This window comes from Pseudoalteromonas sp. 10-33, assembly GCF_001469195.1.
Taxonomy (GTDB): domain Bacteria; phylum Pseudomonadota; class Gammaproteobacteria; order Enterobacterales; family Alteromonadaceae; genus Pseudoalteromonas.
Genome location: NZ_LOFI01000004.1, coordinates 1 through 115,343 on the forward strand (window position 1 = coordinate 1; position 115,343 = coordinate 115,343).

Here is a 115,343-nt window from a genome sequence, read left to right on the forward strand (position 1 = left end):
GGGCCGTCAGTTGCAGCTACTACTAAGATAGCGCCGTCCATTTGTGCAGCACCTGTGATCATGTTTTTAACATAATCGGCGTGACCAGGACAATCTACGTGTGCGTAGTGACGACTTGGTGTGTCGTACTCAACGTGTGAAGTTGAGATAGTGATACCACGCTCACGCTCTTCTGGAGCGTTATCGATTGATGCGAAATCTTTAGCAACACCGCCGTATACTTTTGCAAGTACGTTAGTGATTGCTGCAGTTAGTGTAGTTTTACCGTGGTCAACGTGGCCGATTGTACCAACGTTTACGTGCGGTTTTACGCGTTCAAACTTTTCTTTTGCCATCTTAAAAAATTCCTAATTAAGAAATTAAAGCCTGACTCACTATTGAGCCAGACAAGCTAAAATCATATTACAGCGCGAGCTGAAATTATTGTATCTGCAACCTGCTTTGAGGCTTCAGCGTACTTCAAAAACTCCATAGAGTAAGAAGCACGACCTTGAGTTGCAGAACGTAAAGCAGTCGCATAACCGAACATTTCAGACAGTGGAACCTGCGCATTTATTTGCTTAAGTCCACCAAGTGCATCTTCCATGCCCTCGATCATGCCGCGACGACGGTTTAAGTCGCCAACTACATCACCCATGTTTGAGTCAGGAGTGATTACCTCAACCTTCATTAGTGGTTCTAAAAGAACTGGGTTTGCTTTAAGCGCACCGTCTCTCATAGCTAATGAACCTGCAATTTTAAATGCCATTTCATTCGAATCTACATCATGGAATGAACCATCATATAAAGTCGCTTTAACGCCAAGTAAAGGATAGCCTGCCAGTACACCTTGAGACATTTGCTCTTGGATACCTTTGTCTACCGCTGGGATGTATTCTTTAGGAACTGATCCACCTACGGTTTCGTTAACGAATTCGTAAATTGGAGAATCATCATCCGAAATATCCATCGGTTCAAGCTTCAACCAAACGTGACCATATTGACCACGACCACCTGATTGACGAATGAACTTTCCTTCAACTTCAACAGTTGAACGAATAGCTTCACGGTATGAAACCTGCGGCTTACCAACGTTACATTCAACACTGAATTCACGTTTCATACGGTCGACGATAATATCTAGGTGAAGTTCACCCATACCAGAAATAATTGTCTGGCCTGATTCTTCGTCGGTTTGTACGCGGAAAGACGGATCTTCAGCCGCTAGTTTACCTAGCGCGATACCCATCTTATCCTGGTCAGCGATTGTGCGAGGCTCAACCGCAACAGAGATAACTGGTTCTGGGAATTCCATACGCTCAAGCGTAATAATTGAATTCGGAGCACACAGTGTCTCACCTGTTGTAACGTCTTTAAGACCAATAGCCGCCGCGATATCGCCTGCGTAGACTTCTTTGATCTCTTCACGAGAGTTTGAATGCATCTGTACGATACGGCCAAGTCGCTCACGCTTACTTTTAACTGGGTTGTATACCGCGTCACCCTGTTTAACAGTACCAGAGTAGACGCGGAAAAAGGTTAAAGTACCAACAAACGGGTCTGTTGCAATTTTAAATGCAAGTGCAGCAAACGGCGCTTTATCATCAGCTTGACGTTCCTCTTCGGTACCATCTTCTAAGATACCTTGGATTTGTTTAACTTGTTCTGGTGAAGGCATGTATTCAACAACGCCGTCAAGCACAGCTTGAACACCTTTGTTTTTAAATGCGCTTCCACAAGTTACTGGAACAATCTCATTGGCTAATGTGCGTTGGCGTAAAGCATTTTTAATTTCTGCTTCACTTAACTCTTCACCTTCTAAGTATTTGTCCATTAGTTCTTCTGAGGCTTCAGCTGCGCTTTCAACTAAATGAGAGCGCCATTCTTCAGCTGACTCAAGAAGATCTGCCGGTATTGCCTCATATGTGAAAGTCATACCCTGGTCCGCTTCGTTCCAGTTAATCACTTTCATTTTTATAAGGTCAATAACACCTTTAAAGTCGTCCTCAGCGCCTACTGGCAACTGAATTGGAACAGGCGTTGCTCCAAGACGAGATTTCACCTGGCTAACAACAGCTAAAAAGTCAGCGCCCGTGCGATCCATTTTGTTTACGAAGATCATTCTCGGAACTGCGTATTTGTTCGCTTGACGCCAAACTGTTTCAGTTTGCGGCTGTACACCAGAAGAAGCACAAAGCACAACTACCGCACCATCAAGTACGCGTAAAGAACGCTCTACTTCGATGGTGAAATCTACGTGTCCTGGAGTATCAATAATATTGATACGATGGGCGTCAAATTGAGCGTCCATCCCTTTCCAAAAACACGTTGTTGCAGCAGAAGTGATTGTGATACCACGCTCTTGTTCCTGCTCCATCCAGTCCATAGTTGCAGCGCCATCATGTACTTCACCGATCTTATGAGAAAGACCTGTGTAGAACAGAACACGTTCTGTTGTGGTGGTTTTGCCTGCATCTACGTGAGCTACTATGCCGATATTACGGTAGCGCTCAAGTGGAGTTGTACGTGCCATATGATCCTCTTAAAGGTTAAGGACAGATTACCAACGGTAATGAGCGAATGCTTTATTCGCTTCAGCCATACGGTGAACGTCTTCACGTTTCTTAACCGCAGTGCCTTTATTATCAGCAGCGTCAACGATTTCTTGAGCTAAACGTAAGCCCATAGATTTTTCGCCACGCTTACGTGCAGCGTCTACTAACCAACGCATACCTAATGCGTTGCGACGAACTGGACGTACTTCAACTGGTACTTGATAAGTTGAACCACCAACACGGCGAGATTTAACCTCAACCTGTGGACGGATGTTATCAAGTGCAGATTCAAAGATTTCTAGGTGCGACTTGCCTGATTTCTCAGCAGCCACGTCTAGCGCACCATAAACAATTTTTTCAGCAGTAGATTTCTTGCCGTCTAACATTACGATGTTAACGAATTTAGCAAGAAGTTCCGATCCGAACTTAGGATCTGGAAGAATTTTACGTTGACCTATTACGCGTCTTCTAGGCATTTTGTATCTCCGGTTTATTCAGGTTTGCTCTTTCGAGTCAATCACCCAAAACAATAATTAATGATATTTAGTGCTTGGCCTTACTAACGGAATACAATTACCCTTTAGGGCGTTTTGCACCGTATTTAGAACGAGCTTGACGACGGTCGCTAACGCCTGCACAGTCAAGTGCACCACGTACAGTGTGAAAACGCACACCTGGTAAATCTTTAACACGACCACCACGGATTAGGATTACACTGTGCTCTTGAAGGTTATGACCTTCACCACCGATGTAAGATGTTACTTCGAAACCGTTAGTTAAACGTACACGAGCTACTTTACGTAACGCTGAGTTTGGTTTCTTAGGTGTAGTTGTATATACACGAGTACATACACCGCGCTTTTGCGGACACGCTTTTAGTGCAGCTGAGTTACTTTTCGTAACCTTGCTACGGCGTGGCTTACGCACTAGCTGGTTAATAGTTGCCATTTAAATAGCTCCTGAAATTAAAATTACTACTGAAAAAAATAAAAAATCCGCCCTTTATTACTTGCCTGCAATTAGCACACAAGTAAATGGGTGGCGGAATTTTAATGAGCAAAGTTTAACCTGTCAACCTAAACTAATCGCAAGACAGCACTTAACTGCCTTACGATCTCTTAATGCATTGATTAAGAACAGTTTATTGATTTCCAGACAAATCAGCATTTAGTGCATCAGTTAGTGCTTGAGTTGCCTCTTCAGCGCTTACTGTTTGCTCTTCTACTACTTCTTTGCTTTGTTTACGGCGAGCCATACGATCTTGATGATACGCAAAACCGGTACCGGCTGGGATCAAACGACCCACAATTACGTTTTCTTTCAGACCGCGAAGCTCATCGCTCTTACCATTCACTGCTGCATCTGTAAGAACACGTGTTGTTTCTTGGAAAGACGCTGCAGAGATGAAAGATTCTGTCGCTAGTGATGCTTTCGTGATACCCATAAGTTGTATTTCAAACTTCGCTGGGATTTTACCTTGTTTTTCAAGGTCACGATTAGCGATATTAACGCGAGCTACTTCAATTTGCTCACCCGCTAAGAACTCAGTATCACCACCGTGTATAATTGTACATTTACGAATCATCTGACGGATAATTGTTTCAATGTGCTTGTCATTGATCTTAACGCCTTGCAAACGGTAAACCTCTTGCACTTCGTTAACGATGTAGTTAGCAACATGAGTCACACCACGTAAGCGTAAGATGTCATGTGGTGATTCAGGACCATCGGCGATAACTTCACCTTTAGACACTTGCTCACCTTCAAACACGTTAAGTTGACGCCACTTAGGAATCATTTCTTCGTAATGATCGCCTTCTGGTGGAGTAATAACTAAACGCTTCTTACCTTTAGTTTCTTTACCGAAGCTAATAGTACCTGTGATCTCAGCTAAGATAGCTGGCTCTTTAGGTTTACGCGCTTCAAATAAGTCGGCTACGCGTGGTAGACCACCCGTGATATCACGAGTTTTCGAACCTTCTTGTGGAATACGTGCTAACACGTCACCAGGGTTTGCAGTCGCACCGTCTGTCACTTCAATAGTAGTGAATGAAGGTAAACGTGTTTCTTGCAGACCGCGCTCTTCACTTTCGATGATAAGCTTAGGTTCTTTAGCATTGGCTTTAGCATTGGCTTTAGCAAGGTCTTTAACAACAATACGAGTTAAACCGGTTAGTTCATCGGTTTGTGTCTCTGTATTTGAGTCATCGATATCGCTGAACGATACTTTTGACTTATGCTCAAGAACAATTGGGTGACTATGCGGGTCCCAAGTAGCAACAATGTCGTTACCTTGAACTTCAGCATTGTCTTGCACTGTTAATACCGCACCGTAAGGTACTTTATAACGCTCTTTCTCACGGCCATGACTATCGATGATAGTAATTTCCGTTGAACGAGAAGTAATAACAATCTTACCGTCTGTGTTTAACACATACTTAGCATTGTGAAGTTTTAATGTACCGTTAGTTTTAACTTGTACATTATTTTCAGCTGACGCTCTTGATGCTGCACCACCGATGTGGAAGGTACGCATCGTAAGCTGTGTACCCGGCTCACCGATTGACTGCGCCGCGATAACACCTACAGATTCACCCGCGTTGATGATATGACCACGTGCAAGGTCACGACCATAACACTTAGCACATACACCAAAGTCGTTATCACATGTAATAACTGAGCGTACGCGAACTTCATCTACTGAGTGCTCTTCTAAAAGGTCACACAGTTTTTCGTCAAGCATGATATTACGTTCTACAAGCACTGTGGTAGTACCTGGAATAACGATATCTTCAGCAACAACACGACCAAGAACACGTTCACGAAGTGCTTCTACAACATCACCACCTTCAATAAGCGGTTTCATTGTTAAGCCATCTTCTGTGCCACAATCGTCTTCGTTGATTACCAAATCTTGTGCAACGTCTACTAGACGACGCGTTAGGTAACCCGAGTTCGCTGTTTTCAGTGCTGTATCGGCTAGACCTTTACGCGCACCATGCGTTGAGATGAAGTACTGAAGTACGTTTAGACCTTCACGGAAGTTAGCCGTGATTGGTGTCTCGATGATTGAACCATCTGGACGTGCCATTAGACCACGCATACCTGCTAGCTGACGGATCTGAGCGGCACTACCACGAGCACCTGAGTCTGCCATCATAAACACTGAGTTAAATGACGGTTGCTCTACTTCTTCACCTTTCGCGTTGATAACGGTGTCTTTCGACAAGTTAGCCATCATCTCACGTGATAAGTTTTCATTTACACGTGACCAGATATCGATAACTTTGTTGTACTTCTCACCAGCTGTTACAAGACCTGATTGGAATTGTTGGTTGATTTCAGTTACTTCAGCTTCTGCTGATTCAATGATCTGCGCTTTAACCGGTGGGATAACTAAGTCATCGATACCGATAGAAACACCAGACTTCATTGCGTAATGGAAACCGGTGTACATAACTTGGTCAGCAAACACAACGGTGTCTTTAAGGCCTAAGCGACGGTAACATTCATTCAACAAGCTAGAAATCTGCTTTTTACCTAGTGGCTGGTTGATTGACTCAAACGGCATACCAGTTGGTAAAATTAGAGACAGAATTGCACGACCTACGGTTGTTTCGATAACCGTTGTAGTATCTTCTACTACACCGTGTTCGTTAGCAACTGACTGGCTAATACGTACTTTCACAATAGCGTGAAGGTCTGCATTACCACTGCGGTATGCTTTTTCTGCTTCTTTAGGATCTTTAAATACGGCGCCTTCGCCTTTCGCGTTAATACGATCACGCGTCATGTAATAAAGACCTAATACAACGTCCTGTGAAGGAACGATGATTGGCTCACCATTAGCTGGCGATAAGATGTTGTTTGTAGACATCATTAACGCACGAGCTTCAAGCTGCGCTTCAATTGTTAGCGGTACGTGTACCGCCATTTGGTCACCATCGAAATCGGCGTTGTAGGCCGCACATACTAATGGATGCAAATGAATCGCTTTACCTTCAATAAGCACAGGCTCAAACGCTTGGATACCCAAACGGTGAAGTGTTGGTGCACGGTTAAGTAATACTGGATGTTCACGAATTACTTCGTCTAATACATCCCAAACTTCCGCTACTTCACGCTCTACCATTTTCTTAGCAGCTTTAATTGTCGTAGCCATGCCGCGACGCTCTAATTTGCCATAGATAAACGGTTTGAATAACTCAAGTGCCATCTTCTTAGGAAGACCACATTGGTGAAGCTTAAGCGTAGGTCCCACTGTGATTACAGAACGGCCAGAGTAATCTACACGCTTACCAAGTAAGTTCTGACGGAAACGACCTTGCTTACCCTTGATCATATCAGCAAGAGATTTAAGCGGACGCTTGTTAGAACCTGTAATTGCACGACCACGACGACCGTTATCAAGTAGCGCATCTACCGCTTCTTGTAACATACGTTTTTCGTTGCGTACGATAATATCTGGTGCAGCTAAATCTAATAGACGCTTAAGACGGTTATTACGGTTAATAACACGACGGTAAAGGTCATTTAGATCAGATGTTGCAAAACGACCACCGTCTAGAGGTACTAATGGGCGTAGATCAGGTGGCAATACTGGAAGTACTGTCATGATCATCCACTCAGGGTTATTACCTGATTGGTGGAACGATTCCATTAACTTAAGACGTTTAGTGATTTTTTTACGCTTAGTTTCAGAGTTAATTGTTGGTAACTCTTCACGCATCTCAGCAATTAATTGGCCAAGATCAAGCTCACGAAGCAAGTCTAAAACTGCTTCAGCACCCATCTTCGCTTCAAACTCATCACCGTGCTCTTCTAATGCATCTAGGTATTCTTCTTCACCTAGTAACTGACCACGCTCAAGCGTTGTCATACCTGGCTCAGTTACTACGAATGATTCGAAGTAAAGAACACGTTCAATATCACGAAGCGTCATATCTAGCATTAAGCCGATACGTGACGGTAATGATTTTAAAAACCATATATGTGCTACTGGGCTCGCAAGGTCAATATGACCCATACGATCACGACGCACTTTGGTCAGTGTAACTTCAACGCCACACTTCTCACAGATCACACCACGGTGTTTAAGGCGTTTATATTTACCACATAAACACTCATAATCTTTCACTGGGCCGAAAATACGGGCACAGAATAAGCCATCGCGCTCAGGCTTGAAAGTACGGTAGTTAATAGTCTCAGGTTTCTTTACTTCACCGTATGACCATGAACGAACCATGTCTGGTGAAGCAAGACCAATGCGAATTGCATCGAATTCTTCGGTCTTATTTTGTTGCTTCAGAAACTTAAGTAAGTCTTTCACCTTAGCTCTCCTGTCGGAGTTAATCTTGAGGACGGGTAATCTCGTCCCTACATTCTATTCAGCCGTAACAGATACTGCAGCGTTAACTGCAGCATCTAATTGGCTTAATTTTCTTCCAACTCGATGTTGATACCCAGTGAGCGGATTTCTTTCAACAATACGTTGAACGATTCTGGCATACCTGGTTCCATCTTGTGGTTACCATCAACGATGTTTTTATACATCTTAGTACGACCATTCACGTCATCCGACTTCACTGTTAGCATTTCTTGTAGAGTGTAAGCAGCACCGTAAGCTTCAAGTGCCCATACTTCCATCTCACCAAAACGCTGGCCACCGAACTGTGCTTTACCACCCAGCGGCTGCTGAGTAACAAGGCTGTAAGAACCAGTAGAACGCGCGTGCATCTTATCATCAACCAAGTGGTTAAGTTTAAGCATGTACATGTAACCAACGGTTACTTGACGTTCAAACTGATCGCCAGTACGGCCATCATAAAGTGTAACCTGACCACTTCTAGGGTATCCACCAAGCTCTAGCATGTCTTTGATTTCGCTTTCTTTAGCGCCATCAAATGCAGGAGTAGCGATTGGTAAACCACCTTTTAAGTTTTCAGCTAGGCGACGAATTTCGTCATCAGAGAAACTTGCAATGTCTACAACTTGGCGAGATTCACCAATTTCGTAAGCTTGCTTGATGAATTCACGTAGCTCATGAAGCTCACGTTGCTCTTTCATCATTTCTTCTAAACGCTCACCGATACCACGTGCAGCAAGACCCATATGTGTTTCAAGGATCTGACCGATGTTCATACGCGATGGTACACCTAGTGGATTTAGTACGATATCTACCGTACGACCTTTGTCATCGTATGGCATATCTTCTACTGGTACGATAGTCGAGATAACACCTTTGTTACCGTGACGACCCGCCATTTTATCACCCGGTTGGATGCGACGTTTAACAGCTAGGTATACTTTAACAATTTTAAGTACGCCTGGTGCTAAGTCATCACCTTGAGTAATTTTACGACGTTTGTTTTCAAACTTCTTATCGTATTCAGCTTTAAGTTCATCGTACTGTGCAGCTAGTTGCTCAAGTTCAGCTTGCTTATCTTCTTCAGCAAGGCTTTGAGTTAATAGTTTTTCAGCATTTAATGACACTAAGTTGTTTTCATCAAAGCCAGCAGCTACAAGTAGCTTGCGAGCGCGTTCTAAAACGCCAGCTTCAAGAATACGGAACTCTTCGTTGAAGTCTTTCTTCGCTTCGCGAAGCTGCATGTCTTCAACTTCTAACGCACGCTTATCTTTTTCAACACCATCACGGGTGAAAACTTGCACGTCAATTACGGTACCTGTTACAGAATTTGGTACACGTAAAGAGCTGTCTTTAACGTCAGATGCTTTCTCGCCGAAGATAGCACGCAGTAGCTTCTCTTCAGGTGTAAGCTGTGTTTCGCCTTTCGGAGTCACTTTACCTACTAGGATATCGCCGCCTTTAACTTCGGCACCAATATAAACAACGCCTGATTCATCAAGCTTGCCTAGTGCAGATTCACCCACATTCGGGATATCTGCAGTGATCTCTTCTGGACCTAATTTAGTATCACGGGCAACACACTGTAGTTCTTGAATGTGGATAGTCGTTAGACGATCTTCTTCAACTACGCGCTCTGATAGTAAGATTGAATCCTCGAAGTTATAACCGTTCCATGGCATAAATGCCACGCGAAGGTTTTGACCAAGGGCTAAGTCACCTAAGTCAGTCGAAGGGCCATCTGCTAACACGTCACCACGAGTAACCGGTTCACCAACCATACACGTTGGTTTTTGGTTAATACATGTATTTTGGTTAGAACGTGTGTATTTGGTTAAGTTGTAGATGTCGATACCCGCTTCACCAGGGATGCGTTCTTCTTCATGTACGTTTACAACGATGCGACTTGCGTCAGCATACATTACTTCACCACCACGTTTTGCAACAATCGTTACACCAGAGTCTTTCGCTAGTGTTAACTCAATACCAGTACCTACTAACGGTTTATCCGCTTTCAATGTTGGCACTGCTTGACGTTGCATGTTTGAACCCATCAATGCGCGGTTAGCATCATCGTGTTCTAGGAACGGGATAAGTGCTGCTGCTACAGAGATCACCTGCTGTGGTGATACATCCATATATTGCTGGTCCATGCGACCCATAAAGGTTGATTCACCTTTGTGACGACATGGAATAAGTTCATCTACAAACTCATTGGTTTCAGTTAAGTTTGAGTTCGCCTGTGCGATAACAAACTGACCTTCTTCAATGGCTGATAAGTAATCAACTTCATCAGTTACTACACCGTCTACCACTTTGCGGTAAGGTGTTTCTAAGAAACCGTAGTCATTTGTACGTGCGTACGTAGACAATGAGTTAATTAGACCGATGTTTGGACCCTCAGGCGTCTCGATTGGACATACGCGACCGTAGTGAGTTACGTGAACGTCACGTACTTCAAAGCCAGCGCGTTCACGAGTTAGACCGCCCGGACCTAATGCAGAAATACGACGCTTATGCGTAACTTCTGATAGCGGGTTATTTTGGTCCATAAACTGTGATAACTGAGACGAGCCGAAGAACTCTTTAACCGCTGCCGAAATAGGTTTAGCGTTAATAAGATCTTGTGGCATTATCGCGTCAAGGTCACCTAAGCTTAAACGCTCACGTACAGCACGTTCTACACGAACTAGACCAACACGGAATTGGTTCTCAGCCATTTCGCCAACACTACGTATACGACGGTTGCCTAAGTGGTCGATATCATCAACATCGCCTTGACCGTTACGAATAGCAATTAATACTTTCATAACAGACACGATGTCTTCTTTGCTTAATGTGCCTGGGCCTGTGTCAGAATCGTAACCAACACGGCTATTAAACTTCATACGACCAACAGTTGAAAGGTCGTAACGTTCTTCAGAGAAGAACAAGTTTTGGAATAAGGCTTCAGCCGCGTCTTTCGTCGGTGGCTCGCCTGGGCGCATCATGCGATAAATTTCTACTAGTGCTTCTAAACGGTTGCTTGAAGAGTCAATGTTCAATGTATTTGACATGTAAGCACCGCTGTCCACTTCATTGATATACAACGTATCAATGGTAGTGTGACCGGCTTTAACTAATTCAGCCATAAGCTCAAGAGTTAATTCATCATTCGCATTTGCAATAACTTCACCCGTTGATTCATCAACGTAGTTTTTAGAAATAATACGGCCAATGATGTACTCATGAGGTACTTCTAACTGATTAATGCCTTTTTTCTCGATACTCTTGATGTGACGAGCCGTAACACGACGTCCACTTTCAACAAGTACTTCACCGTCTTCGCCTTTGATATCAAAAGCGGCAGTTTCACCACGTAAACGCGAAGGTACAAGTTCCATAAGAACTTTACCGTCAGCTACTTCAAACGCAGTTGTATCGAAGAAGATATCTAGGATTTCTTCACTAGAGTACTCAAGTGCACGTAATATAATAGACGCCGGTAATTTACGACGACGGTCAATACGTACATATAAGTTATCTTTTGCATCAAATTCGAAGTCTAACCATGAACCACGGTAAGGAATAACGCGTGCGTTATATAATACTTTACCTGATGAATGAGTTTTACCGCGGTCGTTATCAAAGAATACACCAGGGCTACGGTGTAGCTGAGAAACGATAACACGCTCTGTACCATTGATTACAAAGGTACCGGTATCGGTCATGAGCGGAATTTCGCCCATGTAAACTTCTTGCTCTTTAATGTCTTTAACTGTGCCTGGAGCTTCTTTGTCCATAACAACAAGACGCAGTTTCACGCGAAGTGGAGCAGAATAAGTCACACCGCGAATTTGACATTCTTTTACATCGAAAACTGGCTCACCAATACGGTAACTTACGTATTGAAGCTCAGAATTTCCCGAGTAGCTTTTTATAGGGAACACAGAACGGAAGGCAGCTTCCAAACCATGATCGCCATCAGCGTCCGGCACTAAGAATTTTTTAAACGATTCTAACTGTGTAGACAGTAAAAAAGGTATATCCAAAACTTGTGGACGTTTACCAAAATCCTTACGGATACGTTTCTTTTCAGAATAAGAGTAAGCCATGGGGTTCCTCAGCTTGCTGATCTTTGACCCGACCTGTTCTTGTAAGAACAGACTTAACTGGCAGCTATGCCAAGATTTACAACATTTTATTGTTGTTCTAATTAAATCCCTTCTCAACACTAGCAAACTATAAAGCGTTGAAAGTAAAGAAATAATTAGATTTTATTTGCGCTATAAGAGTGCATCACTCCATAGCGCAAAAAGGCCGGTGATTAAATAATCACCAGCCCTTGCCTGATTTCTCAGGCAGCGAACTTAGCGTAAGCTAAATTACTTAACCTCAACTTCAGCACCAGCTTCAGTAAGGTCTTTTGCAAGTGCTTCAGCTTCTTCTTTAGATACACCTTCTTTAACAGGTGTAGGAGCAGCTTCAACAAGTGCTTTAGCTTCTTTAAGGCCAAGGCCTGTAGCGCTACGAACAGCTTTGATTGCAGCAACCTTGTTAGCGCCAGCGCCAGTAAGGATTACGTCAAATTCTGTTTTCTCTTCAGCAGCTTCAGCAGCAGGACCTGCTACCATAGCAGCTGCAGCAGTTACGCCGAATTTTTCTTCCATTGCTTCAACAAGAGCAACAACGTCCATTACTGACATTTCAGCAATTGCGTCAAGGATTTGGTCTTTAGATACAGACATTACAAATTTCCTAATAATTAACGGACTCTAGGTCCAAATAAATTTTACACCGAAAGAATTAAACAACTTAAAATTAAGCAGCTTGCTCTTCTTTCTGTACACGTACTGCTTCAATTGTTTTACACAATTTGCCAGCAGACGCTTCTTTCATAGCACTCATTAAGCGTGCAACAGCTTCGTCGTATGTAGGTAGAGTTGCAAGCATAGCTGCATCTACTACGTTACCTTCAAAAGCGGCCGTTTTAAGCTCAAATTTCTCATTCTTTTTCGCGAAATCTGAAAAGATACGCGCAGCAGCACCAGGGTGCTCTGATGAGAAAGCGATTAAGCTTGGACCAACAAATGAATCAGAAAGACACTCAAAATCTGTTCCTTCAAGAGCACGTTTTGCTAAAGTGTTACGAACAACTTTCATCCATACACCAGCTTCACGAGCTTCTTTACGAAGGGCAGTGATTGCGCCAACTGTTACACCACGAGAATCTGCAACAACTGCAGATAGAGCACCATTGGCTGCTTCGTTGACTTCAGCAACTATTGCTTTTTTGCCTTGAAGATTTAAAGCCATGGGTGTTACTCCTGGTTTAATGGGGTTACCGACAATCGGTTTCCCCTGTTCTACTCTTCCCTACCAAACAAAGGTAGAGATGCTTTTTACGGCGAGAGCCAGAAGGATTAGGAAAAATCTATCTGGGGTCTACACCGTCTACGTAGGTAAAATTAAGGCCTAAGCCGCCTACGGTCTTGGACGGAAGCCCAATTTATCGCTTTGCCAAAGGCGCACCGAAATTATGGACTTCAACCCGAATTCTTTATTTTGCTAATTAATAAATTAATCAACAAAATGGCGCGAAATTATAGTACAAATTTCGTGCCATGTAAACACTAAATTAAGCAACTACTGTGTTTAAAGTAGCTTGGTCAACAGAAACACCTGCGCCCATTGTTGTAGAGATAGTTACTTTTTTCAAGTAAACACCTTTAGCTTGAGAAGGTTTAGCCTTCTTAAGTGCAACAATTAGAGCTTCAAGGTTTTGTTGAAGTTGCTCAGCTGTGAAATCAACCTTACCAATAGTAGTATGGATGATACCATTTTTGTCATTGCGGTAACGCACTTGACCAGCTTTCGCATTTTTAACTGCTTCTGCAACGTTAGGTGTTACAGTACCAGTTTTAGGGTTTGGCATTAGACCACGTGGACCTAAAATTTGACCTAGTTGACCAACAACACGCATAGCGTCTGGAGATGCAACAACAACGTCAAAATCCATCTCGCCTTTTTTAACTAGCTCAGCAAGATCTTCCATACCAACTAATTCAGCACCGGCTTCTTTCGCAGCTTCTGCGTTAGCGCCTTGTGTGAATACTGCAACGCGAACGTCACGACCAGTACCGTTAGGTAGTACAGTTGCACCACGAACGTTTTGATCAGATTTACGAGCATCGATACCAAGGTTAACAGCAACGTCAACACTTTCTACGAATTTAGCTGTTGCTAACTCTTTTAAAAGAGCAACTGCTTCATTGATTTCGTAATCTTTAGTTACTTCCACTTTTTCGCGGATAGTACGCATACGTTTAGTTAATTTAGCCATTTCTTAGTCCTCTACGTTCAAGCCCATCGCACGCGCAGAACCTGCGATAGTGCGAACCGCTGCGTCCATATCGGCAGCTGTAAGGTCAGTTCGTTTTGTCTCAACAATCTCTTCAAGTTGAGCACGAGTTACTGTGCCTACTTTATCAGTGTTAGGACGGCCTGAGCCTGACTTGATACCAGCAGCTTTCTTAAGTAAGTAAGCAGCAGGTGGCGTTTTCATGTCGAACGTAAATGAACGGTCACCGTAAACAGAGATCACTACAGGAACTGGAGCGCCTTTTTCGATAGATTCTGTACGTGCGTTGAACGCTTTACAGAATTCCATGATGTTTACACCGTGTTGACCTAGTGCAGGACCTACTGGAGGACTAGGGTTAGCCATACCAGCGGCAACTTGTAGCTTGATTAGAGCTTCAACTTTTTTAGCCATTATAAATACCTCATTTGGTGGGTCTTAGCCTTGTGCGCGCGAGGACGCGTACTCTAACGGCTTCCCAGTTTAAAAATTGGTTTCGTACTTTTTGCACAGTAAAAATAAATTTTTACCTTAATACAAAAAGGCCGCTGATTATAAGTTAATCAGCGGCCTTTTTCAAGCTTCGTGCCAAAATTTATAAAAACTCTAGCGAAGCTTTTTTAATCAATTACTTATCTTGTTCAACTTGACCAAACTCAAGTTCAACTGGCGTAGAACGACCAAAAATAAGTACAGATACTTTTACGCGGCTTTTTTCGTAGTCAACTTCTTCAACCACACCACTAAAGTCGGCAAATGGACCATCAGTAACACGAACAACTTCACCTGGTTCAAATAATGTAGCAGGTTTAGGTGCTTCAGCATTTTCTTGTAAACGGTTAAGAATACGGTCAGCTTCTTTAGAGCTAATTGGCGCTGGGCGGTCAGATGTACCACCAATGAAGCCCATTACACGCTCTGTGCTGTTCACTAAGTGCCAGCTAGCGTCATTCATATCCATTTGTACTAATACGTAACCTGGGAAGAATTTGCGCTCAGATTTACGCTTTTGGCCAGCGCGCATCTCAACAACTTCTTCAGTTGGTACTAATATTTCACCAAAGCTCTCTTCAAGACCTTCAATTTTAATGTGTTCAGTTAACGTTTGAGCTACACGCTTTTCATAACCAGAAAATGCTTGTACTACGTACCAACGTAATTTAATTTCTTTGTTCTCATCCGACATGGGATCAGATCTCCAATCCAGTTAAAAAGCCAACAGCGCGGAATAAAATGCCATCTAATCCCCAAAGGATAAGCGCCATAATCACGGTTGCAACCATTACAATTAATGTCGTGTGGGTAGTTTCTTGACGCGTTGGCCAAATAACTTTACGTACTTCAATACGAGCTTCTTTAGCAAAAGCAAGGAAAGTACGTCCCTTAAAAGTTTGTGAGGCAATGGCTAATCCGGCCGCTATTGCAACCACAACGCCGATAGCACGTAGTAATACAGACTGATCTGCATACATATGGTTACCAACAACTGCGCCTGCAAGTAGCGCGATTGCTACTAACCACTTTACTGATTCCATCCCACTTGATGGTGTTTCTACATTCGTGCTCATAATATTATTACCTTAACTACAGACACAACAACCCTACACGTCGGCAGGGTTAATCCATTAAAATCTAAACTTAAAAACAGACTTATTTAAACCGATTTTTAACCCCAGACTTACTCATATTAGTGAGTAAAGTGGCAGGGGCGGAGAGATTCGAACTCCCAACCGTCGGTTTTGGAGACCGCTGTTCTACCAATTGGAACTACGCCCCTGCAAAGTGGATGCCTATTATACTTACGCAAATCATTTACACAAGCCTAAAAGATACACGCAATGTAAAATCTCGATAAACAATTAAGTCCTTAATAATAAAAAGGCTTAATTAGCCCCTTTAACGAGTGGCACGCCATTATTACCCACAGGAATATAAACCGTTGTGTGGTTTGGCGACTCAGCCATTTTTATTTGCGCATTTATGGCTTCATGTTGTAAATAATTAGCCGTAAGCGTAGCGTTAATAATTTTTTGTGCCTGCGCTATGCCTTTTGCTTCTTCGACGCGTATTTCTGCATCTTTTCGCGCAATTTCTTTTTGTGTTTCTTTTTCAGCGAGCAATTGTTGCGCAGCAAGCTTTTTCTCAACCGCATTAGCAACAATGTCAGGATAGTTAATATTACCTACAACCACATTGGCAAGCTTAAAGGGGGTGGTTGATAAATAATCTTGCAAACGCAGTGTGACCTCTTGTGCTATTTTTTCGCGGTTTGTTTTAAGTTCACCACTGTCGTACTTTTGCACGGTATCTCTTACGTAAGTTCTAAACGTTTCACGCACAAAACGTTTGTACCAATTTTCTGCACCATATTGTTCAACAACGGTTCGCACTGAGCCACTTTGAATGGCAATAACAGCGTGAAAATCGAATTTAATGTTTAAATCATCATTAGCAAGTATTCTAAATGTTTCGGTATACGTATTAGGCCGCATATCTATGTTTACCACTTCATTACGCAACAGTGACATACCATAATTAGCAGGCCCTATCATGGTACCTTGGTAACCACCTTCGCCAAATACCCGTGGTTTTTCGTAAACATAACCTTCTTCGCCTGCGGGAGTACTCGGGTTAGTACACGCGGTTAAACCAAATCCAATTACACCTACAACAAAGGCACCTTTAATTAAATTATTAACCAAACTTTGCATCCCTGAATTTCTTGTTCTCATTATTTATCCTTTATCATTTTTCTAATTTTTTATACACATCATTTAATAAGCTTGAAGCACCAAACCTAAATGTGCTGGCTTGTAGGTAGTCATCGCTCATTATTGAACGGGCTAGTGCTAAATATTCACTGGCATCAGCTACCGTTTTAACACCACCTGCCGCTTTAAAACCCACTCGTTTACCTGAGTTTTTAATGGTGGTTAATATCACCTTAGTTGACTCAATCGTCGCATTTATAGCGACTTTGCCTGTACTCGTTTTTACAAAGTCAGCGCCGCCTTTAATAGCCAGTTCGGTCGCCTGAGCAATCAACGCCTCGGTTTTTAGCTCACCGCTTTCTATGATTACTTTTAGCTGAGCTTTGGTGCCGCATGCTTTTTTACTTTCACTTACGTAGTTAAGCGCGGTTTGCGTATCCCCTGCCGTTAATTTTTTATAGGGGATAACAAGGTCGATTTCATCTGCACCGCGTTCAATGGCTATGAGAGTTTCGTTAATTACATCGCTTAATGGAGCATCACCTGTTGGAAAGTTAGTCACCGTTGCGACTTTAACGTGACTAAGCTCCCGTGCAGCAAGCGCTATTTTTGCATCGTCAACAAAATCGCTATACACACACACCGCAGCTGGCGTGCCTAGTGCAGGCCTAATGCTATTGATCAAAGTTTGAATGTCTTTTGTAGTGTCGCTGGTGTTTAAGCTAGTTAAATCCATAAGCTCTACTGCGAGTAATGCGTCTTGTTGTTTTGTCATACGAACTCCATTGCCCTGCTTGGGTAAAATTAATATGCCTCATATTAACAAATTAAAAAAAACTCGCTATAGCTCATAACCAAACACTCTAAGCTTATTATTTTACTTGTAACTAGCCGCAATCCCTTGTTAACTCAGTCTTAGGCTTAAAACCGCTACCCAATATAACTTTTGGTTATATCAACTTGGTTTTAATTATTTTTTACTTACACATAGCCGCTATATTCTGCGCAACAGATTAAAGCGTTTTATAAAATTGTTTAGGGGTGTTACCAACGTGCAATATTTACCTATCTTTACCAAACTCGACAACAAACCTGTATTGGTTGTTGGCGGTGGAGAGGTCGCATTACGCAAGTGTCGCGCGTTTTTAAAAGCCCGTGCAGCAGTAACCTTAGTGGCACCTTGGTTTTGTGACGAATTAAAAGAACACGCACAACACAACGAAGTGACCCTAATAGACGCTTACTTTGACGAATCACACCTAGACGGAAAAATGCTAGTTATTGCAGCAACCGATCGAGACGAAGTTAACAACACGGTGTTTGAGCTTGCCAATGCTCGCAATGTGTTTGTAAACGTGGTTGATGACCAACCTAAATGTACGTTTATATTTCCTTCTATTGTTGACCGTAACCCTATTACAATTGCTATTTCGAGTGCGGGAACAGCCCCTGTACTGGCACGCCGTTTACGCGAAAAGTTAGAGACATTAATACCACAACACATTGGCCCACTTGCCACACTGGTGGGTGGCTTTAGAGATAAAGTAAAACAGCGCTTTAAGCACTTTTCTGATCGCCGCCAATTTTGGGAAGGCGTGTTTGACTCATCGGTTGTAAGTAAAGTACAAACCGGCGACACCCAAGGTGCTGAGCAACAACTTGAACAAATGCTAGACGCTAAAGCCGAGCCCGAGGGCGAAGTTTATGTGGTAGGGGCAGGTCCTGGCGATCCTGAACTTTTAACACTTAAAGCACTGCAACTTATGCAACAGGCTGATGTCGTTGTTTACGACTTTTTAGTGTCTGACGAAATTATGGAGCTTGTGCGTCGTGATGCAGACCTAGTTTGTGTAGGTAAACGCTTAGGCGATCACAGTGTTGTTCAAGAAGATACAAACCAAATGTTGGTTGACCTCGCTAAACAAGGCAAAAAAGTGTGCCGAATTAAAGGGGGCGATCCCTTTATTTATGGCCGCGGCGGCGAAGAGGTACAAGTATTAGCTGCCAACAACGTAAATTACCAAATAGTACCGGGAATTACAGCTGCAGCAGGGTGTAGCGCGTATGCAGGTATTCCGCTTACGCATCGCGATCATGCTCAGGCTATTCAATTTGTAACTGGGCATTGTAAAAAAGACGGCCAAGAACTTGACTGGCAATCGCTCGCTAAGCCAAATCAAACGCTTGCTATATACATGGGCGTTATTAAGTCGCCTCACATTCAGGCTGAGCTATTGCAACATGGCCGTAAAGCCGACACGCCAGTTGCCGTAATCGAAAATGGTACACGTAAAAACCAACGTGTAGTCACAGGCCAATTAGGTGACCTTGCCGATTTAATTGAACGCAACCGTATTGTATCGCCAGCTTTACTTATTATTGGTGAAGTAGCCGCCTTGCACTCGCAACTTGCATGGTTTGGGCAAAACAACCAAACAAGTAGCTATGCGCAACCGTTAACCGATATAGCAAATTAGTAACCAAATTTAACTTTATAACTTTTAATCATTTTAGTAGGACGACTAACAATGGCTTTAACTCATCTTCAGCAACTTGAAGCTGAAAGTATCAAAATCATGCGCGAAGTCGCCGCTGAGTTTGAGAACCCAGTAATGCTTTACTCAATTGGTAAAGACTCGTCGGTACTTTTGCATTTAGCGCGTAAAGCGTTTTACCCTGCAAAAATTCCGTTTCCGTTATTACACGTAGACACCGACTGGAAGTTTCGTGAAATGATTGAATTTCGCGACCGTATAGCAAAAGAGTACGACTTTGACCTACTGGTACACAAAAACCCAGAAGGCTTAGCAATGGGCGTTGGCCCCTTTACTCATGGCTCGGGTAAACATACCGACATAATGAAAACCCAAGGGTTAAAGCAAGCACTTAATAAACACGGCTTTGATGCCGCCTTTGGTGGCGCACGCCGCGACGAAGAAAAATCGCGTGCAAAAGAACGTGTTTACTCGTTCCGCGACAAGCACCACCGTTGGGATCCAAAAAATCAGCGTCCAGAGCTTTGGAACACCTACAACAGCCAAGTAAACCCTGGCGAAAGCATTCGTGTATTCCCACTTTCTAACTGGACTGAGCTTGATATTTGGCAATACATTTATCAAGAAAACATCGAAATGGTACCACTTTACTTAGCTAAAGAGCGCCCAGTAGTTGAACGTGACGGCACACTCATTATGGTTGATGACGAACGTATGCCACTTGAAGAAGGCGAAGTACCACAAATGAAATCGGTCCGTTTTCGTACTTTAGGCTGTTACCCACTAACCGGTGCCGTTGAATCTACAGCCAGTACATTAACCGAAATTATTGAAGAAATGCTGCTATCTACGTCATCAGAACGCGAAGGCCGTGTGATTGACCATGACTCAGCAGGCTCAATGGAGAAGAAAAAACGTGAGGGGTATTTCTAATGTCTAGCCAAAATAACGATACATTTAACGAAGTAAAAGAAATAGGCATAGACGCCTACCTAGCACGCCAACAAGACAAAAGCTTATTACGCATGCTTACCTGTGGCAGCGTAGACGACGGTAAATCAACACTGATTGGCCGCCTGTTACACGACAGCCACCAAATTTATGAAGATCAGTTAGCTGCACTTCACAAAGACAACGAAAAAGTAGGTAATGCAGGTGAAGATCTTGACCTTGCGCTACTCGTAGATGGACTTCAAGCTGAACGCGAACAAGGCATTACCATTGACGTAGCGTACCGCTATTTTTCAACGGCTAAACGTAAATTTATTATTGCCGACACCCCTGGGCATGAGCAATACACACGCAACATGGTAACGGGTGCATCAACAAGCGATGTTGCCATTATTTTGGTTGATGCGCGTTACGGCGTGCAAGTACAAACCAAGCGCCATAGCTTTATTTGCGACTCGCTAGGCATTAAACAGTTTGTTGTAGCCATTAACAAAATGGATATTGTTGATTTTGACGAAACCGTATATGAACGCATTAAAGCCGATTACCTTAAATTTGCCGAACAGCTAAACGTATCAAACATTAAGTTTGTACCTATGTCGGCGCTTAAAGGCGACAACGTAGTAACGCGTTCTGCGCATACACCTTACTACACCGACAAGCCACTGCTTGAGCTTTTAGAAGACTCACCAGCAGCCGAAACCGATACCGGTTTTGAAGCGCGTTTACCTGTGCAATATGTAATACGCCCTAACCTAAACTTTCGTGGTTTTCAGGGCACATTAGCATCGGGCAAACTACAAGTAGGCGACGCTGTAAAAGTATTACCGTCAGGTAAAACATCAAGCATTAAAGAAATTGTCACCTTTAATGGCAACCTAGACACAGCAGAAGCTGGCCAAGCGATTACTATTACGCTAAATAGCGAAATAGATATTAGCCGCGGCGACGTAATCGTGCCGGCAAGCTCAACTGCGGCAGTTACTAATCAGCTTCAAGCTAAAATTGTATGGATGCATGAGTCGCCATTAGTGTTAGGTAAAAACTACAACCTAAAACTAGGCAGCAAAAACACGTCAGCGGTAGTTAAAAAGATTGACCACACCATCGATGTGAACACGCTTGAACACGGCACAGCCGATTCACTGCAGCTAAACGAAATAGCAATTGTAACACTTGAACTAACCGAAACTATTTTGGCCGACGAGTACCACAATAACCACGAAACAGGCTCTTTCATTCTAATTGACCGTTTATCTAACTTAACGGTAGCAGCCGGTATGATTGAACACGTACTACAAAGCGAGAAAAGCAAAAGCGATTTCAGTGACTTTGAAGTTGAGTTTAATAGCTTAGTACGCAAGCACTTCCCGCATTGGCAAGCGCTTGATATTTCAAAACTGTAAGTTTATTAATGTCTGTTAGGAATAATAAAGCATGGTAGAGCAGCTAGTTTTAACAGGCATAATGCTTACCTTAGTCGGGTGCCTTTTTGGCACCCGCATTAATCCAGCATGGTTATTTGTAAGCGCTATTGGCACCAGCTATTTAGCCGGGTTAATTGACCTTGAAAACATGCTAGTTAACTACGCCAATCCGTCACTTATTACCTTAGTGCTCCTCGTATTAGTGTCGATTGCAATCGAAAAAACCACGTTAATTCAAAAGCTATCCATGTCGTTATCTAAAGGTAGCTTAGTTAAATCGGTAACAAAGCTGGGGATTTCTACGGCATTTTTATCGTCGTTTACTAATAATACGGCGGTGGTTGCCTCGCTTATTAGTGCAATAAAAGATAACCCCAATCATTCACCCTCAAAGCTATTATTACCGCTGTCGTACACGGCTATTTTAGGCGGCACCATTACCCTAATTGGTACTTCAACAAACCTAATAGTTAACGGTTTTGCGGTAGATGCCGGCATGCAGCCTTTGGGCTTTTTCGACTTTACCTTAGTGGGTTTGGGGGCGCTTAGTGTTGGCCTTATTACTATTTTGGTCATGCTTAAATACTTACCCGACAACGGCAAGAGCGATCAAGAAGTCGTTCCTTTTTACCTTGAGGGTAAAATACAAACAGGCTCTAAATTAATAGGCCGCACAGTAGAAGAAAACGGCCTACGCGATTTAAAAGACTTGTTCCTCGCTGAAATAATTCGTAATAACGAACGTATATGCGCAGTAACGCCTCAGCAAATTATTCAACAAAACGACATTCTATTATTTGTAGGCGACATCAAATCAGTGCCGCTATTAACCCGTTTTGATGGTTTAAAAGTAGTGCACGACAATCATGAAAAAGACATCGAACATTTAGTTGAAGTGGTCGTAAGCCAGTCGTCTAAATTTATAGGCAAAACAGTAAAAGAAATCCGTTTTCGCGAGCAGTTCCACGCCGCTGTTATTGCTATTCGCCGTGGGCACGACCGCCTTCAAGGCGGCCTTGGCCAAGTGCAATTACAAGCCGGCGATTCACTCATTTTGGCACCCGGTAAAAACTTTTACAGCCTGCCTAATTTAAAGCGTGAGTTTGTGTATATTTCAGGCCTTGATTTACAAACCCACCTTGCGCCCAAACAATCTAACATTGTATTGCTCAGCTTTGCCGGTGTACTGGGTTTAAGTATTTTTGGGGTCGTGCCGTTAGTCAAAGGCTTATTGGTACTACTTATTGGCTTAATGCTCAGCGGCACCATAAAACTTAACGAAATAAAACGTCGCTTTCCGCTTGAGTTACTTGTTGTAGTAGGTAGCGCCATTGGCCTTGCAAAATTAATGATAGGCACAGGGCTTGCTGGGCAAATATCGAGTGCGCTATTTATGGTGCTTGGCGACTTTGGCCCTTACGGCGCATTTATAGCCATATTTTTAATGACCGTACTATTTACCGAGCTGATTACCAATAATGCCGCGGCTGCGTTGTCGTTTCCGGTTGCGTATTCACTTGCCGTTGGCTTTAATGTAGACCCGCTCCCCTTTATTATGGCAGTTGCTTTTGGTGCATCGGCAAGTTTTATATCACCATTTGGGTATCAAACAAATTTAATGGTGTATAGCGCGGGTAATTATCGTTTAAAAGATTACATTGTTATGGGCTTGCCCCTTTCTATTATTTATTCAATCACGGTATTAACCCTGATCCCGCTAGTATTTCCGTTTTAATACTGGCGCAAACAGCATAAGAGACACATCACTATGGATGAAAATATAGTTTGGCATAACTACGCAACCACTAAAGCACAACGTAGCGAGCAAAAAAAACATAAGCCGGCTATTTTATGGTTTACCGGTTTTTCAGGCTCAGGTAAAAGCACCGTAGCCAATGCACTCGAAGCGGCGCTTAATCAACAAGGTGTACACACTTACCTGCTCGATGGCGACAACGTACGCCACGGTTTATGCAAAGATTTAGGCTTTAGCGACGAAGACCGCATAGAAAACATTCGCCGTGTAGGTGAAACCGCAAAACTAATGACCGACGCAGGCTTGTTAGTACTTACTGCGTTTATATCGCCTTTTAGAGCTGAACGCGACATGGTGCGTAACTTAGTAGACGACGGTGAGTTTATTGAAGTATTTATAGATACTCCGCTTGATGTATGCGAAAGCCGCGATCCAAAAGGGCTATACAAAAAAGCACGCGCAGGTGAAATAAAACACTTTACTGGGATCGACTCAAACTACGAAGTCCCCACCCAGCCTGAAATAATTTTAGATACAAGTAAAAACACCCTAGACCAATCGGTTGCCCAACTGATAACGTATCTAAAACAAACGCATATAATAGGTTAACCCCAATGAACCAAACCGAACTGCTAGAAGAAACCCTCATCCTTGCCCGCACCGCAGGCAAAGCCATTATGGGGATTTACGAAAAGGACTTTAACGTTGAATACAAAGCCGATGAAAGCCCAGTAACCGACGCCGATTTAGCAGCTCATAAGATCATTGTAGCGGGGCTACTACAGCTTACGCCCGACATACCCATTCTTAGTGAAGAAAACGCCGACATAAATTGGGCTATTCGCCAAACGTGGAAAAGCTACTGGCTAGTAGACCCAATCGACGGCACTAAAGAGTTTATTAAAAAGAACGGCGAATTTACCGTAAACATAGCCCTAATCGAAAACGGTAAACCGGTACTCGCCGTTGTCGATGCCCCAGCACTTGGCGTATCGTACCTAGCTGCTGACGCCATTGGCGCGTTTAAAGACAAAGGCGATGAGCGAATTGAGCTCAAAGTAACCACCAAGCCTAACAAAGGGTTAATACGTGTTGTAGGTAGCCGCTCGCACCCATCACCGGATTTAGCTGAATTTGTAAAACGCTTCGATGACGTTGAAATGGTATCAAAAGGCAGCTCACTAAAGTTATGCTTAGTGGCCGAAGGCAGTGCCGATATTTACCCGCGCCTAGGCCCAACGTGTGAATGGGATACAGGTGCAGGCCATGCAGTTGCTGAAATAGCCGGTGCTAAAGTGACTAAGCTTGATGGCAGCCCACTTATTTACAACACCAAAGATGAATACTTGAATCCGTATTTTGTGGTGAGTGCGATAGAAGAGTAAGCGCAGTTTTGAGTGGTTAGCTATCAGTTGTCAGCAAGGCAAGTGATAGCTTTTACTATGAAAGTTGCTCAGTGAGCATAAAGTAAAATGCTTAGTAACGCTTAAGTTATTTATTATGTAAAAGTTAACTTAATAAGCGCACTAAAGCACAGCAAAGTTATAAACAAACCAAGCGATAAAATAACCTTTTCCTTTCGGGTTTGCTCAGGTTTTTGGGCAAATACAAAAACAGTTCGGTAAAGCGTACTAGGCACTATTAAAACCAAGCCAATAAACGCAGGAAACACACCTAATATAAAACCAAATGCAAAACCTGAATTTTCCATTTGGCCAAATATAGCGCTAAACCCAAACCAAATAATAGCAACTGCAAAAAACGCAACGCCCACTGAAATCGATAAAAGTGCCATTTGTTAAATCCCTTTTCCTTTCCATTCAAAATTGATAATTAGTGCTGTAGGTTGGGTTGAATGATACGAAATCCAACGAATAGCACACTTCATGTCAATTTTTTATTTTTAGCATATAAGATAATGTTTAATCTAAAAGTGGATAACCTCTGTATCAACCTTCTATCAACTCTTTACCTGTTAGTTGCTCAATCTCTTTATTTAACTGCTCAGCATGTTTAAAAGTCATAAACTGTTTTTTGTCTAATTGTGGTAGAGATTGTAAACTCCCACCTACCAAAAGCTTGCCTAGCGTATGGTCTCCAACTTGTACTTTATTGATCTTGTCTAACAAAGATACTTTACCAGTAATTACTCCAAAATTATTTTTATAGGAAATTAATAACGTATAAAAAAATGTATATCCAAGTGGATTTTCAGTAGTATTTAAACTTCGAATAGCATCAATTAAAGATTGAGGACTAAAAGTCTCTTTGCTGCTAGTAGTAACCCCTAGGAAAGTTAAAAATTCATATAAAAACTCAGTAACAATATTATTGCCTATATTCTCACTATAAATTTTATTATTAGATAAAAATGAATCAAATATTAAATGCAACTTATTTATAGTTAAACTTTCTGCCAGTAGTTTTTTGAATATTTCTTCCACACCATTATTAACAGCATAATCCACGAAAAACCCTCGCTTAATAAAGTGTTTACCAATACAGTCTGTAATATCAAGTTTATTATCAATTAATCCAAAGAATCGCTCAAAGTTTACTACCTCCTTATCACTGAAACTAAGAAATTGATTTATAAATAAAAGTATCCCCTTTGTATCGCTTGGCTTTAATTTGTATAACTCAAGAACATTTGCAATACTAACTTGATCTGACACCTGATCTTTCGGTACTTCCTCAGATAAGATTCTTGATAAATAATCACTGTAGCCATTGTTAAAACCAACACTTTGATTTTTAGTGCTTCCATGTTGCTGCCATTTAGCACTGGGGTTATCTAACACATGATTTATAGCTGGATTTAAAACACTATCTGCGGTTATATCAAGCATCTCTATATAAAATGTAATTAAGCTTTCTTCTATTTTATTTTTAGCGCACTCATGTATAAATGGCTTTAAATCGTAATCACCTCTGGTAACTAAACTTTTTATATTATCTTTTTCTAATTTCTTATACTTTTCAAAGGATTTAATATTAGTTTCCTTCAAAGTAATAACCATCATTAGATTAAAAAGATTAACCTCGCCCATCAGTTTTTCTTTTTGCCAAACTTGATTAACCCTGCGAAGTATCTTTTTCAATTGTCTGAGGGAATATATTTGATTTTCGATCTCGATAAGTTTGCTATTTACCCCATACCACTTTTTATTTCCGTACAGAATACTGATTAACTTTTCTTTATTAAGTATTTCACTATTTTCAATTATGAAAACTCGTTGCTCTTCAATAGCATCTAAAACACTCTTTTCTGTAAATTTCAATAAAACATCCATAATGGACGATTTGTGAATATCCTCTCTATAATCAGTCGCTTTTGAAATAACTTCAGCAGCAACCTCATTTTCATTTCCCATAGCAACGATAAAATTGATATGACTCAAATCTCGATTTTTCAATCTATCCAACAGTGCAGCTATATCATTTAAACGTTTTTCGTTTTCATCCCCTGTTCCACGATCAACGTCTTGTAATGTAATAAGTAATTTGTGATTGGTAGTTTCTAACACCGCGTTAAGCTTTTTAAATCTTTGCTCAATATCAATTGGGCCTGCGAGTATTGTTGAAGCAAATTGTAATATGCCGCCGCCTGATTTCATCGCTTCGGTATAGTGCTTAGGTAAGGCACGAAAAGCGCACACATCAACATGCTGACTGATATCACCAATAATGTTACTGAGCACTACATGCGCGACACTGCCGCTGGCTGCGCCCCAAGTTGAAATATCACTGTGGATCCAGACCCCATTTTGCTTAGGGGTTTTAGCTAAATCATTTGCAATGCAATCAACTATGCTGCTTTTTCCGCATCCAAATGGCCCACACAGCGCGATATGCTGCGCCTCTCTTTTCTCATATCCTTCCTTATCACCACCTGTTAGCAAACGCTTGATAATGCGCTTTGCATACACCTGCAAATTTGGTTCTAGTTGCTCTTTATCTTTAATGGTTGAATCATCTTTAAACCAACTTTTGAACTCACCTAAGGTTTTGAAGTCATTTGAACTAAGGCTTGACGCACAACCAATAGTTTTTTGTTTTCGATTTAATTTAACCCGTTCATTAACATATTTGCTTGTCAAAAGTATCGCTATGAATATGTAAACATCTATCGCTATAAAAAGCGGCCAGCTAAAGCCTATCTGACTGATATGCCAATAAATGAAAGCTGCACTAGTCGCTGCGATAAGAGAAAAGCATACAACTAAATTAAGGCTAATTCTTTCATTGTTTTGTTGATAAGCTGTAATTATGGAAGAGCCTAAAATTAATACGATGAAATACTCAAAACAAGAAGTAGCGACTATTAACTCTTCTTGGTTTGAAGTGAAATAAAAAATCGACCCTATAATAGTTACCGATAACCATAAGCTTATTGTCACTGGCGGATATCGCCAGCTAAATCTAACACTCCGCTTAGGGTGCGATATATAAAACTTATCAAGCAACAACTTGATGCCAATACCCGCTAAAAAAGCAACGCTGTAATGCAAAACCGGATTAGCATTTAAAATACCGCCCAAGCTTGAATATGCCTTTTGTACAAAACCGACTTTACTTAAAAATAGGGTAATTGTTGCAGCGGTAATTGCGCACAATAAAAGAGAAAGCCAACGCGTGGCTGTAATGGGGAGTGTTTTAACTTGTGACAACTTAATATCCTTATCAATACGTTACCTTGCCAGTGTATATCAATTGAACATTATTGGATAAGCAGTTTAATAAATAAAACCGCCTCTCTTAAACTTTCGACGAACGGACGCTATGATGTGTTGGGTTCCGCTTCGCTCTACCCAACCTACACTTTGATATAAAAATGGAGTTTTATTCTTTCGGCATTCTTCAGGGCAGGTCTTGTTTTAAGTTTAGGGCGGAAGGAAAAAAGAAAGAGCTAACCCTATTTTGCCTACAACCCTTAACGGTTTTGCTGGGCGATAAAAGCAAGCGAGTGCTGGTTGAATAAGTCAGGGCGTTCTACATTACAAACATGGCCACATTGGTGAATAGTTTGCAGTACGCTGTTTTTATGGCGCTTTACCATTTCTTTAACAGGGCCAAGGAACATATGATCTTCTTTACCCATAATGTAAAGAATGGGAATATCGATGTCTTTTTCTTTGAAGTACTGCATTAAGGGGTTTACGTCCATGGCCAATTTAAACCATTTTATAAACTCTTTTTGGCACAAGCGCTTTGCTTCGCGAACAAACAAAAGCCGAGACTCTTTATGGCGCTTTTTCGGCATCATAATAAAAGCAAATAAACGATACAGCCACATATACGGCAAGAAGTGCTTAAAGGTATTACCTAAATAAACCAAAGTATTACTGCGAGTATTAAAACGGGTCACCGCGCCACCTAGCACCATGCTAGAAACATATTGCGGTGCAATTTCAGCAATGTTTCGAATGAGTATTGTGCCCAATGAAATGCCAACAAAGTGTGCGCTGGTGATATTGTTGTGATCTAACACATCGATGATGTCTTTAGAGACCTTATTAAACGAATAATTATTATCTACAAAGTTTTGCACTAAGTTGTTCGATTTACCGTGACCACGAAGATCGAGCAGCAATACATTATATTCTTTTTTATAGGCTTTAAGCTGACGGAACCAAATTGCCGAACTCCCCCCTGCACCATGGACAAATACAACCCATGTTTTACTGGTTTCGTGCGCAAAAATAGTATGAAAAAGAATGTCTGTGCTCATTGCAGTTAGCGGCCTATTTACTTCATTTGGCATATTTAATTGTTAGAAGTATAACGGAGTTTAATAAAAATCGCTTATGAAGTTCAGAACAATCACGCCTACTTAACAACTTTTCGGGGCAGGTTTTGGTTTTTAAAGAAAAACAAATAATAATGCCCTACTCTTACTGACTGTTGTGATTCAATGAAACCGGACACCAATTTAGGTGGTATTATTACCACTCAAACTGAGGTGTTCTATGACAAAACAACGTCGCTCTTTTTCTCAAGAGTTTAAACTTGATTCAGCAAAATTAGTCCTTGATGAAGGATACTCATTCCCTGAAGCTGCTCGCTCACTAGAAGTCGGTGAAACAGCTCTTCGTCGCTGGGTTAAACAATTACAAGATGAGCGTGGTGGCACAACACCAAACTCTAAAGCTCTTACTCCTGAACAGCTTAAAATTCAGGAGCTTGAAGCTAGAATTAATCGACTTGAAAGAGAAAAAACAATTTTAAAAAAGGCTACCGCTCTCTTAATGTCAGACGAGATGAACAATATTCGTTGATAGGCCATTTAAGTGAGCATGAGTCTTTAGAAATGGTCTGTAGCGTGTTTGATGTTCCGCGTTCTAGTTATTATGATTTTAAGCAGCGTGTGGCATCAATTAAGCTTGAAGAGGTGCAGCTTAGGTCAACGATTAGTGAGTTATTCTCACTCAGTCGTGGAGCTGCTGGTAGCCGCACATTAGTGGCGATGCTAAACCACGCTGGCTTACCTATTGGTATCTTTAAGGTACGCCGCATCATGCGTGACTTGGGATTGGTATGCAAACAACCAGGGCCTCATTCATATAAATTAGCGACGGTGGAGCGGCTAGATATTCCAAACATACTTAACCGTGAGTTTGACGTTGATGGCCCAAACCAAGTTTGGTGTGGGGATATTACGTATATTTGGACAGGTAATAAATGGTCTTATCTAGCTGTTATTATCGACTTATTTGCTCGTCGTGTGGTTGGCTGGGCAATGTCAGATAAGCCTGATACTGACTTAGTTATTAAAGCATTAGATAGAGCATACGAGCAACGAGGCAAGCCACTTGGGCTTATGTTTCATTCAGACCAAGGCAGTCAGTACAGCGCAAAAAGGTTTCAACAAAGGCTGTGGCGTTACCGTATAGAACAAAGTATGAGCCGCCGAGGAAATTGCTGGGATAATGCCCCGATGGAGCGCCTATTTAGAAGCTTAAAAACGGAATGGGTTCCTTCGTTAGGTTATAGTAATTACCAAGAAGCTGAAAAAGATATTAGCTATTATTTAATGAATTATTATAACTGGCGCAGGCCACATAGCCACAACCAAATGGTTGCCCCTGCTATAGCAGAAGAAAAACTTAATTTACTGTCCGGAATTAGTTGACCACAACAGACAACGTATTTGAGGCGCTTGACCGTGAAAATTTAAGTATAGCTTTTTTAGGTTGTCGGGAACGAGTGGCCAACCCATCTCAATTCCAATAGGGGTCGCTTTCCAAAACAAGTGTTCGACATAATAGGTATCTATGTAATCAAACTCGGTAGGACTTGCAGTGTCTAGTTTTAGATTCATGTATGACAAATGCTTTAGGGCGTTGGCGTTTTTATTTTCGTTGAATGCAAACGTTGTTAAATTTGCGAACTCCTCCATACGAAAAGCGAACTCACAGTCTTCGTGCTTATCCACTAGCGGTATGACGTCTGGAAACTTAGATTGTATATCCTCAATAAATTGTCTTATTTCTTGGTCTGCCATATATTCCCTGTTAATACGTAGTCATTAAAATACCGATGAAAACATCCTTATTTTATGAACACCTATTAATAACAAACCGTGTAAGTGTTTGCCAATTATAAATATTATATTTTAGCGAGTTACTTTACTGTGTAGAAAATAGTAAAGCGTGTCATTAATGCGCTTTTAACACCTTGTGGTGGCTTTGTTTACTTTTACACCGCTGTTTCGTATTCATGACAGTTGGGGGCTATTTTAACGCAGTTAATTGCGGCTCTAGGGCGCTAAAAACATGAAAAAGTGGGCCAAAAACTATATCCTTCGGCGCGGTTATTATTATAAATAATGGACGGCACACACACATGACAACACCTTTAGATGCAACGCATTCAAATGCATCAACACAGACGCATTCAAGTGCAAATTCAAGCGCTAAATCTAAATGGAACCTGCACGATACGCAGTGGACCTTAAGCCTTTTTGGTACCGCCGTTGGTGCGGGTATTTTATTTTTACCTATTAACATTGGTATTGGCGGTTTTTGGCCGCTGATTATTATGGCGTGTTTAGCGTTTCCGATGACCTTTTTAGCCCACCGTGGTTTAGCTCGTTTTGTATTATCGTCTAAAAATAAGCATGCCGATTTTACCGATGTAGTTGAAGAACACTTTGGCGTTAATGCAGGGCGATTAATTTCGTTGTTGTACTTTTTATCTATATTTCCTATTTTGCTTATTTACGGTGTGGGCTTAACCAACACGGTAGACAGTTTTATGGTAAACCAGCTGGGTATGGAATCGCCGCCACGCGTGGTACTTTCGGGTATTTTGGTAGCCGGTATGATAAGCCTTATGATGGGTGGCGAGCGCTTAATGCTGCGCGCGTTTTCTATTTTGGTGTACCCGCTTGTAGGTATTTTATTTTTTCTATCGTTGTATTTAATTCCTAGCTGGCAAATGCCAGACATAAGCCTACCTGAAGTGGGCAGCTTTGGTAAAACGCTGTGGTTATCTATTCCTATTATTGTGTTTTCGTTTAGCCATGCAGCGGCTATTTCAAGCTTTGTGCATGTACAACGCGAACACTATGACGACCTTGCTGCACGCAAATCAGAAGCCATTTTAAAACGCACAAGCTTACTGTTAATTGTGTTTGTATTGCTGTTTGTATTTTCGTGCGTACTGTCGTTAACAGGTGAGCAAATGGCACAAGCAAAAGCTGATAATGTATCGGTTTTATCCTACCTTGCTAACATTACCCATAACTCGTTTATTGCAACGCTTGGGCCTTTAGTTGCCTTTATTGCCATTACGTCGTCGTTTTTAGGTCACTTTTTAGGAGCCCGCGAAAGCTTTACAGGCTTGGTAACTAAACAAACACAGCTTGGTGCTAAAACGGTAGATAAAATTGGCGTGGTTATTATGTTTTTTGCCATTTGGTTTTGTGCAGTTAAAAACCCAAGCATACTCGATATGATGGATCAGCTGTCGGGCCCTATTATTGCCATGATATTATTTATCATGCCTATGATTGCAGTTTATAAAGTACCGGCTCTGCATAAATATCGTAACCGTTTAAGCACATTGTTTGTATTAGCGGTAGGTGCGCTTGCGGTATTTGCACTTATTTACAGCATGATTAAATAGCACACCTATTCGAGCAAAGCCCAGCTAGTTAGCTGGGCTTTTTTGTGTGCTGTTTGTCTCAAATTGTTTTTTTATAGCTGCTATTGAGGCATGTTATAAATTAACTAGCCTAAAAATAAAACAATTATGCACCTTACAAAACAACGCCTACTTTGTGTAAGCTTACTTACCACGCTTTTTTTAAGCCCCTTTGTTAAAGCCGATGGCGTGCCTGCTATTTTATCAATGAAAGAACGCGCAGCGTTTATAGATAATATAACCGAGCTTAGGGTAAACACATTAATGCCCAGCCTAATGAAGCAACACAACATTGATATGTGGCTGCTTATTAGCCGCGAATACAACGAAGACCCCATATTAAAAACCATGCTGCCAGCAACTTGGCTATCGGCAAGGCGTACCACTATTTTACTCTTTGCCTTAAATGAGCAAGGCAAAGTTGATGCTTACGCTATTGCCCCCTATAAAATAGGCAATGTATTTACAAAAGGGTGGGATAAAAAGGCGCAGCCAAACCAGTGGCAAGCATTGAACGACATTATTGAACGCTATAAACCAAGTAATATTGCACTTAATACGTCTACCGATTGGGGGCATGCTGACGGTTTAGTGCTGGGCGATTACAATACCTTAATGGCCAACTTACCCAGTGCTTATAAAAATAAAATAATCTCGGCCGAGCCGCTGGCAGTTGCCTGGTTAGAGCAGCGTATTCCTCAAGAAATAGACATGTATAAACACATTGTTGCTATTGCGCACGCTATTATTGCTGAGGGTTTTTCAAGCAAAGTAATTACGGTAGGAAAAACAACCAGCGACGATTTAGTGTGGTGGTTTAGAGAGCGCGTAAAAGAGCTAAAACTACAAACATGGTTTCACCCAAGTATTGCAATACAACGCGCCGACAGCCAATCGTTCGACCACGAAGACAGCTTTACTAATGGCTACGCCGATAACGTTATTCAAGCGGGTGACTTACTGCATGTCGATTTTGGCATTACATACTTACGCTTAAATACCGACACCCAACAACATGCCTATGTTTTAAAACCTGGCGAAACAGACGCGCCAGCTTACCTTGTTAATGCACTTAAAAAGGGCAATAAACTCCAAGACATTTTTACCTCTGAATTTAGCGAAGGTAAAACGGGTAATCAGGTATTAAAAGCCGCTCGCGAAAAAGCCATTGCTCAAGGTTTAAAACCCACTATTTATACGCACCCGCTTGGCTATCATGGTCATGCCGCGGGCACTACACTTGGCATGTGGGATTCACAACAAGGTGTGCCCGGCGATGGCGACTACCCATTGCATTTAAATACCGCTTATTCTATTGAGCTTAACAATGCGGTGTTTATAAAACCATGGAATAAAGAAATACGCATAATGCTAGAAGAAGACGCCATTTTTGATAAAACCGGCGTGTGGTACTTAAACGGCCGACAAACCGAGTTGTTACTTGTTAAATAACCTGAACTCTGATGTAAGTAATTTATAGGTATTTTTATTAACGCATACAAAAACGGCGCTCAATGAGCGCCGTTTTTATTTAACTAACGTGACTGTTATTCAGTTTCTGGCAGGTTACGACCATAGAATATTTCTTGCATTTCACGGTTTAGCTTAGAACGAATTTCTTCTTCTTCATCATCCGATAAATCAGTTGTAGAAAGACCAAACAAGTAAGTGTTTAGATCGGTTTCTTTTAACATCATTTTGGTGTGAAACAGATTTTCTTGATACACGTTTACGTCCATCATTTGGTACGCTTCTTTGGTATCGTCTGTCATAAAGTTTTGGATAGAGTTAATTGCGTGGTCAATGTAGTGCTTAACGCCGTTTACGTCGCGAGTAAAACCACGAACACGGTAGTCAATTGTTACCACGTCAGACTCTAAACTATGAATTAAAAAGTTTAGCGCTTTAAGTGGTGAAATAATGCCACACGTAGATACTTCAATATCAGCACGGAATGTACAAATACCATCATCAGGGTGAGCTTCTGGGTATGTGTGTACACAAATGTGGCTTTTATCTAGGTGCGCAACCACTGAATCAGGGAGTGGCCCTGGCGCTTCGTCAGCATCGTAATTTTGCTGCTCTTCTACTGGCTCTTCCGAAACCAAAATAGTCACACTGGCGCCTTGTGGTTCATAATCTTGGCGTGCAACATTTAAAATATTGGCACCAATAATATCAACAACTTCACCTAAAATGTCGGTTAGTCTATCTGCACTGTACTGCTCATCGATATATTCAATATATTCTTTACGTTGTTGCTCGGTTTTTGCGTAGCAAATATCGTAAATACTAAAGCTTAAACTTTTGGTTAAATTGTTAAAGCCATGAAGTTTAAGTTTATCGAAGGGTTTGTTCATAATAAACCAACCTATAAATTAGTGAAATCTGCACCTGCAGAATGAAAAGTTCGCGGATTTTATACGAATTTTCCTCGTGGAAAAAGCGTTATTTTACCTGTTCTTGCACAACTTCATGGCTGTGAGTAATTTCTACTGTTTTATCAAGCATTAATGCAACAGAACAATACTTTTCAGCAGACAAAGAAACAGCGCGTGCAAGATGCTTTTCAGACACATTTTTGCCTGTAACAACAAAATGTAAATTGATTTTAGTAAATACCCGAGGAGCCGTTTCTGCGCGTTCAGCACTCAATTGTACTTGAACGTCTGAAAAGTCTTGTTTAGCTTTTTTTAAAATACCCACAACGTCAACCGATGAACAACAGCCAACCGACATCAACACCATTTCCATTGGGCTAGGTGCCGCACTATCGCTACCGGTATCAAATACAACGTTGTGATTAGAATTAGAACGACCTACGAACGTGTCGCCTTCGACCCACTTTACATTTGCTTGCATGTTTTTATCTCAAAAATATTTTTGTTGATTGTAAGCAAGTTGGCCGCAGTTGCAAACGAAAATGCGATACGCGGCACTATAAATTGGGGCTTAATACTGCTGCGAAACAGCGCTGTCGAAGAGATTTTTAATTAAGCTGGCAAATTCGTCAATAAACTCATGTTGCTCAACCGTAACAGGCTGTGACGTAATGCTGCTAAGTACTTCTTGTAAGTCGTAAACAATGCCATCAACCTCGCGTACAATTAAGCTGCGCTGTTCTGTGTTGAGGTTTGTGTGCTGTTCACAAATTAGCATAACGTTTTCGGCAATAACATCCTCTATGAGTTCCATTACCGTTGGAGCGCCTGGTTTTATTACACCTGGCTTCTCAAACAATGCTAAATTTTGAGTTAGATACATGATTAAATCATCGTACCCTTGCCTATCTAAAACCATGATATTCACCACCTAATAATATTACTTACGCTGATTTAAGCAGAAAGCGCTGTTGATTGCTAGCTTTGTGATTTAAGCATATAAAAAAAGCAGCCGAAGCTGCTTTTATACTCATTAAGGAGTGCTTAATCTATTTTTAAGCCTGGGCTTAATGTTGCTGGCATGGCTACTTTTTCAAGCTCTACTGAAGCTACAGGGTATGCACAGTAGTCAGCTGCGTAGTACGCGCTTGCTCTGTGATTGCCTGATGCGCCAATACCACCAAATGGTGCAGCGCTAGACGCACCCGTAATTGGGCGGTTCCAGTTAACAATACCGGCACGAATACGACGTAAAAAGTGGTCGTAATCGGCTTCATTATCGCTAAGTAAACCGGCAGATAAGCCAAAGCTTGTATCGTTTGCTTTATCAATTGCGCTGTCAAAGTCATCAAAGCGGAACACTTTTAATAGCGGGCCAAAATGCTCTTCGTCTGGGAAGTCACTAATCGCTGAACACTCAATAATACCTGGCGTTACAAAACCGGTATTTGCTGTGTGCTCAAGCTCTACAAGGACCTTACCGCCAAGCTCAACAAGTTCGCTTTGTGCTTTAACCATACCTGCAGCGGCCGCTGATGAGATCATAGAGCCCATAAATGGCTGATCTTCATCGTCGTAGTTGCCTACTTTAATGGCTTTAGTTGCAGTAATTAAGCGTTCTAATATTGCATCGCCTTTACTACCTGTTGGTAAAAATAACTTACGAGCACAGGTACAACGCTGACCGCTTGAGATAAATGCTGATTGCACAATATCGTGTACAACGGCTTTAGTGTCTTCAACGTCAGTAATAATAAGCGGGTTATTACCGCCCATCTCTAGGGCTAAAATTTTACCCGGTTGGCCTGCAAACTGCTCATGTAAAATATGACCTGTGCGCGATGAACCAGTAAAGAACAAGCCATCAATACCTTTGTGAGCAGCAAGGGCTTTGCCCGTTTCTACTTCACCTTGAACAAGGTTGATAACACCTGCTGGTAAACCTGCTTTTTCCCAAAGTTTAAGGGTAAGCTCAGCCACTTTTGGTGTTAGCTCAGACGGTTTAAATACAACCGTATTACCTGCTAATAACGCTGGCACAATATGGCCGTTTGGTAAGTGACCCGGAAAATTATATGGGCCAAATACCGCTACAACACCGTGCGGCTTATGACGGATCATGGCGCGCCCTAGTGGCATTGCGTTTTCTACGTCGCCTGTGCGCTCTAAAAATGCTTTTTCAGAAATGGCAATTTTACCAACCATCGCACCCGCTTCAGTGCGCGTTTCCCACAATGGCTTACCTGTTTCTTGTGCAATAGTGATTGCAAGCTCTTCACTGTTTTCTTTTAATTGTGCAGCGAACGCTTTTACTATTTCTAGGCGCTCAGTAAAGCTTTTTTCTGCCCATGCGTAAAACGCTTCACGCGCAGCGCTAACCGCGGCATCAACTTGCTCAGCAGTCGCTGACGATGCTTGCCAAATAACGTCGTTATTTGCTGGGTTTACTGAGTTAAATTCTGTGCCTTGGCCTTGTGACCATTGACCATTAATAAATTGTGCAGGATGAGTCATATACTTTCTCCTAAATTAAACTGGGGTTGCGCTAACAGTATCGCCTGTTTGTAGCTGCAGGGCGTCGGCTACTTGCTGCGATAACACAACGGTTTTAGCGCGTTCGTCGAAACTCATTGGTGTAACGGTCGCTCTAAAGTTTTCGAGCTTGTCGTTTGCTAACAACACCATGGTGTCGCCCGTTTGCTCACCAATTTCAACAATAAAATCGTGTGAGTTACGTACTGTAGCAATATTATCTACTTTTGCTTCAACTGTTGGGCCTGCGTCAAAAATATCAACGTAGCCGTTAAACGTGAAGCCTTCGCTTTTTAATAATTCAATCGCTGGGCGTGTATTGTTATGAACTTGACCGATTACCGCTTGCGCATCTTTACTGAGTAAATTGACGTAAATTGGGTATTTAGGCATAAGTTCAGCAATAAACACTTTTTGGCCTATGCCGGTTAAGTAGTCAGCTGTTGGAAAGTCCATTGAGAAAAAATGTTCTTCTAACCATTTCCAAAACGGGCTATTACCGTTTTCGTCAGACACACCGCGCATTTCTGCAATAACGGTTTCTGCAAAACGCGCTTGGTGTTGTTTAATAAACATAAAGCGTGCTTTAGACAGTAGTTTGCCGTTACAGTTTTTGCGATAGCCGTCTTTTAAAAATAGCGTACATAGTTCTGTTGCACCGGTGTAGTCGTTACATAGCGTTAAAATATCGACTGCTTTGTAAACATCTAGTGTGCGAGAAGAGTGAATCACTTTACTTAAATGGTAATGATAAAACGCATCATCTAGGCCTACAGCAGCTTCTATTGCCGAAGTACCTACTACTTCACCTGTTTCGCTATCTTCAAGAACAAACAAGTAGCCTTCGTCACCGGGTTGTGACGTTTGTTTAGCAAATGAGCTTACTGAATGGTCAATCTTCTTTTGTAATAGCTCTTCGTTTAAAGGCAAAGATGTAAAACCATGGCCCGATTCGTGGGCAATTGTCAGTAATGCTGAATAATCATTTTGCTGGATTGGGCGAAGGATCATCATGAGTCCGCTTGCTCCCTTATCAATAACGGTAAATAGAATTCATAGGGCAAACTATGTTTGCCCTCGATAGATTGGCTAAAACAGCTTATGCGTTTACTACGCTTGCTACTGCTTTTTCAAAACGTGCCATACCTTCACGAATATCCGCTTCTGGGATAACAAGAGAGGGTGTAAAACGAACAACATCAGCACCTGCCACTAACGACATGAGGCCTTGTTCAGTACCGGCTACTAAAAACTCTTTAGCACGGCCTTTGTATTGCTCATTTACTACGGCGCCAATTAATAAACCTTTACCGCGAATTTCGCTAAATACGTTGTATTTTTCGTTTACCGCTGCAAGTAGCTCGTTAAATAGGGCTGCTTTTTCTTTTACACCAGCAAGTACTTCGGGTGTGTTAACAGTATCAAATGCGGCTTCTGCAACAGCACATGCAAGCGGGTTTCCGCCGTAAGTAGAACCATGAGTACCTACTTTAAGGTGCTGTGCAATATCTGTTGTCGTCAACATTGCGCCAATTGGAAAACCGCCACCTAATGCTTTAGCTGAAGTTAAAATATCAGGTACTACGTTTAAACCTTGGTATGCGTATAAGTCGCCCGTACGGCCAACACCGGTTTGCACTTCATCAAAAATAAGCAGTGCGTTGTGTTTAGTACATAAATCGCGAACTTGTTGAGCAAACTCGTCAGTTGGCGAAACAATACCGCCTTCACCTTGCAGTGGTTCCATCATTACTGCACACGTTTGGTCGCTAATTAGCGCTTCAAATGCTGCTAAATCATTGTAATCACAATGTACAATATCGCCCGGCTTAGGACCAAAACCATCTGAGTATGCTGCTTGGCCGCCAACCGTTACAGTAAAGAATGTACGGCCGTGGAAGCCTTTATTAAATGCGATAATTTGTGATTTTTCTGGGCCAAATTTATCAAGTGCAAAACGACGCGCTAATTTAAGTGCGGCTTCGTTTGCTTCTGCACCCGAGTTGGCAAAGTAAACTTTTTCACCAAAGGTTGCATCAACCATTTTTTTAGCTAGGCGAAGCGCCGGCTCATTGGTCATTACATTTGATAGATGCCAAATTTTTTCGCCCTGTTCTTTTAATGCGCCTACTAATGCAGGGTGACAGTGGCCAAGACAGTTAACAGCAATACCACCAGCAAAGTCGATAAACTCTTTACCTTGTTGATCCCATACGCGAGAGCCTTCGCCTCGAACAGGAATTACGCTTGAAGGTGCGTAGTTAGGAACCATTACGTGATCAAATAATTCGCGATTGACTGTCATTTTATTTCCTCTTAATTGTGATCGACACAAAGCATAAAATAGGTGTTTGGCTAATAATATTAACCAAGCTTTTTAGTACGTTCAGGTATCTGTTGGGTACAAAAAATTGCTTTGTGGTTCAATTTTCAGACGCCCATTATTTCAGAATTAGTGGTAGCTGTCTCGTTAAAAACTTTCATGTAACCCTTGAAAATAAAGGGCTTAAGATATTATTTCATAGATAGTGAATAACTATTTGCATACCCAATTACACAAAATTTTTCACAATTAACCGCATGAGCACTAAGACGTATGGGCTTTTAAGGCTAAATAACAAGGTGAATAAAAAAATAGAAATGAATGAATAGTCGTAAAAAAATTAACAAAAAATTTAATTTTTTAGTCAATTTGAATAGCAAGATTAGTAAAATTGCTTGTTTGGAGTGCTTTTAGTTCCGTTTTAGTGAACTGAAAATACGAAAACCACGATGCGGTTTCGTCAGGCTCGATGAGTTGGTGTTCTTTTAAAATTAAGTACTGAGAGTAACAACGCGCTTTTAACATGACCTGCGTTAACGGTAAGGCAGTATCGTCCTTATTTACGCCATTTTGCAGCTGCTCCATCACACCTTTAAATGGCAAATATTTAAAGGCCATTTTGTCGATGACTCGCGCACTGACCTGAATTGACTTATTACACAGCAACGTAGTTAAAAACAAAGGATCGGGCTTTAGCTCCAATAACGCTGTGTGTAGGTCTTTTTGGTTTTCTTGGCGCGCTATTTGTACTTTTCGTTGCCATACCTGCTCGAAGGTTTTTAAATATAAACGTACCAGCGTAATACGCCCTACATCTAATAACATACCCAGAGTAAAAGCATGAATGTTGTTTACGTCGTTTAGCTCTGCAATTTTTTGGGCTGCAATAGCGTTGGCCATAGCGCTGTCACGTAGCCGGCGTTTTAGTAACGAAAAAGGCTCGGTGCTGTGTGGCATCCAGTGGCGAACTGCAAACGTGGGAATAACTAACTGTAAGTTATCAAGCCCTATGTAACGCAGAGCAAGTGCTGGGCTATCTACTTTTACTGCGGTATTTTTTTTACTACGCTGGTTTCGGTAATAAGGTAAGTTAACGAGCGTAACCAGCTCTCGTCCAAGCCAACTTAAATCGTTTACTAACGGCTCCAAGCGGCCAACTGAGGCAGACTTTACCGCTAATATATCTAAAATAGTGGCTACACTGTCTTCAATCCCTATCGTGGTTTGAATTACTGCGTCTATATCTTCGAGCTGTTTAAATATGGCTGTTTCTATTACTTTATGAAGCTGTTCGCTGGCTTGTGCACGATACTTATGATGCGCGGTGCTAGTTTGCTTACGCTTTTGTTGCGCTGATACTTCAACCTGCAACAGGGTGCGCTGCTTCATAGGCTCGCCGTAATCAATATCTAATGTATGAATAAACCCAATTTGCTGGTGCGCAAAGCTATGACCCAACAGCAAATCGTGTGCTCGTTGGTCAAGTATTTTTGCTGTACGCTGTTGTAATGCAAGTTCGGTCATAATGCTCATTAAATAGTAAGTATTGAATACGTTTAGTATTATTAGACTAGAAGCGAGTTAAAAAGTTATCAAGCAGTTCTAATCCCTGCTCTGTTAAAATAGCCTCAGGATGAAACTGCACCCCTTCAATTGCTAATTCTTTGTGTTGCATTCCCATTATTTCGTCAAACTCACCTTGCGGTGTTTGTGTCCACGCTGTTATTTCAAGCTCGTTGGGCAACGACTGCGCTTTAACCACCAGCGAGTGATAACGACAAACCGTTAACGGATTAGCTAACCCTTTAAAAACACCTTTGTCGGTATGCATTATGGCAGATGTTTTTCCGTGCATTACTTTTTTTGCGCGCACTACATCCCCCCCTAGGGCTTGCGCAATAGTTTGATGCCCCAAACAAATTCCTAAAATAGGGTATTGGCCTTTTAACTGCTCAACAACACTTAACGATATACCAGCTTCATTCGGTGAGCAAGGACCCGGCGAGATAACTATATGTTCTGGATTAAGTTGCTTAATTTGTGCAATGCTCAGCTCGTCATTGCGCTTGACTAATACGTCTTGATCTAATCGCTGAAAGTACTGCACTAAGTTATAAGTAAACGAATCGTAGTTATCGATCATTAAAAGCATGTAATAGAGTACTCAAAAAAGGAGTTATTGGGAGTATTTAAGCCTTTGCATTCTAACCTAAGCCGCGTTAGGTGTCAGTGGTTTGCGGCTATATAAACAGTAATTCCCTCTTTAGGATGAAGTAACGGCTCTTTTTTTGTCCCATTAATTTTATATTTATAGGGTTGAATTACGATCGACCTAGCCCAAGGTTATACTATGAAATGGTTTATTTTCTGTAAGCGTATTTATTTTTATTAAGGAGCGACTATGTTAGGCGAAGACCATTCATTAACAAACGACTTTCCTGAGCACACAAGCACGATTAACACGTTAAATAAAAGTGATGCTGACTTTGCTGATAAAGCTAAACAGTACAATAAGCTAGATAAAGAAATAAGAGTATTAGAATTGGACGGTGCGCCTATTAGCGACGAGCAAATGCACCAGCTAAAACACGACCGCTCTGAATTAAAAGATTGGTTATATCAGCGCTTAATAAGCGCATAGTAAATATAAAACTCCAAAACAAAAAAGAGTTCGCCCTTTTAAAGTAGTGAACTCTTTGTTTGTCTTCAATGAAACTCTATAGGGTGTATAGCTTAGTGATACACCCTTTAACTCACGCTCATATTGCGTTAGCTATATTGCAAGCTGCAATAACTTTAAATCGAGCGCATCTATTAATTGCTGATTTTTAGTGTCATTTAATGCATCAGCATGAGGGGCTGAAAAACACTCAGCATCATTATCAAAAAACAGCCCTGTTGAATTGCTAAATTCATCGCTTAGCGCAGCGCGGCAAAATATATCGGTACCTAACTTTAAATCGCCGCCATTGAGGCCGTATGCGTCTTTAACCATTTTACTACCCAGTAATGACTTAGGATTAACCGATACCACTAATGGACCGCTCCCCTTAAGCTTTAAGCCCATATAACGCGACCACATTGTAATTGCCAATTTGCTTTGTGCGTATGCTGCATTGTCAGATAAAGCGCTCTGCCCAATTAGTGCATCCAAGTTGACCGTTGCTTGCGCCGCTGACGACACATTCACTATTCGCCCTTGGGTATTAAAAAGCGGCAATAATAAAGTTGTTAATAAATAAGGAGCAAACGTGTTTACTGCAAATCGTGCATCAAGACCCTCTGCAGTTTCTGGGTTCTCGATTTTAAACACACCGGCATTATTTATAAGTACATCTAAGCGTTTATGATCAGCTGTAATGTGTTTAGCCAAGTTTTGCACCTGCGCCATTTCGCTTAAATCAGCTACGTAGATTTGTGTACGCGCTTGCGGGTAGTCGTTATCAAGCAAAGTGTGTACGTTTTTAAGCTTTTGCGCGTCACGCCCATGAAGAAGCACAGTATGGCCTTGCGCTAGCAGCATTTTAGCTGTTTCAAACCCAATACCATCTGTTGCACCTGTTACTAAAATTGTTTTATTCATACCTGTCTCCATGTTGTGTAGAACATAGCCTACACATTCAACGCTTAATGATGGGGTTATAATAGCATTGCCACTTGTGAGTGATAATTAGGCAGTCATTGAATCTGTATATAGAAAATATTAATAAAGCGATTCAAAACGAATGTGTGTTTTTTAGCCATTTATTTGAATTTTGAACAATTCATAACTATTGTTTTTAAACTTCCTTAATAGTAGTATTTATCATATAAATATATTTTCGAGAAAACACATGAAAGTTTTAGTGACTGGCGGCATGGGTTACATAGGTAGCCATACATGTATTGCATTACATGAGGCGGGTATTACACCTATTATTTACGATAATTTGTCTAATGCGAGCCCTCGTGTGCTTGATCAACTCGAAAAGATTACAGGCACTCGCTTTGAATTCATTTTAGGTGACATTCAAGACGAGCAGCAGTTTAAACTTGCGCTTAAACACACCCAAGCTGAGGCTGTATTTCACTTTGCAGCACTAAAAGCGGTAGGTGAATCAACCGAGCAACCGCTGCGTTATTATCAAAATAATGTATCGGGCACGCTTAGCATGCTTGAAAATATGCAAGATGAAGGTGTTAACCATATTATATTTAGCTCATCGGCCACTGTGTATGGTGAGCCCGACTACTTACCAATAGACGAAAAACACCCAATTCGCGCGACCAACCCTTATGGTTGGACTAAAGTCATGGTTGAACAAGCCATGCAAGACGTATGTAATGCCAACAGCAAATTTATGGGCATAGCACTTCGTTACTTTAACCCTGTAGGCGCACACCCTAGTGGCTTATTAGGCGAAAGCCCAAATGGTATTCCAAATAATTTAATGCCCTTTATTGCCCAAACTGCAGTAGGTAAACGTGAGGTCGTTAATATTTTTGGTGACGACTACGACACTGAAGATGGCACAGGCGTGCGCGACTATATTCACGTTTTAGATTTAGCAAAAGGCCATGTTGCCGCATTTATGCAACACAAAACAGATACCGCCTTTCACGCATATAACTTAGGCACGGGCCAAGGTTATTCAGTGCTTGATATGATCAATGCGTTTAGCGCATCAGCGGGTAAAACGATTCCCTATAAAATTGCACCGCGTCGTGCAGGCGATATTGCGTGTAATTACGCCGATGCCACAAAAGCGCAAACCACCCTTAACTGGCACGCAGAACTAACACTTAGCGACATGACCAACGATACATGGCGCTGGCAAACTAATTACCCAAGTGGGTTGGAGAGTTAATATGGCTTTATTAGAAAGTACTCACAGACGTAAAAACCCGCTAACGGGGCGTTGGGTATTAGTATCACCGCATCGGAATAACCGCCCATGGTTAGGCGCAACCGAAACCGTTAACGAAACGGTTTTGCCAAAGCATGACGAAAGCTGCCCACTTTGCCCAGGTAACCCCCGTGCAAATGGCGATAGCAACCCAGATTACAAATACACACATGTATTTAGAAATGACTTTGGTGCGCTGACGCCTAATGCCAGCGAGCAACCACAAAACTTAGAGTCAGACAGCGATTTATTTATTGCTGACGAAGCAAGCGGCGAATGCCGTGTCATTTGTTTTTCGCCAGAGCATAACAAAACACTGCCTGAGCTGGAGCACGATGCTCTGCATGAAGTAGTAAAAACCTGGAAAGACAACTACACAGAACTTACACAGCAATACGAATGTGTTCAGGTATTTGAGAATAAAGGTGAGATCATGGGGTGCTCGCAGCCCCACCCACATGGCCAAGTATGGGCGCATTCGCACCTATCTACCGAAATAGACGCCGAAGATACACAACAACGCGCTTATTTTGATAAACACGGCACAGCCATGCTTGCCGACTATGTACAAAAAGAACAAGCAGACCAAACTCGTGTCGTATTTGAGAATGAACACTGGCTTGTTGTGGTACCTTTTTGGGCCGCATGGCCATTTGAAACCTTACTAGTAACTAAAGATAACATTCAAAACTTTAGTCAGTTAACTGATGCACAAACCGATTCACTCGCTCAGGCATTAAAAGTATTAACGACTAAATACGATAATGTATTTAACTGTAGCTTCCCGTACTCTATGGGTTGGCACAATGCACCCGCAAATCGTGGTTCAGATGAGCAACATTGGCGCTTGCATGCACACTTTTACCCGCCACTTCTTCGTTCTGCCACCGTGAAAAAACACATGGTTGGCTACGAAATGTTAGGCGAAAGTCAGCGTGACTTAAGCGCAGAAACAGCCGCTTCTATTTTAAAAGCCGCAAGCACAACACACTATAAAAACACAGCAGGACACACAGATGACGCTTAATGAATTTCAACACCACTTTTTATCACTGTACGGTGCCCCTGCTCAAGGTATTGCGGCTGCACCAGGACGTGTAAACCTAATAGGTGAGTTTACTGACTACAACGATGGTTTTGTATTTCCGTGCTCATTAGAGTTTCGTACTCAAGTGATGTTTAAAGAGCGCGACGATAACACGATTACCGTGCAGTCATTAAAATACCCAGGCGAGCAAGACCGTTTTAACGTTGACGAACCGATTAGCGAAGGTCAATCGCAATGGGGGAATTATATTCGCGCGGTTGCATTTGTATTAAAACGCGCAGGTCACACTTTACGTGGTGCCGATTTACTTATTGATAGTAACTTACCACAAGGCAGTGGCTTGTCATCGTCGGCTGCATTGGAAGTTGCCGTAGGGGGAATGTTTAACCATATTGCGCAGCTTGGTTTAAGCGAAGAAAAAATTGCACTACTGGGCCAAGAAGCTGAAAACGACTTTATGCATTGTCAATGTGGCATTATGGATCAGCTTATTTCGGCAAAAGGCGAAAACGGTCACGCTCTTTTAATTGACTGTGAAAACCTAGCAACGAAGTCAGTGAAAGTACCTGATGACTTAAATATTGTTATAGTGAACTCTAACTACCCACGTAAATTAGTAGACAGCGAATACAATCAACGCCGTATTGATTGCGAACAAGCCGCTGAAAAAATGGGAGTTAAAACACTTCGCCAAGCAACAATGGCTAAACTAGATGCTGTTAAAGCACAACTTAGCGATAACGAATACAAACGTGCACACCATGTAATTAGCGAAAACGACCGCGTTATTGCAGCAACTAAAGCATTGCAAGCCAATGATATGCAGCAACTTCGGCTATTGATGGCTGCATCACACCAATCACTTAAACACGACTTTGAAGTAACCGTACCTGCAACAGATGGCTTAGTTGAAATTTGTAAAGAAGCCATGGGTGAGCGCGGCGCAGTGCGTATGACTGGTGGTGGTTTTGGGGGGGCAATTGTGTGTTTATGTCGCGATGCAGAAGTACCGTTAATTAAAGCAGCCGTTGAAAAACATTACTTTGAACGCTTTAACTTATACGCAGATATTTATGTGTGCTCAGCGGGTTCAGGGTTACAAATAACGTCTTTTTAAAAAATAGGTATCAATATGGCAAAGGTTAACTGGGGTATTATTGGGTGTGGCAATATTGCTCACACCTTTGCTAAAAGCATTGCGCATTGCGCTGATGCTAAGCTTATTGGCGCAGCATCAACTAGCAAGCAGCGCGCAAGCGAGTTTGCCACACATTATTCAATAAAAGGGTATGAGAGCTACCAAGCCCTTATGCAATGCCCAAACATTGACGCCATTTACATTGCAAACACTCACGACCAACACTTTCAAAGCATAGCCCAATGCTTGATGCATAATAAGCACGTACTAAGTGAAAAACCCATTACCGTTAATGCACAGCAACTCATTACACTAAAAGAGCTAGCGCAGCAGCAAAATCGCTTTTTAATGGAAGGAGTGTGGATGCGCTTTTTACCCGCCATTGTAAAATTAGAAGAATTATTGAACGAAGCGGTTATTGGCAAAGTACACAGTGTTAATGCCAACTTTAGCTTAGCGGGTGAATTCGATTCATCACATCGCTTAATGAACCCAAATACAGCCGGTGGTGCATTACTTGATTTAGGGATTTACCCTTTATCTATTGCTGATGTGGTTTTTAATAAAGCCCCAGAAAAAATCAGCTCATTTGTACATAAAAAAGATACAGGTGTGGATGCGCGAAATATTGCCATGCTTGATTATGGTAATGGGCAGTTTGCACAACTTAGTAGTGCACTTGAGCAAAACGGTCCAACCGAAGCCTATATTACAGGTGATCATGGCTTTATACGCATACCTTGGTTTGTAGGTGCGAAAAGTATTGATATTCATATTAATGGGCAAGCTACCCAACATTTTGACTACCCATTTAGTGATGATGAAAACTTTAAATTTGAAATTGATCACGTTACTGAGTGCATACTAAATAAACAAATACAAAGCTCTGTATTACCACTAAGCACTAGCTTACGGGTTATGACGATGATGGATAGCCTGAGAGCCCAATGGCAGCTTGAATATAGCGCAACAGTCGAATCTCATAACATAAATTTATAAAAATACACGCAACAAGGATCCACAATGACAACAACACACCGATTAAAAACGCTTTCAAAAGCAATGCTGTTAGCCACGGCCAGTTTAACTACCGGTGCAGTACTTGCTGAATCGAATAAGCCTGAGCAACTTTATCCGCCAATAACCAGCGAAGTGCTTCCAGAATTAGCCGCTAAAGGCGCCTATAAAGTAGGCGTAAAAACCCTAGATTTAGTTAATCCAGCGCAATTTGATCCCGCAACGCAAAGCCAAAAGGATCGCCCTTTAAAAGTTGAGGTTTGGTATCCGGCAGATAGCAAAGCAAACAAAGCACTAACCAGCTACACAGACATAACACGCTCGGGTAAACAGTTTACTTTACAAGCCGATGCTATGCGCGATGTAGGTGTAAGTAACGCAGAAAACTACCCTGTTATTGTACTTTCGCATGGTTATACCGGCTACCGTACTATTATGTACTACCTTGGTGAGCACTTAGCCTCGCATGGTTACATTGTTGCTGCGCTTGATCATACAGACTCAACAAACGCCCATGTAGATTTTAAAAACGCGCCATTTGCGGGCTTTTTTAGTACCCTTATTAATCGCTCACGCGATCAGCAGTTTGTGATTAATTATTTTAACGAACAAAGCAACTTTGCAAGCGAGCAAGTAGATACAGCTAGCGCAGGTGTTATTGGCTACTCTATGGGTGGATTTGGCGCAGTTAATACGATTGGTGGTTGCTATGCCTTTAACGAGCAAACAACCGCTATGTTTACGGGGATGACTGACCCTGCCCAAATTAAACAAGTGCAGCAATTACTTAATAGCTGTGCAGGCGGACAATATCAAAACCCACAAGTAGACCCTCGTATAAAAACAATGGTGGCTATCGCACCTTGGGGTGGGCAACATAACTTATTTGATGCCAAAGCAATGAAAAATATCAAAGTGCCTTCGCTTTATATTGCAGGTGACTTAGATGATATTTCTGGTTTTGAAGGTATTAAAAACCTTTACAATCAAACTGGCAGCGCCGACAAGTACATGCTTACTTATAAAAATGCCCGCCACAATATTGCACCACACCCAGCCCCTGCTATTGCCCAAAGCAGCAGTGAATTAGATTTAGGTCATTACTACGAACCATCGTGGTCATTGCGCACCATTAACGAAATAAATAAGCACTTTGTACTTGCGATGATGGATTGCCACGTAAAAGGCGTAAGCAGCCAGTGTAAATACCTAGATTTACCTCAAAATGGCGATCAAGCCATTGTTGATGGTAAACCGTTACCGCAGTGGTACGGCTTTGATAACCGCTTTTCTTCAGGTATGGATTGGCAACAAAGTAAACCACGCAGTAAGTAATACTTAATTTAAGCGGCTATAAAACTTAATAGCCGCCTTCACCTTAAAATAATGCCAAATAAAATACCTTTTTATATAAATGAGTTAACTACAAAATGAGAATGTTTGTTTTTTAATCGGCTATTTTAAGAAAAAATCATTGCCATTAACCTTAGTTAAAGGCAATCTAGTCATATATAAGATAAGATAAATAACACAAATATCATGTCAAAATACATACTCTCAATTGATCAAGGGACAACAAGCTCTAGGGCCATCTTGTTTACAAAAGATGCAAACGTTTTTGGGTCAGCACAGCAAGAATTTTCACAGCATTTTCCAAAAAATGGTTGGGTAGAACATGACCCTAACGATATTTGGCAAACAGTGCTCAGCACCAGCCGTGAAGTGCTGGCTAAAAAAGATGTAAAGCCTGAAGAAATTATTGCTATTGGTATCACCAACCAACGTGAAACCACGCTGGTATGGAACAAGAAAACCGGTGAACCAATTTATAACGCCATTGTTTGGCAAGACCGCCGCACCAGTGCTTACTGCGAAAGCCTAAGTACAGAAGAGCTTTGCCAAACGATTAGCGACAAAACAGGCTTACTACTCGACCCTTACTTTTCAGCCACTAAAGTACGCTGGATTTTAGACAACGTAGAAGGCGCCCGCGCACAAGCAGACGCTGGCGAACTAGCCTTTGGTACTGTTGATACTTACTTATTGTGGCACCTAACGGGTGGCAAAGAGCACCGCACCGATGCCACTAACGCATCTCGCACTATGTTATTTAATATTCATACCCAGCAATGGGATCAAGAATTACTCGACCTATTCGACATTCCTAAATCTATGCTGCCACAAGTCATGGATTCAGCAGACGAGTTTGGCTCAACCAGCGACGATATTTTTGGTGCGCCTATTCGTGTTTGTGGGATGGCCGGGGATCAGCAAGCTGCCCTTGTTGGCCATGCGTGTTTTGAACAAGGTATGGCCAAAAGCACCTACGGCACAGGGTGTTTTTTAATGCTTAATACCGGTGAAAAAGCACTCACATCTGAAAACCGCTTACTAACTACGGTCGCTTATAGGCTAAATGGCAAACCTACTTACGCCATTGAGGGCAGCATTTTTATGGCAGGCGCCACTATGCAGTGGATTGTTGAAGGCTTAAAACTATTGAGCCATGCCGGCGAAAGTGAATCATTAGTAAAAGATGTACCGCTTGATCATGGGGTATTTTTAGTGCCCTCATTCACAGGCCTAGGCGCACCGTACTGGGACCCTAACGCACGAGGCGCCATTTTAGGTTTAACACGCGACTCTGGCATTAGCACTATTGTTGCAGCTGCTTTGCAATCGGTGGGATATCAAACCAAAGATTTACAAAAAGCAATGGAACGTGATGGTCTTCGCCCAAGTGTACTGCGCGTAGATGGCGGTATGGTTAAAAATAACTGGGTACTCACCTTTTTATCTAACATTTTAGGTGCAACCGTAGAGCGCCCAACAGTCACCGAAACCACCTCGTTAGGCGTTGCTTATTTAGCCGGCTTACAAGCAGGTACTTACGAGTCAACTGAGCAACTCGCTAAAATGTGGACCTGTGACCGTCGTTTTGAGCCAACTATGAGTGCTGATGAACGAAACGATTTATACGCAAAATGGCAGCATTGTGTCGCGCAAGTTCGCCTATCTAGCGAAGACTGCCAGCAATAGTACTTTTTATACGCCGTTAATGACATTTAGCGGCGTATTAAGCCACTTTTATGCTCGTTAAAGAGCGCATTTTACGAAGTGTGATTTTAAAAAGATCAGGCTAAAAAATTTAAAATCAAAAAGCGCGGTTAGCTATTGTCAAACACTAACGGTCGCTTTATGATGTTTTATGTATTATTTATATTACAAATAAAAAGGTTAGCTCACAGTGGAATTAGCAGATAACGAATATGACTTACTTGTCGTCGGTGGTGGTGTAAACGGCACTGGAATAGCAGCTGATGCAGCTGGCAGGGGTTTAAAGGTATTATTGTGTGAACAATCGGACCTTGCTTGTGCAACATCGTCAAATAGTTCTAAGTTAATCCACGGTGGTTTACGTTACCTTGAGCATTACGAATTTAGATTAGTAAAAGAGGCCTTAGCTGAACGAGAAGTTCTACTTAAAAACGCCCCTCATATTATGTGGCCACTTACCTTTAGATTACCGCACCAATCGCATTTACGCCCTGCTTGGATGATCCGCATTGGCCTATTTATGTACGACAACCTAGCTAAACGCGAAACACTGGCCGGTTCCCGTGGTATTAAGTTTGGCGAAAATAGCGTGCTAGAGCCGTCTATTGTAAAAGGTTTTGAATACTCAGATGGCTGGGTTGATGATTCTCGCTTAGTTATTTTAAATGCCCTTGCTGCACAAGACAAAGGCGCTACCATTGCGACACAAACTAAGTGTGTAAACGCTAAGCGCGAGCAAAATAAGTGGCAAGTTACGCTTGAGCAACAAAGCACAAAGAATAAATACACCGTATCAGCTAAAGGTATTGTTAATGCCGCAGGTCCCTGGGTTGCAAAGTTATTTGATGAAGCGCTAATTGAAAAGTCACCGCAAAATATTCGTCTTGTAAAAGGCAGCCATATTGTTGTGCCACGCATTCACAATGAAAAAGAAGCCTACATTTTACAAAATAAAGACCAACGAATTGTATTTGTTATTCCATTTGAAGATGATTATTCGTTAGTTGGAACAACTGATGTAGAGCATAACGGTGCAGCGCAAGATGTAAAAATTAGCGATGAAGAAATCGATTACTTAATTGATATTACTAACAGCTACTTTAAAAACCACATTAAACGCGAAGACATAGTCCATACTTTTTCAGGTGTACGCCCACTGCTTGATGATGAGTCTATAAATGCACAAGCCGTAACGCGTGACTACAAGCTAGAGCTTTCAAGTGAAGGCAAAAATACTCCACTGTTGAGCGTATTTGGTGGAAAAATTACCACTTATCGTAAACTGGCTGAAGCCGCTGTTGATAAGTTAGAAGACTTTTATCCGCAAATGGGTAAAGCATGGACTAAACACAGCGCATTACCTGGGGGCGACTTTAATAACGTTGAAGCGCTGACTCAAGAACTTAAATCTTTGTACCATTGGCTACCCGAAGTGACGTTAAAACGCTTTGTACGCACTTATGGCACACGCACAAAAATTATTTTAGGCAATGCGACACAACTCAGTGATTTAGGGCATGACTTTGGCCATGGCTTATTTGCAGCTGAAGTTGATTACTTATTAAAGCAAGAATGGGCTGGTAATGCTTACAACATTTTATGGCGTCGCAGTAAACTGGGTTTACGTTTTAGCGATGAGCAGATTACAGTTTTAAATAATTATATTGAAACACTCAATTAATAAGCCGTTTCATTATCACTATTCCCCGTTTTCCCCTTTATGGCTAACAAATTATAAAGGGGCTTTTATTCTTAACTATTCAGCCGACTGATATAGGTAGTTAAACCCACTAAGCGTTGCCGATTTAATATCAAACTCGCTGCATTGCACGCCTATTTTTGTCAGTGCCATAGTAAAACATTTATTTAGTTGTGATGTACCAATAACAACAACGTGCGTATTACTGAGTAGCTGCCATTCACTTGCATAACGCGCTGCTCTTACATCGCTGCCAATTAGTACACCCGATAGGTACGCTTTTGCTTGTACTGGGGTTAGTTCTTTAGACAGTTGGCGTGTTCGCACACTAAAAATACCATGGGCTAAATTTCCGCTATCACTACCCAATGTTAAATCGCAGCCTTGTTCAAACGCTTGCCAATCAAATTCACCCTCAGCGCAATCGTCAGGAATTAATACACTTTGATGGCACAGTAAGTCGTATAACTCGCCGGTCATGGCGGTTTTAAAACAGATTATTTTACCATTGTTGATTAGCACCCACTTGGTATGTGTGCCCGGCAAGCACAGTAAAATTTTACCTGTTTGATACTGTTCATTTTGTTTTAAAAAGCCCAGTATTTGTAGTTCTTCACCGCGCATTACGTCTATAAGCGAGTTTTGCAACGTACATTTTGTACCAGGTAGGGCGTTAATCGTGTGGCCTTCGCAATCAAAACTGACAGCAGCATCAAGCAAGCCCTCAGGGTTAATCGGGCACTCTAGATAAGGGGTTTCATGCCAACCAATCGTTGATGTAATTTGGCCTGCAATATAAATAGGTAATACACCATGCTGCACTGCCCAAGGTGTAATGGCGTTAATGAGTGTTTGTTGAAAGTCTTGGTTAACTTTTACAACACCAGGGCCATCACATTGATCAATTAAAGTTAATTCATCGCCCTCACCTACTTTACATAAGTAAGCGCGTAAATGGCTTGTGCCCCAGTCAACGGCTATAAACAAAGATGAAGTAGTCAAACTTTAAAGCCTCCCACCGTCAATTTTTACGCCTTGCCCGGTGATCATACTGCTTTCATCGGCGGCTAAAAATAACGCTAAATTAGCCACGTCGTCTGGCGTTACTAATTTTTTAAGCGCCATGGCTTCCATCCATTTGACTTGCTCTTCCTCGGTGAACCAGCTTGCTAATTGACGTTCAGTTGCAACCCAGCCCGGTAGTATGGCATTAACGCGAATACCAAACTCACCATAGTCGCGAGCAAGTGCTTTGGTCATGCCTATTAAACCCGCTTTAGCGGTTACATAGCCTGCCATTTGCGGCTGACCCATAATGGCATTAATAGAACTAAAATTAATAATACTGCCAGCACCTTCTTGTTGCATAAACGACATAGCAACTTGAGAAGCAAAAAAAGCAGGATTTAAATTAATCTGTAAGCATTGATCCCAATCTTTAAAGGTCACATCTTCACTGGCTTGACGACGATCGTTTGCAACGTTATTGATAAGTACATTTACGCTACCAAGGGCGGCACATGCATCAACCAATGATCGTTGCAAAGCATTCGAATCAGTGACATCTACTTGTCTGTACCATAAATTAGCATCGGGTAAATCGCTAATAAGCGCTTGCGCTGCTTCATAATCTATATCAATGAATGCCACTTTGGCCTGCTGTTTAACAAACGACTCAACCATTGCTCTGCCAATGCCTGACGCACCCCCAGTGATAAAAATAACCTTGCCAGAAAGGCTGTGATATTGAGCTTGAGTGTTCAAATTAAATTTCCTTACAGCATGTTTTCAGTTCAACTTAAACCTTTTAAAATACGGTTACTTAGAGAAAAAGAGCCAAACCAAGTTGTTATTGCTGTGTTAAAATAATTAGCGATTTAAAAGTTTATACCATATCCTTACGTACATTAATATGATATATGATATATAATTAAGCAATAATGAACTCGGAAATTCGCACGATGAAAACTCAACCTCGCCAAAATTTAACTCACCAATTAACCCATGATTTAGGGTTTGCAATAGTGCGGGGCGTTTACCCAGTAAGTGAAGGACTGCCTTCAGAAGCCGACCTATGTATTAAATACAACGTAAGCCGCAGTGCAACGCGCGAAGCAGTTAAAATGTTGTCGGCGAAGGGGCTTATCTCATCGCGCCCTAAACAAGGTATTCGTGTTTTACCAGAAAGCAGTTGGAATATGTTTGATACCGATGTACTACGTTGGATTTTAAGCAGTAAGCCGTCACTGTCGTTATTAAAAGAATTTACCCAAGTACGTGTTGCGCTGGAACCACAAGCAGCTGCATTAGCTGCGGTAAGTGCCACACCAGAGCAACTTGCAGAAATTGATAACGCACTTGCGCGCATGGCCGATGCCGATGAAGGATTAGACGATCCGTTAGAAGCCGACATAGCTTTCCACACCAGTATTTTAGTAGCGAGTAACAACCGCTTTTTTGTGCAGCTGACTGAATTTATTAGCACCGCTCTTAGAGTAAGTATTCGTTACACTAATCATATCAAAGGTGTACCGGGTGCAGACGTAAATAAACATGCTGATATTTTAGACACAATTAAATCGGGTAACCCCGAGCGCGCTAAAAAAGCGGTCGAAACAATTTTAGAAGAAGCGCTAGAACTCATTGAATCGAAACTCGATTGATGACCAGAAAACACCATTAAAAAAGGAGCTAATGAGCTCCCTTTTTACTGCTTATTATATTTTTATACCAATCCGCTTAATTAAGTGATCTATTCTAGGATAGATAAACGTGTTGATAGCTAGGCAAAAAATTCGCTGTTTAGTTGTTCTAAATGAGAATTTTTTAACGCAGATAGCAACACTTTTAGCCCCTAAAAATGATTAAGTATTATTGCGGATTGGTATTAGTTAGCTCAAAAATAAGTGATGTTTGCGGGAATGAAATTGGCATTTGTAGGCCAAATTCCATCAACGCTTCACCCGTGAAGGTTTGCCCGTTAACGGCTGCAATAGACGAAGGACGGTATTCTTCAAATTGAACAGGCCACACTAAATTAAGTGTATATTGTGTATCTGCATCTAAACCAACAAAACGAAGCTTATTAGGCGCGGTACGTGGTGTTTCGCGTACACTGTTATACGCAAATAACGCTTTTGATTTTTGCTCGTTGATTAAACCAAAGTTAATTGATAAATCGTCGCTATCTAGGCGGTATAAATCGGCGCCATGAATAAAGTCACGGTGCTCTTTGTGCAGTGCAATAGCCGCTTTAAGTGCACTGTATTCGTGATCGGTGAGTTCACGTGGATCCATTTCGATTCCCATGTGGCCAAACATGGATACCGCAGCACGCATTTCAATACTTACATTACGACCAGTGATATGACAATCACGCGGGCCTACGTGTGCCCCCATAACCGACGATGGGAAAAAGAACGAACAACCACGTTGAATTTCAAGGCGGTCAAGCGCATCGTTAGAATCCGACGTCCATACACGGTCTGTATGTGCTAGCACACCGTAATCTACACGTGCACCACCTGATGAACAGCTTTCTATTTCAAGGCCTGGGTGCGCTGCTTTAATACGATCAATTAAACGATACAGTGCCAGTGTTTGTTGATGCACTGCTGGTTTTCCATCGAAGTTACCCGCATGGTTAATATCGCGGTTCATATCCCACTTAATGTATTTAATAGTTGGGTATTCAACCAAAATATCGTCAATGGCTTTGTATAAGTATTCAACTACCTCTTTGCGCGTTAAATCAAGCACAAGCTGGTTTCTGAAGCTTAGCTGCTCGTTATTTTCTGAGCCTAATACCCAATCAGGATGAGCACGATATAAATCGCTATCTGGGTTTACCATTTCTGGTTCAAACCAAATACCAAACTCCATACCTAAGCTGTTTACATGGTCGATGACTGGCGATAAGCCATCTGGGTAAATTTCGTAATCTACTGTCCAATCACCTAAGCCAGCATTGTCGCCACGGCGGCCTTTAAACCAACCATCATCCAGTACAAAGCGCTCAATACCTAAAGGAGCTACTTTGTCGGCAAGCTGCTTTAACGTGTCTACATCGTGGTCAAAGTATATACCTTCCCACGTGTTGTAGTGTACTGGGCGTGTTTTTTCGCGTTGTGCTTGGCTAAGTAAATTAGCTTTAACAAAGCGGTGGAAATTGCGTGAAAGCGCACTAAAGCCATCGCTTGAAAACGATCCATAAATACTCGGGCTTTGATACGTTTGACCTTTAGCAAGGGTAAGCTCGCCAGGTAGTAATAACTCGCCCATTTGCACATAACGTCGCCCTTCAGGTAGGAGCTCTGCACGTAGTTTATTGTTACCACTCCACCCTAAATGAAAACCGTAACATTCGCCATGCTGCTCGCCTGCATTTTCGTTATGTACTATCAAACCTGGGAATACATCATGTGATGTTTTGCCTTTGCGGTTTTCACGAACAAAGCTGCCTAATACTAAATCAACAGATTGACGTTGAAATTCGTTTGACCAGCGCCCTTCAAAACTGACTATTTTGCTGACGCTATCTGGTAATTGAAATGTTGGCGCTGCACAAAAACTTACGCTTAGTGGTGAGTCACCTAAATTAGTTAACACGGTGTGTGCACTTAAAACATTTGTGTTGTTATCAAGCGTAATACTATGAACGACTTCAATTCCACGTAGTGTATCTTCACTTACAAACTCAAGTGTTGCTGATGATGGCTGACGCACCTCCTTGAGTGTAGGCCCTACAGACCAAGCAATAGAATCGTTGACAAGCTCAAGACCAGGTGCACCAGTAAAGCCCTCACCTAACAGAGGAGAAAGAGAAATAGGCGCTTCTTCAACTACTGCACATTTTACTTCTTGACGGGTAGCAAGTTGAGTAAGCATTAACTCAGTTGTTTGCGCAGATAGACGTTTACCAAAATACAGTAACGCAGGTGTTTTGCTTTGGCAGTTGAAAATAACGGTGCTGTTTACACTGTCTAATCGATAAAATGATTTAGTGTTGGCCATGATTTTCCTATCCTCTTCTTCATTGTGTGATTTATTAATATACCGAGGTAATGTTTGTGATATGCGTAGCTAGGCCTCAGAGTTTTTAGGCATAAGCTATCAGACAGCAGCCTCATATAGTAGTATATATCATATAAATTAAGTTTTAACAGTTTTAATCTCGCAAATAAAGATGAAACCACGAGCTATAAAATTTATAACTCATACTGATTCACTTATCTGAATTTGAAATAATAAACCTTTGGACAAGAGTTTAGGTTTTCTATGCGGTAATTAAATATTTTAAAATAAAAACCGGCCAAAGCTTAACTTTGGCCGATTATGTCTACGTTAGTTACTTATTGCTGAGTTGTTTATTGTTTTACTGTGTTGTCAATTGCTGAAGATTTACCAGCCCATTGCGCGTTTAATCCAAACACAACTTTATTCACAGTTAATGCAAATGCGACACACACAAACAACGTTACCGGCATTAAGTGAATGTAGTGAATAGTAGTGTGAAGCGGTGAGCTTTCAAATGTCAGCATTCCGTACATCACAACACCTAAAATTACTGCGGCAATACCTGCTCGCGCATCCACATTTTTAAACAACAAGCCAACCACAAAAATTGAAAATATAGGCATACTTAGTAAGCCGTTTAGCTGCTGTAGTAAGTTAATAATACTGTCGGCTTGCTGGTATATAGGCACAAGCACCAGCGTCAAACTAGTTAATAATAATGTTACATAACCACTTAGCTTTACTACACTTGGTTCTTTATTAAAATATGCTTCGTGAATATCACACACATATAATGCCGTAGATGAGTTTAGTAAACTGTTATAAGTTGAAAGCACTGCTGCGGCCATTGCTGCAGCAAACACACCCGTTAACCATGTAGGCATAACATCACCTACAATACGTCCGTATGCGGCATCACCAATGTCGCCATACAACTTGTAGGAAATAATACCAGGTAATACTACAATTGCCGGAACAATCAAAAGGCGAATGCCTGCTGCCGCAAATATCCCTTTTTGCGCTTCTTTGACATTGGGTGCTGCCATAGCGCGCTGGGTAATCGTTTGATTAGTTCCCCAGTAAAACATCTGAATGAATATCATACCAGTCAGTAGCGTTGGCCAAGGGATAGGCGAATCAGGCCCGCCAATTAAAGTTAAGCGCTCTTGTGGGATATCGCTAAAGTCATAATCGATGGCGTTAAGCGCTAAGAACACTACAAGTATTGCCATACCGAGCACCAGTAACCCGTTGTAAGTATCCGACACCGCAACAGCGCGCAGACCGCCAAAAAAGGCATAAATGGCACCTACAATAGCGAATGCGGTCGCGATGTACATGAGTGGAATATCAACTTTAAACATAGTTTGCATAAATAGCGCACCCGAGTAAATTACCGCAGGCATGTAAATGAGTGCATTTCCTGTAAAAAACAAACTGCCAATAACGGCGCGGATATGCTTGTTGTTATAGCGCTTTTCTAATAATTCAGTCGTTGTTGTACAGTTATATTTGTAATAAACCGGAATAAACACTTTAGCCAATAATATTAGACCTATAATCGCCGCAAGCTCCCACCAAACTAACAAAGCCATTTGGTTACCATTCATGCCAACTAACTGGTCTGTACTTAAATTAGTAAGAGTGATTGAACCGGCAACAAATATCCAGGTTAAACCGCCTCCTGCTAGAAAATATTCTTTATTTTGAGTTTGCTCACTACGTCCCTGATCGCGACATTTTAAGTATGTAAATAAACCAATTAGGCTCGTTACAATAGCAAAAACTAACACTTGGATCATACTATCAGACATTTTTACTCTCCTGCATTAGCGCGCATTTGCACACCTAATATCGTATTTTCTGAGCAATGGTTATGTTGTTTAATTAAGCGGTTAACTTGAACTAGCGACGATAACATTGCATGGATAGGTAATAAGTAATTTTGTTTATTAAGCTCAACAATATCAGTGTCTGGCAGTTTTCTTAGCACTTCTTCGTCGATTGTGTAGACACCTTTTACTCGTGTTTTCTTTCCATCACTAAAATTAATAACCAATTCTATTTCTTTAAGTAAGCTCAAAGAGAGTAACTTTTGGGTAAATTCATGTGAAACCTGTTCCTGCTGATAGTACTCACTCATTTTATCTTGAACTTGATGCAAAAATTGGCTCGGTTCGCCATTTTGAAATAAAGCTTCGCCCTGTGAATTATTCACATAGTCACTTTGTTCACTTATGTAAATAGTGAGTGTTTTATCTTTTTCTGGATCTGGCCCTAACTCGAACGGGGCTCGTAAAAACGCTGAAGGAACATGAACTGCTAGCCACTCTTGTTCTGTGAAGAACACATTGTGACCAGCGACTAAACCAAGCAATCCGACAGCGCGAAATTGCCCTTGAGTAGGCTCTTTCATATAAACAACGGGAAAGCTACTCGCAGCTGCGCCAAACTCATGAACAACTAATGATGCGTGGTGATGATTCTTTGAAAAGGCGAAATTGCTATGTGGTTTTATTTTTATATCCTGATGTTTTACAGGATCAAGTAGTACATAGTTAGACATGTTTATCTCTCGTCAAAGGGAATTACAGTTTTGCAAAACCCAATGAATTTACTTTATTAATAAGATCTCTGTGAGTGGGCAAATTATATTTCAGCTGATCTATACGTATTTTTGTCATCTGTAGCTGTTTTTTTGCTAGCTCACCTTGATTATAAATATGTTCCATTTGACTAAAGTCAGACTTAAACCCAACACCATATAAGATGTACTGATAGCTAGCAGCACTAAATGCTTCTACGTTATCAGTAAAGTCATACTCGCTTGGCGAGCTATAACGCCAAATAGACAATAACTCTTGTAAAGAATTAGGAATACTCTGTGTATCGCGATGCTCAAGCCAAAACGGCTCAGTACGCTCACTCAAAGCATAATGTAACTTAAGAAAATCAATTACACCGCGCCACTTTTTCAACATGATCGCATTAAAACGTTTTGCAGTAATAGGCATTAACTCTTTATTTGCAGGCAGTTGATCCGCGATATAATTTGCAGACGCTTCAATAAGCATAAGCGCTGATGCCTCTAGTGGTTCTAAAAACCCTGAAGCTAAGCCAACAGCAACACAATTATTCTTCCAGAAAATTTTTCGGTGCCCTGGTTTGAAATTTATTTTTTTCGCTGTTTTTACCTCTTCCAAACCAACGTAATTCGCAAGTGTTTTGCGAGCTTGTTCTTCTGAACAATGTTTACTCGAATACACATAACCAACACCACGGCGTTCTTGTAAGCCAATATCCCATATCCAACCTGCCTCTTGAGCTGTTGAAATAGTATGACAAGCAATAGGATCATGTTCATTGATATAAGGAACTTGGGTGGCTATGGCCGTATCAGCTAAAAAAACATCATCGCATGGAACAAACGGAACTTTTAGAGTTTCACCTAGCAACAAGCTTCGCATGCCTGAGCAATCTACAAATAAATCAGCTAGTTGTGCGCCATGTTCTTTGGTCTGTAAACAAGTGATATCACCACATGAAGCTTGCTCAATACGCTCAACGGTATCGCTAATGTGCTCAACACCAAGTTCACTAATACAGTGCTTTCGTAATAAAGTGATAAACTTTGCCGCATCTAAATGGTAGCCATAGTTAGCTATCACTTCGTACTCTTTATTCGCAATAGTTTTCGGAGCTAAACCCTGTTCACATAAATATTGCTGAAAGCTGACGGCTTCAGAAAACGAGCAAGTAGGCTCAACTACAGACTGCCAGTAAGGTGCTGGATCAACTTTATTAAACCCTTGAGGTTCTGTAAACGGGTGATAATAGACATCACCTTTTGCATTTACCCAGTTTACAAACTTACTAGCTTGTTTGAAAGTAGCTCCGCATTCACGCATAAATTGCGTTTCTGAAATTCCCAACTGTGCTAATGTTTTACGCATTGTTGGCCATGTACCCTCGCCAACGCCAACTACTGAAATTTCAGGCGATTCAATTAGGGTAACTTTTATACCTTGGTTGGAAAGGTTGCTAGCGTGTTTCTTTGCAAGAATGCCTGCAGTTATCCACCCTGCTGTACCACCACCCAGGACAATAATTCGATTAATAACACCAGACAAAGCGTTTACCTTTTCATTGCATGTTAAACTTTAAGAAAAAAGGGGGTAAATCCCCCCTTTAAACTTACATCATAACCTGACTAGAACGAGCCTCGAATACCTAGTGCATAGCGAGAACCTGAACGAACTTGTTCAGTAAAGTGACTTGCTAAGCTACCGTGTTTAGACGTGTACTCATCAGTAATATTGATACCTTCAAGAATAACTGTAAGGTTGTCGTTTATGTCATAACTGGCGCTAATATCCCACTGTCCATAAGTATCTACGTACTCAGGCTCACCAGTATCACCGTTACGAAGAGTTTGTAAAAACGATTCACGGTTATTGTAAGCAATACGAGCTTGGAAACCGTCTTTTTCATAGAAACCAATTAAGTTTTGTGAATCACCTAATCCTTCTAACTGAAAGCCATCTTCACTATCACTATTAACAATAGTTGCATTTGCTTGGAATCCAAAACCATTTTCAAACGTATGAGTCCAGGCCATTTCTAGACCTTCAACTTGTGCAGTCGCACCATTACGTGGACGACTTACTTCAAAATCATAGCTTCCACTTGCTAAAGAGAAAGACTCTGTAGCCGGCGTTACTGTGATAAAGCCTTCAACATCTTTGCTGAAAATACCAAAAGATACGGCGCTTGCATCATCATAGTACCACTCGTATGACATATCCCAGTTTGTTGATAGGAATGGAGTCAAATTAGGGTTACCACCGCTCGCCAGTAAAATATCTGGACGGGTTGTGCCTATATTTGTAACTGGACGCATTGCTTCTAATGTCGGACGAGTAATCGTTTCTGAGTAAGCAAAACGTAACAACATATCATCTTCAACTTCAAACTTAGCGTTTAAGCTAGGAAGTAAGTTGGTGTAAGAGTTTTTAAGCGTAATTGGAACAGAAGCTCGTTGACCGTTTGCATCTTCAATGTAAACTTGGTCAAGGATTGTACCGTCTAGTGGATTTTGAGCAATATCAACTAATGTAGCCTGATTACCCGATGCTGTAGTTGTAGTTTCACTGTAGCGAACACCAACATTTACAGTCCAAGGTATATCACCTAAATCACCTTGGAATACAAAGTCAGCATAAGCAGAAAATATTTCTTCTTCTATTTCAAAACTTGTACCTAACTCAACCGGCGTATAACCATTTAACGCTGCAAACGCTGCAATATTTGCATCTGCATCATCACCGCGGTTGGCTGACTGACCAGAAATAGCGGCATCAGATTCTAAGTACGATAAGTAATCATCTACGTTGTAACCAAAGAATGATGATGGAATACCATTAAACCAACCATTTGGTGTAACTAGATATGCTAAGTCATCTGGAACATCTAGACCGTAACCACAGTAGAAACAATTTGGTAAGCTTGGCGATTGGAATACTTTTGCTTCTTTTGTTCTATCTTGTGTATACACACCGTAGCGTAATTGAGTAAACGTTTCGCTATTTGGTGTATAGGTGAAATCTGCACGCATTTCTGTGATTTCATCAGTACGCTCATCACCTCCACGCTCTACGTAGTGCGCACGAAGTTTACTTGAGTCTGCTTGAGTGAATGGGCCGTTAATTCCATCAGAAGATAAACCCGGTAAATCACCACCACCAGTGAAGTCATATGTATAACCGTTTGCGTAACCCATTACGGTGAAAACACGGCTTTGATCGCCACTTAAATCTTCAGCTTTAGACGTAGAAATATCGATATCTACTTTTAATTGATCTGTTAGTTTCCAATCAGCATTAAAGCCAAAAGATTGAATTTTAACGTTGCGGTCTAAACCTTGTTGAACAAAGTCAGTTGCACCTGAGCCCCCACCATTTGGATCGTCAAACGCATTGTGTGACCAATAAGTCACTGTTTCTGTTGATGGATCTACCTGAAAATCACGGAAGTTACCTGGAGTAAACCAGTTTGCATAGTTACTTACTTGAGACTCAACTTCAAATTTTGAATAAATACCGTCAAACGTTAAAGTTAGATCATCGCTAGCAGCGTATTGAAATACCAGTGTACCACTTGTGCGCGTGCGGTCTTCAACGTTTGAAGTTAAATCTAAATTACGTGGTACCCATACATTAAATGCTTCTTTACCTGTACCTGCAGCAGCATCAAAGTCATTTGTTTGGATACGATCGACACGGTAAAAGCCACGTGTATCAGCTTGGTTAATTTGTGCATCACGCTTTTGTACTGATAAAGAGGCTAGTACGCCTAATTTATCTTCCATAAAAGTGTCACTTATGAGACCTGAAAATGCAGGGGTTGTGCTTTCAGATAAGCTGTCGTAAGTTGCTTTTACATTACCCACAGCTTTGAAACCGTCCAAGTCAAAAGGTTTAGCTGTATTTAAATTAATGTATGAACCAATACCACCTTCTTGATTAGCAGCATTTGATGTTTTGTAGATATCTGCACCTGAAATTAGCTCTGAAGCAAGTGTGTCGAAGCTAAACTCACGGCCAGCTCTTTCCGACGCCATTTGACGGCCATTAACAGTAACCAAGTTAAACTGAGGGCCAAAACCACGCACTGATATAAGCTGACCTTCACCACCGCTACGGTCAATAGCAACACCCGTAATACGTTGTAGTGACTCTGCTACGTTTTGATCAGGAAATTTACCAATATCTTCCGCCGAAATACCATCAGAAACGATGAGCGCTTCTTTCTTATCAGAAAAAGAACGCTTAAGGCTACTTATTAAGCCACGAACTTCAATGACTTCGATATCTTTTTCTGCTGTAGTCTCTTCAGCCCCTTGAGCTGCAACATGCCCGCTTGCCAGTACACCAGCGATGGCTAAACTGAGCGCGGTTTTCTTGTTGAACGATAAATTATTGTTAATTATCATTTTTTAAAAACTCCTGATTGTGTGTAGTTATTTTGTCGTTGTGTTGGTTGAATAGTTTCAAAACTATCTCAAATACTATTTATATTATAAATACTTTAAAACAAGAAAAAGTGCAACCTTTTTCTTAATATTAGGCATCATTTTGTTACTATGGATTTTCTTTCTGTTTTCTTTTTTTTAACATAAAACCCAACATTAAAGTGTTGAGTTTAATTACGAAAATGCATAAATAATAACCTGACTGTATTCTTCATCAGGCAATAAGCTAGCTTTTGGATAATTTTCGCGATTGGGCGCATCAGGCCAATTCTGTGCTTCAAGACACAGTGCTTGGCGTGGCTTGAAAGGGTCACTAACAAAATTAGCTGTGTATAATTGCATACCCGGCTGAGTACTTAAGAGCGTTAAACTAATGCCGGTTTGCTGTGACATTAATGTAGCCATTATATGAAGACGGTTATCATTTTCGAATACATAGCAGTGATCTAACCCATTGGCCGCACCTAATTGTGTATCACTTTGCGACAATGCATCTTTTACTAATTTTGGCTTAATAAAATCAAAGCAGCTATTTGCAACGGGAGCAGGTTCACCTAATGGAATGCTGTGCTCGTTAATGGGTAAGTAGTGGGTTGCATTTACCTGCAGTAAATGGTTGGCAATGGTGTCGCTGCCCTCAAGATTAAAATAACAATGGTTGGTAAAGTTAACGAGAGTTTCTTTGTTACACGTTGCTTTAAACTTAAGTGAAAGTTGCCCATTTTCTGCAGTGATGGTTTGCCATACTTTTAATTGGCCCGGAAATCCCTGCTCGCCATCCTCTGAGCAATAATAAAGTTCAACTTCACTATCTGTTTGCTGAATCACTTGCCACTGCGCTTTATTAAAGCCCTTCACACCACCATGCAGACTATTTGGCCCATTATTTTTATCGAGTTGGTAATCTGTTCCGGCTAAAGTAAAACGCCCTTCTGCAATGCGGTTTGCATACCGGCCCACTGTTGCACCTAAATAAAATGGGTTTTGAAGATAATAGTGCGGATCGTCGACGCTGAGCGTCATTTCTTGGTTTTTAAATTTAATGCTTTTGATTATTGCGCCAAATGGCAATATTTCGGCAGTTAAATGCTTAGCGTCACTAAGCTGTATAACCTGCATTGGTTCATCAATGGTTGTCATCGTCACGCACATTCCCCAAAAGTTACCTAAATAACTATATTAGTTAGATAAGGCAGCTATATATATTATAAATAGTATATAACTCATATTGGTAACTCAATTAAAAAACGTTAAATTTTTTAATAAAATTTACAATTGCGTTATTTATTTAACGTTAATACTGACTACCTTTCAGCTATTGGCTCTCAATTATTTATAATGAGCTAAGTTGAAATGTGCGTAACCCCGCAATATCGGTTTGTAAATTAAGCCATATGCTGCTCAAGTGCTGCTTTTTCTTCAGTGCTCAATGCGCGCTTAACTTTTTCAGTAAAGTCGTACCTGACCATAACGACCTTGCCAATTGCGCAGCATTTATTATGCTGAAATGCCTCTTGCTTAAGTACAAAAGAGCTAGTGCCTATGTGTTCTACAGAGGTTTTAATCGTGATCTCGTGGCCATAGAATAACTCCCCTACAAACGACACCTCTATTTTGGCAATAATTAGCTTCCAATCATGTGGGTTTAAGTCTGGCGTAAAAAATTTAAAAATAGGTACGCGTGCGGCTTCAAACCACACGGGTAGTACGGTATTGTTGATGTGTCCGAGTGCATCTGTTTCGCTAAAGCGCGGTATCACTTTTTCAGTAAACATATTAATCCAAAAATAATTATACAAAGGTAAACCATGACGGACTTTATTCGCGTTTATGAAAACGCATTGAGCGATGATTTTTGTGAAAATTTTATTAATACGTTCACGCAAAGCCCGCATGTAAAACAAGGGGTTACATCAGGCGGTGTTGATTTAAAGAAAAAAGACAGCCACGACCTGCACCTAAATAGTCACCCCGAATATGCAGAGCAATTAAAACACATACAACAAACGACTGCACAACATGTTTTTAACTATATTGAAGAACATATTTTTATGATGATTGGCGCCTTTGGCTTAAAGGTTTATCATCCAAAAACGGGGGAGGTCATTGATTTAACTCAAGAGAACTTTGAAGAAGTAGGCAAACCACAGCTCCCTGTCCTTGTGCAGCAAATATTTAGATTAGGCAACATTCAAGCGCAGAAATACGAGGTAAATAAAGGGGGGTACCCATACTGGCACAGCGAAGTGTATCCGCAGTTACAACACAATGAAGCACTGCATCGTGTATTATTGTTTATGTTTTACTTAAACGATGTAGAAGAAGGTGGAGAAACGGAGTTTTATTATCAAAACCGTAAAATAGCTCCTAAAAAAGGCGCTATGGTAATAGCGCCTGGTTACTTTACGCATACACATAGAGGCAATAAGCCAGTATCAAACGATAAGTATATTTTAACCTCGTGGGTGCTATTTAACCGTGCAGAGCAAATATATGGTGCGCCTAATAGCTAAACCAATAAAAAAGCCATAAGTAACACTTATGGCTTTTTTATATATTTAATAGACGAACTCTTTAACCAAGTAGCTCGTCAAACATATCAAACAGCTTATCAAGCTCTTCGACTGTGTTGTAGTGCATACAACCAATACGTACTACACCGCCTTTATCAAGCACGTTTAACTGCTTACACAAACCTTGCGCGTAAAAATGTCCATCCCACACACATATATGCTGTTTGCCTAAAAACTCTGAAACGGCGCGAGGCTCAAGCCCTTCAAATGTTAAAGCAAACGTAGGGGTACGTTCGTTTAAGCGATCAAAGTCATCAATACCGTACAATTTTATACGAGGGTAGTTAACCAAACGCGTTAAAAAATGCTCACTAAGCGCCATCTCATGCTGTTTGGTTTTAGCAAACGCCACGCTTAGCTTTTCGCGGCGCGTATGGCCATCATCAAGCTCGCTTATTGCAGCAATGTAATCAACAGCAGCAACAAAGCCTGCCATTGCTTCAAAGCTTTGGGTACCGGTTTCCCAGCGTCCCGGCGCTTCATCTTTAGCGGGTTCGACTTTATAAGGTGTAAAACCTTCTAAGTGCTCAGTTTTACCAAAAACCATACCTAAGTGCGGGCCAAAAAACTTATATGCCGAGCAGGCTAAAAAGTCACAATTAAGTGCCTGTACGTCAATAAGCTCATGCGGCGCATAATGCACAGCATCAACATACACAAGAGCGCCTACAGCATGAGCAAGCTCTATAATACGTTTAATGTCGTTAATTGAGCCTGTGGTATTTGAGGCATAGGTAACAGCCACCAACTTAGTCTTGCTGTTTAATAAGCTTTCAAACTGCGTCATATCTAGGCTGCAATCGGCTTCATTAATCAAGGCAGTATTAACCTTAACGCCTTTATCTTCTGCGGCTTGCTGCCATGACGATACATTTGAGAAGTGATCGGCGTTAGTCACGATAATCTCATCACTTGCCTGCCAATTTCGCGAAATAGCACGGCTAAAACTAAAGGTAAGGCTGGTCATGTTAGGGCCAAACACTATATTTTGAGCGCTTGGCGCATTGAGTAAATCTGCTGCAGCTTGGCGGGCATTTGCCATTAACTCAACGGTTTTGTCACTTGAAAAAAACGCACCGCCCAGGTTTGAGTTGTAGTGCCCTAAATAAGCAGACATAGCATTAAGCACTGACTGAGGCACTTGAGAGCCACCTGGGCCGTCTAAAAATATTGGCGATTTACCATCAACGGTTTGTATTAGTGCAGGAAACTGCTCACGTAATTGCGCTATGTTCATGAGCATTCCTTAAGAGGTAAGTACAAAACAATCCAGATAACCTGGCTTGCTGGCATCAATTTTATTCATTGGTGTGGCGTTGTGCCACACTTGACGGTCGTTTATAAGCGCAAACATTCCGTCTTTAATTTCCATTTTAAAACATGGCTCGGCTTGTTTGTTTTCATATACAAGTAGCTCGCCACCTTCAAGGTTTTCATGCGAAACACCGCATACACATACGTGGTCAAAGCCATCTTGGTGAACGCCTTCAGGCGCTGCTGGTGTATCGCTATCAATTGCAAGCATTCTAAATTGATGTATTTCAATATCGCGCTGTTCATCAATACCTGTAATAGCACAAAATTCGCTAACAATACTTTTCATGCCATCTGATTCAAGTAAGCTTTGCTCTAAATTTTCGTAAGTACGCTCAACGTTGCCTTGAAACGTATTAATTGAATCGTCTTGGACAAATGCTTTGGCAGCTTGCAATTTTAGCTCACCATTTTGAAATTTAATTACTGAATAACGACGCTTACGAAATTCACCATCTGCATAAGGATTTGCAGGTAGGTTGTCAAAAGAAGGCTTAACCAAATCAATATTTGCTTGGTTAATAAAACGAAGTTGCAGTAAATTCTGGTTGTTTAATGCAGTCATGAAATCTCGCCTAAAATAATGAGAATATTGGGAGGGATTTTAATGCATATAGCGAGGAATTATTGCTTTATTATCTAACTAAAAAGCAAATAATACTTAAATTTAATTCAATATAAAATTATTAAAGCATGAATAATCTAAATTAACTTTAAACAATAAAAAACCCGCCGAAGCGGGTTTTTTATTCAAACTCTATAAATTAAACAGCTTGCTGAATAATTACATTGTCTGCTTTTTTAGTGTACTGAGGCATACGGTGGAAGTTCAAGTAACGGTAAGTATCTGCTGCTGTTGCATTGATTTTCGCTGCATATTCTTGGTACTCAGCTGGAGTAGGTAATTTACCTAAAATTGCCGCTACTGCTGCAAGCTCTGCTGATGCTAAGAATACGTTTGCGCCTGTACCTAAACGGTTAGGGAAGTTACGTGTTGAGGTAGAAACAACCGTTGCTTTATCTGCAACACGTGCTTGGTTACCCATACACAGAGAACAACCTGGAGTTTCGATACGTGCACCAACACGACCAAAGATACCGTAGTAACCTTCGTCAGTAAGCTGATCTTTATCCATCTTCGTTGGTGGAGCAACCCAAAGTTGTGTTGGGATACGACCGGTGAAACCATCTAGTAATTTACCAGCAGCACGGAAGTGACCAATGTTAGTCATGCAAGAGCCGATGAATACTTCATCGATTTTCTCGCCTGTAACGTCAGATAGTAAACGCGCATCATCTGGGTCATTTGGAGCACAAAGTACTGGCTCTTTAATGTCAGCTAGGTCAATTTCAAGTACGTGCTTGTATTCTGCATCCGCGTCAGCTTCCATAAGTTCTGGGTTAGCTAACCAATCTTGCATTGCAGTAATACGACGCTCGATTGTACGAACATCGCCGTAACCTTCAGAGATCATCCACTTAAGCATAACAATGTTAGACTCAAGGTATTCGCTGATAGACTCTTTAGAAAGCTTAACAGTACAACCTGCTGCTGAACGCTCTGCTGATGCATCTGATAACTCAAACGCTTGCTCAACAGTTAAGTGCTCAACACCTTCAATTTCTAGCACACGACCAGAAAATTCGTTGATTTTACCCTTCTTCTCAACCGTTAATAGCCCTTCTTTGATACCGTAGTAAGGGATTGCATGTACAAGGTCACGTAACGTGATACCTGGTTGCATTTCACCTTTAAAGCGAACCAAAATAGATTCAGGCATATCAAGAGGCATAACACCAGTTGCGGCTGCGAATGCAACTGCACCTGAACCTGCTGGGAACGAAATACCTAATGGGAAACGCGTATGTGAATCACCACCAGTACCTACAGTATCTGGTAATAACATACGGTTTAACCAAGAGTGAATTACACCGTCACCTGGGCGAAGTGAAACACCGCCACGGTTCATGATGAAATCAGGAAGCGTATGGTGAGTGTTTACGTCAATTGGTTTAGGGTAAGCAGAAGTATGACAGAATGACTGCATCGTTAAATCTGCAGAGAAGCCTAAACATGCTAAGTCTTTAAGCTCATCACGTGTCATAGGACCTGTAGTATCTTGCGAACCTACAGTAGTCATTTTAGGCTCACAGTATTGGCCTGGGCGAATACCAGCAACATTACATGCTTTACCCACCATTTTTTGTGCTAGTGTAAAGCCCTTGTCTGACTCTTCAGTCACTGCTGGTACTTTAAATACATCAGTAGCACCTAAACCTAAAGATGTACGTGCTTTGTCTGTTAAACCACGACCAATGATAAGTGGAATACGACCACCAGCACGAACTTCATCAAGGATTACGTCTGATTTAAGTTCAAAAGTAGAGATCACATCATCTGTACCATGGCGTTTAACAACACCCTCGTATGGGTAGATGTCGATTTGGTCGCCCATGTTGAACTCATCAACATTTAATTCGATTGGTAATGCGCCAGAATCTTCCATTGTGTTAAAGAAGATAGGTGCAATTTTATTACCTAAACATACACCACCAACACGTTTGTTTGGTACAAATGGGATATCATCACCCATAAACCAAAGCACAGAGTTAGTTGCAGATTTACGAGAAGAACCAGTACCTACAACGTCACCTACATAAGCAAGTGGTAAGCCTTTAGTTTTTAATTCTTCAAGCTGAACGATAGGACCGACTTCACCTGCTTTGTCTGGGTTTATTCCATCACGCTCATTTTTTAGCATCGCCAAAGCATGAAGTGGGATATCAGGACGTGACCATGCATCCGGTGCTGGTGATAAGTCATCAGTATTTGTTTCACCCGTTACTTTAAATACAGTAACAGAGATTTTTTCAGCTACTGCAGGCTTATTTGTAAACCATTCAGCCGCAGCCCAAGATTCGATAATTTGCTTAGCAAACGCATTACCCGCTTTAGCTTTTTCTTCTACGTCGTAGAAAGCATCAAACATAAGTAGTGTATTTGAAAGGCCTTTTACTACGATCGGCGCTAATGACTCGTCATCAAGTAGGTCAATCATTGGCGCGATGTTGTATCCGCCTAACATTGTTCCTAATAGTTCAGCTGCTTTTTCTTTAGAGATTAGAGAAGTACTTACTTCACCTTTAGCAACAGCGGCTAAAAAGCCTGCTTTGATATATGCAGCATCATCCACACCTGGTGGTACACGATTAACTAATAAATCTAGAATGAATTCTTCTTCACCTGCCGGTGGATTTTTTATTAATTCAATAAGATCAGCAGTTTGCTGAGCATCTAATGGCGCTGGTACGATACCTAACGCGGCACGTTCTTCTACGTGTTTACGATATTCTTGTAGCACAATATTGCCCTCTTGGTGACGTGAAAGTATTCGGTAGCGCTTCATGCGCACTTGTTACCCAATACTTATAGTATTCTAACGCGTAATTATAAAGCTTTTATAGATAGATGAAAATCCATCCAGTTACACAACTGATTATACCGGCTATAAATAACATGAATAGTGGTTGCGGTAAATTCTATTTCCATGAATACTTGTTAAGTAATAATCATTACGATTTAAATGGCAACCATAAAAAAACCCAGCATAAGCTGGGTTTCTATCATCAAAATAATCTATTAACGTAAAACTTTTACCGTTTTGATTGTTTTGATGTGCGCTTCAACACGGCGGTTTTCTGCGTGTGCAGCTGCTGTGTTAGCCTCATTTTTAAGGCGCTCTTCACCTAAACCTACCGTAGTGATACGGTCAGACGCAATACCATCGTCCATTAACTGCTTAGCTACAGCGTCAGCGCGTTTTTTTGATAACCACTTGTTGTAAGATGCTTTGCCTACTGCTGAAGTATGACCTTCTAAAAGCACTGTTGTTTCTGGGTAATCTTTTAAGAACGATGCAATTTTATCGATGTCGTCTAAGTAACGCTGTGATACAGCTGAATTGTTATTAGGGAAAGTCACTAATAAACTTACAGTTACTTCTTTATCTTCGTATAAAGTACAACCAGTACCATCAACAGCGTCTGTCATTGGTGTATTAGCACACTTATCGTCAACATCTAGAATGTTGTCGTTATCGCTATCAACAGGTGCTACTTGCACTTCAACAACTTCTGGCGCAGGCTGCACTGGCTCAGCAGGCATAGTGTTTTGACCAAAGAAATAGTTAATACCTAATTTAGCGCCAACATCTGTGTAACCTTTATCAATACCTTGGTATACAGCAGTTTCAACGTTAGCAAATAAGTTATCTGTAATGAAATGTCTGTAACCAACACCTGCGTTTAAGAACGTGTTGTCATCAACTACGTCCATTGATTTAATACCAACTAAACCGTAAAAAGGGCCGCCATCTAAATGGTAAAGCGCGTCAATACCAAAACGGCTTCCATCAATATTGTTACGGTTACCAGCAGCTTTATCGAATGCATTGAAATCAAGATCTGCATACTCTAAACGAGCACTCCAAAAATCACTGAAACGGTAACCCGCTTCAAGACCAAAACCAGTCGACTCATTTACGTCTAGACCAGCTTGTGCGCTCATATTTTCCCAAGACGCATCGTAGTAGTCGCCAAATGCGCCAATATAGAAACCTTCTTGCTTGTCAGCAGCAAATGAAGATACGCTAGTTGCAGCTAACGCAATTGCAATAGTTAGTGATTTTAATTTCATTGTTTTCTTCCCATTTTAACAACTAATAAATTGTGGCTAATTAAGTACTAGCTCACTAAGTTTTATACAGACTAACTTAACTTTTGTTAATCAATACTTAACGAAAAATAAAGTTTATAATTTTTTTCAATGCGATATAACGATATCCAACAAGTCAGTTTAGGCGAAATTTAAAACTTTACCTAGCTAGAAACCAACTAGTTGATTATATAAATCGATAATCTGCAGAAGACACAAAGACAACTCAATTAATTGTTCTTGCTCACAATGAAACTAACTTATCTTTATACATTTAGATAGTAACACCAGAATTTGCTTTGCTCAATCAATGAACATCTCTGTTCTATAATATCGTTATTTATAATCATTAACTTATCTATTTTTACAACACTTAAGTACCACAAAAGGTTTTGTAGTTAGTATCATTTAAATGCACCTTTTGAAATTCGGTCATATCATCGCTGAATAAGTACGGATTATTAGCCACTTTGATAAAACGACTCATCAGCTTGCTTGAACCAAGCTCATTATACTCAGCTAATATTGTTTCAATTATATGATTTCGCGGAATGATACATGGGTTCGCTGCTCGCATGATTTCGTAGCTTTCGTTGCTTATTCGTCTTTGCCACTTGTTCGCCCACTCAGTTAATTCTTCGGGAAGAGTTGCGTTGCCATTCACAAACTCCGTTAATGCATCAAAAGTATTGGTGTAATCAAGATGGTGCTCTTGCAATAATGTTAACAGCTCAGAAACAAGCTCCTTATCGCCCTCTTTCACGCCAACCAAGCCTAATTTTTTACCCCACATTGCTGTAAACTCAGTATTAAATTTTTCTGAAAAACGATGTATGAGAGGAGTCAGTAATGACACCGCTTTTTCTTCGTCATCACTAATTAGCGGTATAAGGCTTTCAGCTAAACGTGCACAATTCCAACTCGCCATATTTGGCTGATTACCAAAAGCATAACGCCCTTGTTTATCTATAGAACTAAATACGGTGTCAAAGTCAAAATTATCCATCATCGCACATGGGCCATAATCTATGGTCTCACCGCTTACTAGCGTGTTGTCGGTATTCATAACACCATGGATAAATCCTACGCGCATCCAATTAATTATTAAGCTTACCTGGTTATTAGTCACTGATGCTAAAAAAGCTAGATACCGTTCTGGGCCTTCACTCTTTATTTCAGGGTAATGGCGTTCAATAGCTAAATCCGCTAGTTTTTTTAAACCTTCAATATCACCTTGTGTTGCCAAATATTGAAACGAGCCAACCCGAATATGACTACTTGCTATGCGAGTAACAACAGCACCGGGCTGAGGCTGGCTGCGGTAAACAGTTTCGCCTGTACCTACAACAGCTAAACAGCGAGTGGTTGGAATACCTAATGCGTGCATAGCTTCACTCATTACGTATTCACGTACTGCAGGGCCTAGTGCACATTTTCCATCGCCACCTCTAGAATACGGGGTAACGCCTGAGCCTTTTAATTGAATATCCCATAGCTGATTTTTATCGTCATTTACAGCGCCAAGCAAATGCGCGCGCCCGTCACCTAAGCGCGGCGAAAAGTGTCCAAACTGATGCCCAGAATAACCCAGTGCCACTGCCTTTACAGATTGCGGCTCATTGCCTGCAAAATTGCTAGCACGCAGCTGCGGCTCAACATCTAGATTAAATTGCTTAGCTAACGATGCGTTCCACAATAGCAACTGCGGAGCAGCAACACTCGATGGTTGATCCTCTATTGCAAAGTTATCTGCTATATCTGTGTATCTAGGCACTAATTTCATTATCAATCCTCTGCCTTTTGGCGTATGCCAACCCGGTTATCACCAACGCTATAGGCCACAATTAAACTAAGTTCTTGTAGGCTTAAACCACTTTGCTTTTGCATTTCGTTAAAAAATGCCTGCGCTGCAGTGAGTGATTTTTTAGTTTGGAGCCCGCCATCAATTATTTTATGCGCTCTTAGGTAACTTTCTACATCGCGCGAAAGTAAAAATGTATCTTTACCAAACGCTCTTAAAGCATAGGGGCCTGTATTGCCGCCCAACCGAGCACCGTGTTTTTTTAAATGCGCCCACAAACCAATAATATTATCTGTTGGCCACTGGGCAATAAACTTACTAAAGCTGCCATGTTCCTGTGCTATTTCGTGGATCATGTAAGCATTTTCAGGAATCGTTTTCACTTTTTTATAATTACGAATAATGCGCTCATCGGTTGCCTTTTGCTCTAGCATATCGGGCGGCATCATTAATAATTTATCAACACTAAACTCCCAAAAAACCTCTCTAAAGCCTGGCCATTTACTGTTTATTACCGACCAATAAAAGCCACTTTGAAAAACTTTTCGGGTAAATTCTTCAAGCCAATCGTCGTCACTTAACGTGCTTAACGCTTTTTTAGATAAAGGTTTTGCGAGTAATAACTTAAGCATTTTTTCAGAGCCTTTTCGCTCTACCGCTCGCTTATAAATATCGCTAAATTTTTCCATCTGATTAATGCCTTACTTCTTCTTTGAGTCTAGTGTACGAGAAAAGCAGCCAATACGTAACCACCGCTATTTTCGATGAGCTAATCTATATTTAGCAGCTTGACACCTAGATGGCTAAAATGTTTTAATCGCCGCAATTACCCTATTTAAATTGTATTTGTTTTTACTTTTAAGCGAATACAAAGGGCTAGAAGAGGTGCGTTATTCAGGTAGCGTATGTTAGGAGCGCAAACTCCAGTGAGCATACGTGAGGGGAATACCGCCGAGAGGTAAACGCTTTTGCGAAGCAATTACTTCGGGCGACTAGGTTGAATCCTAGCGACTGTCACCAAGAGCTGTTTTTTAGCAGCTTATTAGTTTGGTGGAGAGCTTCTGGTCTTAAATAATAAGGCCGTGCGCCCTATTATTTTAAGCCCATTCGCTCTTCGAATACTGTTCGAACGACGTTAATGCGGCTCACATCATAAAGCCCCTTTAATATCTCGAACACCTTATAGGTTCGTAAGAGATGATCAACAACTTCAATTTAGACGACTACGCACTGTGGACAGCGCTTGTAACGCCGTTTGATCAACAAGGTAATGTTGACTACGACACGCTCACAAAACTTGTTAGCGAACAAGAAGCGGCACACAACGGTATTTTACTGCTCGGTAGTACAGGTGAAGGCTTAGCGCTTACACTTAAAGAACAGCAAGGCATTGTTGAGCACGTGTGCCAATTAAAACCCAGTGTACCGCTTATGGTTGCTGTAGGCGGTAGTAATTTAGCCCAACAAAAAGAATGGGTTAGCTACTGTAACCAATTACCTATTCACAGCTACTTATTAGGCTCGCCTCTTTATGCAAAACCAGGGGCTGTAGGTCAAACACATTGGTACGAAAGCTTATTAAACGAAAGCGCACATCCGTGTATGTTATACAACGTACCTGGGCGTAGCGGTGTAAGTATTCCGGTGCAAACCATCGAAAATTTACAGGCGCACCCAAAGCTGTGGGCGTTAAAAGAAGCCAGTGGCAACATCACCCAGTTTGAAGCATACCGACAAGCCGCGCCTAATTTAGCGCTATACAGTGGCGACGATGCACTTATGCCCTATTTCGCGCAAGCTGGGGCAAAAGGCTTAGTATCGGTTGCGGCAAACGCATGGCCAAAACAAACGCACGAGTTTGTAAAACGCAGCCTAAGTGGCCAATACCCCAATTTATTTGCTCAGTGGACTCGCGCTATTAATAGCCTTTTTGCTGTAGCAAACCCTATTCCCGTTAAAGTGTTAATGCACCAACAAGGCCGCTTAAGTAGCCCGTTGCTGCGCCCACCTTTAACACATCTTGAGTTAACGCAAACCGATTGCATTACCACTGCAAACGACACCATTTTATCTTGGCATTAAATACAGGTTTTATAATGAGCTGGTTAGAACTACTAAATAATTTAGAATCGGGCGCAGTACGCGCAGCATCACAAAACGAAAGCGGCCAATGGGAAGCTAACGTAGAAGTAAAACAAGGCATTTTAGAAGCCTTTAAAAATGGCACTAACACTGAGTTTGCAGGTGGTTTTGTAGATAAACACAACCTTGCACCGCAAGAGTTTAGTACTGACGATGGCGTGCGTATGGTACCAGGTGGTTCAAGCGTTCGTCGTGGTGCATACTTAGCTAAAGGCACTATTATTATGCCACCAGCGTACGTAAACATTGGCGCATACATCGACGAAGGCACTATGGTTGATAGCCACGCATTAGTAGGCTCGTGTGCACAAGTAGGTAAAAACGTACATTTGAGCGCAGCTGTTCAACTTGGCGGTGTACTTGAGCCAATTGGTGCAAGCCCAGTTGTGGTTGAGGACGATGCGTTTATTGGCGCAGGTTGTGTCATTGTTGAAGGCGTAGTGGTTAAAAAAGGCGCGGTACTTGCACCAGGCGTGCGCTTATCTGCAACCATTCCGGTGTACGACTGCGTTAATGAGCGTCAGCTAGATAAAGGCGAGCCAATCCCAGAATACGCAATTGTAATACCTGGCTCTCGCCCGGCGTCTAACGAATGGGCACGAGAGCAAGGCTTAAGCATGTCGTGTGCGTTAATTGTTAAATACCGCGACGAACAAAGCGATGCATCATTATTGCTAGAAGAGGTTTTACGATAATGAGCTTTTTGAGCACGCCAATCAAAACCGCTGTTAATACGCTTACACAGCAACTTGATACACCTTTTTTTGTTTACGACCTAGATAAACTAAACGCACACCTTACGCGCTTAGTTGCGCAAACCGATGTAAAACTTTGGTATGCAGTAAAAGCGAACCCGCTTTCTAAGATTATTCAAAGCTTAGATAGCGCAAGCTTTAACTTTGACGTAGCAAGTAAAGGTGAACTTGAACAAGTCCTTGCACAAGGTATTAGTTCGCAGCGCGTGCTCAACACAGGGCCTGCAAAGAGCCCTAAACAAATTAAACACTTTATTGAGCGCGGTGTGCGCATATTTGTTGCCGAAAGCCTCAATCAAGTACGTTGGTTAAACCAACAAGCGCAGCTGCAAAATACGCAGCTGCAAGTTTTATTGCGTGTGCAACTACGCTGGCCTGAAGGTAAAAAAAACCCACTAGGCGGCGACAGCCTTACACCATTTGGTTTAGGCTGCGATGAATGGCAAGCACTAAATACCGCCGATTACCCAGGCCTTAGCTTTGATGGCCTGCATATTTTTCAATGGGGCAACATGCTTAGCACGCAAAAGCTAAGCGAGCTGTGGTCGCAAATGATTGCACCGCTGACCACCTTGGCTAATAACTTAAATATAAACCTTAAAATTTTAGATTTAGGCGGCGGTTTAGGTATTCCTTACACCCCAAACGAAGCAACACTTGAGTGGGATGGCCTTATAGCCGCGCTTGCTAAAATTAAAAAAGAGGCGGGTGTAGACGAGTTATGGATGGAGCTTGGTCGTTACGCTGTAGGCGAATGCGGTCATTACGCCAACCCCATCGTTGAGAGCAAACAAAACTATGGTCAGCAGCAAGTTATTTTAAGCGGTGGTATTAACCACTTATTGCGCCCAGCTGTTACAAGCCAAGATTTTCCTGCTGCGTTACTGCGAGAATCAACAGCGCCAAAACAAGCAATGAGCTTATATGGCCCATTATGCACAGCACTTGATTGTTTAGGCGAGCATAACTTACCAAGCGATTTAAACGAGCAAGACTGGCTGGTATTTAGCCAATGTGGCGCCTATGGTTTTACCGAAAGCATGCCGTATTTTTTATGCCATGAGCTGGCAGCAGAATACGTTTTACAAAATGGTGAGCTTACCTGCGTACGCCAAGCAGAAGATGCCAGCCACTATTTAAGGTAATAAACATGAGCATAACGACACCAATCAGCCAAGAAAACATTGTAGTAGGGGAAGTGGCAAACGGCTTACCTCTCACTATTCCTGTGTATCGCTTAAAAGGCGATGGCAGCGGGCCAAGCATTTATATTCAAGCCAACATGCATGGCGCTGAAGTACAAGGTAACGCGGTTATTTTTCAGCTACTAGAGCAATTAAAACAGCTCAATTTAAAAGGCGACATTACCTTAGTACCTTATGCTAACCCTATTGGCTGTAATCAAAAGTCAGGGGAATTTACCCTTGGCCGATTCGACCCAATTACTGGCACTAACTGGAACCGCATGTATCACTACAATAGTGATTTAGTCACCCAGTTTGCCAAAGATCATAGCCAGTACGACGATGCAGCTTTAAAAAGTAACTTTAAACAAGCCTTGCTTGATGAAATAGATACTAAACTCAACGGCCCCGCGTATTTGCTCAATACAGGTAAACGCATTGCGCTTAACCTGCAAAAGCTTGCGCACCAAGCCGACATAGTCCTTGATTTACACACAGGGCCTATCTCAAGCAAGCACTTATATTGCCCAACGTATGCAATCGACAGCGCTCGTTATTTTAACATTGAACATGTACTGCTGATCCCAAGCGACTTTGATGGCGCCATGGACGAAGCCAGCTTTTGCCCATGGTGGCACCTAAGTAGTGCACTTGAAGCACAAGGCAGGAACTTTAACGTACAGGTAGAAGCCTTTACTGTTGAGCTAGGTAGCCAAGAAAAAATAGACCTAAAAGAAGCACTCAACGATGCAAATAGCATTTTAAGTTACCTAAATCATAAAAATGTATTGGTAGATGCACCCCATAAACCAGCTAATATAACTCGCTATGCGTGTAACCTAGATGACTACTTTGCCTATTACGCCCCTATTGGCGGCATGGTTGAATATGTAGCCCCACTAGGTGGGCATATTAAAGCAGGCGAGCCCATTGCACATGTTTTACGCATGGAGCGCTACTTGAGTGAGCAGCCACTACAAACGCTGAGTCTTGATTGCGATGCTATCGCTATTTTGCACTTTGCCTCAGCAAGCGTTAATCAAGGCACTGAGTTGTATAAATTTTTTACAAACGTATTTGAGCTATAGCTCACCCTTCTCATTGCGTGAGAGTACATTAATCTCCTAAGTTAATGTACATTAGATAAAGCGGCTTTGGCCGCTTTTCTTTTGATCTATCAGTACCGCTTTTAACGTAATGTAAACAGTTCAGTAAAAGTTCACTGTACCTAATGTAAAAAGCGTTATAATAAAATAAATCACAACCTACCCAATACTCACAAGGAATTACAATGAGCTGGCGCCACTGGATCACCCTTTCAGCTTTACTAAGTACCGCAGCATTTGCGCAAGACGAAGTACCAACAAACGAGCAAGACAGCAGCATAGAACTCGTCAAGCAATGTATTTTGAATGAAGTAATTGGGGGCGATGGCAAGCAAACACTCGATGAGCTTCGTAAAAAATGCTCTGCACTGGAAGAAAACAAACAACTGACCGCACTTGATAAACGCCAAGCACGTGAAGCGGTAGGCAAAAAAAATCGTAATGTAATCACACCCCATAAACGTAATTACATATTGCCATTATCATATGTTTCGCATCCTAACGATCGCCCGTTCGATCGTTTTGACGAGCTCACAGACGAACAAGATGGTGATACACTCGATAACTTAGAAGCTAAATATCAGCTTTCAATCAAGGTCCCCTTGTTTGACGAATTCTCTGACGAAGACCAAGCCTTGTATTTTGGCTTTACCCTGCAATCGTATTGGCAAATTTATAACTCGGAAATTTCATCGCCATTTCGTGAAACTAACTACGAGCCAGAAATTTTCTGGATGAATTACCTTGATCCAGAAAACGTACTCTGGGGCGATGAAATGGCTATTGTGCTAGGTATATCGCATCAGTCAAATGGCCGTAGCCAACCAAACTCGCGCTCGTGGAACCGTATTTACGCCGATTTCATTTGGGAAAACCGAGGCTTTGTTTTTAGTTTTAAACCTTGGTACCGCATAGCTGAAGACGAAAAAGAAGATCTGCTAGACGCAAAAGGTGACGATAACCCCGATATTTACAAATACATGGGGTATTTTGAATTTAGTGGTGCGTATCGTTATCACGATCATGAATTTAGCTTTATGACTCGCAACAATTTAAATTCAGACAATCGCGGTGCACTTCAGCTTGATTGGTCATTTCCTTTGTGGGGCCGCGTTCGTGGCTACGCGCAATACTTTAACGGCTACGGTGAAAGCCTAATTGATTACAACGCCGATGTTGAGCGGATTGGCGTGGGTATCTTATTAACCGATTTGTTATAAAATCAGCGCATAAAAAAGCCAAGCATTAATTATTAAGTGCTTGGCTTTTTTAATTAAAAATTACTCGTTATTTTTTTACGGCAAACACACCTTCAAACTCAGCAACTACATTGTCACCATCATAAATGGTTACCGGCACAACATAACTTGTTTTACCATCGGCTTCTAAATCGCTTAATTTACCTTTACACGCTTGTAAATCGACACAACCGCGCGGATCTGTATTGAGTGGCTTTAAGTACTTAATATTGGCATCAGCCAGTACAATATTACCTTCAAGCCCCGCTTCTTTGAGCGCCAAATACGTTGCTCCCCAGCCAGTTAATGTGGCTAAGCTATAAATAGAACCAGCAAACATGGTGTTATGTAAATTTAAATTAGCGTCTAAATCAGCGCTGGTTGTAAATTGCCAATCGGTGTAACTTTCTACTTTAATGCCCATTGCATCACTAATAGGAATTGATTCCCGCCAGATATTTTGTAGCACTTGAGTCCAATTAGGATGACGGAACCAACCTGGCTCACTCGGCTTTTGCTTAACCATTTTAAAATGCTGAACATCACCGTAAGCTAAGTGCGCTTTTTCTTTTAATTCGTAGCCGTGGCGCTTATAAAATTCAAGTGCGCGTTCGCGTGCAAATAACACTAGTTCATCGGCATTTTGTGTCCATGCTATTTTTTCTAAATCGTGTAACAGACGACTGCCAATATGCTGATTTCGGTTACCTTCAGCCACCGCCATATAACGAACCTGAGCTTGCTCATGGTTATTAAAATGTAATCGAGCCACCCCTAATACTTCACCCTCTTTATTTTTTATAAACCGGTGTTCAGCGTCCTGCTCTAAATCATCTTGTTCAGAACCCCTGGGCTCACCCCATGGAGCACGTAATACTTCCCAACGTAATTGATAATAAGCTTGCCAATCTTCGCTACTTTGTGGGGTACTTACTTGAAACATACTTACTCCTGTTGTTGTAAAAGCCGCATGTAAAAATTTAAAAAGGCCTCAACCTGTTGATGGCAAATACCATACTCCATCTTAAAAAAACTGCAAATACGACTTTGGTGAGACTTTATAAATGCGTAAAAAATTAATGACAAATCACATTGCGCTTTAACCAAGCTGGTTTATGATAAAGATCATGACCACATATATTGATGCCTCAACAGGCCTAATTAATAGCCATTTTATTGAAGGCAGCCAAAATGAAGGAGTCCTACTTTATTGGCACAACGTAAATGGCGAGCACATTCAAGTGCGCGAGTATGGTAATTTGCGGTGGCTGCTAATTAATAATACGTTGCAATCCATTATCGATGTCAAAAACCCTGAAGCGCTGTTGTTTCCTCACTTACAATATTTGGCTAAACAATGGCAAACACTTTCACCACCTAATAACGTGCTTGAACTTGGGCTAGGTGGTGGGGCTATTCGCAACTATTTACTTAACCAATACCCCCAAGTAAATATAACGTCAGTTGAAAAAAACGCAGAAATATTGGCGTGTTATTCACAGTTTTTTGCAATCAAAAGTGATGAGTGTTTACTTTGCGCTGACGCGCAGCAGGTGTTAAATACTGCCCGAAATATTGATTGGATTATTTTAGATTTGTTTAGCCACATAGACGCACCCCGTTTTTTATTTGAACGCGCATTTTATGAAAAAATCTACTCAGCGCTGAACAACAACGGGACACTCTTTATTAATTTTTTATCGCAACACAGCTCACAGTTAAAGCAACTTCAGCAACAATTACACAATGTATTTGGCTGTGATATTCACCCTCAAAAAATTAAGGGGTACGTTAACCATATTGTTGTGATTCACAAGCAAACACCTTAAACAAATAAGTTAAACGTAACCGGCCCATCATTACATAAACTCACTTGCATATCGGCACCGAACTCCCCAGTTGCTACTTTAATTCCTAACGCTTTGGCTTGGTCAACAAAATACTCATACAACTCATTAGCTTGGCTTGGGGTTGCCGCCGATGAAAAGCTCGGGCGCATTCCTTTTTTGGTATCAGCCGCTAATGTAAATTGCGAAACCACTAGTAACTCTCCGCCTATATCTTTTAGGCTTAAGTTCATTTTGTTGTTTTCGTCGGTAAAAATTCGGTAATTACTGACTTTATGTAAAAGCTTATCGGCAGCGTGTTTATCGTCTGCTTTTTCAACACCTAACAAAAGTAAAATACCTTGCGCTACTTGCCCAATTACTTGGTTGTTAACTTCTACCTTTGCGTGTTTTACGCGCTGTATTAACCCTTGCATTTAACTTATATCCTTTGATTTAGGTTCTTCTTCCAGTTCTATTTCTGGGGTATCCTCAATATCATTTGGGCTAATACACGCTGTAAATTCGGCGCCTAAAAGCACGACTACCCACGCTAAATACACCCACACAAATAAAATTGGAATAGTGGCTACTGCACCGTAAATAACCTCATACGAAGGAAAGTGGCTAATATAAAGTGCAAAGCCTTTTTTAGTTAACTCAAACAACAGTGCAGCAAATAATGCCCCTGGCAGTGCGGCTTTAAACGATACGCGTGTATTAGGCACTAGGGTATAAAGCATGATGAACCCCATCATCGAAATTCCATAAGGGAGCAATTTTAATAAAAAACCACTAAACCCTGGAATACCTTGGTCAGCAAACGAGACTAACGACACAATGTACGAAGTTACACCAATACTTGCCCCCAGTAACACTGGGCCTAAACTCAGTACCATCCAATACACTGCAAATGAAATCATCATCGGGCGCTTTTTCTTAATACGCCAAATGCGGTTGAGCGTTGCATCTACATTACGTATTAAAAGTAAGGCAACAGCGGCTAAAAAACCTATACCCACTGCAGTCATTTGATTGGCATTTCCTGCAAAGGAGCTAATATGCTCTCTGATCACATCCGTAGAAGTCGGTACAAAGTTAGTAAACAAAAAGCTTTCTATTTCCATGCGTGTCGATTCAAACCCCGGAAACGCTGAAAATATAGCAACACCCACCGCAATAAGTGGTATTAATGAAAGTAGCGTTACGTAAGCAAGGTAACCAGCATTAACTGTAATTTGATCATCTATACAACGGTTAATATATTGCATCCACCAGCCGGGTTGCTGGCGTATAAAGGACTTAACTTGCTGTTTGTAATGGGAGAGCTTATCATTCATACAATTGACTTGTGCTTATCGAGTTTTGATTATCATAACAATCAGCACCGGAATTTACAGCACTTACACGTAAATAGGGAATCAAATGAAAAAACAAACACTGTTAAGCGCATCAATACTTGCCCTAACGTTAGCATTATCTGGCTGTCAATCAGCTTACTATTCTGCAATGGAAAAAGTAGGCGTTCACAAACGTGACATTCTTATTGACCGCGTAGAAGAAACAAAAGAGTCGCAAGAAGAGTCTCAAGAAGAGTTTCAGTCAGCGCTTGAACGTTTAACTACACTTATTAATTTTGACGGCGGTGAGCTACAAGATGCTTACAACCAACTCAATGACGATTACGAATCAAGCCTTAAAGCCGCAGACGACGTTACTACCAATATTAATAAAGTAGAAGACGTTGCTGAAGCATTGTTTGATGAGTGGAGCGATGAGTTAGAACAGTACAAAAGCGCTTCGTTAAAACGCGAAAGCAGTAAAAAACTTAACGCCACTAAGCGCCAGTTTGATCAGCTTCTTCGCTCTATGCGAAGTGCTGAAAGTAAAATGGAACCAGTACTCTCATCACTAAAAGATAACGTTTTGTACTTAAAGCATAATTTAAATGCACAGGCAGTTGCTGCTATAAAAGGTGAATTTACTAACCTTAAACGCGATATTCAGATACTGATGAACGACATGAACAAGTCAATTGCCGATTCAAACAAATTTATTGAACAAATGAACAAAGCCTAATAATGCTACTTAATATAGCTCCCCTAAAAGCCTGTTACCCTAACAGGCTTTTTTAAAATTATTTTTTGTTACGATTAACACATTGTTTAATAAATAGCGTTTGTTAAACTTTTACCTAATTGAAGCAATAAAAATAATAAAAATGAAATTACACACACTGTGCTTACTTGTTTCCTCAAGTTTTTTAGCCGCCTGTAGCACAAACAACAATATCAATGTTATTGCAGGGCAAGACAGCGTAACGCCAATTCATGAATCAGGTGAGCGTAAAGATCGCTATCACAATCTCTATATGGGCGAAAAAACCTACCCAGTTACGTGTGAAACCGACTGCTACCCAAAGCACCCCAACGTAATATGCGAAACCACTGCTGAGAATTGCACATATAACGCTGAGCAATTAAACCCGCATCTAAACCTTGGCTTTAATATACGTTGGTTAGGGCATGCTGGTTTTTTGATCCGAACACCTAGCGGCCAACATGTCGTATTTGACCCTGTAAAAGAGCAGTTTGATTCCCCGGTTGATTTAGCATTTAAGCTTGCCTCTGGCTTTTATCGAAAACCAGGTGACTGGCTAAGCAAAACTGAACTCGAAAACGTAGACGCCGTTATGTATTCACATATTCATTACGATCACTTTAATAAATCTGATATAGAAGAAATAGGCAGCAAACCACGTTACTTAGCACCATTAGGCATGGCAGATAACTTTCCAAATGCAGGGCTTAATATTAGCGAAATGGCGTGGTATGCAAAAACTAAAATTGATGATTTAACTATTCATGCACTACCTGCGCATCATTTCAGCAGCCGAATATTAGTGCCCTTTATTTATGAAGATAACGATAAAGACTTATGGAATGGCTGGTTACTTGAGCAAAATGGCAAAACCTTATTTTTTGCAGGCGACACAGGCTACTCAAAGCATTTTAAAGATATTCAACACAACTATGGCAGCATAGACATATGTTTGATGCCCATAGCATCGTACTACAGCGAAGATAGCCCTAAATGGTATCGTTATGTTCATACTACACCAGAAGATGCTCTTACAGCCGCACAAGAGCTTAACTGCAAGGTAATGATACCTTGGGGATACGGTAACTCATCATGGAAAATGGGCGATCGGACGAGTCATTCAGCCTTACTGCGTTTATTACACATGCATAAAACAATGAAATCATCAGTGCCGCTTTATATTTTAAACGAAGGTGAGACTATTAAACTTTAATCAGTCACTAACATAATTAGTAATAAACTCCTTGCTGAACTATCTTTAATTAACTAAGCAGGAGGGAATAATATGTTTCTTGTACGACTCATTTACGCAAGCATAATTACAGACGGCTTTGGGCCTAAAGATATAGAAAATATTTTACAAAGTGCTCGTACCTATAATGTAAAAACACATGTTACCGGCATGCTTTGCTTTAGTAACGAGTACTTTTTACAGTGCCTTGAAGGCTCCAGAACCGCAGTAAATAATACCTATCAACAAATATTAAATGACAAGCGTCACCACAATGTAATTATGCTTAACTATACCCAAATTCCAGAAAGAGAATTTGAAAAGTGGTCTATGGGTTATGTTCCACAATCTAGGGTAACCGAATCACTGAATCTGAAATTTTCAGGCTCTGTTGATTTTAATCCATTTAAAATGTCTGGCGAAAGTGCCCACTTATTAATGCTCGCGTTAAAAGACAGCATTACTGGTGCTATTAGTTAAAATACACATATATATTTGTTTTTAATAGTCACTTAGGCCAAGCTAAGTCATCTTCAATTAGTAAGGCTATTAATGAAAAAAATACTCTTAGCAACAAGCTTATTAATCAGCACCCAAATAATGGCGGCAGACGTAAAATACACATCAACCCCTATTAATATTGACGGCGTATCTGAAAGCGCATGGGATAAGGCTGCTTGGCACGATATGCCACATTTAATGGATGGTACACTGCCTTCAAACGATGCCGATTTTAAAGGCCGCTATCGCTTATTGTGGGATGAAAAATTCTTATACCTACAAGCCGATATTGTAGATGATGTTTTAATAGATACACACCCAGACCCAACCTATAAATATTGGGATGACGATGCCCTTGAAATATTTATAGATAGCGATGCATCGGGCGGGATTCACCAATTTAACCACACCGCTTTAGCGTACCACATTGGCCTTGATAACCAAGCTGCCGATTACGGCCCTGATAAAAAAGCGCACTTATATACCGACCACTTAGTTAGCAACTGGAAACGCAATACCACTGCACCCTATAACATTACTTGGGAAGTTGCGATAAAACTCTACCCTAATGATTATCAACAAGACGCAAAAAATACACCACTTAAATTAACAGAAAAACAAGTTATTGGTTTTATGCTCGCCTATTGCGATAACGATGGCAGTGAAACACGCGAGCACTTTATGGGTTCACACGAAGTACAGCCTGTTGACGGCAGTAGAAACCGTGGTTTTATAGACGCAGATGTATTTGGCAAAATCACCCTGCAGCCAAAAAATAAGTAACCACTAACAACTGAAAACGGTTGGGTTTGAGCGCAGCACAGCGAAACCCAACAAAAAAACATCCTACCAGCGAACACTGATACTTTGCATTATCGATTGTTTCTGCTCTAACTCTTTTACTGCTCACTCCCTTCTCCTTGTGCAAAAAATCTTTAAGTGAATTATTCACAAAGAGGATAAGAGGCACTGCGCTTATAGAGATAAATACATTGTGGCAGATTCGTCATAGAACGAACTAGAGTCGTTGACACATTTGGCAAAACCACTCTACTGCCATGAAGTAACGACTAATAAATAGTTGAGACGTAGGTTGGGTTGAGCAAAGCGAAACCCAACGAAAAATATCCCGCCAACGAACACTGATATTCCGCATTATCGATTGTTTCAGCTCTTACTCTTTCACTTCTCATGCTCTTCTCCTTGTGCAAAAAATATTTAAGTAAAATATTTAAGTAAAATATTCACAAAGAGGTTAAGAGGCGCTGCGCTTTTAGAGCTCAATACTGATAACTAAAAACTGAAAGCTTCTCTTGCTTTAAAAATAAAAAAGCCGCTGTATTTTTCAATACAGCGGCTTCTAAATTTTTATTCTAAAAGCAACTAAGCTTTAGGAGCACGACCCGCACGTTTACGCTCATTTTCAGTTAAATGACGTTTACGAATACGAATGTTCTCAGGTGTAACTTCTACTAACTCATCATCAGCAATAAACTCAAGCGCTTGCTCAAGTGAATAGTTAAGTGCTGGTGTCAATGTTTGTGCTTCATCTGTACCAGATGCACGAACGTTAGTAAGTTGCTTACCTTTAAGCGCGTTAACAGTAAGGTCGTTATCACGGCTATGAATACCGATAACCATACCTTCATAAACTTCAACACCGTGACCGATAAATAAGCGGCCGCGCTCTTGTAAGTTAAATAATGCGTTAGTAAGTGCTTTACCTGTTGCGTTAGCAATCATTACGCCGTTCTTACGAACACCTAGCTCGCCACCTTTGTGCGGACCGTAGTGATCGAACGTATGGTAAAGTAAGCCAGAACCTGAAGTTAAAGTCATGAACTCAGTTTGGAAACCAATTAAGCCACGGCTTGGGATCATAAAGTCCATACGCATACGACCTTTACCATCTGGTGCCATGTCAGTTAACTCACCTTTACGAAGACCAATTTGCTCCATGATAGAACCTTGGTGCTCTTCTTCACAGTCAATCGTTAGTGTTTCATACGGTTCTTCTAACACACCATCAACAGTACGTAAGATTACTTCTGGACGAGAAACAGCTAGCTCGTAACCTTCACGACGCATGTTCTCGATTAAGATACCTAGGTGTAATTCACCACGACCCGATACGCGGAAGCTGTCAGGGTTATCGGTATCTGAAACACGAAGTGCTACGTTGTGTACTAATTCTTTGTCTAAACGTTCACGAATATTACGTGATGTTACAAACTTACCTTCTTTACCACAGAACGGAGAGTTGTTTACAGAGAACGTCATTGTTACTGTAGGCTCATCAACACTTAGTGGTGGTAATGCTTCAACGTTGTTAGGACAACAAAGCGTATCTGAAATCTTAAGCTCGCCTAAGCCTGTTACAGTAACAATGTTACCAGCGTAAGCTTTATCAGTGTCGATACGCTCAAGGCCTAAGTAGCTTTGTACTGAACCAATTTTACCGTTACGAGTCGTGCCGTCAGCACTGATAACCGTCACTTGTTGGTTAGTCGCAACAGAACCGCGCTTAATACGGCCAATACCAATTACACCTTTGTAAGAGTTGTAATCAAGCTGAGAGATTTGCATTTGGAAGTCACCTTCAGGATCTGCATCCGGTGGTGATACTTCATCAACGATCATCTTGAACATAGGTTCCATGTTGTCTGATGGCTCGTCTAAATCTAATGTTGCCCAACCGTTGATAGCTGATGCGTATATTACTTTAAAGTCTAACTGTTCGTCAGTTGCGCCAAGGTTATCGAATAAATCAAAGATTTGATCCATAACCCAATCAGGGCGTGCACCTGGCTTATCAATTTTATTGATAACTACGATTGGCTTTAAGCCTTGCGCGAATGCCTTTTGCGTTACGAAACGCGTTTGTGGCATTGGACCTTCTTGAGCATCAACAAGTAATAATACTGAGTCAGCCATCGAAAGTACGCGTTCAACTTCACCACCGAAATCGGCGTGTCCCGGGGTATCTACGATATTGATGTGGTAATCATTCCAAGAGATAGCTGTGTTTTTAGCTAAAATGGTAATACCACGTTCTTTCTCAATGTCGTTTGAGTCCATCACGCGCTCTTCGTTACCGCCGCGTGTTTCTAATGTACCTGATTGCTCAAGTAGTTTGTCAACCAGAGTTGTTTTACCGTGGTCAACGTGCGCGATAATCGCTATATTTCTTAACTGTTCGATGCTCATATATTTACTCAGAGAAATTAAATTCTCAATGATCCTGCAAGATCTACGCACTCATCTGCGTTTTCACGAGATGTCCAAGCATAGGATTTAAAAGGGCGCATATTATCCCTCATTAATGACATGGATGAAAGTTTATCCAATACAATTTTCAAAACTTTCTCAATACTTTTACTAAGTATCTGTTTTATATATGACAATTATATGAAATAAATTGTCATTATTTTTTCAAAAATGCAGTTTACACTATTTATACGATATTTTTGGCACTCTTTTACATTTAGGTTATGCTGATTTCGAGCGATTAAATTAACAACAAAATAGAGCGGGCACAGCTTGCACCAAAGTGGAATTTAACCGCACCATATTGGTGCTGTTTTATGCCCCATATTGTAGCAACTAAGTTTTTTTAACCTATAAACATAGAGTTATAAAAATGGCACAAAATCAGCTTAATAAATCCCAAAGCAATTATGCAGCAATAACAAAACCCAATAGTTGGAGGACACATGTCACAATCGGTTTTAGATTTTATTAAAGAAAATGACGTTAAGTTCATTGATTTACGCTTTACTGATACAAAAGGTAAAGAGCAACATGTATCTATTCCTCATCACCAAGTTGATGAAGATTTTTTCGAAGACGGTAAAATGTTTGACGGTTCTTCAATTGCTGGCTGGAAAGGCATTAACGAATCAGACATGGTATTAATGCCTGTTGCTGAATCAGTAAAACTTGACCCATTCACTGAAGAAACAACATTAATTGTACGTTGTGACGTTGTAGAGCCTTCTACACTTCAAGGTTACGAGCGTGACCCACGCTCTGTTGCAAAACGTGCTGAAGAGTACATGAAATCTACAGGTATCGCAGATACTGTGTTATTTGGCCCAGAGCCAGAGTTTTTCCTTTTCGACGATGTTAAATACAAATCAGATATGTCTGGTTCAATGTACAAAGTTGATGCTGTTGAAGCGGCATGGAACTCAGATAAAGATTACGAAGGCGGTAACACTGGTCACCGTCCAGGTGTTAAAGGCGGTTACTTCCCTTGTTCACCTGTTGATTCTTCACAAGATTGGCGTTCAGCTACGTGTTTAGTGCTTGAAGAACTAGGTCAAGTGGTAGAGGCACATCACCACGAAGTAGCAACAGCTGGCCAAAACGAAATCGCAACGCGTTTTAACAGCATGGTTTTAAAAGCGGATGAAATCCAAGAAATGAAATATGTTATTCATAACATGGCTCATTTATACGGAAAAACAGCTACATTTATGCCTAAGCCAATTGTTGGTGATAACGGTTCTGGTATGCACTGTCACCAGTCTTTAGCTAAAGACGGTGTAAACTTGTTTGCTGGCGATAAGTACGGCGGCCTATCTGAAGAGGCGCTTTACTACATTGGCGGTATTATCAAGCATGCTAAAGCTATTAACGCATTTGCTAACGCATCAACTAACTCGTACAAACGTTTAGTACCGGGCTTTGAAGCGCCAGTAATGCTTGCATACTCTGCACGTAACCGTTCTGCTTCAATTCGTATCCCAGTGGTACCATCTGCGAAAGGTCGTCGTATTGAAGTACGTTTCCCAGATCCAACAGCTAACCCATACCTTGCTTTCTCAGCAATGCTTATGGCTGGCCTTGATGGTATCAAAAACAAGATCCACCCTGGCGATGCAATGGATAAAGATTTATATGACTTACCAGCAGAAGAAGCAGCAGAAATTCCACAAGTTGCATCTTCACTTGGTGAAGCACTCGATGCACTAAGTGCTGACCGTGAGTTCTTAACTCAAGGTGGTGTATTCACTGATGACCTAATTGATGCTTACATTGCACTTAAGGGTCAAGAAGTTGAAAAGCTTAACATGACAACTCACCCAGTTGAGTTTGAAATGTACTACAGCTGTTAATTTAACACTGTAAAAGAATGTGTGTTCTCAAGCCCGCTAAGCGGGCTTTTTTAATGGTAAATTAAATCAAACTCCACTAAAGTTAAGCCATCATAAAAATTGCAGGGTAGCAGTGTGAATAGTAAAACTTTATTGCTAATGATTACTTTAGGATTAAGTAATTATGGTTATGCGGGTGAAAAAAGAATTTACGCTTGGAAGGATCAAAATGGCGTTTTAGTGTTTTCAGATACACCGCGTAAAGGTGCTACAGAGGTCAAACTCTCTAGCCAAAGTTTAACTATACCCGCTAAAGATATAGCGACTCTCAGCAGCCAATCCCATACTAAAAAAACAGGGTTTGGTATTGCCATTACGTCACCTGAGCACAATCAAACCATTCATGAAAATACCGGAACAATATACGTCACCAGCCGGGTAATCCCGAGCTTTAAAACAGGGTATACCATTCAATTGCTTGTTAATGGAGAAGCAAACGGCCCTGCAATAAACAACTCCGTATTTGCAATTGCTGATGTTGAAGCCGGTGAACACATGCTTCAACTGAGGCTGTTTAACGAGAAAAACCAAATTATCGCTGTGAGCGAGCCTCGTATATTTAATATGCGCAGAAAAGGCAAAACCCATGGCAATTAAAGCGAAACTTAATACTTAGGCGCAGCAGCTCATTTTAGATAAAACCTGGCCTGCAAACACCTGCGCACTAAAATGGTGCAAACATGATTAATAACGAAAATTTTAGCCCTGAATTGCTTGATGCCATATGGCAAAATCAAACAACGTCGGTCATGCTTCTCGATAAAAACTTTACGGTTGTTTATGCAAATACCAGTACCAGTGAGTTACTTGGCCTTGCTACTAAGCGCTTATTGAAACAGCCCTTTGATACCCTTTTTAATTACCATTCAATTGACTTAAAACGAATAGCGCAGTTTTCATTAATTGATGGTGTTGATTGCCAACAACACAGAGCTGACGTGGTGTTTAGCGATTCTCGCCATGCCAAAGTAAGCGTTAATTCAAGACGAATTAACTTTAAAGGGATTGCTTATATTCTATTAGAGTGTCGCCAAACAGACGACGAAATAAAACACGATCAGGCCTCAAATCAAATGCACCAATACCAAGCTGCACGCAATTTAATAAGAGGCTTAGCACACGAAATTAAAAATCCTTTGGGTGGAATCCGCGGAGCGGCGCAGTTATTGCAATATGAGGTTGATCAGCAAGAAAGAAATCAATGCGCTGAGCTCATTATAGAGCAAGCAGACAGATTACGTGAATTAGTAGATAGACTTTTAGGGCCTAATCAGCTTCCGCAAAAATCTTACGTTAATATACACCAAGCGTTAGAGTCGGTTGTGAAGTTAAGCACACTCGATAATTGTACAAATATTGAATTGAAAAAAGACTACGACCCTAGTATCCCTGATGTGTTTATTGATCAGAGCAAAATACAACAAGTTGTTTTGAATATTGTTCGTAATGCTCAGCAGGCGCTTATTGATGGTGGTGAGATAAAAATAAAAACACGAATAAATCATCAGCATCGCCGCCCGGGTAAGGCTCCTAAAAAAGCCTTGTTGATCCAAATATCTGATAACGGACCAGGCATTGATCACAGCATACGTGAAACATTGTTCTACCCTATGATCACCAATAAAGAAGGTGGCTCTGGACTTGGACTCTCGATTGCGCAAACGCTTATTGATCAACACGATGGCTACATTGAATGTGATAGCTGGCCTGGACATACTGAATTTAATATCTATCTGCCCTTTGCAGATTAATGTTTGGAGTTTGCATGAAAACAGTTTGGCTTGTAGATGATGACGCATCAATTCGTTTTGTACTTGAAAAAGCACTAGAACGTTCTGGTTTTAATGTAGAAAGTTTTGCCAATGCGCAAGATGTACTTAATGCATTAAAATTTAGCCAGCCAGCTGTTTTGGTGTCGGACGTAAAAATGCCCGGTATGGACGGCATGGCGCTACTTGAACTCATCGCAGAACAAAACCCTGGCTTGCCAGTAATAATAATGACTGCGCACTCAGACCTAGATTCAGCAGTGAACGCCTTTCAAAAAGGGGCATTTGAGTACTTAGCTAAACCATTCGATTTAAATGAAGCTGTTGCACTTGTTGAAAGCGCATTTAGAGCAAATTCCACAAAAAAAACCAAACGTAAGCAAGCGCCTCCAAAAAGTGCTCACATCATTGGTGAAGCACCCGCTATGCAAGAAGTATTTAGAGCGATAGGTAAACTGTCAGCATCAAGCATGAGTGTTTTGATTAATGGTGAGTCGGGTACAGGTAAAGAGCTCGTTGCAAGTGCACTGCATAACCACAGTCCCCGTAAAGAAAACCAGTTTATCGCCCTTAATATGGCCGCTATTCCAAAAGAATTAGTTGAGTCTGAACTGTTTGGCCATGAAAAAGGAGCCTTTACTGGTGCCGATAGCGTACGAAAAGGTCGCTTTGAGCAAGCCAATGGCGGCACTTTATTTTTAGATGAAATTGGTGATATGCCGCTTGATGTGCAAACCCGTCTTTTACGCGTACTTGCCGATGGTGAATTTTACCGTGTAGGTGGACATCAAAGCATCAAAGTCGATGTACGTATCATTGCCGCAACACATCAAAACTTAGAAGACTTAGTTAAACAAGGTAAGTTTAGGGACGATTTATTTCATCGCTTAAATGTAGTACGCCTTCGTTTACCTGCTTTACGTGAACGCACCGAAGATATTGAACGCTTAGCGCAACACTTTTTACATAAAAGCGCTAAAGATCTGCAAGTAGAAAGTAAAGTGTTGAGCCCTAAAGCCACCGAGCAACTTCGTTTATTTAACTGGCCAGGTAATGTTCGTCAACTTGAAAACACCTGTCGTTGGTTAACGGTTATGGCACCAGGCGAGCTGGTGACTGAGCAAGATTTACCCCCTGAAATTATTGAAGTAACACCAATACAAGAGGAAGGCGACTGGTTAGATGCCTTTCAACAATGGCTTAATAATGAGTTAAAACAAGGTAAAGAAAATATTTGGCCTGATATACAAGCACAATTAGAAACACGCTTGATTAAAACCGCACTCGCTAATTGTTCTGGCCACAAACAAGATGCGGCCATAAAAATAGGCTGGGGTCGCAATACATTGACCCGTAAATTAAAAGAGCGCAATATTAGTTAACAATGTGCATTAAATTTTGATATCGAATGAAATTAATCGAACATATTCCTTTGTTCAAACAAATGGAAATAATTAACAGGCTGCATTTTTTTAAAGAGTTTACGCTTAACGAGCGTCAAATTTTATTAGAATCATATGGCCTGTTATATTTAGTTGGCCAACATCAATTTTTGTTTAAACAGTTTGATAACGATAAGCGATTATACATTGTACTTAGCGGCGCACTTTTAGTATTTAAGCATAATCACTTACTTGAACTTGGCACAATAGAGCCTGGTGAATTTATAGGTGAAGGCGCATTTATAAATAACCGAGAGCGCAGTACAAGTGCCCGTGCCAAAACCGACACCATTGTCCTTGCCATCACTCCCGAAGCACTCACTCAATTACCCAATGTCATTCGAGAAAAAATTAAAGACCGCATTATTGAAGGCATGAGCGAGCGAATAACCAAGCTCAGTGACTATATAGAAAACCACGGTTAGTTCAATCCATATAAACAACCTGTAATGAGCAATCAAGCCAGCTTGGGGTATTGACATGGGCTGTAAATGTGAAAGTATCGGATGGCTTGGCGCCAAAGGGCGTATTTACAAGCGGCTGTGAGTGGCTATATGTTTGCGAATAATTTTTGTAATAAATGACAACGTAACCGTATAAAAACTCCCAACCTAACCTCACAATAGCGCCACTGGGTAAGGTAAAATCAGCATGCTTTTTGGTAAAGGAAACGATTAAATCATTGTACTTATCTTCGCTGCATTGGGTTGTTCTTAGCCGAGACGGCATAGTAAAAGCGCCTTCTCCATCAGTACTTTTTAAATAAAAGCCTATATTGCCATCGCCATAAAAATGATTTGATCGTGTGGTGTAGTTAATTTCGGGTTGATAACCTAGCTCTTGCATAATAATAGCTAACTGCTCAGTCTCTTTTTGATAAATCTTATCGCTTGATAAAAGCAATATAGCTTCACCAAAATCAGATGGGATTTCTAGCTCTACATATTCATAAGGAAGGTTCTGTGCTTTTAGCGCAGCATCGAGCTGGTTGCGCTGTTCATCTTGTAAATTTTCACTAAAAACATAAACGGTGGGTTGCTGGCATGCGGCTAACATACATGCCAGTACACAAATTAAAAATCCTTTTTTCATAGTCACCTCAATTGATTACAAACGTAGTCTATTAGAGGTAATAACTTATAGCAACCTAATTTATTTGGTTATTCAGCCAAGCGTCTACACTTTTGCGCGTATATAACACCTCTTTAAATAAGCGGTGACGTTCAAATTCCAAAACGCTTTTTTTGTTAGTATTGCCACTTAGTAACTGGCTGTGTGCATCGTTAAATTTTGAAATAACCGAAAACCCTCGCTCAGGTTTTTGGTCGTGTTTTTTTATTGATTTACTAAGGTGTTCCCTAACATCATCGGCAGTTAACATGTCTGAATGATTTAAGCCCATTAGCTCTTTTCTCATTGCTAATCTTACGCCCATTTTTTACTCCATGATTCTATGTATTCTAAATTCGACACAGCTATAGCAATTAGTAAGCCACCTACAAAAGTGACTCGCCGCAGCTTAACTAATAAATACTTCAGTTTTTTTAAGGGAGTCATTTTTTAAAAAATAATTAATACGTAAATTTGAGTGATTTGGTTTGGTGCATAATTGGCTGTATGCCTTTATACTACAGCCTATGCAAGCCTCCACCGAGAGTAAAAATGAACGAAGAATACATAGAAATAGAACTAGAAGAAGAGCCTATAGAACTCTGTAAATTATTAAAAGTACTCAATTTAGTTGAAGGTGGCGGCCAAGCTAAAAACCTAATCACCGAAGGCTATGTGGGTGTTAACCATGAAATTTGTACAATAAAACGGAAAAAATTATACAGTGGTGATGTGCTTGAATTTGATGGCGAACTTTTTCAACTCTCTCTGAGTGAAGATGCAACCCCAGTACAAAAATCGATTGAACAAGCACCTGCTGAACCCAAGCAAAATACTTCAGCTGCGGAAAACCAACCAGCAAAAAGTAAGCGTAAACGTACTAAAAAGCCAAAGGTCGATGAAAAAACAGGACGACGCCCTATTTCATTTGGGTAAGCCCATAATCTGCACTACAAAAAAGGTCAACTTGTATAGTTGGCTTTTTTACTCTTTAATAACCTTGTTAATAATAATAAAAACAAGGCCACAACATGTCATCTCACACACCTAAAAACTGGTTTAAACCTGTAGCTTGGGCTGCTCTTATATGGAATTTATTGGGCGTTATAGCATTCATTATGCACATAATGACAAGCCCAGATATGATCAGTAAACTACCATTAGATCAACAAGCTGCATATTCAAACACCCCAATATGGGCCACCATTGCCTTTGCTGTTGCTGTTTTTGGTGGTGCCTTAGGCTGCGTATTTTTACTTGCTAAAAAATCGCTTGCAACACCTACTTTTGCTTTATCGCTCGGCGCGATAGTAATTCAGCAATACTACAACTTTTTTGTAATTGATAGCATTGCTCTACTCGGAGTAAGCTCTATTATCATGCCATCATTGGTAATTATCATTGCCCTAGCGCTTATTTATTTAAGCATAAAAGGCAAACAACAAGGCTGGCTAAACTAGCTTAATGGGGCCAGCTGAACAACGTTTTTTAGTTGGCATAGATGGTTTATTGAACTCATAATTTAACACCTTACTTCCTATTACAGCTGCACATAAATGCAGCTATTTAAGATTCGTTTATCATGGTATGCACTTTGCAATAACCTAATTACAGAGGTTACTTTTTAAAAAATTTAATTAGTTAAGAAGGGGCAAAATAATGAAAAATAGTTTCGATACCCAACATGAGCTCACAATTAATGGTGAGCAATATAATATCCATTCTCTAAAAGGACTTGGCGACAAAGCAAAACGACTCCCCTTCTCCTTAAAAGTCTTACTTGAAAATCTACTGCGAAATGAAGATGGCGAAAATATTAAAGAGCAAGATATTAATGCGCTACTAAATTGGGACCCAAAGGCAAAACCATCATCTGAAGTTGCATTTACCCCTGCACGGGTAGTAATGCAAGACTTTACTGGCGTACCTGCCATTGTTGATTTAGCGGCAATGCGAGATGCAATGGAAAAATTAGGGGGTGATCCTGCAAAAATTAATCCCCTTTCGCCTGCTGAGTTGGTAATAGATCATTCAGTACAAGTTGACGGCTATGGAAATGATGGTGCCTTTGATTTAAACGCCAAACTTGAATACGACCGCAATAAAGAACGCTACGAATTTTTACGCTGGGGCCAAACGGCATTTGATAACTTAAAAGTAGTGCCTCCCGCAACCGGAATTGTTCACCAAGTTAATTTAGAATACCTAGCCCGTGTTATTTTCAACGAAGATAGCAATGGTAAAAAGTTTGCCTACCCCGACACACTGGTTGGTACTGACTCGCACACCACCATGATTAATGGCTTAGGTGTACTCGGTTGGGGTGTAGGTGGCATTGAGGCCGAAGCTGCTATGCTTGGCCAGCCTATTAGCTTGCTCATTCCACAAGTAGTTGGTATGAAGTTTAGTGGCCGATTACCTGAAGGCACAACAGCAACCGATTTAGTGCTTACAGTAACTGAAATTTTACGCAACCACGGTGTGGTCGGCAAGTTTGTAGAATTTTATGGCGATGGTCTTGCAGATCTCCCCCTTGCTGATAGAGCAACCATTGCAAACATGGCACCCGAATATGGCGCTACATGTGGTATTTTTCCAATTGATAACGAAACCATTAATTATTTACGCCTCACCAACCGCGATGAAGACCAACTAAAACTTATTGAAGATTACGCAAAACACCAAGGCCTGTGGCGTAACGATGGCGACGAAGCTCGCTATACCGACACACTAGAACTAAAGCTCGATGATGTTGTACCAAGCCTTGCGGGCCCTAAACGCCCACAAGACAGAATAGCGCTGAACAAAGCAGGCGAGGAAATTTCTCAGCACCTAAAAGGTTTTCAAGAAGAGCGTATCGCACATCGCGATAAAAGTGATGATGAGCAATCGCGTATCGAAAGCGAAGGCCCCACAACCAACCCTGATGAACCTGTAAACGAAGCACAATTTATGGGGGCGGCAAATGTTAATTACAAAGGCCAAGAGTTTGAACTTAACGACGGTGCCTGTGTGATTGCAGCTATTACAAGCTGTACTAATACCTCTAATCCAAGTGTTATTTTAGCCGCAGGCCTTGTGGCTAAAAAAGCAAAACAACTCGGTATTAATGTTAAACCTTGGGTTAAAACATCACTTGCACCAGGCTCTAAAGTGGTCACTGACTACTTAGACAAAGCAGGTTTGATGGACGACTTAGAAAGCCTAGGTTTTAATTTAGTGGGGTACGGTTGCACCACCTGTATTGGTAACTCTGGACCGCTAGCTGACGAAATCTCACAAGCTATTCAAAAACACAAGCTGGTAGTTAGCTCTATCTTATCAGGTAATCGTAATTTTGAAGGGCGTATACACCAAGATGTTAAAATGAACTTTTTAGCGTCACCTCCTTTAGTTGTTGCTTACGCAATTGCAGGTAGAACAGACATAGATGTTTATAACGAACCCCTTGCACAAGATAAAAACGGTAACGATATTTACCTTAAAAACATTTGGCCAAGCGTAAAAGAGGTTAGCGATTTAGTAAAAGAAACGGTTACCAAAGAGATGTTTGCAAAAAGCTACGCCAATGTTTATGAAGGCGATAGCCGCTGGCAACAAATTCAAATACCTGATGGTAAATTATATGATTGGAACGACGCATCTACCTATATTAAAAAAGCACCATTTTTTGATGGTATGACAGTAGAGCCACCTGTCATTCCCACTATTGAAGGAGCGCGCTGCTTAGCTAAGCTAGGTGACTCGGTTACAACCGATCATATTTCGCCTGCTGGCGCGATTAAAGCCGATGCACCTGCTGGGCTTTACCTGCAAGAACACAATGTAGAAAAAGCACAATTTAATTCTTACGGCTCTCGTCGTGGTAACCATGAAGTAATGATGCGTGGCACCTTTGCTAACGTGCGACTAAAAAACTTGTTAGCACCGGGCACAGAAGGCGGTGTAACACGCACGCAACCAGACAATAGCTTAGAAAGTATCTACGATGCAGCTATGGCATATCAAAAAAATGATACACCACTTATTATTCTGGCCGGAAAAGAATATGGAACAGGCTCGTCTCGCGATTGGGCTGCGAAAGGCTCATTACTGTTGGGTGTAAAAGCCGTTTTTGCACAAAGTTATGAACGTATTCACCGCTCTAACTTAATTGGAATGGGTGTACTGCCATTACAATTTAAAGAGGGTGAAAGCTATGAGGCACATGGTTTAACTGGCCAAGAAGAGTTTGATATTCAAGGTCTTTACGATAAAACCGACGAGGTTACACTGATAGCAACTAATGCCGAAGGCAAAAAAACAAGCGTAAAAGCCGATGTACGTATTGATACACCTAAAGAGTGGGATTACTACAAGCATGGCGGTATTTTACAGTATGTACTGCGTAATATGCTTAACTAAGCTGCGTAGTGAATGATTTAAAGGCCTTATGGTTAAAACCATGAGGCCTTTTTTATAACTGTCTTATTATTGCGCTGCATCAATATGCAAAACACATAGCTTAATACACTGGTACCATAACCAGTGGGGGCGTTATGTCGCATTTAACTATTATTAGAGTACTTAAAACATCCATCGTGCTTGGCTTATGCCTTATAATTACGGGCCATGCACTTATCATATCTAATGGGTTTAATGAGCAATTTGGTATTAACGGCATTATTGCATCCGCAGCTTGCATTGCAGTGGGCATATTATTATCACTTCCCACCAAAATATATCTAACCATATTACTAATGGAAGTTGAAAAACGTTATACCCGCTCTCGTACTCATGAATAGCGCTTAAAGCACACTTAAATTATTAATTTCTTTATTACGTTTTTCTAATTTTTTTTCGATGTTTTCTGCGTCTTCAAACAGCTTTTTAATCGATTCAGGGTTTAATATTGAAGGAGCCTGTGTGTTAGCTGACATCTCATTAGTGCTAGATTCTAAATTTAAAATAGATGTATCTTCTGCACCAATCACGGATATGTCTTCAGGGTTAAGGGTTAATTCTATACTTTTCCCATTCGGATTAGGGCTATCTGAATAATGCCATTGTCCTGTTTCATCTTGCCACTTATAAATTGTACTTGAAGATGTCACTGTTGATGTGTTGCTTGAAATGCCACTGGTAATTTTATCGCCAACCTGCTGAATGCCTTTTACAGCTTGATCAAGCGTATTGGTTGATAGCGCCACCATTTGCTCTTTAATTTGCTGGGTTTCTTTGCTAACTGTTGAACCAGAAATCCAAGTTTGGCCGTCGGGCTTTTTTAAATAAAACAATGATATGACAGCAATAACCATGACTGATATTGCTAAATAGGTAAAATATTTCATAGCGTTCCTGCTTTTGTTATTCCATTAAGTTGATAGTAGTAAATAAAGTGCAATCAAGCAATTTTTTATCAAAATCTAAGCAATAAAAAACGCAGCTTATGCTGCGTTATAGTGTGGTTAAACAACGTCTTAATCGTGTTAAATCCCATCGCCGTCCATATGAAGACCACATTCGCGACTTAAACCAAAAAAGCGTGTTTCTTCTTCGGTCATACCCGGCTCTAATTTACGCGTAGTGTGTACATCTCCCATTGACACATACCCTTGCTCCCATAACGGGTGGTAAGGCAAATCATGCTTGGTCAGGTATTGATAGACATCACGGTTTGACCATTCAATAATAGGGTATACCTTAACCGTTCCTCTGCTAATTTCTACAAACTGCTTATCTGCTCGTGTTGATGACTGGTCGCGACGTAAACCGCTAAACCAGGTACCCGCTTCAATTTCTTTTAAAGCGCGAGTCATTGGCTCAACTTTATTAAGCTGATTATATTGCTTAATACCGTCCTCACCTTGCTCCCATAACTTTCCAAACTTAGCTTCTTGCCATGCTGGGCTCAGCTGCGCCTTGTACACTTTTAAATTTAGTGACAAACGCTCGCTCATTTGCTCAATAAACTGGTACGTCTCAGGGAACAAATAACCAGTGTCTGTTAATACAACAGGAATGTCTGGGCGTTGGGTTGTCATTAAATGCAACATCACCGCAGCTTGAATCCCAAAGCTTGACGATAGAAACGCGGTATCGGGTAAATTTTCAAGCGCCCACGCAACACGTTGCTCTGCGCTCATATTTGCTAATACACCATTAGCATCAGCTAACATAGCCGCTTGGCTTTGCTTGTCTAGCTGTAATATATTTTTAAATTCACTCATGGAAAATTCCAAGCCTCACCAGCGCCAAGCGCTGGTATCTAATTATGCGTGAAAATCGGTTACTGATACTTTTACTTCAGCAACAATGCCTTTGCGAATTACAAAGTCACCAAAACATTCACCGTCGTTTCGCTCACTTGCCCACTGGCCAATTAGCTTATCAAACGCCTCTAGGTAAACATCTTCACCTACGTTTTCAAGGTACAGTTTAGGAATGCGTGTACCTTCAAGGTTACCGCCTAAGTAAACGTTGTATTTACCAGGCCCTTTACCTACCAGCCCAGCTTCTGCAAGCATTGCGCGGCCACACCCATTTGGACAACCTACAACGCGCATAATAATGCTGTCGTCTGGTATTCCGTGTTTAGCCAGTAGGGCTTCAGTTTTTTCAATTAAGCTTGGCAAATAACGCTCAGCCTCAGCCATAGCAAGCGGACATGTTGGTAATGCTACACATGCCATAGAATTTTTACGTTGCTCTGTATCACCATCATCAATCAACCCATGATTGCGGGCAATTTCTTCAATCACTGCTTTTTGATCTGCAGGTACACCAGCAATTATTAAGTTTTGGTTTGCCGTCATACGCATATCACCTTGGTGAACTTCTGCAATTTTACGACAACCTGTTTTAAGTGGCTTACCTGGGTAGTCTAAAATACGGCCGCTTTGAATAAATAGCGTTAAGTGGTGCTTACCATCAATGCCCTCTACCCAGCCAATACGATCCCCTCGATGAGTAAACTCATACGGGCGGCTCGGTGCAAAGTTAACGCCTGCGCGTTTTTCTACTTCGGCTTTAAATACGTCTGAGCCAACACGGTCTAGTGTATATTTAGTTTTAGCATTTTTACGGTTTGAACGGTTACCCCAATCGCGCTGCACTGATACAACGTGCTCAGCAATTTTTAAGGTGTCTTCTAGGCTAATAAAGCCAAAGTCGTCAGCTTTACGCGGATACGTAGCCGTATCACCGTGGGTCATGGCAAGGCCACCACCTACAAGTACGTTAAAGCCAACAAGCTTGCCGTCTTCTGCAATAGCGACAAAGTTTAAATCGTTAGCATGAACATCAACCTCGTTATTAGGCGGAATAGTTACGGTTGTTTTAAACTTACGTGGTAAATAGTTAGACCCTAAAATAGGCTCTTCTGTTGTTTCTGCTTTTTCGCCGTTTAACCAAATTTCAGCATACGCTTTTGTTTTTGGTAATAAGTGTTCTGAAATTTTAGCAGCCCACTCATACGCTTCTTGATGTAGCTCAGACTCAACCGGGTTGGTAGTACACAACACATTACGGTTTACATCGCCCGCAGTTGCAATTGAATCAATACCCACACTGTCTAGCATTTGATGCATGCCTTTAATATTTGGCTTTAATACACCATGGAACTGAAACGTTTGACGCGTAGTTAAACGAATGCTGCCGTAGCTAGTTTTATCATCAGCAAATTTATCAATTGCTAACCATTGCTCTGGCTTAATAATACCGCCAGGCATACGCGCACGTAGCATTACGTTATGTAATGGCTCAAGCTTTTGTTTGGCGCGCTCTGGACGAATATCGCGGTCGTCTTGCTGATACATGCCATGAAAACGAATTAACTGGAAGTTATCAGCAGTGAAACCACCGGTTATCTCATCTTTTAAGTCTTGCTCTATAGTGCCTCGTAAAAAGTTACTTTCTCTTTTCAAACGCTCGTTATCAGAAAGCTTTACGTTTTTATCTTGTTCGCTCATTTTAAATCCTAAATTTGTTACAGTGACGGCTGTTAGCTGTTAATAAAATAAGAAACGTGATTAATACACGTCTTTCTGATAGCGGTTTGCGCTACGCAGGTCTTTTAAATATTGCTCTGCGTCTTCATCGTTTTTGCCGGTATTTTCTTTAATAATATCAACCAATGCTTGATGAACATCTTTTGCCATACGGTTTGCATCACCACACACATAAAAGTGAGCGCCAGCTTCTAACCACTCAAAAACATCTTTTGAGTTTTTGCGAAGCTTATCTTGTACATAGATTTTTTCGGCTTGGTCACGGCTAAATGCCACGTCTACTTTGCTCAATAAGCCCGATTTTAAATACCCCTGAATCTCAACTTGGTATAAAAAGTCTTGTGTAAAATGAGGGTTACCAAAAAATAGCCAGTTTTTACCTTGTGCTTCACGCGAGTCACGCTCTTGTAAAAATGCACGGAATGGCGCAATACCGGTGCCCGGACCCACCATGATGATAGGTGTTTCATCGTTAGCCGGTAAACGGAAGTTGTCATTATGTTCGCTAAATACTTTTACTTTGCAGCCTTCTTCAGCACGACGCGCTAAATAACCAGAACAACCACCTAAGTGCTCGCTGTCAAAAGTATCAAACTCAACAAGTCCAACCGTTAAATGCACTTCCTCTTCAACTTCGCTTTGGCTAGACGCTATAGAATATAAACGAGCCTGAAGCTTACGTAAGCAATCAACTAATGTTTGTGCATCTAGTTTTGCTGGATTTTGACGAATAACATCAAATATTTGGCGTGGCTCAATGTAAGCACGCATTGCAGCTTTATCTTCTACAAGCTTTAAGAGCTCAGGTGTACCTGTTGCTGTTGCGTATTTTTCAACAAAACCCGGATATGACTGCGTTAGCTCTAATTTTTCGATAAGCGCATCACGCACGCTCAATTCTTCATTCGCAACTTTAACGCGACTAGAACCATCAATTTGGGTAAGTTCTAGCACTTCATCAACTAACGCCTCATCATTTAAAAAATATACACCCAGTGAGTCACCCGGTGTGTAAGTGATATCAGAGCCTTCAAGCGAAATTTCTACATGGCGTACATCTTTTGTTGAATCACGCCCGGTAATTTTTTGAACTGCTAATAATTCGGCTTCAAATGGATTTTGCTTTGTGTACTGGCTGGCTGCAGGTGTTGGTGCACCAAATGGCATAACCGCGGCTTGTCCACCAGCGTTACCCTGTTGCGCTTTTAAATCTGGTTCAAATGCATCCAGTGCGCCTTGAATCCATGTTGCAGCTTCTTCTTCGTAATCAACATCTAAATCAGCGCGTTGGTAAACTGACTCAGCGCCTAGCTTATTTAAACGCTCTTCAAAATCTTTTGCTGTTTGACAGAAAAACTCATAGCTAGAATCGCCTAGACCAATGACAGCTATTTTAACACCGTCGAGTTTAGGGGCCTTTTTAGTTGCTAAAAATGCGTGCAACGTTTCGCCATCTTCAGGCGGTTCACCTTCACCGTAAGTCGATACAACAACGGTTAAAAACTTTTCTTTTTTCAGGGCCGTTGGTTTGTAATCAGACATACTCACTAATTTGGCTGATAAACCACGCGATTCAGCTTGCTCTTTCATTTGGGTTGCAACACCTTTTGCATTACCCGTTTGTGAGCCATATAAAATAGTTAATACTGCTGCATCGCCCGTTACTGATGTGCCAGCCGTAGGCATACCAAGTGCTGAAGCATTTGCATTAGCTGCTAAGTAACCACTTACCCACGCCTGTTGAATTGGATTAAGCTCAGCCACTAAACCTTGCAGCTTTTGAACTTGCTCTTGCGATAGCGGGCTTGCCGCAGCATTTAGTTGACCTAACAACATGAATCGATTCCCCATAACCCTGAAAATTAAGCACAACACACACCGTGTATTGTTAAAAATGAGTTTTTCCTCAGCCGATATAAGTTTGCTGAGGTTTTCTTACTGTGCAGGATAACGGGCTATCCACTTATCAAAAAAGAATAGAATCTGCTTTGATATTCCATTTAGTTATTAATTTTAAAAAACACCTAAAAAAACAGATTAAAGAGCGATTATTGCTTTTTATAAAATTTTAAATTAACAATTTTGTAACCTAAACAAAGTAATGTATATTATTCACTCATTATAAAAATAGGAACAATCATGTCACACGGGACATATAAAAATAAACTATTCGGAACAGCCTTATTACTTGGCGCACTTCCGGTAATGGCAAATGTAGAAAATGGCAGTTTTGAGCAATGGTCAGGCAATACACCTGACGCGTGGAGCACAATAGATGGCGGTATTAGCCTATCGCGCTCAACAAATATTGTTAAAACAGGTAACAGTGCAGCAGCAGTTAATGTAACCACAGGCTCTCAGGCTAACACCGATTTATTACAACAAATAACAGTAGAAGCAGGAAAAACCTATGCGTTTTCAACTGATGTTTACCACACAGAAGGAAAAATTAAAGCCCGTTTATTCGTAGATGGTTACCAAGGCTACTCCAATAATACGCTAACTAATCAATGGCAAACAATTAGCCACAGCTATACAGCAAGTAGCAATAAAACCATTAATGTTGGCCTACGCTTTTATGATGTTAGTGGCTTTGATGGCAGTGAACTTGTCTATGTAGATAACTTTCTACCTACAAGTAACGACAGTAGCTCTGGGAGTTGCTCGGGCAATAGTCTCTCTTTTAGTCTGACGACAGATAATTATGGTAGCGAAACAAGCTGGGCTATTAATAATAACCAAGGTAGCACGGTTGCAAGCGGTAGTGGCTATGCGTCTAATACACAATATAACGAAGCACTGTGTTTAGCTGATGGCGCCTATAACTTTACTATTAACGACAGCTACGGTGATGGTATTTGCTGTAGTTTTGGTAGTGGTAATTATGCACTCACTAGTGGTGGTTCAACCCTGGCAAGTGGCGCAAGCTTCAGCAACGCTGAAAGTACTTCATTTTCGCTTGGCGGTGGCTCTGGTGGCACACCCACTACACCAACTGGTTATTATGTTACAGCACAAGGCCTAACCGGTTATGCACTGAAAACAGAGCTTTACAACATCATTAATAACCATAGTTCGCAAGGGTACTCTGCAATATGGAACTTTTATGATTCATCGGCTCGCGATACATATTTTGAAAACGATAATAGTATTTTAGATATGTACAGCGAAAAGCCAAATGGCAGCGATAGCTACACATACACAGCTGTTAGCGATCAATGTGGCAATTATAGTGGTGAAGGTGGTTGTTACAACCGCGAGCATTCGTTCCCTAAAAGTTGGTTTGGCGGTACTAATGAGCCTATGAACTCAGATGTTCATCATATTTATGCAACCGATGGCTATGTAAACTCTAAACGCAGCAACTTTCCGTTTGGTGAAGTAGCAAGCGCCACATTTACATCAACTAATGGCAGTAAGTTAGGCTCTGCAAGTAGTACTATTAATTACACGGGCACAGTGTTTGAACCCATTGATAAATTTAAAGGTGACTTTGCTCGTGCCTATTTTTACATGGCTACACGCTACGAAAATGTGATTGGGACGTGGCAAAATAATACCACTGCAAGTAATGCCGTTCTTAACGGCACCAGCACGCAGGTATTTGAAAGCTGGGTTGTTGCTATGCTAATCAACTGGCATAACGCAGACCCTGTTAGTCAAATGGAAAGAGACCGAAACCAAGCAGCATTTGAATTTCAAGGTAACCGAAATCCGTTTATCGACTACCCTGAATTTGTAGAAATGATTTGGTAAAAAATATAGCCTCAGCCAAGGCTGAGGCTATTTAAAGCTCGCCTGACCAAGCGCAATAGACTCATAGCGCTTTCCTGTTAATTTAATCACCCATACGCTGTCTGTAAATGTACGGCTAAAATACACCGTTTGCCCATTGGGAATATTAGGCATGAAAGACGTAATAGATTGCCAATCGCTATCTACTTTTTCTTTGAGCTTCATGCTCGCATTATAATAACTTCCTTGTTCATTTGTTTTTACCTCAAGCGCTGTTAGCTGTTCGCCGTCGCCTATTTCTATTAATGCACTTTTATTTAAGTTAGCTAATAACTGAGGTTGATGGATAGGTTGTAGGGTGTTTAATGTTTCATCTATTTTGCTATCTATAGTTATTTTACTCTCTAGCTTGTAAATAGTGGCTTTAATTGCAAATACTGGCTCTGCAACACACGCTAAAGATAAAATCCCCAGAGTAATACCCATTGCAGCTTTATAAAAATACATTTTCATTCGTTATACTCCTTTGTTATTTAGTCAGCCTAGCATAACCAATTTATCACCTATTAAAACTTAACTTATTAATATTCATAATATTCTTTTAATTCATAGTGATGAATATTGCTTATTGGGCTATTTAAGCACACCATTTTTAGCGATAATGAATAGGTGAATATTAAACAAGGTAAGGAAGCAACGTGTCGCTAGGAATTGAGCTAAAGCAATTAAGAGCAAATAAAAAATGGACCCAAGCATTTGCTGCACGCGAAATTGGTATTCAACAATCTTACTTATCTAAGCTTGAAAATGGACAATTTATTCCGTCCGCTGAGGTAATTGAAAAGCTCGAACTTTGCTATGGCAAAACGTGTTTAGATAAATATTTACCATCAAAATCATCACAAAGCTCACAGGTTAAAAACAGGCTGTTTGTAAGTTTAATTATGCTCATTACTGGTCTCGTAATGTGGTTATGCGCAACCTATGAAATTTTCTACCCAGAGACTTACTTTACCTACCAGGCAACATTAGGCGATTTTATATCGTTTAACGTCAGTCAGCACTACCAAGGCGAGCAATTTATTGAAGGTGATGTTATTTACCAAATTTTAGGTGAGATACAAGTTAGCCGGATTGAAAACCGCTTTTTAATTGCAGGCTCTATGCTTTGTATTTTGCTATCCGTTGTCGTTGCCGCTTTTTCTAAAAAGCATTTATTAATTAAGTTTCTTAATAAAGTTTAAACACATTATCTAATGGGCTTTTTAGCGTTCCACTTATCCATTATTTTATTATATAAAATACGAACGTTATCTTTGCATGGCCTTGGCGATCCTGTTGGTAAGCCTACTTTACCCATAACACCATTAAAATCAATTTTGTAGCACATACCTTTGTGCATTTCCATCCGCTGACTACCATCTGCGCTTTGCCACAATACCGCTGATTTAAAATCACTAGAATGCTCAATTGGAACCGTTATTTGTTGGTGATTTTTGCTCTTAGGCAAAGTTGCTATCTGCGGGAAATCAAAGGATACAATAGCATTACTGGAAATCGAAAACGGAGTTATTGGTGCGTACGGATCAATTTTTTTAAATAGCTGCTGCTGAGTTTTTAAATCAACCTCATCCTTTACATTATTAACGTTGGCATTATTTACATTAGGCTTTTTTTTACCAGTACTTATAGCAATGCTTTCACTTGCCTCAATGGCATCTTCTGGCAAAGCCAATTTTAATTGCTGATCGTTTTTAAAATAACGTTCTTTAAGCGGCTTAAGTGTTAATTCACTTGCATCAAGCTCGGTATCATTTTCAGAGAATGGAGCATTCGGCTGTTTACTTTTTGTATGGCTAGGTAATGTTGTAAGGTCCACCATTACATACGCTTTTATCACTTTGCCTGCGTATGGTTGTGCTATCTCAAGCGTTTGCCTCGAAACCAAATAAATAACAACAATATGCAAACCAATTGATATACCCCACGCTTTATAGTTACCTTTCAACACATCAACTTCCTGTAAACAGTTTACTTTATGAGTATAACTGGGCAGGTTTAATTCATTTAAAAAGGTATATTGTCGGTCTAAAAATCATCAATAAGTTGCTTTATTGCAGTACTTAAAACAAAAAGCCCCAGCTAATGCCGGGGCTTTTTTACAAAACTAACTTAATTAAAAATTAAGCTTGTTTTGGACTAGAAACAACGTCTACTAAAGTCCAAGATTTATTCTTAGAAATTGGTGCACATTCACGGATAGTAACTACGTCACCCGCTTTTGCTGTGTTGTTTTCGTCATGTACGTGTAGCTTAGTTGTACGTTTAATGAATTTCCCATAGATTGGGTGCTTCACGTAACGTGCGATTGCGATAGTGAAAGATTTTTCCATCTTGTCGCTAACTACACGGCCTTGAAGAGTACGAATTTTATCGCTCATTATTGACCTGCCTTCTGGTTAATAATTGTTTTTACACGCGCGATATCGCGACGTACTGTTCTTAGCGTGTGTGTCTGAGCTAACTGACCAGTGCTTGCTTGCATGCGCAGGTTAAACTGCTCACGAAGAAGTCCTAGAAGTTCAGCATTAAGCTCTTCTACGCTTTTGTCTTTTAGTTCGCTTGCTTTCATCACATTACCGTCCGAGTTACGAAAGTTGTTTTGAATGGCAGTTTACGAGCTGCAAGGTCGAATGCTTCACGAGCAAGCTCTTCAGAAACACCTTCCATTTCGTAAAGTACTTTACCAGGCTGAATTTCAGCAACCCAATATTCAACAGAACCTTTACCTTTACCCATACGAACTTCAAGAGGTTTTTCTGTAATCGGTTTGTCAGGGAAGACACGGATCCAGATTTTACCTTGACGTTTCACGTGACGCGTCATAGCACGACGAGCTGCTTCGATTTGACGAGCAGTCATGCGGCCACGGCCAGTAGCTTTCAATCCGAAAGTACCGAAGCTTACTTTGTTACCGTTTTGCGCTAAACCGCGGTTGCGGCCTTTGTGCATTTTACGGAATTTTGTACGTTTTGGCTGTAACATTACTCGCTACCTCTACTTAGCACTTTTCTTGGCTTTCTTTGGTGCGCGTTTAGCTGGCTTCTCTTGCTCTTGTACTAGTGGTAAACCACCAATAACTTCGCCTTTGAAGATCCAAACTTTAACACCAATGATACCATAAGTGGTTAAGGCTTCAGAAGTTGCGTAGTCGATATCAGCACGAAGAGTATGTAGAGGTACACGACCTTCACGATACCATTCTGAACGTGCGATTTCTGCGCCGCCAAGACGACCGCTAACTTCAACTTTAATCCCTTTTGAACCGATGCGCATTGCATTTTGTACCGAACGCTTCATAGCGCGACGGAACATAACACGACGCTCTAGCTGAGAGGCAATGCCGTCTGCTACTAGTTGTGCATCAAGTTCTGGCTTACGTACTTCAGAGATATTAATCTGAGCAGGTACACCAGCGATTTTAGTTACTGCTTGACGTAATTTTTCTACGTCTTCGCCTTTTTTACCGATAACAACACCCGGACGAGCCGTGTGGATTGTTACGCGGATTGATTTTGCTGGACGCTCAATAACGATTTTAGACACAGAAGCCGTTTTTAATTCCTTTGTAAGGAATGCACGAACTTTGTGATCGCCAAAAAGCTGATCAGAGAAATCTTTAGAACTCGCGTACCAGGTAGAAACCCAAGGTTTAGATATACCTAGGCGAATACCAGTAGGATGAACTTTTTGTCCCATTACTTATACTCCTAGCTATCTGAAACCATAACAGTGATATGGCTTGTACGCTTAAGGATGCGGTCTGCGCGTCCTTTAGCACGAGGCATAATACGTTTCATTGTAGGACCATCGTCCACAAAGATCGTAGTTACACGAAGCTCATCAATGTCAGCACCTTCGTTATGCTCTGCGTTAGCAATAGCAGACTCAAGTACTTTCTTAACTAATACAGCCGCTTTTTTCGGGCTGTACGCCAGGATTTCTAGTGCGCGATCGACAGGTAACCCGCGGATCTGATCTGCAACTAGACGTGCTTTTTGCGCCGAACCAGAGGCGAATTTATGTTTAGCTAATGCTTGCATTTATCTTCCCCTCTTAACGTTTCTTCGCTTTCTTATCCGCAGCATGGCCACGGTAAGTGCGAGTTGGTGCAAATTCACCTAGTTTGTGACCGATCATTTCGTCAGAAACGAAAACTGGTACGTGCTGGCGACCATTATGGACAGCAATGGTCAATCCGATCATGTTAGGTATGATCATTGAACGACGGCTCCAAGTTTTAATTGGCTTTTTCTCACCGCTTTCCAAAGCTTTCTCTACCTTCTTCAGCAAGTGTAGGTCTATAAAAGGACCCTTCTTGAGAGAGCGTGGCATGGCTATTCCTCAATATTACTTAGTACGACGACGTACTATAAATTTATCCGTACGCTTATTCTTACGCGTCTTCGCACCCTTAGTCGGCTTACCCCATGGAGACACAGGATGACGACCACCAGAAGTACGACCTTCACCACCACCGTGTGGGTGATCAACCGGGTTCATGGCAACACCACGAACTGTCGGACGAATACCACGCCAGCGGTTTGCACCTGCTTTACCAAGTGAACGAAGCATATGCTCAGCATTGCCAACTTCACCAAGTGTAGCACGACAATCAGCTTCAACTTTACGTACTTCGCCTGAACGAAGACGTAATGTTACATACTGACCATCACGTGCAAGAATTTGAACGTAAGCACCAGCAGAACGTGCGATTTGTGCACCTTTACCTGGTTTTAATTCTACGTTGTGAACAGTCGAACCTACAGGCATATTACGCATTGGTAGTGCATTACCAGCTTTGATTGGTGCATCAACACCAGACTGGATTGCATCACCAGCTTTTAAGCCTTTAGGTGCGATAATGTAACGACGCTCACCGTCTGCATATAATACAAGAGCGATGTTTGCGCTACGATTTGGATCGTATTCTAAACGTTCAACAGTAGCTGGAATGCCATCTTTAGTACGTTTAAAATCGATTAAACGGTAATGATGTTTATGACCACCACCGATATGACGAACCGTAATACGACCATTGTTATTACGACCACCTGATTTAGAGTTTTTCTCTAAAAGTGGTGCGTATGGCTTACCCTTATGTAAATCAGAGTTAACCACTTTAACTAGGTGACGACGACCCGCAGAAGTAGGCTTACACTTTTGAAGTGCCATAATTCTATCCCCTTATTACTCGGCGCCGCCGACAAAGTCTAGCTCGCTGCCTTCTTTAAGAGTAACGTAAGCTTTCTTCCAGTCGCTACGACGACCGAAACGCATGCCAGTACGTTTTGTTTTACCCTTAACGTTAAGTGTGCGAACACCCGTTACTTCTACTTCAAAAAGCTTCTCAACTGCTGCTTTAATTTCAGCTTTAGTTGCGTCATTTACTACTTTGAAAACAATCGTGTTGTTTTCTTCAGCAGCAATTGTGCTTTTTTCAGAGATGTGTGGAGCAAGGATCACTTTTAAAAGACGTTCTTCACGGATCATGCTAGCGCCTCCTCAAGTTGCTTAACAGCAGCGGCTGTAATAAGTACCTTGTCGAAAGCAATTAAGCTTACAGGATCGATACCAGCTACATCACGCGTGTCAACCTTATAAAGGTTACGTGCTGATAAGAAAAGATTTTCATCTACTTCTTCAGTCACGATAAGTACATCTTTAAGCTCAAGCTCTTTTAGCTTAGCTACTAGATCTTTAGTTTTTGGTGCTTCAAGACCAAAACTTTCAACAACGATTAAACGCTCTTGACGAACTAGTTCAGATAGGATGCTTTTGATCGCACCACGGTACATTTTACGGTTTACTTTTTGGCTGTGGTCTTGTGGTTTAGCTGCGAAGCTAACGCCACCTGAACGCCAAATTGGACTACGGATTGTACCAGCACGTGCACGGCCAGTACCTTTTTGAGCCCATGGTTTTTTACCACCACCGCTTACTTCAGAACGTGTCTTCTGAGCACGAGTACCTTGACGAGCACCTGCTGCGTAAGCAACAACTACTTGGTGTACTAATGCTTCGTTAAACTCACGTCCAAAAGTAGCTTCAGAAACTTCAAGAGCGCCAGAAGCGTCTTTGATTGCTAATTCCATCACTAAATCTCCAGGACTTATGCTTTAACAGCTGGTTTAACGATAACGTCACCGCCGATAGATCCAGGTACTGCACCTTTCACTAAAAGCAAGTTACGCTCAGCGTCAACGCGAACTAGTTCTAAGTTTTGAGTCGTTACACGCTCAGCACCCATATGACCGGCCATTTTCTTACCTTTAAACACCTTACCAGGTGATTGGTTTTGACCGATTGAACCAGGAGCACGGTGAGATAGAGAGTTACCATGTGTAGCGTCTTGCATGCTGAAATTCCAGCGCTTAACACCACCTTGGAAACCTTTACCTTTAGAAGTACCGGTTACGTCAACCTTGTTGATTTCGTTGAATAACTCAACAGTAAGCTCTGCGCCTACTTCAAAATCGCCTTCACCACCGTTAAGGCGGAATTCCCACAGACCGCGACCCGCTTCAACGCCAGCTTTAGCGAAGTGACCCGCTGAAGCTTTGTTTACACGACTTGCTTTTTTAGTGCCTGCGGTTACTTGAAGCGCGTTATAACCGTCTGTTGCGTCAGATTTGATCTGAGCAATGCGGTTAGGTGTCGCTTCAATAACTGTCACAGGGATAGATACACCATCTTCAGTGAAGATTCGTGTCATACCCACTTTACGACCGACTAGACCTAA

General features: G+C 41.2%; 104 protein-coding genes, 1 tRNA gene and 1 riboswitch (1 of these 106 running past the window's edge). Of the genes, 40 read left to right on the forward strand and 65 right to left on the reverse strand.

Annotated elements, in window-relative coordinates:
* The 15 genes from ATS76_RS04720 to deoC form a co-directional block, all read right to left on the reverse strand.
* The coding region (locus tag ATS76_RS04720; RefSeq protein WP_201023491.1) for a GTP-binding protein at positions 1-335 on the reverse strand (335 nt) is incomplete at its 3' end.
* Between the two features lie 62 nt (positions 336-397).
* On the reverse strand, positions 398-2,512 hold the full coding sequence (gene fusA, locus ATS76_RS04725) for an elongation factor G (RefSeq protein WP_058551263.1): 2,115 nt from the start codon (positions 2,510-2,512) through the stop codon (positions 398-400).
* 27 nt (positions 2,513-2,539) lie between these two features.
* A complete protein-coding gene (rpsG, locus tag ATS76_RS04730) occupies positions 2,540-3,010 on the reverse strand; it encodes a 30S ribosomal protein S7 (protein ID WP_004588211.1) in 471 nt (156 codons plus the stop codon).
* 97 nt (positions 3,011-3,107) lie between these two features.
* Positions 3,108-3,482 carry a 30S ribosomal protein S12 gene (gene rpsL, locus ATS76_RS04735; RefSeq protein WP_002958885.1) on the reverse strand — a complete coding sequence of 125 codons (375 nt, stop codon included), beginning with the start codon at positions 3,480-3,482 and terminating at the stop codon, positions 3,108-3,110.
* Between the two features lie 193 nt (positions 3,483-3,675).
* Positions 3,676-7,863, reverse strand: a complete 4,188-nt coding sequence (gene rpoC / locus ATS76_RS04740; protein WP_058551264.1) for a DNA-directed RNA polymerase subunit beta' — start codon at positions 7,861-7,863, stop codon at positions 3,676-3,678.
* 104 nt (positions 7,864-7,967) lie between these two features.
* Positions 7,968-11,993, reverse strand: a complete 4,026-nt coding sequence (rpoB, locus tag ATS76_RS04745) for a DNA-directed RNA polymerase subunit beta (RefSeq protein ID WP_058551265.1) — start codon at positions 11,991-11,993, stop codon at positions 7,968-7,970.
* Between the two features lie 270 nt (positions 11,994-12,263).
* The gene (gene rplL, locus ATS76_RS04750; protein ID WP_006791261.1) at positions 12,264-12,626 is read right to left on the reverse strand and encodes a 50S ribosomal protein L7/L12; all 363 of its coding nucleotides are present in this window, start codon (positions 12,624-12,626) and stop codon (positions 12,264-12,266) included.
* 73 nt (positions 12,627-12,699) lie between these two features.
* Positions 12,700-13,194: a 50S ribosomal protein L10 gene (gene rplJ / locus ATS76_RS04755; protein WP_054206867.1), complete on the reverse strand. Its 495-nt coding sequence runs from the start codon at positions 13,192-13,194 to the stop codon at positions 12,700-12,702.
* Between the two features lie 322 nt (positions 13,195-13,516).
* Positions 13,517-14,221 carry a 50S ribosomal protein L1 gene (gene rplA, locus ATS76_RS04760; RefSeq protein ID WP_006791263.1) on the reverse strand — a complete coding sequence of 235 codons (705 nt, stop codon included), beginning with the start codon at positions 14,219-14,221 and terminating at the stop codon, positions 13,517-13,519.
* Between the two features lie 3 nt (positions 14,222-14,224).
* Entirely contained in the window at positions 14,225-14,653 is a 429-nt protein-coding gene (rplK, locus tag ATS76_RS04765) for a 50S ribosomal protein L11 (protein WP_002958879.1), read from the reverse strand.
* A 214-nt stretch (positions 14,654-14,867) separates the two neighbouring features.
* Entirely contained in the window at positions 14,868-15,425 is a 558-nt protein-coding gene (gene nusG, locus ATS76_RS04770) for a transcription termination/antitermination protein NusG (RefSeq protein WP_006791264.1), read from the reverse strand.
* A 4-nt stretch (positions 15,426-15,429) separates the two neighbouring features.
* Positions 15,430-15,807, reverse strand: coding sequence for a preprotein translocase subunit SecE (gene secE, locus ATS76_RS04775; protein ID WP_006791265.1), 378 nt, complete (start codon positions 15,805-15,807; stop codon positions 15,430-15,432).
* A 132-nt stretch (positions 15,808-15,939) separates the two neighbouring features.
* Positions 15,940-16,016: transfer RNA gene (locus ATS76_RS04780), tRNA-Trp, on the reverse strand.
* Between the two features lie 106 nt (positions 16,017-16,122).
* The gene (locus tag ATS76_RS04785) at positions 16,123-16,971 is read right to left on the reverse strand and encodes an SPFH domain-containing protein (RefSeq protein WP_058551266.1); all 849 of its coding nucleotides are present in this window, start codon (positions 16,969-16,971) and stop codon (positions 16,123-16,125) included.
* Between the two features lie 13 nt (positions 16,972-16,984).
* Positions 16,985-17,725, reverse strand: coding sequence for a deoxyribose-phosphate aldolase (gene deoC / locus ATS76_RS04790; protein ID WP_058551267.1), 741 nt, complete (start codon positions 17,723-17,725; stop codon positions 16,985-16,987).
* A gap of 277 nt (positions 17,726-18,002) precedes the next feature.
* On the opposite strand from deoC, the gene cysG reads away from it, so the two are divergent.
* From cysG to cysQ, 6 genes are read left to right on the forward strand one after another with little or no spacing between them, the layout of a single operon-like run.
* Positions 18,003-19,427, forward strand: coding sequence for a siroheme synthase CysG (gene cysG / locus ATS76_RS04795; protein ID WP_058551268.1), 1,425 nt, complete (start codon positions 18,003-18,005; stop codon positions 19,425-19,427).
* Positions 19,428-19,478: 51 nt separating this feature from the next.
* Positions 19,479-20,378, forward strand: a complete 900-nt coding sequence (gene cysD, locus ATS76_RS04800; protein WP_058551269.1) for a sulfate adenylyltransferase subunit CysD — start codon at positions 19,479-19,481, stop codon at positions 20,376-20,378.
* Positions 20,378-21,802 carry a sulfate adenylyltransferase subunit CysN gene (gene cysN / locus ATS76_RS04805; protein ID WP_058551270.1) on the forward strand — a complete coding sequence of 475 codons (1,425 nt, stop codon included), beginning with the start codon at positions 20,378-20,380 and terminating at the stop codon, positions 21,800-21,802. The genes cysD and cysN overlap by 1 nt, the downstream gene beginning before the upstream one ends.
* A gap of 31 nt (positions 21,803-21,833) precedes the next feature.
* A complete protein-coding gene (locus tag ATS76_RS04810) occupies positions 21,834-23,558 on the forward strand; it encodes an SLC13 family permease (RefSeq protein ID WP_058551271.1) in 1,725 nt (574 codons plus the stop codon).
* A gap of 33 nt (positions 23,559-23,591) precedes the next feature.
* Positions 23,592-24,188: an adenylyl-sulfate kinase gene (gene cysC / locus ATS76_RS04815; RefSeq protein ID WP_058551272.1), complete on the forward strand. Its 597-nt coding sequence runs from the start codon at positions 23,592-23,594 to the stop codon at positions 24,186-24,188.
* Positions 24,189-24,193: 5 nt separating this feature from the next.
* Positions 24,194-24,964 (forward strand): 3'(2'),5'-bisphosphate nucleotidase CysQ, encoded by a 771-nt coding sequence (gene cysQ, locus ATS76_RS04820; RefSeq protein ID WP_058405985.1) that lies wholly within the window; start codon positions 24,194-24,196, stop codon positions 24,962-24,964.
* Positions 24,965-25,077: 113 nt separating this feature from the next.
* On the opposite strand, the gene ATS76_RS04825 is transcribed toward cysQ, so the two are convergent.
* The 3 genes from ATS76_RS04825 to ATS76_RS04835 all read right to left on the reverse strand — a co-directional run bounded on the left by ATS76_RS04825 (position 25,078) and on the right by ATS76_RS04835 (position 29,310).
* Positions 25,078-25,374 (reverse strand): hypothetical protein, encoded by a 297-nt coding sequence (locus ATS76_RS04825; RefSeq protein ID WP_058551273.1) that lies wholly within the window; start codon positions 25,372-25,374, stop codon positions 25,078-25,080.
* 154 nt (positions 25,375-25,528) lie between these two features.
* A complete protein-coding gene (locus ATS76_RS04830; protein WP_058551274.1) occupies positions 25,529-28,249 on the reverse strand; it encodes an ATP-binding protein in 2,721 nt (906 codons plus the stop codon).
* Between the two features lie 263 nt (positions 28,250-28,512).
* Entirely contained in the window at positions 28,513-29,310 is a 798-nt protein-coding gene (locus ATS76_RS04835) for an alpha/beta fold hydrolase (RefSeq protein WP_058551275.1), read from the reverse strand.
* A 238-nt stretch (positions 29,311-29,548) separates the two neighbouring features.
* Here ATS76_RS04835 and ATS76_RS04845 point away from each other — a divergent pair.
* Positions 29,549-30,711, forward strand: a protein-coding gene (locus tag ATS76_RS04845; protein ID WP_152995624.1) for an IS3 family transposase whose coding sequence is annotated in 2 segments (ribosomal slippage) — positions 29,549-29,804 and positions 29,804-30,711 — 1,164 coding nt in all. Because the reading frame shifts where the segments join, the coding sequence is not laid out codon by codon here.
* Here ATS76_RS04845 and ATS76_RS04850 read toward each other — a convergent pair.
* Entirely contained in the window at positions 30,691-31,083 is a 393-nt protein-coding gene (locus tag ATS76_RS04850) for a DUF7674 family protein (RefSeq protein WP_058551278.1), read from the reverse strand. The two genes, ATS76_RS04845 and ATS76_RS04850, sit on opposite strands and share 21 nt — an antisense overlap.
* A gap of 341 nt (positions 31,084-31,424) precedes the next feature.
* Between ATS76_RS04850 and ATS76_RS04855 the strand changes: the two genes are divergently transcribed.
* Positions 31,425-32,708: an aromatic amino acid transport family protein gene (locus ATS76_RS04855; protein WP_058551279.1), complete on the forward strand. Its 1,284-nt coding sequence runs from the start codon at positions 31,425-31,427 to the stop codon at positions 32,706-32,708.
* 126 nt (positions 32,709-32,834) lie between these two features.
* Positions 32,835-34,178: a M24 family metallopeptidase gene (locus ATS76_RS04860; RefSeq protein WP_058551280.1), complete on the forward strand. Its 1,344-nt coding sequence runs from the start codon at positions 32,835-32,837 to the stop codon at positions 34,176-34,178.
* Positions 34,179-34,273: 95 nt separating this feature from the next.
* On the opposite strand, the gene speD is transcribed toward ATS76_RS04860, so the two are convergent.
* From speD to ATS76_RS04900, 8 genes are all read right to left on the reverse strand, one after another.
* A complete protein-coding gene (speD, locus tag ATS76_RS04865; RefSeq protein ID WP_006791283.1) occupies positions 34,274-35,086 on the reverse strand; it encodes an adenosylmethionine decarboxylase in 813 nt (270 codons plus the stop codon).
* A gap of 88 nt (positions 35,087-35,174) precedes the next feature.
* Positions 35,175-35,588, reverse strand: coding sequence for an OsmC family protein (locus ATS76_RS04870; protein ID WP_058405974.1), 414 nt, complete (start codon positions 35,586-35,588; stop codon positions 35,175-35,177).
* 90 nt (positions 35,589-35,678) lie between these two features.
* Positions 35,679-36,026: a DUF3802 family protein gene (locus tag ATS76_RS04875; RefSeq protein ID WP_006791285.1), complete on the reverse strand. Its 348-nt coding sequence runs from the start codon at positions 36,024-36,026 to the stop codon at positions 35,679-35,681.
* A 125-nt stretch (positions 36,027-36,151) separates the two neighbouring features.
* The gene (gene astD, locus ATS76_RS04880; protein ID WP_058551281.1) at positions 36,152-37,621 is read right to left on the reverse strand and encodes a succinylglutamate-semialdehyde dehydrogenase; all 1,470 of its coding nucleotides are present in this window, start codon (positions 37,619-37,621) and stop codon (positions 36,152-36,154) included.
* A gap of 15 nt (positions 37,622-37,636) precedes the next feature.
* Complete coding sequence (gene astA, locus ATS76_RS04885; protein ID WP_058405972.1) at positions 37,637-38,653, reverse strand: arginine N-succinyltransferase; 1,017 nt, start codon at positions 38,651-38,653, stop codon at positions 37,637-37,639.
* Positions 38,654-38,738: 85 nt separating this feature from the next.
* Positions 38,739-39,944: an aspartate aminotransferase family protein gene (locus tag ATS76_RS04890; RefSeq protein ID WP_058405971.1), complete on the reverse strand. Its 1,206-nt coding sequence runs from the start codon at positions 39,942-39,944 to the stop codon at positions 38,739-38,741.
* A gap of 378 nt (positions 39,945-40,322) precedes the next feature.
* Positions 40,323-41,486 (reverse strand): HDOD domain-containing protein, encoded by a 1,164-nt coding sequence (locus ATS76_RS04895; protein ID WP_058551282.1) that lies wholly within the window; start codon positions 41,484-41,486, stop codon positions 40,323-40,325.
* Positions 41,487-41,532: 46 nt separating this feature from the next.
* Positions 41,533-42,114: an anthranilate synthase component II gene (locus ATS76_RS04900; protein WP_058551283.1), complete on the reverse strand. Its 582-nt coding sequence runs from the start codon at positions 42,112-42,114 to the stop codon at positions 41,533-41,535.
* Between the two features lie 249 nt (positions 42,115-42,363).
* On the opposite strand from ATS76_RS04900, the gene ATS76_RS04905 reads away from it, so the two are divergent.
* A complete protein-coding gene (locus ATS76_RS04905; RefSeq protein ID WP_058405968.1) occupies positions 42,364-42,603 on the forward strand; it encodes a YdcH family protein in 240 nt (79 codons plus the stop codon).
* Positions 42,604-42,735: 132 nt separating this feature from the next.
* Here ATS76_RS04905 and ATS76_RS04910 read toward each other — a convergent pair whose 3' ends face one another.
* The gene (locus tag ATS76_RS04910) at positions 42,736-43,545 is read right to left on the reverse strand and encodes an SDR family NAD(P)-dependent oxidoreductase (protein WP_058551284.1); all 810 of its coding nucleotides are present in this window, start codon (positions 43,543-43,545) and stop codon (positions 42,736-42,738) included.
* A gap of 250 nt (positions 43,546-43,795) precedes the next feature.
* Here ATS76_RS04910 and galE point away from each other — a divergent pair, with 250 nt between their 5' ends.
* The 7 genes from galE to glpD all read left to right on the forward strand — a co-directional run bounded on the left by galE (position 43,796) and on the right by glpD (position 52,789).
* A complete protein-coding gene (gene galE, locus ATS76_RS04915; protein ID WP_058551285.1) occupies positions 43,796-44,809 on the forward strand; it encodes a UDP-glucose 4-epimerase GalE in 1,014 nt (337 codons plus the stop codon).
* Position 44,810: 1 nt separating this feature from the next.
* On the forward strand, positions 44,811-45,875 hold the full coding sequence (locus tag ATS76_RS04920; protein ID WP_058551286.1) for a UDP-glucose--hexose-1-phosphate uridylyltransferase: 1,065 nt from the start codon (positions 44,811-44,813) through the stop codon (positions 45,873-45,875).
* Entirely contained in the window at positions 45,865-47,013 is a 1,149-nt protein-coding gene (gene galK, locus ATS76_RS04925; protein WP_058551287.1) for a galactokinase, read from the forward strand. Before ATS76_RS04920 ends, galK begins: the two co-directional genes overlap by 11 nt.
* Before the next feature lie 15 nt (positions 47,014-47,028).
* Positions 47,029-48,033 carry a Gfo/Idh/MocA family protein gene (locus ATS76_RS04930; protein WP_058551288.1) on the forward strand — a complete coding sequence of 335 codons (1,005 nt, stop codon included), beginning with the start codon at positions 47,029-47,031 and terminating at the stop codon, positions 48,031-48,033.
* A 24-nt stretch (positions 48,034-48,057) separates the two neighbouring features.
* The gene (locus ATS76_RS04935; RefSeq protein ID WP_058551289.1) at positions 48,058-49,386 is read left to right on the forward strand and encodes an alpha/beta hydrolase family protein; all 1,329 of its coding nucleotides are present in this window, start codon (positions 48,058-48,060) and stop codon (positions 49,384-49,386) included.
* Positions 49,387-49,590: 204 nt separating this feature from the next.
* Positions 49,591-51,090: a glycerol kinase GlpK gene (gene glpK, locus ATS76_RS04940; RefSeq protein WP_058551290.1), complete on the forward strand. Its 1,500-nt coding sequence runs from the start codon at positions 49,591-49,593 to the stop codon at positions 51,088-51,090.
* A gap of 208 nt (positions 51,091-51,298) precedes the next feature.
* Positions 51,299-52,789 (forward strand): glycerol-3-phosphate dehydrogenase, encoded by a 1,491-nt coding sequence (gene glpD, locus ATS76_RS04945; protein ID WP_058551291.1) that lies wholly within the window; start codon positions 51,299-51,301, stop codon positions 52,787-52,789.
* Positions 52,790-52,864: 75 nt separating this feature from the next.
* On the opposite strand, the gene ATS76_RS04950 is transcribed toward glpD, so the two are convergent.
* Both ATS76_RS04950 and ATS76_RS04955 read right to left on the reverse strand, forming a co-directional pair.
* Positions 52,865-53,809: a 2-dehydro-3-deoxygalactonokinase gene (locus ATS76_RS04950; RefSeq protein WP_058551292.1), complete on the reverse strand. Its 945-nt coding sequence runs from the start codon at positions 53,807-53,809 to the stop codon at positions 52,865-52,867.
* 3 nt (positions 53,810-53,812) lie between these two features.
* Positions 53,813-54,571, reverse strand: a complete 759-nt coding sequence (locus ATS76_RS04955; protein WP_058551293.1) for an SDR family NAD(P)-dependent oxidoreductase — start codon at positions 54,569-54,571, stop codon at positions 53,813-53,815.
* A gap of 197 nt (positions 54,572-54,768) precedes the next feature.
* On the opposite strand from ATS76_RS04955, the gene ATS76_RS04960 reads away from it, so the two are divergent.
* Positions 54,769-55,470, forward strand: a complete 702-nt coding sequence (locus ATS76_RS04960) for a FadR/GntR family transcriptional regulator (RefSeq protein ID WP_058405957.1) — start codon at positions 54,769-54,771, stop codon at positions 55,468-55,470.
* Positions 55,471-55,678: 208 nt separating this feature from the next.
* Here ATS76_RS04960 and ATS76_RS04965 read toward each other — a convergent pair whose 3' ends face one another.
* From ATS76_RS04965 to ATS76_RS04995, 7 genes are all read right to left on the reverse strand, one after another.
* A complete protein-coding gene (locus ATS76_RS04965) occupies positions 55,679-57,820 on the reverse strand; it encodes an alpha-galactosidase (RefSeq protein WP_058551294.1) in 2,142 nt (713 codons plus the stop codon).
* A 353-nt stretch (positions 57,821-58,173) separates the two neighbouring features.
* Positions 58,174-59,637 (reverse strand): SLC5 family protein, encoded by a 1,464-nt coding sequence (locus ATS76_RS04970; protein ID WP_058551295.1) that lies wholly within the window; start codon positions 59,635-59,637, stop codon positions 58,174-58,176.
* Positions 59,638-59,639: 2 nt separating this feature from the next.
* Positions 59,640-60,389 (reverse strand): SapC family protein, encoded by a 750-nt coding sequence (locus ATS76_RS04975; RefSeq protein WP_058551296.1) that lies wholly within the window; start codon positions 60,387-60,389, stop codon positions 59,640-59,642.
* A gap of 22 nt (positions 60,390-60,411) precedes the next feature.
* The gene (locus tag ATS76_RS04980) at positions 60,412-61,953 is read right to left on the reverse strand and encodes a tryptophan halogenase family protein (protein WP_058551297.1); all 1,542 of its coding nucleotides are present in this window, start codon (positions 61,951-61,953) and stop codon (positions 60,412-60,414) included.
* An 80-nt stretch (positions 61,954-62,033) separates the two neighbouring features.
* Entirely contained in the window at positions 62,034-64,814 is a 2,781-nt protein-coding gene (locus ATS76_RS04985; protein ID WP_152995625.1) for a TonB-dependent receptor, read from the reverse strand.
* Positions 64,815-65,027: 213 nt separating this feature from the next.
* Positions 65,028-65,993: an aldose epimerase family protein gene (locus ATS76_RS04990; RefSeq protein ID WP_058551298.1), complete on the reverse strand. Its 966-nt coding sequence runs from the start codon at positions 65,991-65,993 to the stop codon at positions 65,028-65,030.
* Positions 65,994-66,238: 245 nt separating this feature from the next.
* On the reverse strand, positions 66,239-66,628 hold the full coding sequence (locus ATS76_RS04995; protein WP_058551299.1) for an acyl-CoA thioesterase: 390 nt from the start codon (positions 66,626-66,628) through the stop codon (positions 66,239-66,241).
* Positions 66,629-66,661: 33 nt separating this feature from the next.
* Between ATS76_RS04995 and ATS76_RS05000 the strand changes: the two genes are divergently transcribed.
* A complete protein-coding gene (locus tag ATS76_RS05000; protein ID WP_058551300.1) occupies positions 66,662-67,366 on the forward strand; it encodes a 2OG-Fe(II) oxygenase in 705 nt (234 codons plus the stop codon).
* A gap of 61 nt (positions 67,367-67,427) precedes the next feature.
* Here the strand turns inward: ATS76_RS05000 and ATS76_RS05005 are convergent, their stop codons facing one another.
* From ATS76_RS05005 to ATS76_RS05030, 6 genes are all read right to left on the reverse strand, one after another.
* Positions 67,428-68,663, reverse strand: a complete 1,236-nt coding sequence (locus ATS76_RS05005; protein ID WP_058551301.1) for a cysteine desulfurase-like protein — start codon at positions 68,661-68,663, stop codon at positions 67,428-67,430.
* 9 nt (positions 68,664-68,672) lie between these two features.
* Positions 68,673-69,305: a 2OG-Fe dioxygenase family protein gene (locus ATS76_RS05010; protein ID WP_058551302.1), complete on the reverse strand. Its 633-nt coding sequence runs from the start codon at positions 69,303-69,305 to the stop codon at positions 68,673-68,675.
* A gap of 199 nt (positions 69,306-69,504) precedes the next feature.
* Positions 69,505-72,102 carry a bifunctional aconitate hydratase 2/2-methylisocitrate dehydratase gene (gene acnB / locus ATS76_RS05015; protein WP_058551346.1) on the reverse strand — a complete coding sequence of 866 codons (2,598 nt, stop codon included), beginning with the start codon at positions 72,100-72,102 and terminating at the stop codon, positions 69,505-69,507.
* 278 nt (positions 72,103-72,380) lie between these two features.
* Positions 72,381-73,436 (reverse strand): OmpA family protein, encoded by a 1,056-nt coding sequence (locus ATS76_RS05020; protein ID WP_058551303.1) that lies wholly within the window; start codon positions 73,434-73,436, stop codon positions 72,381-72,383.
* A gap of 391 nt (positions 73,437-73,827) precedes the next feature.
* On the reverse strand, positions 73,828-75,237 hold the full coding sequence (locus ATS76_RS05025; RefSeq protein ID WP_058551304.1) for a protein adenylyltransferase SelO: 1,410 nt from the start codon (positions 75,235-75,237) through the stop codon (positions 73,828-73,830).
* A gap of 2 nt (positions 75,238-75,239) precedes the next feature.
* A complete protein-coding gene (locus ATS76_RS05030) occupies positions 75,240-75,944 on the reverse strand; it encodes a DNA-3-methyladenine glycosylase I (protein ID WP_058551305.1) in 705 nt (234 codons plus the stop codon).
* Between the two features lie 183 nt (positions 75,945-76,127).
* Positions 76,128-76,324, forward strand: a riboswitch (Lysine riboswitch).
* Between the two features lie 128 nt (positions 76,325-76,452).
* Between ATS76_RS05030 and dapA the strand changes: the two genes are divergently transcribed.
* The 5 genes from dapA to ATS76_RS05055 all read left to right on the forward strand — a co-directional run bounded on the left by dapA (position 76,453) and on the right by ATS76_RS05055 (position 81,662).
* Positions 76,453-77,337: a 4-hydroxy-tetrahydrodipicolinate synthase gene (gene dapA / locus ATS76_RS05035; RefSeq protein WP_058551306.1), complete on the forward strand. Its 885-nt coding sequence runs from the start codon at positions 76,453-76,455 to the stop codon at positions 77,335-77,337.
* Between the two features lie 14 nt (positions 77,338-77,351).
* The gene (locus ATS76_RS05040) at positions 77,352-78,092 is read left to right on the forward strand and encodes a 2,3,4,5-tetrahydropyridine-2,6-dicarboxylate N-succinyltransferase (protein ID WP_058551307.1); all 741 of its coding nucleotides are present in this window, start codon (positions 77,352-77,354) and stop codon (positions 78,090-78,092) included.
* On the forward strand, positions 78,092-79,297 hold the full coding sequence (locus ATS76_RS05045; RefSeq protein WP_058551308.1) for a PLP-dependent decarboxylase: 1,206 nt from the start codon (positions 78,092-78,094) through the stop codon (positions 79,295-79,297). The genes ATS76_RS05040 and ATS76_RS05045 overlap by 1 nt, the downstream gene beginning before the upstream one ends.
* A 5-nt stretch (positions 79,298-79,302) precedes the next feature.
* A complete protein-coding gene (locus tag ATS76_RS05050; protein ID WP_058551309.1) occupies positions 79,303-80,424 on the forward strand; it encodes a succinylglutamate desuccinylase/aspartoacylase family protein in 1,122 nt (373 codons plus the stop codon).
* Positions 80,425-80,627: 203 nt separating this feature from the next.
* A complete protein-coding gene (locus tag ATS76_RS05055) occupies positions 80,628-81,662 on the forward strand; it encodes a phospholipase A (protein WP_058551310.1) in 1,035 nt (344 codons plus the stop codon).
* 67 nt (positions 81,663-81,729) lie between these two features.
* On the opposite strand, the gene ATS76_RS05060 is transcribed toward ATS76_RS05055, so the two are convergent.
* Positions 81,730-82,623, reverse strand: a complete 894-nt coding sequence (locus tag ATS76_RS05060; RefSeq protein ID WP_058405939.1) for a bifunctional GNAT family N-acetyltransferase/hotdog fold thioesterase — start codon at positions 82,621-82,623, stop codon at positions 81,730-81,732.
* 172 nt (positions 82,624-82,795) lie between these two features.
* Here ATS76_RS05060 and ATS76_RS05065 point away from each other — a divergent pair, with 172 nt between their 5' ends.
* On the forward strand, positions 82,796-83,509 hold the full coding sequence (locus ATS76_RS05065) for a spermidine synthase (protein ID WP_058551311.1): 714 nt from the start codon (positions 82,796-82,798) through the stop codon (positions 83,507-83,509).
* Here ATS76_RS05065 and dtd read toward each other — a convergent pair.
* Both dtd and ATS76_RS05075 read right to left on the reverse strand, forming a co-directional pair.
* Complete coding sequence (gene dtd / locus ATS76_RS05070) at positions 83,506-83,943, reverse strand: D-aminoacyl-tRNA deacylase (RefSeq protein WP_058551312.1); 438 nt, start codon at positions 83,941-83,943, stop codon at positions 83,506-83,508. The two genes, ATS76_RS05065 and dtd, sit on opposite strands and share 4 nt — an antisense overlap.
* Positions 83,944-84,846 (reverse strand): virulence factor BrkB family protein, encoded by a 903-nt coding sequence (locus ATS76_RS05075; RefSeq protein ID WP_058551313.1) that lies wholly within the window; start codon positions 84,844-84,846, stop codon positions 83,944-83,946.
* A gap of 85 nt (positions 84,847-84,931) precedes the next feature.
* Here ATS76_RS05075 and ATS76_RS05080 point away from each other — a divergent pair, with 85 nt between their 5' ends.
* The 4 genes from ATS76_RS05080 to ATS76_RS05095 all read left to right on the forward strand — a co-directional run bounded on the left by ATS76_RS05080 (position 84,932) and on the right by ATS76_RS05095 (position 88,121).
* A complete protein-coding gene (locus tag ATS76_RS05080) occupies positions 84,932-85,585 on the forward strand; it encodes a DUF2959 domain-containing protein (RefSeq protein ID WP_006791329.1) in 654 nt (217 codons plus the stop codon).
* Positions 85,586-85,727: 142 nt separating this feature from the next.
* Positions 85,728-86,819 (forward strand): MBL fold metallo-hydrolase, encoded by a 1,092-nt coding sequence (locus ATS76_RS05085; protein ID WP_058551347.1) that lies wholly within the window; start codon positions 85,728-85,730, stop codon positions 86,817-86,819.
* Positions 86,820-86,891: 72 nt separating this feature from the next.
* Complete coding sequence (locus tag ATS76_RS05090) at positions 86,892-87,317, forward strand: BLUF domain-containing protein (protein WP_058551314.1); 426 nt, start codon at positions 86,892-86,894, stop codon at positions 87,315-87,317.
* A 72-nt stretch (positions 87,318-87,389) separates the two neighbouring features.
* Complete coding sequence (locus tag ATS76_RS05095) at positions 87,390-88,121, forward strand: CBM9 family sugar-binding protein (protein WP_058551315.1); 732 nt, start codon at positions 87,390-87,392, stop codon at positions 88,119-88,121.
* Positions 88,122-88,721: 600 nt separating this feature from the next.
* Here the strand turns inward: ATS76_RS05095 and typA are convergent.
* Positions 88,722-90,545 (reverse strand): translational GTPase TypA, encoded by a 1,824-nt coding sequence (gene typA / locus ATS76_RS05100; protein ID WP_058551316.1) that lies wholly within the window; start codon positions 90,543-90,545, stop codon positions 88,722-88,724.
* 506 nt (positions 90,546-91,051) lie between these two features.
* Here typA and glnA point away from each other — a divergent pair.
* From glnA to ATS76_RS05125, 5 genes are all read left to right on the forward strand, one after another.
* Entirely contained in the window at positions 91,052-92,458 is a 1,407-nt protein-coding gene (gene glnA / locus ATS76_RS05105) for a glutamate--ammonia ligase (protein ID WP_058405931.1), read from the forward strand.
* A gap of 114 nt (positions 92,459-92,572) precedes the next feature.
* Positions 92,573-93,094, forward strand: a complete 522-nt coding sequence (locus ATS76_RS05110; RefSeq protein ID WP_327078140.1) for a DUF4124 domain-containing protein — start codon at positions 92,573-92,575, stop codon at positions 93,092-93,094.
* A gap of 83 nt (positions 93,095-93,177) precedes the next feature.
* Positions 93,178-94,248, forward strand: coding sequence for a nitrogen regulation protein NR(II) (gene glnL, locus ATS76_RS05115; RefSeq protein WP_058405929.1), 1,071 nt, complete (start codon positions 93,178-93,180; stop codon positions 94,246-94,248).
* A 14-nt stretch (positions 94,249-94,262) separates the two neighbouring features.
* A complete protein-coding gene (gene ntrC, locus ATS76_RS05120) occupies positions 94,263-95,648 on the forward strand; it encodes a nitrogen regulation protein NR(I) (protein ID WP_058551317.1) in 1,386 nt (461 codons plus the stop codon).
* Between the two features lie 26 nt (positions 95,649-95,674).
* Positions 95,675-96,133 carry a cyclic nucleotide-binding domain-containing protein gene (locus ATS76_RS05125; protein ID WP_006791339.1) on the forward strand — a complete coding sequence of 153 codons (459 nt, stop codon included), beginning with the start codon at positions 95,675-95,677 and terminating at the stop codon, positions 96,131-96,133.
* Position 96,134: 1 nt separating this feature from the next.
* Here the strand turns inward: ATS76_RS05125 and ATS76_RS05130 are convergent, their stop codons facing one another.
* Positions 96,135-96,800, reverse strand: a complete 666-nt coding sequence (locus ATS76_RS05130; RefSeq protein ID WP_058551318.1) for a hypothetical protein — start codon at positions 96,798-96,800, stop codon at positions 96,135-96,137.
* A gap of 55 nt (positions 96,801-96,855) precedes the next feature.
* Positions 96,856-97,143 (reverse strand): hypothetical protein, encoded by a 288-nt coding sequence (locus ATS76_RS05135; RefSeq protein WP_058551319.1) that lies wholly within the window; start codon positions 97,141-97,143, stop codon positions 96,856-96,858.
* Positions 97,144-97,370: 227 nt separating this feature from the next.
* On the opposite strand from ATS76_RS05135, the gene ATS76_RS05140 reads away from it, so the two are divergent.
* From ATS76_RS05140 to ATS76_RS05155, 4 genes are all read left to right on the forward strand, one after another.
* Positions 97,371-97,754: an RNA-binding S4 domain-containing protein gene (locus ATS76_RS05140; protein ID WP_058551320.1), complete on the forward strand. Its 384-nt coding sequence runs from the start codon at positions 97,371-97,373 to the stop codon at positions 97,752-97,754.
* 95 nt (positions 97,755-97,849) lie between these two features.
* Complete coding sequence (locus ATS76_RS05145; RefSeq protein WP_058551321.1) at positions 97,850-98,278, forward strand: hypothetical protein; 429 nt, start codon at positions 97,850-97,852, stop codon at positions 98,276-98,278.
* A gap of 199 nt (positions 98,279-98,477) precedes the next feature.
* Entirely contained in the window at positions 98,478-101,222 is a 2,745-nt protein-coding gene (gene acnA / locus ATS76_RS05150; RefSeq protein ID WP_058551322.1) for an aconitate hydratase AcnA, read from the forward strand.
* A 134-nt stretch (positions 101,223-101,356) separates the two neighbouring features.
* On the forward strand, positions 101,357-101,602 hold the full coding sequence (locus ATS76_RS05155) for a hypothetical protein (RefSeq protein ID WP_058551323.1): 246 nt from the start codon (positions 101,357-101,359) through the stop codon (positions 101,600-101,602).
* A gap of 3 nt (positions 101,603-101,605) precedes the next feature.
* On the opposite strand, the gene ATS76_RS05160 is transcribed toward ATS76_RS05155, so the two are convergent.
* The 4 genes from ATS76_RS05160 to ATS76_RS05175 all read right to left on the reverse strand — a co-directional run bounded on the left by ATS76_RS05160 (position 101,606) and on the right by ATS76_RS05175 (position 106,642).
* Positions 101,606-102,148: a DUF4124 domain-containing protein gene (locus ATS76_RS05160; protein ID WP_058551324.1), complete on the reverse strand. Its 543-nt coding sequence runs from the start codon at positions 102,146-102,148 to the stop codon at positions 101,606-101,608.
* A gap of 138 nt (positions 102,149-102,286) precedes the next feature.
* A complete protein-coding gene (locus ATS76_RS05165) occupies positions 102,287-103,027 on the reverse strand; it encodes a phosphoadenylyl-sulfate reductase (protein ID WP_058551325.1) in 741 nt (246 codons plus the stop codon).
* A gap of 42 nt (positions 103,028-103,069) precedes the next feature.
* Positions 103,070-104,767 carry an assimilatory sulfite reductase (NADPH) hemoprotein subunit gene (gene cysI, locus ATS76_RS05170; RefSeq protein ID WP_058551326.1) on the reverse strand — a complete coding sequence of 566 codons (1,698 nt, stop codon included), beginning with the start codon at positions 104,765-104,767 and terminating at the stop codon, positions 103,070-103,072.
* Between the two features lie 60 nt (positions 104,768-104,827).
* On the reverse strand, positions 104,828-106,642 hold the full coding sequence (locus tag ATS76_RS05175) for an assimilatory sulfite reductase (NADPH) flavoprotein subunit (protein WP_058551327.1): 1,815 nt from the start codon (positions 106,640-106,642) through the stop codon (positions 104,828-104,830).
* A 303-nt stretch (positions 106,643-106,945) separates the two neighbouring features.
* On the opposite strand from ATS76_RS05175, the gene ATS76_RS05180 reads away from it, so the two are divergent.
* A complete protein-coding gene (locus ATS76_RS05180; RefSeq protein WP_058551328.1) occupies positions 106,946-108,562 on the forward strand; it encodes an endonuclease in 1,617 nt (538 codons plus the stop codon).
* Between the two features lie 27 nt (positions 108,563-108,589).
* On the opposite strand, the gene ATS76_RS05185 is transcribed toward ATS76_RS05180, so the two are convergent.
* Positions 108,590-109,054 (reverse strand): hypothetical protein, encoded by a 465-nt coding sequence (locus ATS76_RS05185; RefSeq protein WP_058551329.1) that lies wholly within the window; start codon positions 109,052-109,054, stop codon positions 108,590-108,592.
* Between the two features lie 185 nt (positions 109,055-109,239).
* Here ATS76_RS05185 and ATS76_RS05190 point away from each other — a divergent pair, with 185 nt between their 5' ends.
* Positions 109,240-109,785: a helix-turn-helix domain-containing protein gene (locus ATS76_RS05190; protein ID WP_058551330.1), complete on the forward strand. Its 546-nt coding sequence runs from the start codon at positions 109,240-109,242 to the stop codon at positions 109,783-109,785.
* A 5-nt stretch (positions 109,786-109,790) separates the two neighbouring features.
* Here the strand turns inward: ATS76_RS05190 and ATS76_RS05195 are convergent, their stop codons facing one another.
* The 11 genes from ATS76_RS05195 to rplC form a co-directional block, all read right to left on the reverse strand.
* Positions 109,791-110,552: a hypothetical protein gene (locus ATS76_RS05195; protein ID WP_235590913.1), complete on the reverse strand. Its 762-nt coding sequence runs from the start codon at positions 110,550-110,552 to the stop codon at positions 109,791-109,793.
* Between the two features lie 172 nt (positions 110,553-110,724).
* Positions 110,725-110,982: a 30S ribosomal protein S17 gene (gene rpsQ, locus ATS76_RS05200; RefSeq protein WP_006791355.1), complete on the reverse strand. Its 258-nt coding sequence runs from the start codon at positions 110,980-110,982 to the stop codon at positions 110,725-110,727.
* Positions 110,982-111,173: a 50S ribosomal protein L29 gene (rpmC, locus tag ATS76_RS05205; RefSeq protein WP_004588692.1), complete on the reverse strand. Its 192-nt coding sequence runs from the start codon at positions 111,171-111,173 to the stop codon at positions 110,982-110,984. The genes rpsQ and rpmC overlap by 1 nt, the downstream gene beginning before the upstream one ends.
* Positions 111,173-111,586, reverse strand: a complete 414-nt coding sequence (gene rplP, locus ATS76_RS05210; protein ID WP_002957890.1) for a 50S ribosomal protein L16 — start codon at positions 111,584-111,586, stop codon at positions 111,173-111,175. Before rplP ends, rpmC begins: the two co-directional genes overlap by 1 nt.
* Before the next feature lie 12 nt (positions 111,587-111,598).
* A complete protein-coding gene (rpsC, locus tag ATS76_RS05215; protein WP_006791356.1) occupies positions 111,599-112,300 on the reverse strand; it encodes a 30S ribosomal protein S3 in 702 nt (233 codons plus the stop codon).
* Positions 112,301-112,311: 11 nt separating this feature from the next.
* Entirely contained in the window at positions 112,312-112,644 is a 333-nt protein-coding gene (gene rplV / locus ATS76_RS05220; RefSeq protein WP_006791357.1) for a 50S ribosomal protein L22, read from the reverse strand.
* Positions 112,645-112,657: 13 nt separating this feature from the next.
* Positions 112,658-112,936, reverse strand: coding sequence for a 30S ribosomal protein S19 (gene rpsS / locus ATS76_RS05225; RefSeq protein WP_004588689.1), 279 nt, complete (start codon positions 112,934-112,936; stop codon positions 112,658-112,660).
* Positions 112,937-112,951: 15 nt separating this feature from the next.
* Positions 112,952-113,776 (reverse strand): 50S ribosomal protein L2, encoded by an 825-nt coding sequence (gene rplB / locus ATS76_RS05230; RefSeq protein ID WP_006791358.1) that lies wholly within the window; start codon positions 113,774-113,776, stop codon positions 112,952-112,954.
* 15 nt (positions 113,777-113,791) lie between these two features.
* The gene (gene rplW, locus ATS76_RS05235; RefSeq protein WP_006791359.1) at positions 113,792-114,094 is read right to left on the reverse strand and encodes a 50S ribosomal protein L23; all 303 of its coding nucleotides are present in this window, start codon (positions 114,092-114,094) and stop codon (positions 113,792-113,794) included.
* Positions 114,091-114,696 (reverse strand): 50S ribosomal protein L4, encoded by a 606-nt coding sequence (gene rplD / locus ATS76_RS05240; RefSeq protein ID WP_006791360.1) that lies wholly within the window; start codon positions 114,694-114,696, stop codon positions 114,091-114,093. Before rplD ends, rplW begins: the two co-directional genes overlap by 4 nt.
* A 17-nt stretch (positions 114,697-114,713) precedes the next feature.
* Positions 114,714-115,343 carry the 3' portion of a 50S ribosomal protein L3 gene (rplC, locus tag ATS76_RS05245; protein ID WP_006791361.1) on the reverse strand. Its footprint extends 6 nt past the window's final position, so the window shows 630 of its 636 coding nt (coding positions 7-636); its start codon lies off the right edge, out of view — the gene reads right to left on this strand; it ends in the stop codon at positions 114,714-114,716.

Bases quoted from the DNA above. Each gene is read 5' to 3' on its own strand.
- fusA (WP_058551263.1), bottom strand. From the start codon at position 2,512: ATGGCACGTACAACTCCACTTGAGCGCTACCGTAATATCGGCATAGTA.
- rpsG (WP_004588211.1), bottom strand. From the start codon at position 3,010: ATGCCTAGAAGACGCGTAATAGGTCAACGTAAAATTCTTCCAGATCCT.
- rpsL (WP_002958885.1), bottom strand. From the start codon at position 3,482: ATGGCAACTATTAACCAGCTAGTGCGTAAGCCACGCCGTAGCAAGGTT.
- rpoB (WP_058551265.1), bottom strand. From the start codon at position 11,993: ATGGCTTACTCTTATTCTGAAAAGAAACGTATCCGTAAGGATTTTGGT.
- rplL (WP_006791261.1), bottom strand. From the start codon at position 12,626: ATGTCTGTATCTAAAGACCAAATCCTTGACGCAATTGCTGAAATGTCA.
- rplJ (WP_054206867.1), bottom strand. From the start codon at position 13,194: ATGGCTTTAAATCTTCAAGGCAAAAAAGCAATAGTTGCTGAAGTCAAC.
- rplA (WP_006791263.1), bottom strand. From the start codon at position 14,221: ATGGCTAAATTAACTAAACGTATGCGTACTATCCGCGAAAAAGTGGAA.
- rplK (WP_002958879.1), bottom strand. From the start codon at position 14,653: ATGGCTAAAAAAGTTGAAGCTCTAATCAAGCTACAAGTTGCCGCTGGT.
- nusG (WP_006791264.1), bottom strand. From the start codon at position 15,425: ATGTCGGATGAGAACAAAGAAATTAAATTACGTTGGTACGTAGTACAA.
- secE (WP_006791265.1), bottom strand. From the start codon at position 15,807: ATGAGCACGAATGTAGAAACACCATCAAGTGGGATGGAATCAGTAAAG.
- ATS76_RS04785 (WP_058551266.1), bottom strand. From the start codon at position 16,971: ATGAGAACAAGAAATTCAGGGATGCAAAGTTTGGTTAATAATTTAATT.
- deoC (WP_058551267.1), bottom strand. From the start codon at position 17,725: ATGACAAAACAACAAGACGCATTACTCGCAGTAGAGCTTATGGATTTA.
- cysD (WP_058551269.1), top strand. From the start codon at position 19,479: ATGGCTTTAACTCATCTTCAGCAACTTGAAGCTGAAAGTATCAAAATC.
- cysN (WP_058551270.1), top strand. From the start codon at position 20,378: ATGTCTAGCCAAAATAACGATACATTTAACGAAGTAAAAGAAATAGGC.
- ATS76_RS04810 (WP_058551271.1), top strand. From the start codon at position 21,834: ATGGTAGAGCAGCTAGTTTTAACAGGCATAATGCTTACCTTAGTCGGG.
- cysC (WP_058551272.1), top strand. From the start codon at position 23,592: ATGGATGAAAATATAGTTTGGCATAACTACGCAACCACTAAAGCACAA.
- cysQ (WP_058405985.1), top strand. From the start codon at position 24,194: ATGAACCAAACCGAACTGCTAGAAGAAACCCTCATCCTTGCCCGCACC.
- ATS76_RS04825 (WP_058551273.1), bottom strand. From the start codon at position 25,374: ATGGCACTTTTATCGATTTCAGTGGGCGTTGCGTTTTTTGCAGTTGCT.
- ATS76_RS04835 (WP_058551275.1), bottom strand. From the start codon at position 29,310: ATGAGCACAGACATTCTTTTTCATACTATTTTTGCGCACGAAACCAGT.
- ATS76_RS04850 (WP_058551278.1), bottom strand. From the start codon at position 31,083: ATGGCAGACCAAGAAATAAGACAATTTATTGAGGATATACAATCTAAG.
- ATS76_RS04855 (WP_058551279.1), top strand. From the start codon at position 31,425: ATGACAACACCTTTAGATGCAACGCATTCAAATGCATCAACACAGACG.
- ATS76_RS04860 (WP_058551280.1), top strand. From the start codon at position 32,835: ATGCACCTTACAAAACAACGCCTACTTTGTGTAAGCTTACTTACCACG.
- speD (WP_006791283.1), bottom strand. From the start codon at position 35,086: ATGAACAAACCCTTCGATAAACTTAAACTTCATGGCTTTAACAATTTA.
- ATS76_RS04870 (WP_058405974.1), bottom strand. From the start codon at position 35,588: ATGCAAGCAAATGTAAAGTGGGTCGAAGGCGACACGTTCGTAGGTCGT.
- ATS76_RS04875 (WP_006791285.1), bottom strand. From the start codon at position 36,026: ATGGTTTTAGATAGGCAAGGGTACGATGATTTAATCATGTATCTAACT.
- astD (WP_058551281.1), bottom strand. From the start codon at position 37,621: ATGACTCATCCTGCACAATTTATTAATGGTCAATGGTCACAAGGCCAA.
- astA (WP_058405972.1), bottom strand. From the start codon at position 38,653: ATGATGATCCTTCGCCCAATCCAGCAAAATGATTATTCAGCATTACTG.
- ATS76_RS04890 (WP_058405971.1), bottom strand. From the start codon at position 39,944: ATGACAGTCAATCGCGAATTATTTGATCACGTAATGGTTCCTAACTAC.
- ATS76_RS04895 (WP_058551282.1), bottom strand. From the start codon at position 41,486: ATGACCGAACTTGCATTACAACAGCGTACAGCAAAAATACTTGACCAA.
- ATS76_RS04900 (WP_058551283.1), bottom strand. From the start codon at position 42,114: ATGCTTTTAATGATCGATAACTACGATTCGTTTACTTATAACTTAGTG.
- ATS76_RS04905 (WP_058405968.1), top strand. From the start codon at position 42,364: ATGTTAGGCGAAGACCATTCATTAACAAACGACTTTCCTGAGCACACA.
- ATS76_RS04910 (WP_058551284.1), bottom strand. From the start codon at position 43,545: ATGAATAAAACAATTTTAGTAACAGGTGCAACAGATGGTATTGGGTTT.
- galE (WP_058551285.1), top strand. From the start codon at position 43,796: ATGAAAGTTTTAGTGACTGGCGGCATGGGTTACATAGGTAGCCATACA.
- ATS76_RS04920 (WP_058551286.1), top strand. From the start codon at position 44,811: ATGGCTTTATTAGAAAGTACTCACAGACGTAAAAACCCGCTAACGGGG.
- galK (WP_058551287.1), top strand. From the start codon at position 45,865: ATGACGCTTAATGAATTTCAACACCACTTTTTATCACTGTACGGTGCC.
- ATS76_RS04930 (WP_058551288.1), top strand. From the start codon at position 47,029: ATGGCAAAGGTTAACTGGGGTATTATTGGGTGTGGCAATATTGCTCAC.
- ATS76_RS04935 (WP_058551289.1), top strand. From the start codon at position 48,058: ATGACAACAACACACCGATTAAAAACGCTTTCAAAAGCAATGCTGTTA.
- glpK (WP_058551290.1), top strand. From the start codon at position 49,591: ATGTCAAAATACATACTCTCAATTGATCAAGGGACAACAAGCTCTAGG.
- ATS76_RS04960 (WP_058405957.1), top strand. From the start codon at position 54,769: ATGAAAACTCAACCTCGCCAAAATTTAACTCACCAATTAACCCATGAT.
- ATS76_RS04965 (WP_058551294.1), bottom strand. From the start codon at position 57,820: ATGGCCAACACTAAATCATTTTATCGATTAGACAGTGTAAACAGCACC.
- ATS76_RS04970 (WP_058551295.1), bottom strand. From the start codon at position 59,637: ATGTCTGATAGTATGATCCAAGTGTTAGTTTTTGCTATTGTAACGAGC.
- ATS76_RS04975 (WP_058551296.1), bottom strand. From the start codon at position 60,389: ATGTCTAACTATGTACTACTTGATCCTGTAAAACATCAGGATATAAAA.
- ATS76_RS04985 (WP_152995625.1), bottom strand. From the start codon at position 64,814: ATGATAATTAACAATAATTTATCGTTCAACAAGAAAACCGCGCTCAGT.
- ATS76_RS04990 (WP_058551298.1), bottom strand. From the start codon at position 65,993: ATGACAACCATTGATGAACCAATGCAGGTTATACAGCTTAGTGACGCT.
- ATS76_RS04995 (WP_058551299.1), bottom strand. From the start codon at position 66,628: ATGTTTACTGAAAAAGTGATACCGCGCTTTAGCGAAACAGATGCACTC.
- ATS76_RS05000 (WP_058551300.1), top strand. From the start codon at position 66,662: ATGACGGACTTTATTCGCGTTTATGAAAACGCATTGAGCGATGATTTT.
- ATS76_RS05005 (WP_058551301.1), bottom strand. From the start codon at position 68,663: ATGAACATAGCGCAATTACGTGAGCAGTTTCCTGCACTAATACAAACC.
- ATS76_RS05010 (WP_058551302.1), bottom strand. From the start codon at position 69,305: ATGACTGCATTAAACAACCAGAATTTACTGCAACTTCGTTTTATTAAC.
- ATS76_RS05020 (WP_058551303.1), bottom strand. From the start codon at position 73,436: ATGAAATTAAAATCACTAACTATTGCAATTGCGTTAGCTGCAACTAGC.
- ATS76_RS05025 (WP_058551304.1), bottom strand. From the start codon at position 75,237: ATGAAATTAGTGCCTAGATACACAGATATAGCAGATAACTTTGCAATA.
- ATS76_RS05030 (WP_058551305.1), bottom strand. From the start codon at position 75,944: ATGGAAAAATTTAGCGATATTTATAAGCGAGCGGTAGAGCGAAAAGGC.
- dapA (WP_058551306.1), top strand. From the start codon at position 76,453: ATGATCAACAACTTCAATTTAGACGACTACGCACTGTGGACAGCGCTT.
- ATS76_RS05040 (WP_058551307.1), top strand. From the start codon at position 77,352: ATGAGCTGGTTAGAACTACTAAATAATTTAGAATCGGGCGCAGTACGC.
- ATS76_RS05045 (WP_058551308.1), top strand. From the start codon at position 78,092: ATGAGCTTTTTGAGCACGCCAATCAAAACCGCTGTTAATACGCTTACA.
- ATS76_RS05050 (WP_058551309.1), top strand. From the start codon at position 79,303: ATGAGCATAACGACACCAATCAGCCAAGAAAACATTGTAGTAGGGGAA.
- ATS76_RS05055 (WP_058551310.1), top strand. From the start codon at position 80,628: ATGAGCTGGCGCCACTGGATCACCCTTTCAGCTTTACTAAGTACCGCA.
- ATS76_RS05060 (WP_058405939.1), bottom strand. From the start codon at position 82,623: ATGTTTCAAGTAAGTACCCCACAAAGTAGCGAAGATTGGCAAGCTTAT.
- ATS76_RS05065 (WP_058551311.1), top strand. From the start codon at position 82,796: ATGATAAAGATCATGACCACATATATTGATGCCTCAACAGGCCTAATT.
- dtd (WP_058551312.1), bottom strand. From the start codon at position 83,943: ATGCAAGGGTTAATACAGCGCGTAAAACACGCAAAGGTAGAAGTTAAC.
- ATS76_RS05075 (WP_058551313.1), bottom strand. From the start codon at position 84,846: ATGAATGATAAGCTCTCCCATTACAAACAGCAAGTTAAGTCCTTTATA.
- ATS76_RS05080 (WP_006791329.1), top strand. From the start codon at position 84,932: ATGAAAAAACAAACACTGTTAAGCGCATCAATACTTGCCCTAACGTTA.
- ATS76_RS05085 (WP_058551347.1), top strand. From the start codon at position 85,728: ATGAAATTACACACACTGTGCTTACTTGTTTCCTCAAGTTTTTTAGCC.
- ATS76_RS05090 (WP_058551314.1), top strand. From the start codon at position 86,892: ATGTTTCTTGTACGACTCATTTACGCAAGCATAATTACAGACGGCTTT.
- ATS76_RS05095 (WP_058551315.1), top strand. From the start codon at position 87,390: ATGAAAAAAATACTCTTAGCAACAAGCTTATTAATCAGCACCCAAATA.
- typA (WP_058551316.1), bottom strand. From the start codon at position 90,545: ATGAGCATCGAACAGTTAAGAAATATAGCGATTATCGCGCACGTTGAC.
- glnA (WP_058405931.1), top strand. From the start codon at position 91,052: ATGTCACAATCGGTTTTAGATTTTATTAAAGAAAATGACGTTAAGTTC.
- glnL (WP_058405929.1), top strand. From the start codon at position 93,178: ATGATTAATAACGAAAATTTTAGCCCTGAATTGCTTGATGCCATATGG.
- ntrC (WP_058551317.1), top strand. From the start codon at position 94,263: ATGAAAACAGTTTGGCTTGTAGATGATGACGCATCAATTCGTTTTGTA.
- ATS76_RS05125 (WP_006791339.1), top strand. From the start codon at position 95,675: ATGAAATTAATCGAACATATTCCTTTGTTCAAACAAATGGAAATAATT.
- ATS76_RS05130 (WP_058551318.1), bottom strand. From the start codon at position 96,800: ATGAAAAAAGGATTTTTAATTTGTGTACTGGCATGTATGTTAGCCGCA.
- ATS76_RS05135 (WP_058551319.1), bottom strand. From the start codon at position 97,143: ATGGGCGTAAGATTAGCAATGAGAAAAGAGCTAATGGGCTTAAATCAT.
- ATS76_RS05140 (WP_058551320.1), top strand. From the start codon at position 97,371: ATGAACGAAGAATACATAGAAATAGAACTAGAAGAAGAGCCTATAGAA.
- ATS76_RS05145 (WP_058551321.1), top strand. From the start codon at position 97,850: ATGTCATCTCACACACCTAAAAACTGGTTTAAACCTGTAGCTTGGGCT.
- acnA (WP_058551322.1), top strand. From the start codon at position 98,478: ATGAAAAATAGTTTCGATACCCAACATGAGCTCACAATTAATGGTGAG.
- ATS76_RS05155 (WP_058551323.1), top strand. From the start codon at position 101,357: ATGTCGCATTTAACTATTATTAGAGTACTTAAAACATCCATCGTGCTT.
- ATS76_RS05160 (WP_058551324.1), bottom strand. From the start codon at position 102,148: ATGAAATATTTTACCTATTTAGCAATATCAGTCATGGTTATTGCTGTC.
- ATS76_RS05165 (WP_058551325.1), bottom strand. From the start codon at position 103,027: ATGAGTGAATTTAAAAATATATTACAGCTAGACAAGCAAAGCCAAGCG.
- cysI (WP_058551326.1), bottom strand. From the start codon at position 104,767: ATGAGCGAACAAGATAAAAACGTAAAGCTTTCTGATAACGAGCGTTTG.
- ATS76_RS05175 (WP_058551327.1), bottom strand. From the start codon at position 106,642: ATGTTGTTAGGTCAACTAAATGCTGCGGCAAGCCCGCTATCGCAAGAG.
- ATS76_RS05180 (WP_058551328.1), top strand. From the start codon at position 106,946: ATGTCACACGGGACATATAAAAATAAACTATTCGGAACAGCCTTATTA.
- ATS76_RS05185 (WP_058551329.1), bottom strand. From the start codon at position 109,054: ATGAAAATGTATTTTTATAAAGCTGCAATGGGTATTACTCTGGGGATT.
- rpsQ (WP_006791355.1), bottom strand. From the start codon at position 110,982: ATGAGCGATAAAATTCGTACTCTTCAAGGCCGTGTAGTTAGCGACAAG.
- rpmC (WP_004588692.1), bottom strand. From the start codon at position 111,173: ATGAAAGCAAGCGAACTAAAAGACAAAAGCGTAGAAGAGCTTAATGCT.
- rplP (WP_002957890.1), bottom strand. From the start codon at position 111,586: ATGTTACAGCCAAAACGTACAAAATTCCGTAAAATGCACAAAGGCCGC.
- rpsC (WP_006791356.1), bottom strand. From the start codon at position 112,300: ATGGGACAAAAAGTTCATCCTACTGGTATTCGCCTAGGTATATCTAAA.
- rplV (WP_006791357.1), bottom strand. From the start codon at position 112,644: ATGCAAGCATTAGCTAAACATAAATTCGCCTCTGGTTCGGCGCAAAAA.
- rpsS (WP_004588689.1), bottom strand. From the start codon at position 112,936: ATGCCACGCTCTCTCAAGAAGGGTCCTTTTATAGACCTACACTTGCTG.
- rplB (WP_006791358.1), bottom strand. From the start codon at position 113,776: ATGGCACTTCAAAAGTGTAAGCCTACTTCTGCGGGTCGTCGTCACCTA.
- rplW (WP_006791359.1), bottom strand. From the start codon at position 114,094: ATGATCCGTGAAGAACGTCTTTTAAAAGTGATCCTTGCTCCACACATC.
- rplD (WP_006791360.1), bottom strand. From the start codon at position 114,696: ATGGAATTAGCAATCAAAGACGCTTCTGGCGCTCTTGAAGTTTCTGAA.